General features: G+C 58.7%; 96 protein-coding genes, 1 tRNA gene and 1 pseudogene (1 of these 98 running past the window's edge). 38 read left to right on the plus strand and 60 right to left on the minus strand.

Annotated features, from left to right (window positions below; all coding sequences use genetic code 11):
• Positions 1-569 precede the first annotated feature (569 nt).
• Positions 570-1,292 (minus strand): MarC family protein, encoded by a 723-nt coding sequence (locus tag E8K88_RS07425; protein ID WP_136406031.1) that lies wholly within the window; start codon positions 1,290-1,292, stop codon positions 570-572.
• Positions 1,293-1,395: 103 nt separating this feature from the next.
• Positions 1,396-2,331: an N-acetyl-gamma-glutamyl-phosphate reductase gene (argC, locus tag E8K88_RS07430; RefSeq protein ID WP_136406032.1), complete on the minus strand. Its 936-nt coding sequence runs from the start codon at positions 2,329-2,331 to the stop codon at positions 1,396-1,398.
• Between the two features lie 340 nt (positions 2,332-2,671).
• Here argC and sucC point away from each other — a divergent pair, with 340 nt between their 5' ends.
• The 5 genes from sucC (at position 2,672) to E8K88_RS07455 (ending at position 11,248) form a co-directional block, all read left to right on the plus strand.
• Positions 2,672-3,835: an ADP-forming succinate--CoA ligase subunit beta gene (gene sucC, locus E8K88_RS07435; protein WP_136406033.1), complete on the plus strand. Its 1,164-nt coding sequence runs from the start codon at positions 2,672-2,674 to the stop codon at positions 3,833-3,835.
• 9 nt (positions 3,836-3,844) lie between these two features.
• Positions 3,845-4,738, plus strand: a complete 894-nt coding sequence (gene sucD, locus E8K88_RS07440; RefSeq protein WP_136406034.1) for a succinate--CoA ligase subunit alpha — start codon at positions 3,845-3,847, stop codon at positions 4,736-4,738.
• 503 nt (positions 4,739-5,241) lie between these two features.
• The gene (gene uvrA, locus E8K88_RS07445) at positions 5,242-8,334 is read left to right on the plus strand and encodes an excinuclease ABC subunit UvrA (RefSeq protein ID WP_136406035.1); all 3,093 of its coding nucleotides are present in this window, start codon (positions 5,242-5,244) and stop codon (positions 8,332-8,334) included.
• A gap of 192 nt (positions 8,335-8,526) precedes the next feature.
• Positions 8,527-9,906 carry an adenylosuccinate lyase gene (purB, locus tag E8K88_RS07450; RefSeq protein WP_136406036.1) on the plus strand — a complete coding sequence of 460 codons (1,380 nt, stop codon included), beginning with the start codon at positions 8,527-8,529 and terminating at the stop codon, positions 9,904-9,906.
• Between the two features lie 355 nt (positions 9,907-10,261).
• A complete protein-coding gene (locus E8K88_RS07455) occupies positions 10,262-11,248 on the plus strand; it encodes a TerC family protein (RefSeq protein WP_136406037.1) in 987 nt (328 codons plus the stop codon).
• A 125-nt stretch (positions 11,249-11,373) separates the two neighbouring features.
• Here E8K88_RS07455 and E8K88_RS07460 read toward each other — a convergent pair whose 3' ends face one another.
• On the minus strand, positions 11,374-12,300 hold the full coding sequence (locus E8K88_RS07460) for an MBL fold metallo-hydrolase (RefSeq protein ID WP_420813564.1): 927 nt from the start codon (positions 12,298-12,300) through the stop codon (positions 11,374-11,376).
• A 106-nt stretch (positions 12,301-12,406) separates the two neighbouring features.
• On the opposite strand from E8K88_RS07460, the gene E8K88_RS07465 reads away from it, so the two are divergent.
• From E8K88_RS07465 to E8K88_RS07485, 5 genes are all read left to right on the plus strand, one after another.
• Positions 12,407-12,772 carry an ArsR/SmtB family transcription factor gene (locus E8K88_RS07465; RefSeq protein WP_136406039.1) on the plus strand — a complete coding sequence of 122 codons (366 nt, stop codon included), beginning with the start codon at positions 12,407-12,409 and terminating at the stop codon, positions 12,770-12,772.
• Positions 12,769-13,236 (plus strand): YeeE/YedE family protein, encoded by a 468-nt coding sequence (locus E8K88_RS07470; protein ID WP_136406040.1) that lies wholly within the window; start codon positions 12,769-12,771, stop codon positions 13,234-13,236. The genes E8K88_RS07465 and E8K88_RS07470 overlap by 4 nt, the downstream gene beginning before the upstream one ends.
• Positions 13,233-13,661, plus strand: a complete 429-nt coding sequence (locus E8K88_RS07475; RefSeq protein ID WP_136406041.1) for a DUF6691 family protein — start codon at positions 13,233-13,235, stop codon at positions 13,659-13,661. The genes E8K88_RS07470 and E8K88_RS07475 overlap by 4 nt, the downstream gene beginning before the upstream one ends.
• Positions 13,662-13,721: 60 nt before the next feature.
• On the plus strand, positions 13,722-14,327 hold the full coding sequence (locus tag E8K88_RS07480) for a DUF599 family protein (protein ID WP_136406042.1): 606 nt from the start codon (positions 13,722-13,724) through the stop codon (positions 14,325-14,327).
• A 424-nt stretch (positions 14,328-14,751) separates the two neighbouring features.
• A complete protein-coding gene (locus tag E8K88_RS07485; RefSeq protein ID WP_136406043.1) occupies positions 14,752-15,126 on the plus strand; it encodes a hypothetical protein in 375 nt (124 codons plus the stop codon).
• Between the two features lie 80 nt (positions 15,127-15,206).
• On the opposite strand, the gene E8K88_RS07490 is transcribed toward E8K88_RS07485, so the two are convergent.
• Together E8K88_RS07490 and mdtD are read right to left on the minus strand one after the other, a co-directional pair.
• Positions 15,207-15,962: an SDR family oxidoreductase gene (locus E8K88_RS07490; RefSeq protein WP_136406044.1), complete on the minus strand. Its 756-nt coding sequence runs from the start codon at positions 15,960-15,962 to the stop codon at positions 15,207-15,209.
• 307 nt (positions 15,963-16,269) lie between these two features.
• Positions 16,270-17,715, minus strand: a complete 1,446-nt coding sequence (gene mdtD / locus E8K88_RS07495; protein WP_136406045.1) for a multidrug transporter subunit MdtD — start codon at positions 17,713-17,715, stop codon at positions 16,270-16,272.
• Between the two features lie 126 nt (positions 17,716-17,841).
• On the opposite strand from mdtD, the gene E8K88_RS07500 reads away from it, so the two are divergent.
• The 4 genes from E8K88_RS07500 (at position 17,842) to E8K88_RS07515 (ending at position 22,811) form a co-directional block, all read left to right on the plus strand.
• Positions 17,842-18,552 (plus strand): class I SAM-dependent methyltransferase, encoded by a 711-nt coding sequence (locus E8K88_RS07500; protein ID WP_136406046.1) that lies wholly within the window; start codon positions 17,842-17,844, stop codon positions 18,550-18,552.
• A gap of 97 nt (positions 18,553-18,649) precedes the next feature.
• On the plus strand, positions 18,650-21,577 hold the full coding sequence (locus E8K88_RS07505; RefSeq protein ID WP_136406047.1) for a valine--tRNA ligase: 2,928 nt from the start codon (positions 18,650-18,652) through the stop codon (positions 21,575-21,577).
• Positions 21,578-21,592: 15 nt separating this feature from the next.
• Positions 21,593-22,282: a DUF1294 domain-containing protein gene (locus E8K88_RS07510; protein ID WP_136406048.1), complete on the plus strand. Its 690-nt coding sequence runs from the start codon at positions 21,593-21,595 to the stop codon at positions 22,280-22,282.
• Between the two features lie 34 nt (positions 22,283-22,316).
• Positions 22,317-22,811: a putative toxin-antitoxin system toxin component, PIN family gene (locus E8K88_RS07515; protein WP_240754398.1), complete on the plus strand. Its 495-nt coding sequence runs from the start codon at positions 22,317-22,319 to the stop codon at positions 22,809-22,811.
• Between the two features lie 72 nt (positions 22,812-22,883).
• Here E8K88_RS07515 and E8K88_RS07520 read toward each other — a convergent pair whose 3' ends face one another.
• A complete protein-coding gene (locus tag E8K88_RS07520) occupies positions 22,884-23,579 on the minus strand; it encodes a histidine phosphatase family protein (RefSeq protein WP_136406049.1) in 696 nt (231 codons plus the stop codon).
• A 319-nt stretch (positions 23,580-23,898) separates the two neighbouring features.
• On the opposite strand from E8K88_RS07520, the gene E8K88_RS07525 reads away from it, so the two are divergent.
• The 4 genes from E8K88_RS07525 (at position 23,899) to E8K88_RS07540 (ending at position 29,154) form a co-directional block, all read left to right on the plus strand.
• Positions 23,899-25,251, plus strand: a complete 1,353-nt coding sequence (locus tag E8K88_RS07525; protein WP_136406164.1) for an ABC transporter substrate-binding protein — start codon at positions 23,899-23,901, stop codon at positions 25,249-25,251.
• Between the two features lie 159 nt (positions 25,252-25,410).
• On the plus strand, positions 25,411-27,114 hold the full coding sequence (locus E8K88_RS07530; RefSeq protein WP_136406050.1) for an ABC transporter permease: 1,704 nt from the start codon (positions 25,411-25,413) through the stop codon (positions 27,112-27,114).
• 5 nt (positions 27,115-27,119) lie between these two features.
• On the plus strand, positions 27,120-28,205 hold the full coding sequence (locus E8K88_RS07535; protein ID WP_136406051.1) for an ABC transporter ATP-binding protein: 1,086 nt from the start codon (positions 27,120-27,122) through the stop codon (positions 28,203-28,205).
• A 61-nt stretch (positions 28,206-28,266) separates the two neighbouring features.
• A complete protein-coding gene (locus tag E8K88_RS07540) occupies positions 28,267-29,154 on the plus strand; it encodes a LysR family transcriptional regulator (protein ID WP_136406052.1) in 888 nt (295 codons plus the stop codon).
• Positions 29,155-29,168: 14 nt separating this feature from the next.
• Here E8K88_RS07540 and E8K88_RS07545 read toward each other — a convergent pair whose 3' ends face one another.
• Complete coding sequence (locus E8K88_RS07545; protein WP_136406053.1) at positions 29,169-29,972, minus strand: IclR family transcriptional regulator; 804 nt, start codon at positions 29,970-29,972, stop codon at positions 29,169-29,171.
• A 222-nt stretch (positions 29,973-30,194) separates the two neighbouring features.
• Here E8K88_RS07545 and E8K88_RS07550 point away from each other — a divergent pair, with 222 nt between their 5' ends.
• Positions 30,195-31,445 (plus strand): SDR family oxidoreductase, encoded by a 1,251-nt coding sequence (locus E8K88_RS07550; RefSeq protein WP_136406054.1) that lies wholly within the window; start codon positions 30,195-30,197, stop codon positions 31,443-31,445.
• 99 nt (positions 31,446-31,544) lie between these two features.
• On the opposite strand, the gene E8K88_RS07555 is transcribed toward E8K88_RS07550, so the two are convergent.
• The 6 genes from E8K88_RS07555 to E8K88_RS07580 all read right to left on the minus strand — a co-directional run bounded on the left by E8K88_RS07555 (position 31,545) and on the right by E8K88_RS07580 (position 38,312).
• Positions 31,545-31,991, minus strand: a complete 447-nt coding sequence (locus E8K88_RS07555) for a type IV pilin protein (RefSeq protein WP_276606662.1) — start codon at positions 31,989-31,991, stop codon at positions 31,545-31,547.
• A gap of 79 nt (positions 31,992-32,070) precedes the next feature.
• Positions 32,071-35,340 carry a pilus assembly protein gene (locus tag E8K88_RS07560; protein ID WP_168797273.1) on the minus strand — a complete coding sequence of 1,090 codons (3,270 nt, stop codon included), beginning with the start codon at positions 35,338-35,340 and terminating at the stop codon, positions 32,071-32,073.
• A gap of 69 nt (positions 35,341-35,409) precedes the next feature.
• Positions 35,410-36,246, minus strand: coding sequence for a pilus assembly PilX family protein (locus E8K88_RS07565; RefSeq protein ID WP_136406056.1), 837 nt, complete (start codon positions 36,244-36,246; stop codon positions 35,410-35,412).
• A gap of 30 nt (positions 36,247-36,276) precedes the next feature.
• Positions 36,277-37,110 (minus strand): prepilin-type N-terminal cleavage/methylation domain-containing protein, encoded by an 834-nt coding sequence (locus E8K88_RS07570; protein ID WP_168797274.1) that lies wholly within the window; start codon positions 37,108-37,110, stop codon positions 36,277-36,279.
• A gap of 9 nt (positions 37,111-37,119) precedes the next feature.
• Positions 37,120-37,782, minus strand: a complete 663-nt coding sequence (gene pilV / locus E8K88_RS07575) for a type IV pilus modification protein PilV (RefSeq protein WP_136406058.1) — start codon at positions 37,780-37,782, stop codon at positions 37,120-37,122.
• Positions 37,773-38,312: a GspH/FimT family pseudopilin gene (locus tag E8K88_RS07580; RefSeq protein WP_168797276.1), complete on the minus strand. Its 540-nt coding sequence runs from the start codon at positions 38,310-38,312 to the stop codon at positions 37,773-37,775. The genes pilV and E8K88_RS07580 overlap by 10 nt, the downstream gene beginning before the upstream one ends.
• 166 nt (positions 38,313-38,478) lie before the next feature.
• Between E8K88_RS07580 and E8K88_RS07585 the strand changes: the two genes are divergently transcribed.
• Positions 38,479-39,573 (plus strand): enoyl-CoA hydratase/isomerase family protein, encoded by a 1,095-nt coding sequence (locus tag E8K88_RS07585; protein ID WP_240754399.1) that lies wholly within the window; start codon positions 38,479-38,481, stop codon positions 39,571-39,573.
• 269 nt (positions 39,574-39,842) lie between these two features.
• Here the strand turns inward: E8K88_RS07585 and E8K88_RS07590 are convergent, their stop codons facing one another.
• Entirely contained in the window at positions 39,843-41,144 is a 1,302-nt protein-coding gene (locus E8K88_RS07590) for an MFS transporter (protein ID WP_136406061.1), read from the minus strand.
• 39 nt (positions 41,145-41,183) lie between these two features.
• Positions 41,184-42,119, minus strand: coding sequence for a bifunctional Delta(1)-pyrroline-2-carboxylate/Delta(1)-piperideine-2-carboxylate reductase (gene lhpI, locus E8K88_RS07595; RefSeq protein WP_136406062.1), 936 nt, complete (start codon positions 42,117-42,119; stop codon positions 41,184-41,186).
• Positions 42,120-42,445: 326 nt separating this feature from the next.
• Between lhpI and E8K88_RS07600 the strand changes: the two genes are divergently transcribed.
• Positions 42,446-43,174 carry a FadR/GntR family transcriptional regulator gene (locus E8K88_RS07600; RefSeq protein ID WP_136406063.1) on the plus strand — a complete coding sequence of 243 codons (729 nt, stop codon included), beginning with the start codon at positions 42,446-42,448 and terminating at the stop codon, positions 43,172-43,174.
• Between the two features lie 17 nt (positions 43,175-43,191).
• Here E8K88_RS07600 and E8K88_RS07605 read toward each other — a convergent pair whose 3' ends face one another.
• Positions 43,192-43,674, minus strand: coding sequence for an Lrp/AsnC ligand binding domain-containing protein (locus E8K88_RS07605; protein WP_136406064.1), 483 nt, complete (start codon positions 43,672-43,674; stop codon positions 43,192-43,194).
• A gap of 178 nt (positions 43,675-43,852) precedes the next feature.
• Between E8K88_RS07605 and putA the strand changes: the two genes are divergently transcribed.
• Entirely contained in the window at positions 43,853-47,674 is a 3,822-nt protein-coding gene (gene putA, locus E8K88_RS07610) for a trifunctional transcriptional regulator/proline dehydrogenase/L-glutamate gamma-semialdehyde dehydrogenase (RefSeq protein WP_136406065.1), read from the plus strand.
• Between the two features lie 61 nt (positions 47,675-47,735).
• Here putA and E8K88_RS07615 read toward each other — a convergent pair whose 3' ends face one another.
• The 3 genes from E8K88_RS07615 to E8K88_RS07625 all read right to left on the minus strand — a co-directional run bounded on the left by E8K88_RS07615 (position 47,736) and on the right by E8K88_RS07625 (position 51,814).
• On the minus strand, positions 47,736-49,307 hold the full coding sequence (locus E8K88_RS07615; RefSeq protein ID WP_136406066.1) for a hypothetical protein: 1,572 nt from the start codon (positions 49,305-49,307) through the stop codon (positions 47,736-47,738).
• A 468-nt stretch (positions 49,308-49,775) separates the two neighbouring features.
• Positions 49,776-51,149 carry an ATP-binding protein gene (locus E8K88_RS07620; protein WP_136406067.1) on the minus strand — a complete coding sequence of 458 codons (1,374 nt, stop codon included), beginning with the start codon at positions 51,147-51,149 and terminating at the stop codon, positions 49,776-49,778.
• The gene (locus E8K88_RS07625) at positions 51,146-51,814 is read right to left on the minus strand and encodes a response regulator (RefSeq protein WP_136406068.1); all 669 of its coding nucleotides are present in this window, start codon (positions 51,812-51,814) and stop codon (positions 51,146-51,148) included. Before E8K88_RS07625 ends, E8K88_RS07620 begins: the two co-directional genes overlap by 4 nt.
• 148 nt (positions 51,815-51,962) lie before the next feature.
• On the opposite strand from E8K88_RS07625, the gene dsbD reads away from it, so the two are divergent.
• From dsbD to E8K88_RS07655, 6 genes are all read left to right on the plus strand, one after another.
• Positions 51,963-53,813, plus strand: a complete 1,851-nt coding sequence (gene dsbD / locus E8K88_RS07630) for a protein-disulfide reductase DsbD (protein WP_205880046.1) — start codon at positions 51,963-51,965, stop codon at positions 53,811-53,813.
• Positions 53,810-54,646, plus strand: a complete 837-nt coding sequence (locus E8K88_RS07635) for a TlpA disulfide reductase family protein (protein WP_136406070.1) — start codon at positions 53,810-53,812, stop codon at positions 54,644-54,646. Before dsbD ends, E8K88_RS07635 begins: the two co-directional genes overlap by 4 nt.
• 35 nt (positions 54,647-54,681) lie before the next feature.
• Positions 54,682-55,422, plus strand: coding sequence for a thiol:disulfide interchange protein DsbG (dsbG, locus tag E8K88_RS07640; protein ID WP_425324923.1), 741 nt, complete (start codon positions 54,682-54,684; stop codon positions 55,420-55,422).
• Between the two features lie 305 nt (positions 55,423-55,727).
• Positions 55,728-57,104 (plus strand): aspartate aminotransferase family protein, encoded by a 1,377-nt coding sequence (locus E8K88_RS07645; protein ID WP_136406072.1) that lies wholly within the window; start codon positions 55,728-55,730, stop codon positions 57,102-57,104.
• 10 nt (positions 57,105-57,114) lie between these two features.
• The gene (locus tag E8K88_RS07650) at positions 57,115-58,188 is read left to right on the plus strand and encodes a GNAT family N-acetyltransferase (protein WP_136406073.1); all 1,074 of its coding nucleotides are present in this window, start codon (positions 57,115-57,117) and stop codon (positions 58,186-58,188) included.
• On the plus strand, positions 58,170-59,078 hold the full coding sequence (locus E8K88_RS07655; RefSeq protein WP_136406074.1) for a hypothetical protein: 909 nt from the start codon (positions 58,170-58,172) through the stop codon (positions 59,076-59,078). The genes E8K88_RS07650 and E8K88_RS07655 overlap by 19 nt, the downstream gene beginning before the upstream one ends.
• Positions 59,079-59,088: 10 nt before the next feature.
• Here the strand turns inward: E8K88_RS07655 and E8K88_RS07660 are convergent, their stop codons facing one another.
• The 9 genes from E8K88_RS07660 to E8K88_RS07700 all read right to left on the minus strand — a co-directional run bounded on the left by E8K88_RS07660 (position 59,089) and on the right by E8K88_RS07700 (position 67,220).
• On the minus strand, positions 59,089-60,318 hold the full coding sequence (locus tag E8K88_RS07660; RefSeq protein ID WP_136406075.1) for a DegT/DnrJ/EryC1/StrS family aminotransferase: 1,230 nt from the start codon (positions 60,316-60,318) through the stop codon (positions 59,089-59,091).
• 55 nt (positions 60,319-60,373) lie between these two features.
• Entirely contained in the window at positions 60,374-60,829 is a 456-nt protein-coding gene (locus E8K88_RS07665; RefSeq protein ID WP_136406076.1) for a DMT family transporter, read from the minus strand.
• A gap of 4 nt (positions 60,830-60,833) precedes the next feature.
• A complete protein-coding gene (locus E8K88_RS07670) occupies positions 60,834-61,208 on the minus strand; it encodes a DMT family transporter (RefSeq protein WP_136406077.1) in 375 nt (124 codons plus the stop codon).
• Positions 61,198-62,028 (minus strand): alpha/beta hydrolase, encoded by an 831-nt coding sequence (locus E8K88_RS07675; protein ID WP_420813565.1) that lies wholly within the window; start codon positions 62,026-62,028, stop codon positions 61,198-61,200. Before E8K88_RS07675 ends, E8K88_RS07670 begins: the two co-directional genes overlap by 11 nt.
• Positions 62,029-62,141: 113 nt before the next feature.
• Positions 62,142-62,840 (minus strand): MtnX-like HAD-IB family phosphatase, encoded by a 699-nt coding sequence (locus tag E8K88_RS07680; RefSeq protein ID WP_136406079.1) that lies wholly within the window; start codon positions 62,838-62,840, stop codon positions 62,142-62,144.
• A complete protein-coding gene (locus E8K88_RS07685; RefSeq protein ID WP_136406080.1) occupies positions 62,833-63,795 on the minus strand; it encodes an efflux RND transporter periplasmic adaptor subunit in 963 nt (320 codons plus the stop codon). The genes E8K88_RS07680 and E8K88_RS07685 overlap by 8 nt, the downstream gene beginning before the upstream one ends.
• Complete coding sequence (locus tag E8K88_RS07690) at positions 63,792-64,580, minus strand: ABC transporter ATP-binding protein (protein WP_136406081.1); 789 nt, start codon at positions 64,578-64,580, stop codon at positions 63,792-63,794. The genes E8K88_RS07685 and E8K88_RS07690 overlap by 4 nt, the downstream gene beginning before the upstream one ends.
• A 13-nt stretch (positions 64,581-64,593) precedes the next feature.
• A complete protein-coding gene (locus E8K88_RS07695; RefSeq protein WP_136406082.1) occupies positions 64,594-65,739 on the minus strand; it encodes an ABC transporter permease in 1,146 nt (381 codons plus the stop codon).
• Positions 65,736-67,220 carry a TolC family protein gene (locus E8K88_RS07700; RefSeq protein WP_136406083.1) on the minus strand — a complete coding sequence of 495 codons (1,485 nt, stop codon included), beginning with the start codon at positions 67,218-67,220 and terminating at the stop codon, positions 65,736-65,738. Before E8K88_RS07700 ends, E8K88_RS07695 begins: the two co-directional genes overlap by 4 nt.
• 278 nt (positions 67,221-67,498) lie before the next feature.
• On the opposite strand from E8K88_RS07700, the gene E8K88_RS07705 reads away from it, so the two are divergent.
• Both E8K88_RS07705 and E8K88_RS07710 read left to right on the plus strand, forming a co-directional pair.
• Positions 67,499-68,224 carry a response regulator gene (locus E8K88_RS07705; protein ID WP_136406084.1) on the plus strand — a complete coding sequence of 242 codons (726 nt, stop codon included), beginning with the start codon at positions 67,499-67,501 and terminating at the stop codon, positions 68,222-68,224.
• A complete protein-coding gene (locus E8K88_RS07710) occupies positions 68,209-69,381 on the plus strand; it encodes a sensor histidine kinase (RefSeq protein WP_136406085.1) in 1,173 nt (390 codons plus the stop codon). Before E8K88_RS07705 ends, E8K88_RS07710 begins: the two co-directional genes overlap by 16 nt.
• Before the next feature lie 246 nt (positions 69,382-69,627).
• Here the strand turns inward: E8K88_RS07710 and mdeB are convergent, their stop codons facing one another.
• Both mdeB and E8K88_RS07720 read right to left on the minus strand, forming a co-directional pair.
• A complete protein-coding gene (gene mdeB / locus E8K88_RS07715) occupies positions 69,628-72,327 on the minus strand; it encodes an alpha-ketoglutarate dehydrogenase (RefSeq protein ID WP_136406086.1) in 2,700 nt (899 codons plus the stop codon).
• Positions 72,328-72,381: 54 nt separating this feature from the next.
• A complete protein-coding gene (locus E8K88_RS07720) occupies positions 72,382-73,398 on the minus strand; it encodes a 1-aminocyclopropane-1-carboxylate deaminase (RefSeq protein ID WP_136406087.1) in 1,017 nt (338 codons plus the stop codon).
• A 167-nt stretch (positions 73,399-73,565) separates the two neighbouring features.
• Here E8K88_RS07720 and E8K88_RS07725 point away from each other — a divergent pair, with 167 nt between their 5' ends.
• Positions 73,566-74,054, plus strand: a complete 489-nt coding sequence (locus E8K88_RS07725) for an Lrp/AsnC family transcriptional regulator (RefSeq protein WP_136406088.1) — start codon at positions 73,566-73,568, stop codon at positions 74,052-74,054.
• A 283-nt stretch (positions 74,055-74,337) separates the two neighbouring features.
• Here the strand turns inward: E8K88_RS07725 and E8K88_RS07730 are convergent.
• Positions 74,338-74,413, minus strand: a tRNA-Arg gene (locus E8K88_RS07730).
• Positions 74,414-74,722: 309 nt separating this feature from the next.
• On the opposite strand from E8K88_RS07730, the gene E8K88_RS07735 reads away from it, so the two are divergent.
• Together E8K88_RS07735 and galU are read left to right on the plus strand one after the other, a co-directional pair.
• Positions 74,723-75,736: a ZIP family metal transporter gene (locus E8K88_RS07735; RefSeq protein ID WP_136406089.1), complete on the plus strand. Its 1,014-nt coding sequence runs from the start codon at positions 74,723-74,725 to the stop codon at positions 75,734-75,736.
• Positions 75,737-76,154: 418 nt separating this feature from the next.
• Entirely contained in the window at positions 76,155-77,075 is a 921-nt protein-coding gene (galU, locus tag E8K88_RS07740) for a UTP--glucose-1-phosphate uridylyltransferase GalU (RefSeq protein ID WP_136406090.1), read from the plus strand.
• 66 nt (positions 77,076-77,141) lie between these two features.
• On the opposite strand, the gene E8K88_RS07745 is transcribed toward galU, so the two are convergent.
• From E8K88_RS07745 to E8K88_RS07765, 5 genes are all read right to left on the minus strand, one after another.
• The gene (locus E8K88_RS07745; protein WP_240754402.1) at positions 77,142-77,867 is read right to left on the minus strand and encodes a histidine phosphatase family protein; all 726 of its coding nucleotides are present in this window, start codon (positions 77,865-77,867) and stop codon (positions 77,142-77,144) included.
• 19 nt (positions 77,868-77,886) lie between these two features.
• Positions 77,887-78,507, minus strand: coding sequence for a DUF4136 domain-containing protein (locus E8K88_RS07750; protein ID WP_136406091.1), 621 nt, complete (start codon positions 78,505-78,507; stop codon positions 77,887-77,889).
• Between the two features lie 270 nt (positions 78,508-78,777).
• The gene (ttcA, locus tag E8K88_RS07755; RefSeq protein WP_136406092.1) at positions 78,778-79,737 is read right to left on the minus strand and encodes a tRNA 2-thiocytidine(32) synthetase TtcA; all 960 of its coding nucleotides are present in this window, start codon (positions 79,735-79,737) and stop codon (positions 78,778-78,780) included.
• A gap of 214 nt (positions 79,738-79,951) precedes the next feature.
• Entirely contained in the window at positions 79,952-80,953 is a 1,002-nt protein-coding gene (gene hemB, locus E8K88_RS07760) for a porphobilinogen synthase (protein WP_136406093.1), read from the minus strand.
• 101 nt (positions 80,954-81,054) lie between these two features.
• Positions 81,055-82,938, minus strand: coding sequence for a glutamine--tRNA ligase/YqeY domain fusion protein (locus E8K88_RS07765; protein ID WP_136406094.1), 1,884 nt, complete (start codon positions 82,936-82,938; stop codon positions 81,055-81,057).
• Positions 82,939-83,246: 308 nt separating this feature from the next.
• Between E8K88_RS07765 and E8K88_RS07770 the strand changes: the two genes are divergently transcribed.
• Positions 83,247-84,371: a hypothetical protein gene (locus tag E8K88_RS07770; protein WP_136406095.1), complete on the plus strand. Its 1,125-nt coding sequence runs from the start codon at positions 83,247-83,249 to the stop codon at positions 84,369-84,371.
• A gap of 193 nt (positions 84,372-84,564) precedes the next feature.
• Here E8K88_RS07770 and rnhB read toward each other — a convergent pair whose 3' ends face one another.
• The 17 genes and pseudogenes from rnhB to radC all read right to left on the minus strand — a co-directional run bounded on the left by rnhB (position 84,565) and on the right by radC (position 100,882).
• The gene (gene rnhB, locus E8K88_RS07775) at positions 84,565-85,203 is read right to left on the minus strand and encodes a ribonuclease HII (RefSeq protein WP_136406096.1); all 639 of its coding nucleotides are present in this window, start codon (positions 85,201-85,203) and stop codon (positions 84,565-84,567) included.
• Positions 85,175-86,359, minus strand: coding sequence for a lipid-A-disaccharide synthase (gene lpxB / locus E8K88_RS07780; RefSeq protein WP_205880047.1), 1,185 nt, complete (start codon positions 86,357-86,359; stop codon positions 85,175-85,177). Before lpxB ends, rnhB begins: the two co-directional genes overlap by 29 nt.
• A gap of 45 nt (positions 86,360-86,404) precedes the next feature.
• Entirely contained in the window at positions 86,405-87,208 is an 804-nt protein-coding gene (lpxA, locus tag E8K88_RS07785) for an acyl-ACP--UDP-N-acetylglucosamine O-acyltransferase (RefSeq protein ID WP_136406097.1), read from the minus strand.
• A gap of 33 nt (positions 87,209-87,241) precedes the next feature.
• Entirely contained in the window at positions 87,242-87,685 is a 444-nt protein-coding gene (fabZ, locus tag E8K88_RS07790) for a 3-hydroxyacyl-ACP dehydratase FabZ (protein ID WP_136406098.1), read from the minus strand.
• 2 nt (positions 87,686-87,687) lie between these two features.
• Positions 87,688-88,699, minus strand: a pseudogene (gene lpxD / locus E8K88_RS07795) (UDP-3-O-(3-hydroxymyristoyl)glucosamine N-acyltransferase).
• Between the two features lie 160 nt (positions 88,700-88,859).
• Positions 88,860-89,372, minus strand: coding sequence for an OmpH/Skp family outer membrane protein (locus tag E8K88_RS07800; RefSeq protein ID WP_136406100.1), 513 nt, complete (start codon positions 89,370-89,372; stop codon positions 88,860-88,862).
• A 20-nt stretch (positions 89,373-89,392) separates the two neighbouring features.
• Positions 89,393-91,687, minus strand: a complete 2,295-nt coding sequence (gene bamA, locus E8K88_RS07805; RefSeq protein ID WP_136406101.1) for an outer membrane protein assembly factor BamA — start codon at positions 91,685-91,687, stop codon at positions 89,393-89,395.
• Positions 91,688-91,757: 70 nt separating this feature from the next.
• Positions 91,758-93,119 carry an RIP metalloprotease RseP gene (rseP, locus tag E8K88_RS07810; RefSeq protein WP_136406102.1) on the minus strand — a complete coding sequence of 454 codons (1,362 nt, stop codon included), beginning with the start codon at positions 93,117-93,119 and terminating at the stop codon, positions 91,758-91,760.
• Complete coding sequence (gene ispC / locus E8K88_RS07815; RefSeq protein WP_240754404.1) at positions 93,113-94,339, minus strand: 1-deoxy-D-xylulose-5-phosphate reductoisomerase; 1,227 nt, start codon at positions 94,337-94,339, stop codon at positions 93,113-93,115. Before ispC ends, rseP begins: the two co-directional genes overlap by 7 nt.
• On the minus strand, positions 94,336-95,202 hold the full coding sequence (locus E8K88_RS07820) for a phosphatidate cytidylyltransferase (RefSeq protein WP_136406103.1): 867 nt from the start codon (positions 95,200-95,202) through the stop codon (positions 94,336-94,338). The genes ispC and E8K88_RS07820 overlap by 4 nt, the downstream gene beginning before the upstream one ends.
• Before the next feature lie 23 nt (positions 95,203-95,225).
• Positions 95,226-95,969, minus strand: coding sequence for a polyprenyl diphosphate synthase (uppS, locus tag E8K88_RS07825; protein ID WP_136406104.1), 744 nt, complete (start codon positions 95,967-95,969; stop codon positions 95,226-95,228).
• A gap of 61 nt (positions 95,970-96,030) precedes the next feature.
• Positions 96,031-96,591, minus strand: coding sequence for a ribosome recycling factor (gene frr / locus E8K88_RS07830; protein WP_136406105.1), 561 nt, complete (start codon positions 96,589-96,591; stop codon positions 96,031-96,033).
• An 18-nt stretch (positions 96,592-96,609) separates the two neighbouring features.
• A complete protein-coding gene (pyrH, locus tag E8K88_RS07835; protein ID WP_136406106.1) occupies positions 96,610-97,338 on the minus strand; it encodes a UMP kinase in 729 nt (242 codons plus the stop codon).
• A gap of 138 nt (positions 97,339-97,476) precedes the next feature.
• Positions 97,477-98,361, minus strand: coding sequence for a translation elongation factor Ts (tsf, locus tag E8K88_RS07840; RefSeq protein WP_136406107.1), 885 nt, complete (start codon positions 98,359-98,361; stop codon positions 97,477-97,479).
• 143 nt (positions 98,362-98,504) lie between these two features.
• Positions 98,505-99,257 (minus strand): 30S ribosomal protein S2, encoded by a 753-nt coding sequence (rpsB, locus tag E8K88_RS07845; protein WP_136406108.1) that lies wholly within the window; start codon positions 99,255-99,257, stop codon positions 98,505-98,507.
• Between the two features lie 216 nt (positions 99,258-99,473).
• Entirely contained in the window at positions 99,474-100,118 is a 645-nt protein-coding gene (locus tag E8K88_RS07850) for a Smr/MutS family protein (RefSeq protein WP_136406169.1), read from the minus strand.
• A 17-nt stretch (positions 100,119-100,135) separates the two neighbouring features.
• The gene (radC, locus tag E8K88_RS07855) at positions 100,136-100,882 is read right to left on the minus strand and encodes a RadC family protein (RefSeq protein ID WP_136406109.1); all 747 of its coding nucleotides are present in this window, start codon (positions 100,880-100,882) and stop codon (positions 100,136-100,138) included.
• A 226-nt stretch (positions 100,883-101,108) separates the two neighbouring features.
• On the opposite strand from radC, the gene E8K88_RS07860 reads away from it, so the two are divergent.
• From E8K88_RS07860 to E8K88_RS07875, 4 genes are all read left to right on the plus strand, one after another.
• A complete protein-coding gene (locus E8K88_RS07860; protein ID WP_136406170.1) occupies positions 101,109-101,585 on the plus strand; it encodes an FKBP-type peptidyl-prolyl cis-trans isomerase in 477 nt (158 codons plus the stop codon).
• Between the two features lies 1 nt (position 101,586).
• Positions 101,587-102,555: a 4-hydroxy-3-methylbut-2-enyl diphosphate reductase gene (gene ispH / locus E8K88_RS07865; protein ID WP_136406110.1), complete on the plus strand. Its 969-nt coding sequence runs from the start codon at positions 101,587-101,589 to the stop codon at positions 102,553-102,555.
• A gap of 124 nt (positions 102,556-102,679) precedes the next feature.
• Positions 102,680-103,894: a formate-dependent phosphoribosylglycinamide formyltransferase gene (gene purT, locus E8K88_RS07870; protein WP_136406111.1), complete on the plus strand. Its 1,215-nt coding sequence runs from the start codon at positions 102,680-102,682 to the stop codon at positions 103,892-103,894.
• 763 nt (positions 103,895-104,657) lie between these two features.
• On the plus strand, positions 104,658-108,050 hold the full coding sequence (locus E8K88_RS07875; protein WP_168797277.1) for a vWA domain-containing protein: 3,393 nt from the start codon (positions 104,658-104,660) through the stop codon (positions 108,048-108,050).
• Between the two features lie 168 nt (positions 108,051-108,218).
• On the opposite strand, the gene E8K88_RS07880 is transcribed toward E8K88_RS07875, so the two are convergent.
• From E8K88_RS07880 to E8K88_RS07910, 7 genes are all read right to left on the minus strand, one after another.
• Positions 108,219-109,073 (minus strand): alpha/beta hydrolase, encoded by an 855-nt coding sequence (locus E8K88_RS07880; RefSeq protein WP_136406113.1) that lies wholly within the window; start codon positions 109,071-109,073, stop codon positions 108,219-108,221.
• Positions 109,074-109,374: 301 nt separating this feature from the next.
• On the minus strand, positions 109,375-110,085 hold the full coding sequence (locus tag E8K88_RS07885; protein WP_136406114.1) for an ABC transporter ATP-binding protein: 711 nt from the start codon (positions 110,083-110,085) through the stop codon (positions 109,375-109,377).
• Positions 110,082-110,885, minus strand: a complete 804-nt coding sequence (locus tag E8K88_RS07890) for an ABC transporter ATP-binding protein (protein WP_136406115.1) — start codon at positions 110,883-110,885, stop codon at positions 110,082-110,084. The genes E8K88_RS07885 and E8K88_RS07890 overlap by 4 nt, the downstream gene beginning before the upstream one ends.
• On the minus strand, positions 110,882-111,889 hold the full coding sequence (locus E8K88_RS07895) for a branched-chain amino acid ABC transporter permease (protein WP_136406116.1): 1,008 nt from the start codon (positions 111,887-111,889) through the stop codon (positions 110,882-110,884). Before E8K88_RS07895 ends, E8K88_RS07890 begins: the two co-directional genes overlap by 4 nt.
• A gap of 3 nt (positions 111,890-111,892) precedes the next feature.
• Entirely contained in the window at positions 111,893-112,813 is a 921-nt protein-coding gene (locus E8K88_RS07900) for a branched-chain amino acid ABC transporter permease (protein ID WP_136406117.1), read from the minus strand.
• A 92-nt stretch (positions 112,814-112,905) separates the two neighbouring features.
• Entirely contained in the window at positions 112,906-114,090 is a 1,185-nt protein-coding gene (locus E8K88_RS07905; protein WP_136406118.1) for an ABC transporter substrate-binding protein, read from the minus strand.
• Positions 114,091-114,375: 285 nt separating this feature from the next.
• Positions 114,376-115,343: the 3' portion of an MBL fold metallo-hydrolase gene (locus E8K88_RS07910; RefSeq protein WP_136406119.1), read on the minus strand. 745 nt of this gene lie beyond the right edge of the window; 968 of the gene's 1,713 nt are visible here — the last part of the coding sequence; its start codon lies beyond the right edge, outside the window — the gene reads right to left on this strand; it ends in the stop codon at positions 114,376-114,378.

Raw genomic sequence — 115,343 nt, forward strand, 5'->3', positions numbered from 1 at the left:
TAAAATAGGGGGAAAAATGGCCTCAGTTGTACTGCAGTCGCATCAGTTAAACAATTGTTCCTTAGTTCTACACACAAACCCTTATACGGCGTACAGCAAGGCGCAAGCATATGGCCTGGCCTCCATCCACGCTGCGAACGCCACTGCCATATTCGACCATCTTAAGCCACTGACACGTTATGAAGGGGCAAGGCGCCGCCCCGCAAGTGTGGTCCAGCCCACAGGGCTGCCCGCATGGCGGCTATCGATCGAATGGTCTATGTTGTTCCTGATCAGCGGCTCTTTCGCGGCTCTTGCAAGCAACAGGCATCCGCCTGCGAGAAGGGTTGCCAAGAGCCACATGCGCGCTCCGTCACTGAGATGCCAAGGGCATGGCGACTTCCCAAGCGGCACTGGGAAGAGGTGTGGCAGCGTATTGAATGATTGAATACCTGCAAGGCCTGCAGACAGTGGGCTTAGAGCCTGTTCAAAATCTCGGCGCAGTCGCGCAAGGCACAAAAAAGAGGCAGCGCAGTCATGCGCTTTTTTTGGGCTCCAACGCGGTCTGTAAAAAGATCGTAAGCACGTTCTTATAACGGCTGCGCAGGCACAGGCACTTTGGCAATGCCGTTGTGGATGGCGTCGGACAGCAAATTGCCCGCACCATCCCAGAAAATCTGGATGCCCAAGCACAGCAAAATAAAGGCCGAGAGACGCAAGAACACGACCGTGCCGTTATCGCCGAGCAAACGCAGCAAATATTCGGCATAGCGATAGCTCAGAAACACGATCATCGCAATGATGGCCAAGCCCACTACCGCTCCCGCAGTGCGCACCACAGACATGGTGATCGTGGGGGAGGCCAAACTCACCCCCACGGTGATGGCCGCAGAAATCGTACCTGGCCCGCAAGAGATCGGAAACGACAGCGGAAAAAAAGCTTGTGAGCGCACCATTTCGGGCGTGTAGCTCTCGGCGATTTTTGCCGCTCTGGGTGACTCGCCGCCATTGCTGGTCAGCATGCGCCAGCCAATATTGACCACAATCAAACCGCCTGCTGCGCGCACGATATCAAGGGAGATGCCAAATACATCCAGCACAATCGAGCCCAACAGGGTCGCGCCCACCATCAACAAAAACACATTGCGGGCGATGCGCTTGGCCAATTCCTGGCGGGTTTTCTCAGACGCACCTTCTGTCAGCGACAGGAAAATTGGCGCCGTGCTGGTCGGATTGGCGATTGGCAAAAGCGCTGCCAATGCCAGCAATGCGCTGGTGCCAAATGCCGCAAAATAGGTGGAGAGATCATCCATGATCGGCTCAATGCTGTTTTTAATATGTGGCTACAGCTTAACCCACAAGCGAGCTGTATTTCAAATGGCCAATGCAGCCATAAAGGCTGACGGCCATGCAAGCTTAGGCAATCTGCAGCATCAGCTTGAGGTTTTGCACTGCAGCACCACTGGCGCCTTTGCCCAGATTGTCCAAACGGGCAATCACCACCGCTTGGCGCTGGGCGTCATTGCTGTAGACACGGATTTCAAGATTGTTCGTGTCGTTGAGCGCCTGAGGCTCTAGCTTGCCACTGTCATCGGGCGTCACCACGCGCACATACTGCTCTGGCGTATTGGTTTTTGCATAGTGTGCCGCCAGCGCCTGGTGCAGGTCTTGCGCCGTGACCTTGCCAGGCAAGGCATCAAGATGCAGTGGCAACTGCACCAGCATGCCTTGGCGGAAATTGCCCACCGAAGGCACAAACAATGGCCGCGCCTTCAAACCGGTACAAGCCAGAATTTCTGGAATATGTTTGTGCGCCAGGCCCAAGGCATACAGCTCAAAGGCTGGGGCTTGGCCTGATTCGTAGGCTTCAATCATGCTGCGGCCACCACCAGAGTAGCCGCTGACAGCTGGCAAACTCACCGCAAAGTCAGCAGGCACAAGGCCAGCATCGACCAACGGGCGCAGCATGGCAATCGCGCCGGTCGCGTAGCAACCAGGGTTGGCCACGCGCGAGGCTGTTTGGATGCGCTCAATCTGGCCCTCGGCCAGCTCTGGAAAACCATACACCCAACCCGGCGCAATGCGGTGGGCTGTTGAAGCATCGACGACACGAATGACCTTGCCGGTTGCTTGCTCAATCGTCTCCACCATCGCCACGGTTTCACGCGCGGCATCGTCATGCAAGCACAAAACCACCAGATCTACGCCAGCAATCAAGGCTTTCTTCGCTGCAGGATCTTTGCGCAACTCAGGCGCAATGCTCACCACCTCAACTGCACTGAGATTGGCCAGTCGCTCGCGAATTTGCAAACCGGTTGTACCTGCTTCACCATCAATAAAGACTTTTGCCATGGGATTATCTGTAGTGGTTTTCCCTAGATTTCTAGGGACATTCGATCAATTCTAACGGGGACGCCTTGGGAAAACCCGCAACCAGCGCCGCTCTCACCAGCAATGCTGCGTTCTGCAACGAATTGTGCATTGCACACCAAGCAAAGGGAACGTTACAATGCGCCCGCTTAGCTTCGTCATCTAGGGGTGCATCGCATGGCGATGCGCAAGCTAGGCATGATACATGAGCTGCTTCCGATCAGGGCTAATGCGCCTGCACTCGGATTGCGCCCATAATCACCGCTGCAAGTTTGCTCTGCAGCTCTTTTTTTCAATCCATCCCCTCCCAAAGAGATCCCTCATGAAGATTCACGAGTACCAAGGCAAGGAAATCTTGCGTAAGTTTGGGGTGCCTGTGCCCCGTGGAATCCCTGCATTCACCGTGCAAGAAGCCGTTGAAGCAGCACAGAAGCTGGGCGGCCCTGTATGGGTGGTCAAGGCACAAATTCACGCTGGTGGTCGCGGTAAAGGCGGCGGCGTTAAAGTGGCCAAAACAATCGACGACGTCAAAGCACTGTCCGAGCAAATCCTGGGCATGCAGTTGGTCACACACCAAACTGGCCCTGAAGGCCAAAAAGTGCGCCGCCTCTACATCGAAGAAGGCGCGGACATTCAAAAAGAATACTACCTGTCTGTCGTCACCGACCGTGCAACGCAAAAAGTCGCGTTCATCGCTTCCAGCGAAGGCGGTATGGACATCGAGGAAGTGGCCCACAGCACTCCTGAGAAAATCATCACTGTGTTTGTTGACCCGCTGGTCGGCTTGACAGACGCACAAGGCAAAGAACTGGCCCAAGGCATCCAATTGCCAGCCGAGTCTGAAGCCCAATTCATCGACATCGCCAAAAAGCTGTACCAGTGCTACATGGACACCGACGCTGCGTTGGTGGAAATCAACCCACTGAACCGCGACAGCAAAGGCAATCTGATTGCTCTGGACGCCAAGTTCAACTTCGACGCCAACGCGCTGTTCCGCCTGCCAGAAATCGTGGCTTTGCGTGACCTGGACGAAGAAGATGCAGCCGAAGTAGAAGCTTCCAAGTTCGACCTGGCTTACATCAGCCTGGACGGCAACATTGGTTGCTTGGTGAACGGCGCCGGTTTGGCCATGGCCACCATGGACACCATCAAGCTGTTTGGCGGCGAGCCAGCCAACTTCCTGGACGTGGGCGGCGGTGCGACTCCTGAGAAAGTCACCGAAGCTTTCAAAATCATGTTGCAAAACCCCAAAGTGGAGGCCATCCTGGTCAACATCTTCGGTGGCATCATGAAGTGCGACACCATCGCCACTGGCGTGATCACTGCCAGCCGCGCAGTGGATCTGAAAGTGCCACTGGTTGTGCGCATGAAAGGCACCAACGAAGAGCTGGGCAAACAAATGCTCAAAGACTCTGGCCTGCCAATCATCAGTGCCGACACCATGGCCGAAGCCGCTGAAAAAGTGGTGGCTGCCGTCAAGAAGTAAGGAATTGCCATGTCCATCTATATCAATAAAGACACCCGAGTCATCACCCAAGGGATTACTGGCAAAACTGGCCAGTTCCACACTGAAAAGTGCATTGAGTACGCGAACGGCAAAAACTGCTTCGTCGCTGGCGTGAACCCGAAAAAAGCCGGCGAAAAGATTTTCGACGTGCCAATTTTCGCGACAGTGAAAGACGCTGCTGCCGAAACTGGCGCCACTGTGTCCGTGATCTACGTGCCACCAGCAGGTGCAGCAGCCGCCATTTGGGAAGCTGTGGAAGCCGACCTGGATCTGGCCATCTGTATCACTGAAGGCATCCCAGTGCGCGACATGCTGGAAGTGCGCAATCGCATGCGTGCCAAGGAAGCTGCTGGCGGCAAGAAAACCTTGCTGTTGGGCCCTAACTGCCCAGGTTTGATCACGCCTGACGAGATCAAAATCGGCATCATGCCTGGCCACATCCACAAAAAAGGCCGCGTTGGCGTGGTGTCCCGCTCCGGTACACTGACATACGAAGCCGTGGCGCAATTGACTGAACTGGGCATTGGCCAGTCGTCTGCCGTCGGTATCGGTGGTGACCCGATCAACGGTTTGAAGCACATCGACGTGATGAAGGCTTTCAACGACGATCCAGAAACCGACGCCGTGATCATGATCGGTGAAATCGGCGGTCCAGACGAGGCAGAAGCTGCGCGCTGGTGCAAAGAGCACATGAAAAAACCAGTCGTTGGCTTTATCGCTGGCGTGACTGCTCCTCCAGGCAAACGCATGGGCCACGCAGGTGCCTTGATCTCCGGTGGCGAAGACACCGCAGATGCCAAATTGGCCGTGATGGAAGAGTCTGGCTTTATCGTGACACGCAACCCGTCCGAAATGGGCCGTTTGCTCAAAGGTCTGCTGTAAGCACAGGCTGTTTGGCAATCTACTGCCTAGCAGCTTGATGCGCCAAACCCCAAAAACCGCTCTTTTGAGCGGTTTTTTTACGACTGCACCAGTCAACCACGGCGGCAATGGATTGCTGTGCGGCAACGGCTTGCGCATGAAAGGCACACATCCGAGCCGCTAAAGAAAGGGGCTGAGCAAGGCGCCTGCTGCAGCCCATGCGTCTTGATGGACAAAACAGACAACGCCGCCATGCACTTTTTTATGCCTTGCGCGGCAGCTTGCGTGTGCACCAGCACAACCGCCAAGCAACACCATGGTGCTCTCCCAGGACACCCGCCGCACACGCAATGCCATAGCCGCAGCAAAGCCTTACCCCCACAAAGCGTTCCAAAAGGGTATGATTTCCGGTTGCTTTTTCTTGGCCTGTGCGCAATGCGCCGTATTTTCTTGGGCTGGATTGGGCACTACACCATGACTTCACTGAGGACTGCGCGGCACCGCGCAGGCCTTGGCCACTCCCAATGACTGACGATTCCAAAGCCACTGCAGCAACCTCCCCGATCTCCTCCAGCACCCCCGCTGATGGCGACAGCGCGGGCGCTTACCTGCCACCACGCCAAGGCAGTGGCGTCATCAGCATTCGCGGCGCACGCACGCACAACCTCAAAAACATCGACCTGGACTTGCCACGCCACCAACTGGTGGTCATTACCGGCATGTCCGGCTCAGGCAAATCCTCACTGGCGTTTGACACCTTGTATGCCGAAGGCCAGCGGCGCTATGTGGAGAGCCTGTCGGCTTATGCGCGCCAATTTTTGGGACGCCTGGACAAACCCGATGTGGATTTGATCGAAGGCCTGTCACCCGCCATCAGCATCGAGCAAAAAGCCACCAGCCACAACCCACGCTCCACCGTGGGCACGGTGACCGAAATCAATGACTACCTGCGCCTGCTGTACGCGCGCGCTGGCACGCCCCACTGCCCCGAACACAAAGTGCCACTGTCCTCGCAAACCGTCAGCCAAATGGTGGATGCGGTGCTGGCCTTGCCAGAGGACACCAAGCTGATGATCCTCGCGCCCGTGGCGCGCGGCAAGAAAGGCGAATTCCACGACTTGTTTGAAGCCATGCAAGCGCGTGGCTATATGCGTTTTCGCATTGATGGGCGCATCGTCACCGAGGACGAATTGCCCGAGCTGAAAAAAAATGAACGCCACGACATCGATGTCGTCGTCGACCGCCTCAAAGTGCGCCAAGACATGCGCCAGCGCCTGGCCGAAAGTTTTGAGGCAGCCCTCGCCATCGGCGGGGCCAACGCCAGCGGCCGTGTGATTGCGCTGGAGATGGACACCGACATCGAGCACGGCTACAGCGCCAAGTTTGCCTGCCCGCACTGCGACTACACGCTGCCCGAATTGGAGCCGCGCCTGTTCTCATTCAACGCGCCCATGGGCGCCTGCCCGGCCTGCGATGGCCTGGGCCAGCAAGAGGTGTTTGACCCAGCCCGCATCGTCGCCTTTCCTACGCTCAGCTTAGGCTCTGGCGCGATCAAAGGCTGGGACAGGCGCAATAGCTACTACTTCAGCCAATTCCAAAGCCTGGCGGCCTACTACGACTTCAATGCCGAAGACACGCCGTTTGAAGAGCTGCCAGAGCGCATTCGACAGATCGTCTTGTACGGCTCGGGCGACGAAGAAATTGCCTTCACCTATGTGACCGAAAGCGGCCCCAACAAAGGCAAACCGGTTGTGCGCACGCACCCGTTTGAGGGCGTGGTGCCCAATATCGAGCGGCGCTACCGCGAAACCGACTCCAACGTCGTGCGCGACGAGTTGGCCAAATACCGCGCGACGCAAATCTGCCCCGTCTGCGAAGGTGCACGCCTGCGCCGCGAAGCGCTGAACGTGATGATTGGCGAGGGCGCGCAAGCGCGTCCGATTCACCACGTCAGCCATGACACCCTGGGCGATGCCCAGCACTGGTTTGAAACCCTGCAACTGCAAGGCGCCAAAGCCGATATTGCCGCCAAGGTCGTGCGCGAGATTGCCACGCGCCTGCGCTTTCTCAACGACGTCGGCCTGAACTACCTGAGCCTGGACCGCAGCGCCGACACGCTCTCGGGCGGCGAGGCCCAGCGCATTCGCCTGGCCAGCCAGATTGGCTCGGGCCTGACGGGCGTGATGTATGTGCTGGACGAGCCCAGCATTGGCCTGCACCAGCGCGACAACGACCGCCTGATTGCCACCTTGCAGCACCTGCGCAATATTGGCAACAGCGTGATTGTGGTCGAACACGACGAAGACATGATGCGCGCGGCCGATCAAATCATCGACATGGGCCCCGGCGCGGGGGTGCACGGTGGCCAGGTGGTCGCGCAAGGCGACTACGCAGCCATTTGCAACCACGCTGACTCGCTGACCGGCAAATACCTCAGTGGCCGTTTGGCGATTGCGGTGCCCAAGCGCCGCACGCCGTGGCTGCCCCTGCACAACAGTGCCAGCAAGGCAGAGGCCCATGCGGCCAGCAGCACAGGCTTTCCTAGCGCCTCAGAGCGCAAAAGTGCGACCGCCCAAGCCAGCCCCCCATTGGCTGGGTCTGCTGCCAAAGACAATCTGCAAAAACTCAGCATCATTGGCGCGCGGGGCAATAATTTGCGCCATGTCAACATCGACATCCCGGTCGGTCTGCTGACCTGCGTGACCGGCGTGTCCGGCTCGGGCAAAAGCACCCTGGTCAACGACACCTTGTACGCCGCCGTCGCGCAGCGCCTGTACCGCTCGCACACCGAGCCCGAAGCGCATGACGAGATCGAAGGCATCGACCAGTTCGACAAAGTCATCAACGTCGACCAGGCACCGATTGGCCGCACGCCGCGCAGCAACCCGGCCACCTATACCGGACTGATGACACCGATTCGTGAGCTGCTGGCCGAAGTCAACACCGCCAAAGAGCGCGGCTACGGCCCTGGGCGCTTTTCCTTCAACGTTGCCGGTGGCCGCTGCGAAGCCTGCCAGGGCGATGGCGTGATGAAGGTGGAGATGCACTTCTTGCCCGACGTTTATGTGCCCTGCGATGTCTGCCACGGCCGCCGCTACAACCGCGAAACGCTGGAGGTGCTGTGGAAAGGCAAGAATATCTCCGACATTCTGGGCATGACGGTGGAAGATGCCCTGGCCTTTTTCAAAGACGTGCCAGGCATTGCGCGCAAGCTGCAAACCTTGATGGATGTGGGCCTGTCTTACATCCGCCTGGGTCAGAGCGCGACCACGCTGTCTGGCGGTGAGGCGCAGCGCGTCAAACTCGCGCTGGAGCTGTCCAAACGCGACACCGGCCGCACGCTGTACATCCTCGATGAGCCCACCACCGGCCTGCACTTTGCCGATATTGCCCTGCTGATCCAGGTGCTGCAACAGCTGCGCGATGCGGGCAACACCATCGTCATCATTGAGCACAACCTCGACGTCATCAAAACCGCTGACTGGGTGATTGACATGGGGCCAGAAGGCGGCAAAGGTGGCGGACAAGTGGTCGCAATGGGCACGCCTGAAGACGTGGCTGCCAACCCGGCCAGCCACACCGGCCATTACCTGAAAAGCTATTTGACAGCGCGCTAAGCACCTGTTTGCGATCTTTTTGCGGGTCGCGCAAGGCACAAAAAACAACGCAGAAATGCGCTTTTTTGTGCCTTTCCTTTGGGCTTGCACGCGGTCTGCGTCGAGACTTTGAGCAGGCTCTTAATGCCTGCGGCCCAGCAATCGGCAAGCAAGCAATTGGTTAGCTGGCGTGTTCGATCTACAATCACGCCCATGAACCTCTCTGCCCTTACCGCCCTCTCGCCCCTTGATGGGCGCTACGAAAAAAAACTTACCGCTCTGCGCCCTATCGCCAGTGAATACGGCTACATGCACCGCCGTGTGCAAGTGGAAATCACCTGGTTTATCGCACTGTCGCAAGCCGGCTTTACCGAGTTTCCAGCGCTGTCGAGCGACGACCAAGGCTACTTGCTGGATCTGGTGAACCAGTTCTCCGAAGCGGACGCCCAGTCGATCAAAGACATTGAGAAAGTCACCAACCACGACGTCAAAGCTGTCGAATACTGGATCAAGGACAAACTCAAAGGCCGCGCAGCCTTGGAAGCCGCCTCTGAATTTGTGCACTTTGCCTGCACCAGCGAAGACATCAACAACACCAGCCATGCGCTGCAATTGCAAGCCGCACGTGAGCAAGTGGTGCTGCCTGGCCTGAAACAAGTGATTGCGCGCCTGCGCGAGCTGGCCCATGCGCACGCTGAAGTCTCGATGCTCAGCCGCACCCACGGCCAAACTGCCAGCCCAACCACCGTCGGCAAAGAACTGGCCAACGTGGTGGCCCGCCTGCAGCACGCCGTGCGCAATATTGAAGCCGTGCCAATGCGCGCCAAAATGAACGGTGCCGTGGGCAACTACAACGCCCACCTGTCGGCCTGGCCTGAGTTTGACTGGGAGGCGTTTAGCCGCCAAGTGATTGAGACACCAGCCCCCAAAGGTCTGGGCCTGACGTTCCAGCCTTACAGCATCCAGATCGAGCCGCACGACTACATGGCCGAATTGTTCGATGCCGTGGCCCGTGCCAACACCATTCTGATCGACATTAGCCGTGACATCTGGGGCTACATCAGCCTGGGCTTTTTCAAACAAAAACTCAAAGACGGTGAAATCGGCTCCTCCACCATGCCGCACAAGGTCAACCCGATTGACTTTGAAAACGCCGAAGGCAACCTGGGTATCGCCAACGCCTTGCTGCGCCACCTGTCAGAAAAGCTGCCAATCAGCCGCTGGCAACGTGACTTGACCGACAGCACCGTACTGCGCAACCTGGGCGTGGCCTTGGGTTACTCGGCGCTGGCCTACAACTCGCTGATGGTGGGTTTGAACAAGCTCGAACTCAATGCCGAGACCATTGCAGACGACCTCGACAATGCCTGGGAAGTGCTGGCCGAGCCCATCCAAACCGTGATGCGTCGCTATGGTGTGTCGGGCGCTTACGAAGCGCTCAAAGCCGTCACACGTGGCAAAACTGTCACTGCTGCAGATTTGCACGGCCTGATTGAGAGCCTGGACATCCCCGCCGAAGCCAAAACTCAGCTGTTGGCCCTGACGCCTGCAAGCTACATTGGCAAAGCCGTCGAATTGGCCAAGCGCATTTAAGCCCAGTCCATTGCCAAGCCGCATGGGCCTAGGCTGCATGCGGCTTTTTGCCGCCTGATCGGGCACCCAAAGTGCCCCAATCGCGCAGCATGCACTGAACTTTTATCTTGTCCTGACTAGCGGGACAAGCGCAGTTGTGGTCTAATTGCGGCTTCGAAAAAATTCGAAGGGGAGTATCCCGAAACCATGCATTGGCGCGCAGCCAGTGTTTTTGGTGATATCCAGTCCGTCAATACGGGGGCATGACAAGGCCCTCCGGGCTGGGTGCCGATGGCTTGGAGCTGGTTTGCACCAGTGGCCGCATTGGGGGAGAGACTTTCGAGCTGTTGTAACCGCGCACCCTTAAAGGTATTGCATGGAACTCGCTCTCCCCTGGAAGTTTGAGGTCGCCTCATTCGTAGTGCTGACCCTCATCTTGATCGCAGATTTGCTGCTGGTCGTCAAACGCCCCCATATCCCGTCAATGCGTGAATCGTCCCTCTGGGTCGGGTTCTACGTCAGTTTGGCCTTGATTTTTGCCGCCTTGATGTGGCAGTTTGCTGGCAAAGAATATGCCGGTCAGTTTGTTGCTGGTTGGCTCACCGAATACTCGCTGTCCATCGACAACCTGTTTGTCTTTGTGCTGTTGATGGCGCAATTCAGAGTCCCGCGTCAGTACCAGCAGCAAGTGCTGATGGTCGGGATTATCTTGGCGCTGGTGCTGCGCGGTATTTTCATTGTGCTGGGCGCCGCGCTGATTCAGAACTTCAGCTGGGTCTTCTACATCTTCGGTGCGTTCCTGGTCTACACCGCCTACCACCAGGCCTTCCCTGGCAATGACGACGAAGAAGAAGACCTGGAGCCGGGCGTGGTGCGCTGGGCCCGCAAGCACATCAATATTGCGCCAGACTACGATGGTGCCAAAGTGCGCACGATGATCGATGGCCGCAAGGTCTGGACCCCCATGCTGATGGTGTTCATCGCCATTGGCTTTACCGACCTGATCTTCGCGATTGACTCGATTCCTGCCATCTTTGGTATCACCCAAAGCCCATTCATCGTATTCACAGCCAACATCTTTGCGTTGATGGGTCTGCGCCAGCTGTACTTCCTGCTCGGTGGCTTGCTTGACCGCCTCAAGTACCTGCAATACGGTATTGCGTTTATCCTGGCCTTTATCGGCGTGAAACTGGTCTTGCATGCAATGAGCACCAATGAGCTGCCGTTCATCAATGGCGGCGAGCCACTGGCCTGGGTGCCGCACATCTCGACCTGGGTTTCCTTAGGGGTGATTGTGGCCTCGATGGTCATTGCCACTGTCGCCAGTTTGGCGATCAAGGATAAGCCTGAAAGCGCGGCATAAGACCGCGGTCATAACGCATGTAAGGCCACGCTCTGGCCACCACATGCTGGCTGGCTGGCTGGCGCTAGATGGTGAGCCAGCCAGCGCCAGCTATCAAACAGCGTTCAACCAGCAGTATGCGCGCTTCAACACAGCGCTTGCTTGGTCTGCCAGACCCCATCAGGGGCTTGGCCGCTGTCCTCAAGAAACGCATTGACTGGCACCTCCAGATACGTACGGCCATCTGACTGTGCAGGCGGCAAGCGCCCTGCTCTCACATTCACCTGCACCGCTGGCAAGATCAAGGTCGGCATCGCCAAGCTGGCATCGCGCTGATTGCGCATCTCAACAAACTGCGCTTGTGTGATGCCATCGCGCACATGGATATTCTGCGCCCGCTGCTCGGCCACCGTGCACATGGACGCAGGCGCTCGATGCGCAGGCGGATAGTCATGGCAGACGTGGATGCGCGTCTGTAAAGGCAAGCGCAAGATGCGTCCAATCGAGCTAAAAAGTGCCACGGCATCCCCACCTGGAAAATCAGCACGGGCGGTACCCACATCTGGCATGAACAAGGTATCGCCAACAAAAATATCATCGCCTACCATAAAGGCCATGTCCGCTGGCGTGTGGCCAGGCACAGACAGCGCCGTCACAGACAAACGGCCTAACTGCAGCACCTGCCCATCTTCGAGCAAACAATCGAACTGGCTGCCATCGGGCAAAAAATCACGCTCGAAGCGAAACACCGTGCGAAAAATCTTCTGCACCTGGCAGATTGCAGCACTGATGGCGATACGACCGCCCGCATGGTGGCGTATGTGTTGCGCGCCAGACAAATGGTCAGCGTGTGCATGGGTCTCCAAAATCCACTGCACTTGCCAATGGTGCTTGCGGATATGGTCCAGCACACGGTCACTGCTGGCACTGGTCAGGCTGCCTGACTTGGGATCAAAGTCCAACACCGGATCAATGACCGCGGCCTGGCCTGTCTCTGTATCAGCGAGCACATAGCTGAATGTGCCGGTGGCCTCATCAAAAAAAGACTGGATATGGGGTGAAGTCATGGCCATGGGAACTCCTATAAGGGCAAAGCACTGTCGCACGACAAGTAGTATACTTTTTTATATAATATAAAAATATATTTCATCATACAACCCTCATACGGAGAATGGCGACATGCCCAATCCAACCCTTTCAGAGCCTCTTGCTCCAGTCAGCGACGCGCCAGACTTCAGCAGCATGCGCGAGCACGCCGGTGCGGCCGCTGCCATGCTCAGGCTGCTTGGCAATGAAGACCGTTTGATGCTGTTATGCCAAATGGCCGAGCAAGCGCGCACCGTTGCCCAATTAGAGCAATTGACTGGCATCCGCCAGCCATCCCTGTCGCAGCAGTTGGGCGTACTGCGCCGTGAAGGACTGGTATCGACCCAGCGTGAAGGCAAATTCATTTGGTACCAATTGGCAGATGCACGTGCCTGGGAATTGATGCAAGTGGTGCATCAACTGTTTTGCGGCGCGGCTGCAGGGAGTAAACAGCCATGAACATTCAATGGGCCGCATTCACACCCGGAGCCGCCTTGGCAGGCGGTCTTTTAATTGGCCTGGCCGCCTCAGCGATGGTGCTTTTTCTCGGGCGCATAGCCGGCATCAGCGGCATCGTCGGTGCTTTATTGCAACGTGCCAGCTGGCGCAACCGCAGCCAATGGGGCTGGCGACTGGCGTTTACAGTGGGCCTATTGTCGGCACCCCTGCTGTGGCAACTTTTTGCCGCATTACCGGCCATACAGCTGCAAGCGGCACCAGCTACCATCGTGCTGGCGGGCTTGTTGGTTGGATTTGGGTCCCGTTTGGGCTCTGGATGCACCAGCGGCCATGGCGTATGTGGGATCGCACGCCTGTCCATGCGCTCTGTCGTCGCCACGCTGGTCTTCATGGCCACAGCTGCATTGACTGTGTTTCTGGTGCGCCACGCCCTGCCCTTGATCGCCCCTGGAGTGTCCTCATGATCACCTTGATTGCCTATATTGCCGGCTTGCTATTTGGCCTGGGTCTGCTTATATCTGGTTTGGGAAACCCTGAAAAAGTCCTGAATTTTCTGGATTTCTTCGGCCAATGGGATCCGTCGTTGCTGCTTGTGATGGTCGCAGCGATTGGCAGCAGCTCGCTGGCCTTTGCATGGGCCAAGCGCCGCAGCAGCTCCTTGCTCAAAGAGCCGATGCACTGGCCCGCCTCAAACGCCATAGACCGCAAGCTGCTCAGCGGCGCCGCACTATTTGGCGTAGGCTGGGGTTTGACGGGATTGTGCCCTGGGCCTGCCCTGATGAACTTGGCCACTTTGCAAATCGAGGTGTACTGGTTTGTCGCTGCCATGGTGCTGGGCATGCTGCTTGCGCATCGCTATACCCAGCAGCGAACCCAGGCAAACAGATAAACAACCGCTGGCCGTTATGCCAATAACCAATAACCAGTAACCAGAAAAGCCTGTGACTGTATGGACCATCAACTATGGCCTGTAGGCCTGACTTTAAGCTTGGCGCTGGTCTACTTTGCCAAGCAGTGGTTTTGGCCTGCGCCAGCCACACGCCAGCATGAACAACTGCGCCTGGACTGGCTACTGTCCTTGTCTGCCACACCTGGAACCGAAGTGCTGGGCGTGCAGACCATTCGCAACTCGCTGATGTCCTGCACCATGACGGCAACGGCCACCACGCTGGCCTTCATGGGGAGCGTGAGCCTGCTCTACAACAGCTGGCAACCCCCAGCGGCGGCATTGCACACGCCCACGCTGCTCTCACTCTTGGCCATTTTGGTGTTGCTGGGCTTGTCGTTTATTTTTTCGATCCTGTCTGCGCGCCAATGGCACCACGCAGGCTTTGTGGCTGGCATGCCCGTTGGCAGCGCCCAACGCCAGCATTGGCTACCTGTAGGACACACCTGCCTGCGCAAAGCAGGCCACTACTACGCGCTGTCCGTACGCTTGCTGATGTGGTGCGTGCCACTGGTCGTGGTGGGGCTGTTTGCTTGGATCGGCCTGATCGCTGCCCTGGTGCTACTGGTCCTATTGTGCTTGGGCCTGGACCGCTTTCACCAGCTGTAACTGCGTCACCGCACGCCAGCGACAACCTGCGCCCCACCGCCACTAAGCCGCCTCCTGTGCATACGCGCTGGGCAGATGGCCCCTCCTGCTGGCCCTACGCGCAACTGCCCACTCTTGTATCCAACGGCCCGGTTTGCCCAAGTAGAGGCAGCATCCTCCAGATGCCACACGTACGCCATGTGCGCCGTCCGCTCACGAACAAATACGCGGTTTTTTTGCAATTTGCTACCAAGCCTGTACGTCAACCCAAAGCCCCAGACCGCGTTTGGATAATAGTGAACCAATTGTAAAAAATAAACAGGACACGCTTTACATCGCGACATACACGCTTACGCAGCAGACACCTTGGCTTTGCTTAAGCGCATCACTATCGAGTTGATTCATCAGTGAAACAAATCGATTGCAGCAACTACCGGAGATTCTCATGCCCATACGACACACTGCGCTTTCATCCCTTCCGTCAGGCAAAGCCCTGTTGCTTTGCGCGATGGGCCTGGTCGCATGGTGCCTGTCTGGCACCGCCCAGGCAGGCGATATTCAATGGTCGGTGGGAGTCAATTCCGGCGGCTATTACGCACCGCAGCCGGGCGTGCAAGTGCAAATCGGCAATGGCCGCCACTACCAGCCTGCCCCACAGGTGATTGTCGTGCCGCCAGCAGCCCCAGTCTATGTGGCACCAGCGCCTGTTTATGTGACCCCGGCACCAGTCTATAAGCCTGGCCGCGGCAATTACCACCGTCCGCACCCACGCCATGGCCACCGTGGTCATGACAGAGACAGACACCACCACCGCCACTAAGTCATTACCAGCGGCTGGCCGCCACACACAGCGCAAAAAAGCGGCCTATCAAGGCCACTTTGTACAAGCCACTATGGCTATCAGCCACGTCCCACAAACGGCATCTTGGTCGCCATCACCGTGTGGAACAAAACATTGGCCTCCAGTGGCAAGCTGGCCATGTACAGCACCGACTGGGCCACCGTATTGACATCCATCATGGCTTCAACTGCAATCTCGCCATTGGCTTGCGGCACGCCTGTGGACATGCGCGCAGCCAGCTCTGTGTAAGCATTGCCAACATCAATCTGACCCACGGCAATATCGTAGGCGCGGCCATCGAGGCTGGCGCTTTTGGTCAAACCGGACACCGCGTGCTTGGTGGCGGTGTAAGCCATCGAATTGGGGCGTGGCGCATACGCTGAGATCGAGCCGTTATTGATGATGCGACCACCGCGTGGACTTTGGCTGCGCATGGCCTTGAAAGCGTGCTGAATGCAATAGAACATGCCATTGAGGTTCACACCCACAACGTCCTGCCACTGCTCAGCGGTCCAATCCACAAAATCACCCGGCGGGTTGCTGCGCCCGGCGTTGTTAAACAACAAGTCCACGCGGCCCCATTGCGCCACGACGGTATCAAACAATTGCGCCACTTCGGCTGGGTTGGTCACATCCGTGGCGACCGGCAACACCCCGTGCGCCGCGCCTTGGGCTTCTTGCGCCACTTGCTGCAGTGCATCGGCACGCCGACCGGCAATGGCCACGCGATAACCGGCCTGGGCCAAAGTCAGCGCCACCGCCTTGCCAATACCGGAGCCTCCACCGGTCACAATCGCCACAGGAGCTTGCGTCATACGATTCCTTTTCTATTCTTTGCGGGATGGTCAAAAAAGCATTATCTGTGCATTCCTGCGCCTGTGCTGGCTGGCAATGGGAATAGACAGCAAGCAGGGGACACACCTGCGCTTGCACAATCACTGCATGTCAAACCTGCATGGCGATAAGCCCTGTTGTTGAATACATTCAGCCTTTTGGCATACCAGTACCCCAAGATCGAAACGGGCGAGGCGAGCTGGCGTGCGCGGCGTAATTTGGATGCCTGCAGCCACCCAATACCGTCTTCAAAGTGCCTTGTAGCCAAGTGCCAGCTGCACCAGCTAATCAATGGTCATGCTCACCAGGCCCGATGGCCTTTTTCGCCAGCGCATCGCCGGGTTCGCCCGGAGCATGGTCGTCTTCCAACTGCCAAAACACCCAGGCCGACAGCACGGTCACTATGCCGATGCAGACAAACGCGCCGCGAAACGCATTGGCACTGCCGGTGATCTCGGTGACCCCCAGCCATTGCTGGAAGCTGGCAATCAAGGCGGCAGCAACGGCCACGCCCATGCCCATCGAGAGCATTTGCACCATGGACAGCATGCTGTTGCCGCTGCTGGCTTGGTGCGACTCCAGGTCCTTGAGCGTTACGGTGTTCATGCAGGTGAACTGCAGCGAATTCACGGCGCCAAACAAGGCCATTTGCACAATCCGCAGCCACAAAGGCTGCTCGGGCGTCATCAATGCAAAGCCCATGATCAGCATGCCCAACACCACCGTGTTGACACTCAGCACATAGCGGTAGCCATAGCGGTGAATCAAGCGCGTGGCCAGCGGCTTGATGGTGATACTGGCCAAGGCCATTGGCAGCATCAGCATACCTGCCTGCGCGGGGCTGTAACCCATACTCAGCTGCATCAGCAGCGGAATCATATAAGGCATGGCACCAGAGCCAATGCGGGCGAACAAATTGCCCAAAATTCCGACCCTGAAACTGGGCACGCTGAACAAATGGGGCGAGAACAAGGGCTGGCTGACCTTGTTGGCGTGCAGCCAGTACGCCGTTAATCCAGCCAGTCCGGCCAGCAGCAGCACCAGCACGGTGACGTGCTGAAAGCCCAAGCCCCCCAGGCCGTCAAGTGACAGCGACATGCAGACCATCGCCACCGTCAGCATCAAATAGCCCGAGCCATCAAGCGGGCCGACCTTTGCATCGCGCAAATCGGGCATTAAGCGCTTGGCCGCAAAAGCACCAACCAAACCAATGGGTACATTGATCAGGAAAATCCAATGCCAGCTGACTGCTTCGACTAGGATCCCGCCCAGGGTCGGGCCAATCAACTGCCCCATCAAGCCTGGCACAGCGACAAAGCTCATCGCTTCCAAAAATTTGTCTTTGGGAAAGCTGCGCAGCACTGCCAGACGCCCGACCGGCAGCAGCAAAGCCCCACCCAAGCCCTGCAACACCCTTGCGGCAATCAGCATGTTCAAGGTGGGCGCCAGCGCACAAGCCAGTGAACCCAAGGCGAACAAGACCGCTGCCGTCATGAAAATACGCCGCGTGCCAAAACGGTCAGCCAGCCAACCCGAGGCCGGAATCACCACCGCCATCGTCAACGCATACGCCACCACCGCCGTCTGCATGCGCAGTGGACTTTCATTCAGACTGTGTGCAATCGCCGGCAAAGCCGTGTTGACGATGGTGCCGTCCAGCGACTGCATGAAAAAACCGATGGCCACCAGCCACAGCAAAGTACGCTCGGGAGCAGTGAAATGTGTTTTGGCCATGGCTCGGACGTGGTGAAATCAGGGTGCTAGCTATTGTGCCAGCTCGATCACGCCTTGTGCTTTGCCCTTTATTCCTGCCAGCGCCGTCCTCTTCCGTCTTGGGCACCAGGCCCGCCAGACCATGCCATGAACCACCTTACCCACCCCCACTCGCCACCCAACCCGGCATTGCAGCCGCTGCAACACGCGCTGTCACAGCAGCTGCATGACGCCCGCCTGGTGCTGACGCACTTACCCAACTCGCCGATCCAGTTGTGGTTGCTGGATGCCGCACCCTTGCGGCGTGCATTCACCGACGCAGAAGTGCAGCGCATCCAGAATGAGCCGCTGTACTGGTGTTTTTGCTGGGCCAGCGGCCAGGTGATGGCGCAGTGGCTGCTGGAGCATCCCGACCGCGTGCGCGGCAAAACCCTGCTGGACTTTGGCGCGGGCTCAGGCGTCGTGGCAATTGCCGCGGCGTTGGCTGGGGCGGCCCGAGTGATCGCCTGCGACATCGACCCGCTAGCGCGTCAGGCCTGCGTGGCCAATGCGGCGGCCAACGGCGTGACGCTGGAGATTTGCGACAACTTTGACACGGCCCCCAAGGCTGACTGGATTGTCGCCGCCGATGTGCTGTACGACCGCGCCAACCTGTGCTGGCTGGACCGCTTTGCGCAGGCCGCAGACGAGGTCATGGTGGCCGACTCGCGCGTGCGCGACTTCCAGCACCCGCATTACCAGCGCCTTGGGCAAGCACCGGCCACGACCTGGCCCGATCTGGAAGAGTCAGCTGAATTTCGGCATGTCTCGCTCTACTACGGCCACGCCATTAGAATAGCGGCCACCGATTCACACTGATTCGCCCCTGATTCTAGGCATTTCGCCGCGCCCAAGCCCTGCATGACTGGCTTGGCTGCCATGGCTATATGCCACTGTCCCTTAGCAGATTGCACCTATGAGCACACAAGCCCCCGCCCAGCCAGGCCTAGAGAGTCTGGCCAAATCTTTTGAACCTGCTGCCATTGAAGCGCAATGGGGCCCTGAATGGGAGGCGCGTGGCTATGGCCGTGCTGGTTATCGTGGCACCGGAGTCCCTAACGCCGAAGCCGCGGCAGCGGGCAAGAACTTCTCGATCCAGCTGCCACCACCGAACGTAACCGGCACCTTGCACATGGGCCATGCGTTCAACCAGACGGTGATGGATGCGCTGACCCGCTACCACCGCATGCGTGGCTACAACACGGCCTGGATTCCAGGCACGGACCACGCCGGTATTGCCACGCAAATCGTGGTCGAGCGCCAGCTGCAGGCGCAGGGCATTAGCCGCCACGACATGGGCCCTACGCCTGAGGAAGCACGCAAGAATTTCGTGGCCAAAGTGTGGGAATGGAAAGAGCATTCGGGCAACACAATTACCAACCAAATGCGCCGCATTGGCGCCACCGTTGACTGGAGCCGCGAGTACTTCACGATGGACGAGCCGCGCTCCAAAGCCGTGGTCGAAGTGTTTGTACAACTCTACCAACAGGGCCTGATTTACCGTGGCAAACGCCTGGTGAACTGGGACCCGGTGCTGCAATCGGCCGTGTCTGATCTGGAAGTAGAGAACGAAGAAAAAGACGGCAGCCTCTGGCATATCGCCTACCAGCTCGAAGACGGCAGCGGCCACTTGGTTGTTGCCACGACCCGTCCAGAAACCATGCTGGGCGACTCGGCCTTGATGGTGCATCCAGAAGACGAGCGCTACCAGCACCTGATTGGCAAACAAGCCATCTTGCCTTTGGTGGGCCGCGCCATTCCAGTGATTGCCGATGAATACGTGGACCGTGAATTCGGCACCGGCGTGGTCAAAGTCACGCCTGCGCACGACTACAACGATTACGCCGTTGGCCAACGCCACCAGTTGCCCTTGATTGGTGTGCTGACGCTGGATGCCAAAATCAAAACGGCAGCCGCCTATCCCGACGATGCCAATATCGCCGCGATTCCTGCCGCCTACCAGGGCCTGGACCGTTTTGCCGCACGCAAAGCCATTGTGGCCGACCTGGAAGCCCAAGGTGCTTTGGTAGAAACCAAAAAGCACAAGCTGACGGTGCCGATCTGCGATCGCACCGGCCAAGTGATTGAGCCGATGCTGACCGACCAATGGTTTGTCGCCATGAGCAAAGCCGATGCCAACGGCAGCAGCATCACGGACAAGGCCATTGCCGCCGTGCAATCGGGTCGCACCCAATTCGTGCCAGAAAACTGGATCAACACCTACAACCAGTGGATGAACAACATCCAAGACTGGACTATCTCGCGCCAGCTGTGGTGGGGCCACCAAATCCCGGCTTGGTACGATGAAGCAGGCAATGTGTACGTTGCCAAGAGCGAAGCCGAAGCACAAGCCCAAGCGCCAGGCCAAATACTGCGCCGCGATCCAGACGTGCTCGACACCTGGTTCTCCTCCGCGTTGGTACCACTGTCTACGACAGGCTGGCCAGGCAACGAAGCCAAAGACGACCCACTGTCCGACTTCAATCTGTACCTGCCCTCGTCCGTGCTGGTCACAGGCTACGACATCATCTTCTTCTGGGTCGCCCGGATGATCATGATGACCGAGCAATTCGCCGGTGTGGAGCCGTTCAAGGACGTGTACATGCACGGCCTGGTGCGCGACTCACAGGGCAAGAAAATGTCCAAGTCAGAAGGCAATGTGCTGGATCCAGTGGATTTGATCGACGGCATCGCGCTGGAGCCCTTGCTGGAGAAACGCACGACCGGCCTGCGCAAGCCTGAGACTGCACCGCAAGTCATCAAAAACACCAAAAAAGAATTCCCCGAAGGCATTCCAGCCTACGGCGCCGACGCGCTGCGCTTTACCTTTGCCGCGCTGGCTTCTTTGGGTCGCAATATCAACTTCGACTCCAAGCGCTGCGAAGGCTATCGCAACTTCTGCAACAAGCTCTGGAACGCCAGCCGCTTTGTGCTGATGAACTGCGAAGGCTACGACTGCGGCGTAGGCACGGAAGCGGCCGAAATTGCCAAGGCACGCAGTAGCGCCGACCAATGGATCATCTCGATCTTGCAAAAAGTCGAAGCCGACGTGGCCCAAGGCTTTGCCGAATACCGCCTCGACAACGTGGCCAACGCCATGTATGAGTTCGTCTGGAACGAATTCTGCGACTGGTATTTGGAAATCGCCAAAACCCAGCTGCAAACCGGCAACGAAGCCCAGCAGCGCGCCACCCGCGCCACGCTGATCCGCGTGCTCGAAGCGATTTTGCGCTTGGCCCACCCGCTGATTCCGTTCGTCACGGAAGCGCTGTGGCAGGTGGTGGCCCCAGTCGCAGGTAAAACCGGCGACTCAGTAGCCATTGCCGTTTACCCAGAGAGCCAGGCCGAGAACATCAACGAAGCGGCCGAGGCCGAAGTCGCACACATCAAAGCCCTGGTCGATGCCTGCCGCAATTTGCGCGGCGAAATGGCCATCAGCCCAGCGCAACGCGTGCCCCTGTACGCCACCGCCAGCGATGCCGCCACACTGGCACGCCTGGAAGCCGCAGCCCCAGCCCTCAAAGCCTTGGCCAAACTCAGCGAAGTGCAAGTCTTCGCCGACGAAGCCGCCTGGGCCCAAGCCGCTGCCGCTGCACCGGTGGCCGTGTTTGGCGATGCGCGTTTGTGCTTGTTTGTCGAAGTCGATGTGGCTGCTGAAAAAGCCCGTTTGGCCAAAGAAATCGCCAAATTGGAGGGCGAAGTCAAAAAAGCCCAGGCCAAGCTGGGCAACGAAGCCTTTGTGGCCAAAGCCCCGCCAGCCGTGATTGAGCAGGAAAAAGAGCGCGTGGCCAACTTTGGCACCACGCTGGCCCGCTTGCGCGATCAACTGGCGCGTTTGGGCTGATCCACGCGCTGCGCCATGAACACTGCCCACCCAGCGCAGCGCCAACAAGGCCGCCTAGACCAATGGAATGACGACAAAGGCTTTGGCTTTGTGATTCCGGAGGGCGGCGGCCCCAAGGCCTTTGTGCATATCAAAGCGTTTGCCAACCGCCCGCGCCGCCCTGTGGCGGGCGACCGCCTGTCTTACCTGCTAGAGCGCGACGCACAAGGGCGCTGGCAAGCCACGCAAGCGCTGCTGATGGGAGAGCCCACCACGGCGCAAGGCCGCCAAGCCAAGCAACCAGCCGCACGCCATCAAAAGCATGGCGCTTTGCCGGTGTGGGGCTGGCCACTGGGCTTGGCAGTAGCGGCCTTGCTGCTAGGCCTGGGCCTGGCCGCATTTGGCGTACTGCCCCATCTACTGGGTCTGTGGCTGCTGGTGGTCAACGTAATCACTTTTGGCGTCTACGCGGTCGACAAATCAGCCGCGCAACAAGGTGCTTGGCGCACCAAAGAAACCACGCTGCATATTTTGTCTTTGCTGGGCGGCTGGCCGGCGGCCTTGCTCGCGCAGCGCCACTTGCGCCACAAGTCCAGCAAGCAAAGCTTTCAAGCGGTGTTCTGGCTCACCGTCGTGGGCAATGTGCTGCTGATGGGTTTGCTCAGTGGCGCAGAGGGGCAAGCACTGTTCCAGTCGATGTTCCTGCCCTTGCTACGCAATCTCTAAGAACGTGTTTACGATCTAACTGCGAATCCTGCTGATGACCCCCACCACTGAGGCCAGCGCCGCGCCCGGCATGGCCCCCGAAACCCAGCCCAGAGGGCTGATTCTGGACACCAATATCGTGCTCGACTATTTGCTGTTTGGCGACCCTTCTGCCCAGCAATTGCAAGCACAGGTCAACACGGCCTTGGCCGATAGCGCGCAATGGCGCTGGATTGCCACGCAACGCATGCGCGATGAACTCGCCCGTGTGCTGCTCTACCCGCATTTGCAAGCGAGTCTGGCGTTTTACCAGCGCACGGCCGAGGCCATTCTGGCGCAGTTTGACCTGCGCACGCACTTGGTCGATACCGCCGCCGCTTGTACGATTTTGTGCCGGGACAAAGACGACCAGCCTTTTATTGATCTGGCTGTCGCCCAGCAAGCGGTGCTGCTGTCCAAGGACAAACAAGTGCTCAAACTCAAAAAACGCATGGCGCGTGTGGGCGCCTGGGCAGACACCCGCGTGCCAGAGACTGCGGCCAGCGTCTAAGAACGTGTTTACGATCTCGGCGCAGCCGCGTGGAGATCATGAACAGGTTTTAAGCCACACAGGATTCTTGACTCAGGTCATCGTCACCAAATCACGCTCGGCCAAGGCCGCCAGATGCGGGATGCCGTTAAAACTGTGCAAGTTGATACGCTTGGGAGTAATGCCCAACTCCGTCACCGCCGTATTGCGGATTCGCATATTCAGGCCGATCATCTGCTCGGCAGGTGCACCCATCACCGCGGCCACCGCAGTGGCAATCGGCCCACCACTAGAGACCAGCAAAACATTCTGGCCCTGGTGCTGGGCCTGAATGTCCTGCAAAACCTGCATCACGCCGCCTTGAAACTCAGGCCAAGCCGGCATGCCAACCGGGCTGATGCTGCCGTCCATCCATTGCGCCATCGCCGTGCACAAAGTGCGAAAGTGCAGGCGAATCGTCTCTGGCGTATCGGCCTTGGGCAAAGTCACCTGCAAAGCGCCCAGCAACGCATCGGGGTCGTACTCGTTGAGCAAACGGCTTTGCGTATGCGGCAGGGCCGCGCCGGTAGCGGCGACTACCCCCAAGCTGCCAAGGCCCTTGAGCAAGCCTGACAAGGTCTGTTGGTGGCGTTTGAGCGTGCCGCTGTAGACCGCGTCAAACACCAGCCCCTGCTCGCGCCAATAAGACCCAAGCTGCTCGGCCTGTACAAAGCCTTTGTCGCTGAGTTGGTCGTAATCGGCAGCACCAAACGATGCCTGACCATGCCGCACTAAATAAATGGTTCCCATACAGCGATTGTGCAGAGCCGCCGCCGCGCACGATGTCTCCCGCACGACTGTGTCGCGCCCAGATGACAGGCCACCGCAAGCCCAAGCGCACCTCAAAGCCTGCTCTCAGGTTTACCCTAGGCCTGGGCTTGCAGACATGATCTGCCCAATGCAACCAAAAACACATAAAACATTAAAAAACAAGATGTTGCAAACTTGGCCAGACACAAACACGCTCAGGCTGATGCGCCACATCAAAAAATATGATTGGGCCAAAGCAAGGGCGCTGGGTATTGTGACAAAACTATTACAGTACTAGGAGACTCTCATGTTGAGCACAATGGCATCGCCACGCCGTCCTTCGATTCGCACAGCACTGACTCGCAGTGCACAAGCGGCCCTGCTGGTCGCCAGCGCCTGGAGCCTGGCCGCACAAGCGGGCACGGTTACCGTGATCACCTCCTTCCCCAAAGAATTGACCGGGGCCTACAAAACCGCATTTGAAAAGGCCAACCCTGGCATCAAGCTGGAGATTCTGAACAAGAACACGGTCGCTGGCATCGCCTATGTGCGCGAATCCTCCGAAGGCAAGCGCCCTGAAGTGTTCTGGGCCAGCGCCCCGGATGCATTTGAGGTCTTGGCGCAAAACGAATTGCTGGAGCCGATCAACGACATTGCCAACCCGGCTGTGCCTGCCACGATTGGCGCATTCCCGGTCAACAATCCCGAGGGCCTGTTCCTGGGCCAGGCCTTGGCTGGTTACGGCATCATGTACAACACCCGTGTGCTCAAGGCCAAAAGGCTCGAAGCGCCTACCACCTGGGCCGATTTGCTCAAGCCTGAATGGTTTGGCAATGTGGGCCTGACCTCGCCATCGCGCTCAGGCACGACCCATTTGACCGTCGAGACCATTTTGCAGGGCGAAGGCTGGGACAAGGGCTGGAACACGATGCTGCGCATGAGTGGCAATGCCGCAGCCATGACCGACCGCTCGTTTGGTGTGCCCGATGGCGTCAACAACGGCCAGTTTGGCGCCGGCCCGGTGATCGACTTCTTTGGCTTGTCGAGCAAATACTCGAAATTCCCGGTGGAATTTGTCTACCCGGAAGAGACCTCGATTGTGCCGGCCAATATCGCGCTGATCAAAGGCGCCAGCAATACCGAAGAAGGCAAGAAGTTCATCGAGTACTCGCTGTCCAAAGAAGGCCAGGAGCTCTTGTTCAAGAACGACATCTCGCGCCTGCCCGTGCTGCCCTATGACCAGCTCAGCGGCGTGCCAGAAGGCTACCCAAACCCCCAGGAAATTGCTGCACGCAGCAAAGTGGCGTTTGATGTCGATGTCTCGAAAAACCGCTATTTCATCGTGCAGTCGCTGTTCGACCAAACCATCACCTTCCGCCTAGACGATTTGCGCGCAGCGACCAAGGCCATTTTTGAAGCCGAGGCCAAGTTGGCCAAAAACCCGAACGCCAAAGGCCAGGCACTGCTGGACGAAGCCAAGCAACTGGCCTGGTCGCCTGTGCTGACGGCTGAGCAAGCGGCGTCGGCCGAATTGCAAGCGCTGTTTGCCGCTGACAAAACCGACTCGGCCGTGAACCAGCAGCTCTCCAAACTGCAGGGCGAATGGAATAGCCAGGCCAAAGCCAACTACGAAAAAGCCGTGGCACTGGCCAAACAGGCTGGCTCGCAGTAATCACGCAGCCACACCACCCGGCCAGCCAACCGAAGCGGTTCGCAGGCCGGGTCTTTGGGCCTTGGCTCGCGCAGCGCGCACAGGCCCGTTTCTTCACCGCCTTCACCCGCCCCACGATTGCACGATGGTTAAGGCGGCGGGCGAACTTGGTCATTTGACATGCTTTCCTCAATCTCACGCTCATTCCCCAAAGGGCTGGCGCTGGTGGCCTTGCTGGTACTGGCCTTCCTGACCCTGTTTCTGGTGATTCCGGTCGGCACGGTGTTCTACACCGCCTTCGTCAATACCGACGGCTCGCCGACGCTGGGTCACTTTGGTGCTTTCTTGCAGCAGCCCTTGCTCAAAGAAGCCTTTTTCAACAGCTTGTACGTGGCGCTGATGGCGACTGTGATGTCGTCGCTGATTGCCGTGCCACTGGCCTATTTCACCGTGCGTTTTCGCTTCAAGGGCGCGCTGATGATCCAGACCCTGGGCATCTTGCCGCTGATCATGCCGCCCTTTGTGGGCGCCGTGGCCTTGCAGCTGATTTTTGGCCGCGCTGGCAGCGTCAACCTGCTGCTCGACGAATACCTGGGCTTCACCATTCCAGTGATGGAGGGGCTCAACGGCATTATCTTTGTCGAATCCCTGCACTACTTCCCGTTCATTTTGATGAACCTGACCATGGCGCTGCGCAACATCGACGGTGCCATGGAAGAGGCCGCACTGAACCTGGGCGCCAAAGGCTGGCGCTTGTTCTGGCGGGTGATTTTTCCGCTGAGTCTGCCCGGCTATATCGCTGGCGCCTCGCTGGTGTTCGTCAAGGTGTTTGATGACCTGGGCACACCGCTGGTGATGGGCGTGACGAATATGCTGGCGCCGCAAGCCTATTTGCGTATTACCCAAGTGGGTCTGGACGACCCACTGGGCTATGTGATCAGCGTGATCATGATTGCGTTCTCGATTCTGGCGCTGTGGCTGTCGGCCCGCGTAATGAAAGGACGCGACTACTCGACGCTGCAAAAAGGCGGCGGCTCGATCCAGCAGCGCGCGCTGAGCAAATGGCAAAGCATTGGTGCTTACATCTGGATTGGTTTGGTGCTGCTCTTGGTGCTGTCACCGCATATTGGTGTGCTGCTGCTGTCCTTTGCCACCGTGTGGAGCTACGCGCCACTGCCTGATGCCTACACACTGGCGCATTACGCAGCGGTGTTTGAAGAGTCCAAAGGCATGATTGGCAATACCTTGCTGTACTGCGGTTTGGCAGCGGGTCTGGATGTGATCTTGGGCACGGCGATTGCCTACATCATGCTGCGCTCGTCGCTGCGTGCGCGCCAATGGCTGGACTGGATTGCCTCTGCCGCGCTGGCCGTGCCGGGCATCGTGCTGGCCATTGGCTATATGCGCACCTTCCGCGACGTGAACATTCCCTTCACCGACATCGGCATCACCAGCACCTGGCTGCTGATCATGATTGCCTACGCGGTGCGGCGGCTGCCCTATGCGCTGCGCTCATGCGTGGCAGCGCTGCAGCAGGTGCATATCTCGCTGGAAGAGGCCGCAGCCTCGGTCGGTGCAAACCGCATCCGCACCATCCAGCGCGTCGTGATCCCGCTGATGGCAGGCGGCATTCTGGCAGGCTTTGTCACCAGCTTCATCACCGCCGCTGTCGAGCTGTCAGCCACCATCATGCTGGTCACACGCGACAGCGACGCGCCCATGAGTTACGGCATTTATCTGTATATGCAAAGCGCCTCCGGGCGTGGCCCAGGCGCAGCCCTGGGGGTCCTGGCCGTGATCGCTGTGGCGATCGGCACCTATGTATCGCATGTGATTGTGGAGCGCACATCGTCACGTTTTCGTCCTGTGCGCAGTGAGGAATAAAAACCATGAAAAAAGTCAGTGTTGAATGCCGCAATATCCGCATGTCCTACGGCAAAACCGAAGTACTCAAGGACATCAATATCACCATCGAGCCGGGCGAATTCTTCGCCTTGCTCGGCCCCTCCGGCTCAGGCAAGTCCACGCTGCTGCGCCTGATTGCGGGCTTTAACCAGCACCAAAGTGGCCAATTGCTGGTCGATGGCCAGGACATCAGCCATGTGCCTCCGCACAAACGCAATATTGGCATGGTGTTCCAAAGCTATGCGCTGTGGCCGCACATGACCGTGTGGGACAACGTCGCCTTTGGTCTGGTCGAGCGCCGCGCCAGCCGCGAAGACATCCGCCAGAAAGTCACGCAAGCGCTGGAAACCGTGGGTTTGCTGCACTTGGCCAAACGCCGCCCCAACGAGCTCTCGGGCGGCCAGCAGCAGCGCGTGGCGCTGGCGCGCACCATCGTGATTGAGCCGCAGGTGCTGCTGCTGGACGAGCCGCTGTCCAACCTCGACAAAAACCTGCGCGTGCAAATGCGCCAGGAGCTGCTGTCGCTGCAACGCCGCCTGGGCATCACGACCATTTTCGTCACGCACGACCAGGAAGAAGCCATGACCACAGCCGACCGCATGGCCGTGATGGACCAGGGCGTGGTGCAACAAGTGGGCAGCCCGTCGACTCTGTACGACTTCCCGGTCAACCGCTTTGTCGCTGATTTTGTGGGCACGATGAATATGCTGCCCGGCCAGGTCACACGCCGCGAAGCAGGCCAGTTGACGTTGGCGGTCGACGGCCTGGGCGAAGTCGATTTGCCAACTGCTGTCGACACGCCCGAACACAATGCCTTGGTGCTGAGCTTCAGGCCACATTCAGTCGTGATTCAGCCCGAAGGCGACCAAATTGACAGGCGCTACCTGTGGCTGCCAGGCATTGTGGAGCGCAGCGAATTTCTGGGCGAATTCACCCGCTACGAGGTGCGCGTCGGTGAACAGAAAGTCACGGCCGACCAGTCGCACTTTGCCGGTCTGAGCATTTTCCCGCCAGGTGTTGGTGTCAGCGTCGGGCTGGAGCCATCGCAAGTGCGTTTGCTGCCGCAATAAGATGGTGCTGCACCCGTTCAGCCGCGCGCTTGTGAGCGCTGCATGGCGATAATCGGCGCTTATGGAGATCTACCAGATTCGTGCCTTTGTCACGGTGGCCCGCTTGGGCCACCTCACGCGTGCGGCCGAAGCCCTGCATTTGACCCAACCGGCGGTGACCGCACAAATCAAGGCGCTGGAGCAAAGCCTGGGCGTGAGCCTGTTCCAGCGCAGCGGCGGAAAACTGAGTTTGGACAAAGCCGGTGAATCGCTGCTGCCGACAGCCGAGGCGCTGCTGAAGCTGGGCTCTGAACTCAAAGCCCAGGCCACCCAATTGCATGGCCAGTTGCAAGGGCAGTTTGAGCTGGGCATTCCCAGCGAACGCATGGATTTTTTGCGCTTGGGACCCTTTACCCAGGCCATCACCAATAGCCTGCCACTGGTGCATTTGCACACCCGCGTGCTGCCAGCCGAGCAGCTGAGCGAATACGTCAGCACCGGGCGCTTGACTGCCGCATTTGCCATTGCCGCCCACCCACCACGCGATGTGCAATGGCTGCCACTGCGCAGCGTGGTCTACCGCATTGCCGTGCCCAATGGCCTGCATGAGCAATTGCAAGCAGCCAACTGGCGCGAGCTGGCAGCCCTGCCCTGGCTCGATGGGCCATCTGGCAGCCACAGCCATTGGCTGCTGCGCGACATGTTTGAAAAACGCGGCCAGTCGCCGCGCATCGTGATGCAAATCGACGACCTGGCCAATATCGACAGCCTGGTGATGGCCAAAACCGGCTGCGCCTTGCTACGCGAAGAGGTGGCGCTCGAAGGCTTTAAGCGCCAGGCCTTTAGCCTGTGGGGCAATGTGCGCGTCAATGCGACGCTGGGGTTTGCCTACCCGTCGGAGACCGAGGCGCAGCCGCTGTTGATTGCGGTGATTTCACTGCTCAAACAGCTGTGGAAAATCGATGACTGAGCAGCAGGCTGGATTTAGTATTGGATCGACCACTCAACCATTTGGCGCTCACGCAAACGCCGGCCCAGATCCTTGCAGGCCACATCGAGGATCTTGGCTGTCGCCTCAATGCGCTGCGACGTCATGCGCTGTGACAAGGCAGCCACACTCAAAGCGCCCATCGGCTGGCCAACGCTGCTGTAGAACACCTGGCCAACCGCCGTCACACCGAGATTGATGGTGCTTTTAATCAACGAATAGCCGCGCTTGCGGGTTTGCATGCAGGCCTCTTGCAGCACCACCGCATCCAGTCCCTCAAAGGTTGCCAGCATAGGGGCCACGCGCTCAATGATCGCGCTGCGCTCGGCATCTTCCATCGCTGCCAGCAGCGCCAAACCACCAGCGCCCACACCCAGCGGGCGGCGGCTGCCAACATCCAAAATCAGCGTGCGGATCGGGAACGAGCCTTCGCGCCGGTGCATGCACACGGCCTCAAAACCGCTGCGCACCACCAGGTAGGTTGTGTCTTCAGAGGCACCTGCCAAATTCACCATCGCGGCATCGCATAAATCGCGAATATCGTAGAACGTTGCGCTGGCCAAACCCAGCTCAAAGGCCAACGGCCCTAAGCGGTAACGTCGCAACTCAGGGTGGCGGTCGACCAAACGCTCGGCCACCAATTGCTGCAAGACGCGGTGCACGGTCGGATGCGGAATGCCTGCCTTCACCGCAATATCGGTCAATGCCATGCCACGCACACCAGCCGTCGCCAGCAGTTTGAGCAAGGCCACGCCGCGGCTGAGTGAGCCGGGTGCACCTGCATTCACAAGTTTGTCCATATATTGAAATTGAATAGTGGATGCGTATTTTTCTTCGCAGTCTTTCAAATAGAAACTAGGGTTTATTCCTAAAAATTGCTGTCCGTTTAATGAACAAAGCAAAGACGGCATGGCAGTGGCAACGATAACCTGCAGCTCTTTCTTGGACGTGCTGATGCGCTGCTCACCAGTGCTTGGTGCCTGGCCTGCACGGTCCAACTTTTTGCCAAACAGACCCTAGTCATGAACGCACTCAACAACCAAGTCGCCGTCATTACCGGAGCCAGCAGTGGCATCGGTGCAGCCTGCGCCAAAGCCCTGGCAGCGCAAGGCGCCAGCATTGTGCTGGGCTACCACAGCGGCCATGCACGCGCCCAGGCACTGCTCGAACAATTGCCTGGCCACGGCCACCGCATTGCTGCGATTAACCTGCAAAACGCAAGCACCCACGAGGCCTTGGCCCATCTGCTGACCAATGAGATCGGCCACATCGACCTGCTGGTCAATTCCGCCGGTTTTACGCAGCGCATCGCCCACACCGATACGGCCACGCTTGAGCCCGCGTTGTTCGATCAGATTCTCAGTGCCAATGTGACCGGCCCTTACGCGATCACCCGCGCCTTGCTGCCTTTGCTGCAGCGCAGCGCCAACGGCTTGGTGGTGAATATTTCCTCTGTCTCGGCGTTTACCGGTTCGGGCAGCAATATCGCCTACTGCGCGGCCAAAGCGGCGCTCGATACGATGACCCAGTCACTGGCGCGGGCGTTCGGGCCAGTGCGATTCTTGAGCGTCTCACCGGCCTCAGTAGACACTGAATTCGTTGCAGGCCGCAGCCGTGAAGAACTGCAAAGCAAAGCCGCCAAAACCCCGCTGGGCCGCATTGTCAGCCCGGAAGATGTGGCTGATGCGGTACTGGCCTGCGCAACGCATTTGCGCACTGCCACCGGCACGCTGTTTGTCTCCATCACCTTGATGCTGTTCGCCCAGGCTGGGCTGATGACCGGAGGCACTGCCGGCATTGCCTTGCTCGTGCACTACTGGAGCGGCCTGCCGCTTGGCACCGTGTTCTTTGCAATTAATCTGCCCTTTTACTGGTTTTCCTGGAAGCACATGGGGCCAGAGTTCACGGTCAAAACCTTCATCGCAGTTGGCTTGTTGTCGCTGCTGACCGATTGGGGGCCGCAGGTCATCCACGTCGACTACCTCAACCCCTTGTTTGCCGCTGTGCTCGGTGGCCTGCTCTTGGGCACTGGCTGCTTGTTTTTGGCACGCCACCGCGCCAGCCTGGGCGGTGCCGCGATTTTGGCTTTGTACCTGCAAGAGCGCTATGGCATTGCCGCTGGCAAGGTGCAGTTGCTGGTGGACTGCAGCGTGGTCGCACTGGCCTTGTTCATGGTGCCGGTGCAAAACGTGCTTTATTCCATTTTGGCCGCAGTGGTGATGGGCGTGTTCTTGTGGATCAGCCACCGGCCTGGGCGCTATGTCAGCCAATAACTCTGCAGGCTCTGTCTGGCTTGCATGACAGGCCCACGATCGCCGTCTTGTACCCTGTTGATCATCTCCACGCAGTCGCGTCGAGATGATGAACCGGCTCTAACGATTCCAGCACAGCTCCACTGTTTGCGTGGAGTCTTTGAGTCCTTTCTGGCCGTTCTCCGTCAAGGTGAAATCTCCGCATCTGTCATGGCGCTGTGGTCCTTGTCGGCTGGCCGTCAAGGTGTAAGTGGAGCCGGTGTCATTGGGCGCATACCCGATGCCATAAGTGCCAGAAGGCACAGACTGCATACTGCTGGGAAACCCCTCAGCCTGCGGATAACGGCCCATGGCTGTTGCTGCCCGCTCCAACCACTGCGCCGCTTGCAGCAAGCCAGTGCGCGCCTCAGCGCGGCGGCCGCGCTGGATGTACTCCTGGTAATTGGGATAGGCGATGGCGGCCAAGATACCGACAATCACCACCACCACCATGACTTCAATCAGCGTAAAGCCCTTGGGCTTGCGCGCCATGGCGCGGCGCGGCAGGGTTGGGCCAAATTGCAGCATGCGATTACTCCACTGAAAAAACAACGAAACAGTCCAACAAGGGCTGGGCCTGAGCAAGGAGCTGGCTGTCATGCACGGTTTAGCGAATAGGCCGCCATGAAGGCGTCAAAGGCATGATGGAGAACAAGGGCTCGGGCTCGGCAACACCTGGACTCCACAGCTGGCCATCGCCCATCAAGTATTGGGAGCGGTACTCTCTTTGGTCAGGTTTGATTAAAGGATCTTGCAGCCAGTCCTTGCAATTGCCGCCATTGGCATCGCACTGCGCGGGAGGCAGTACCGGAGCTGCGGTGCGAATAGCCAAATTGGCCTGGTAGTATTGACCGGCAGCAAACTCAACGTCGCAGGTTTCCTTGACCTCTAGGCTGCCGCCTTGTACTGGCAGCTCAATTGGCACGCGGAATTGCTCCCCAATGGTCCACACGCTGTTCTCAAGCACCCGCGAGCCGATAACCGGCAACTGGAAGAACCAGCCCTTTTTGCTGCTGTAATCCACCGGCGTATTCGACAGATTCCAGCTGTCACCGTTGAGCGTGGTCTGTATCTCGACCAAGTCCTGCCAGTCGACTTGGTCGCTGCTGTTGTCTACCAGTTCGACAGTGCCCAGAGTGTTCGCAACGCCACCGGCCAAAACCGGTGTGCTGGAATAGTTGGCGGCATCGCGAATGGCCAGCACGTATTCCTTGTCGATGCTGCTGCGGTCGGCATTGCTCAGCAGGCGGCCAGTGCCAAACATCAGCATGATCCCGCCATCGGGGTGAAACGCAAACGCGGGTGCCGTGGTAATAGCGGGCCTGCTTTGCGCTGCGCCAGCGCCCACACGCTGGGCCTGGAACAAGGGCGTGCCAGAGAACGAGGCTTTCCAGTCGGCTGGGCTGGCTGAGCTCAGGTCAAACTTCCAGACGTTGCCCAGCAAATCTCCGGCATAGGCAACATCCACTGCACCATCGCCATTGAGGTCAATCAAGCGCGGCGCGGCCAAGCCATTGCTATTGCCAAGCGGCTCGGTAGCACTGGCAGGGATCACCTTCAACTCCTTGGCCCCTTCGAGAAACTGGACCAGGAGCGCGGCCTGCTCATTCTGGCTGTTGTAGCCATTGCCCATCACCAGAGCCCAGCGGCCATCGTTCATGCGCACCAGTTGATTGGACAAGCGCGTATCGACTTGATCAACTACAGGCTGGGCCATGATGTGACCCAGCCAGGCTCGGGCATCGGTGGATTCAAATTGCTCTGAGGGATCCAGCGTTTGGTCCAGTACCAGCACCTCGCCAGGCTGGGCAGTGGCAAAATCCTGCGGCGCGGTCACATCCAAGACAAAATAACCTCGGCCACCGGCACCTAAAAAGCCGGCCAGATAGCTTTTGGGAAGTGCTGTATTGGTTGAGCCATCGCTGTTTTTCTGGTGTGTGAAAACATCGCCGGTGAATGCCGAGCCATCGACAAAATACCGGTGCCGAATCGCATAGCCGGGCTCAGTCAGCAAAGGCAGCTGGCTGATCAAGCCCTTGGGCACATAGGCCAGCATTTCCCTGCCCGTCGAGGCATTGAACGCATGGAGCATGCCGTCGTTGGCGCCCACATACAACATATCGGGCCGGTCAGGTTTTTTCGTTGCGGTTCTGTAGTGGTTGCCGGGCATAAACCAGATTTGCGAATTGACCACATCGCCATGAATCGATTCGCGCTGGCGAAACACCCCGCCGCTCTTGCCAAGCTCTTTGGACTGGTCACCACGCAGGTAGAGAAGCCGGTTTTGGCCGAGTTGGTCCGTGCTGTTGAGCAGCGCTTGCTGGCTCGCATCGAGCTCTGACCACTTCCACTCAATCGCCTGCCCATTGCTGTTGGCACTGACTATCTTGCGCTGGTTAAACCAATTGGCACCCTGGGCCGACATGATTTGCGCCGTGTTTTTACCGCCCCATGCCTGGTTATTGGCATCAATGGCCGCATTGCCTGCCTTGACAGTTTGCGCCTGCACATAACCAGACCAAGTGGCCGGATTGTAGGAGGCGGTGAACATCAGCGAATCAGCACGGGTGGTGGCAGCGCTCAAGGCGACCGAAGTCATCGGCAATTGCGAGTCAACAATGATTTCATTCAAAATATCGCGAAAGGCTGGCGTCAGGTCTTCGGCCCTGGTGACCGGGATGTATTTGCCCCGGCTATTGATCGCCATATGCCATAGCTCAGGCATTCTGAGCACTGCATTGGTGGTGCTGTAAGGGTCAATCCAACGCTTGCTGCCAGAGAGCAGGTCATCGTAGTCACCGCCATTCCAGGTATCACTGCCAAACACCGGCCGCGCGCCCAAAGGAGCCCAGTTGGCGCCAACCCCAAAGCCGACGGAGTACACCGTCATGTGCTGCCAAGTCGCAACATTATTGGCCGGGTTCCAATAGGGCTCAAGGCTCCAGCTCGCTCCCTTGATTGGGCGTGCAACGCGCTCAACCATCTTGGGCTCGACCTGCCTGCCTTGGCCGCTCAGATCATTCGCCCAAAAATAAAAGGCCAAATCTGACAAGGTCGGCCAATTCCAGGCACTAGACCCGGTACCGGGTACAAAACCATTGGGGAATCGGCTGCGGTCGCGGTAGATATTGAGCTGCGGATTGCTAATATCGTAACTGGTGCCGTCTGGCAATTGCAGGGGCTGGCGCCGGTTGCTGTAATTGCCAATCATGCCCGCAGCTGGCAAAACCGCCTGGTTATTCCAGCCCCCATCAGACATGAAAATATTGTAGGTTCTGCGGCAAGCCAATGCACCTGAGTTACTCACACTGGGATCGTTGAGCCAGGGCTGCCGGTTGCTCTTTAAATAATTGCCTGCATTAAATAGCATTCTGAGAGCGGGTGTGTTCCCCCCTGCTGTCAAGCTGCCCCCGGTCGTCTTGCCACTGACCCAGTCAAGGAATCGCTTGCGATGCGCGGCATCCAGGATTCTCATGCCATTGGTGTTACTGCAACCGCCCGCGGCACTGGGGATATTGGGGCAGCCGTTCATGGACATCCAGGCCAGGCGAATCGCGCCATTGGGAATATTCTCTTCTGAGAATGCCTGTAACAGCGAGGCCCTTAAAATGGCCATGCGTGTGTCTGCCGTCTCGCGCTGCTTGCTGTCTGCATACTTCTCCGCATCGACCCGATACAGCATGCTGCCAGAGTCATCTATCGAGACAATCACATTGGGCGCAGGCGGTCTGCCCATATTCACCGCCGGTATTTGCATCAGTGGTATCGGCTCAGCCCCTGACTCAGCAACCAGGCTGACCAGCACCGCAGCGCAGGCCAGCAGTTTGAGGCCCATTGGTACTGGGCCGATTCGACGGTTTTGGCTGATGCGTGACATCCTCAACTCCTCACTCCTACAAGTATTCCAATTGCTCATGGCGTAAAGCCGATCTGGTGTTGGCCCCATTCATCCCCCCGATGGCCTGGCCGCAATCACGGCCTGGGCTTGTGGCACCAGAATCGACTGCACAATCGCCTGCGTGCCAGGCTTGCGCCCACGAGCAACCGCTGTGATGCGGTAGACGATGCCATTGATGGAGTTCATGCCCACACTCTGGCCAATGGGCGCGTAGCGCTGTCCAATCGCACTGTTAGCGTTGAATTCCAGCGGCTCAATCCAGTACCAGGCATTGGCGAGTGTGCGGTTTTGGCGCATGTCTGCGGTCACCAGCAAGCGGGAATTGCCCATGCTGGCGTCCTGCACCGCTCCGGTAAACTCGCCATAGAGCGCTGCGCTTGCCTGCATGGCTTCAAGGGTGTCCGCATCGAGCCAGAAGCGCGCGGGCAAGCGTCCGTCGTCAAAGCACAGCCCCTGGCGGCAAGGCACAGCCAAACCTTGCACCGCCCGCTCAAGCACCAAAAAATCACCACCATCGCTGTCAAGCAGGCTAAAACTCTGCGGCACTTGCAGCATGCCAGGATTGTTTTTTCGACATCCCTGCAGGCAAGCACTGCCATCGGCCGTGATACCCAGCGCGTCCAGCTCAGCATCAGCCAACATGGCCTGCGCGGCCTCAAAGGCCAGCAAGTAGTCGGCCTCGTTGCCGGTGACGCGTTCGCTGAACAGCGCAGCGCGGCTGGACCAGGCCACCAGCAAGGCCCCCAGCAGCATCACCACCATCACAATCACAATGGCTGCGCCCTGCTGGCGTCGCAGGGCAGGATGCCGCAAGCCGGCGGTAGTTTGGGCAGACGCGTGGCGTACTCGGTGGCCTGCGCGGCTGCTGTGTTCAGACATAGACATGCAAAGCGGCTCCTTGATCGTATGCGGTGGCTACGCCGTACGCAGGTAAAACACATTGCGGTAAACACGCCGCAAACGCTGCTGTAATTCGACCGACTCGCCTGCGCAATTGGTCCAGCTGCCTGCAACGCCCTGGAGGCGCTCGTTGCCCTCCATCTCCAGGCACAACTCCACGGCCACGACCCGTGGCGCCCCCACAAGAGTGGAACTCGGCGGTGGCTCGCTGGCCATCGACAGGCTGTCACGGCCTGCCGCATCGCGCTGGGCAATGCGGTAGCGCACTTGCAGCTTGCTGACATTGGCCACCAGCGGCTGCGCAGCAGCGAGCGCCTTGCCATCCACCACGGTTTGGCAGGTCAGCTGCTGGCTGTCGTTGACTGCAAATACAGCGCTGAATTCGCGCGCTGACACGGTATTGCCAAAGCAATCCACATTCACGCCCACGCGACTGCCCGACTGCGTTGCAACGGTCAAACTGTCCGACTCGTTGCCGCCTCCCTGACGGCCGGTCACTATCGGCACTGCACGGTCTTCAAATGCCATCATGGGCAAACCCGCAAATGGGCTTTCTTGCACAGGCTCAAGCGCGCCAGCTTGCCGAATCAGCCGCCCCATCACGGTCAATGCGTAAGCGGCGTCTTGCTGCAAACTGGCCACCTCGCCCGTGGTCGAAGTCACGGCCCTGGACATCAGCAAGGTGCCCAAAGCCGCCGCAATCACCATTACCCCAAGGGTGATGGCCACCAGCAACTCCAGCAGGCTCAGACCGTGTTGCTGCAGGCGATGCGGGAGGCTGGCAGCCGGCCAGCTTGGTGCTGGTCGGTTGGGGCCACGCGTCAATAAAGGGGGCAGTCGATGAAACATGGGCATCCTTTATGGCTGTATGTAGGCCAAGTGGCAGATCATGTTGGCAGGGCATGCCAACGCAGCCGTGCCAGAGCCTTCTACAATCTCAAACGGCATGGAGAACGCTGCATTGCCTGCATGCTCGGCACGCTCGTTGTAAGGCCAGGCCAGCAACACGCCCAGTTGGCGCCGATTGGCCTCATTGCTCGACTCGCTTTGCGACAGGAACGTCATGGCCTGGGCCCCCGGCAAACCCAGCGGCACGTTGCTGCGCCACACCTGAATGTCCCAGACAGCTTGCTGCTCAGCACTGCACACCATGGCGCTACAGTTGTACGTGGGTGCGTTATCAGGCGCGCTCCAATCGGGCAAAGCATAGGCACTGAGCACCGAGAATCGGCCGGGATTGCTTTTGAGCCGCTCTGACAAGTCTTCAATCATGCGAATGGCTTGGGCGCGCTGTACGCTATTGCGGGTGTCTGAGAGAATGCCCAGTTGCATGCCCAGCATGCCAAGCACACCAAATGCCACAATCAGCAAGGCCACCAGCGCTTCAATGAGGGACATGCCGCGCTGCCTGGCCGCTATCGGATGCAGACCGGGCTGCGGACAACCCAAGCGCAAGGGTTGCTGTACGCGTTGCTGGCGGGCGATGGAATGTTTGCATTGCATACTTTGAATCACGTGCATTGTGTGGTGCCTCGCACGGTGCGCACCCGCCCTGCCGAAGACACGCAGACCGTGATCGCTTTGCTGCTATCACCCTGGTTGGCCTGGTGTACCACCACAAAGCTATACGCCCCCAGACCATTGACCTGGCCAAACTGGTTAAAGCTGGTGGTGTTGGTCTCGGGTCTGCGCATAATCACCATGCTTTTGATGGCTTCAACCGTTTGCAGTGTCACCCCATCCTGACCCAGGGTTTGCACGCGCCAGCCACATTGCCACAGGCCTGCAGTCTGGCACTCCGGCCCGTCAATACGCGCCATCTGAACGCCACCAAAACGAGCGGCTTCGCTGCGCGCCAGATAAATACCAGAGACCAGGTTTTCAGCCGCCGTTTTGGTACGCCATCGCTTGACCATGCTGTCAAAGCTGGGCAAGGCCAGCGCCGCCAAAATCGCCGCAATGGCCAATACCACCATCAGCTCAAGCAGGGTGAAGCCGCACTGGCTTGTGCTGCGGGAAACGGATGGGCAGTGCTGGTTCATGGCGAGCATGGTAAAAACGGCTACCATTGACCATGACCTGCGCTGGATAACCGGCAGGTTTCACACGAGCAACGGGCTAAATTGCGTTTCTTTTGTTAAAAAACAATACGGAAACCGTCTTCAAACTGTAGATAGACGATGCACGCCTCACTACAACACCAATCAGGAGTCAAAATTGAGTCAACAAACAGATGTTGTGTCCGAAATTCGCGGACAAGTCGGCTTTATCACCTTGAACCGCCCCAAGGCGCTGAACGCGCTGTCGCTGGGCATGGTGCGCGAGCTCAACCGCATCTTGCTGGACTGGCGCGATAACGCCCAGGTCCTGGCCATTGCCATCCGCGGTCAAGGCCGCGAAGGCGCTTTTGGGGCGTTTTGTGCTGGTGGCGACATCCGTTTTCTGCACCAGGCAGGCAGCGATGGCAATCCCCAGCTGGAAGACTTTTTCACCGAAGAGTACGCACTCAACCACCTGACCCACCACTTGGGCAAGCCCTATATCGCCTTCATGGATGGCGTGGTGATGGGCGGCGGCATGGGCATCTCGCAAGGCGCGAGCCTGCGCGTGGTGACGGAAAACACCAAAATGGCCATGCCAGAAACTGCCATCGGCCTGTTTCCCGATGTGGGAGGCGGCTACTTTCTCAGCCGCACACCGGGCCACATGGGCGAGTACCTGGGCCTGACTGGCCAAGTCTTTCACGCGGCAGACGCCGTCGCCGTACAACTGGCCGATGGCGTAGTGCCTGCTGCGCAATTGCCTGCGCTGTGGGATGGTTTGGCCGGTCAGTTTGACAGCGGCGCAGCCGTCGAAGCTTTTGTGCGCAAACACTTTGTCGAACACACCTCCGCACTGGCCGCTCAGCGCGGCGAGATTGACCAGGTGTTTGGCCTGGAATCGGTCGCAGCCATCATCAACGCACTCGAGAGCCGCAGCGACAGCTGGGCACAAGAGACCGCCAGCCTGTTGCGCAAGCGCTCGCCCCTGATGCTGCATGTGGTGCTTGAGCAAATTCGCCGGGGCCGTGGCATGAGCCTGGCAGACGACCTGCGCATGGAGCGCGACCTGGTGCGCCACTGCTTTTATCTGCGTGCTGAACGGCAAAAAAACAGCGAAACCATCGAAGGCATTCGTGCCTTGGCGGTTGATAAAGACCACCAGCCGCAATGGAAGCCTGCGCGCATTGAAGAGGTCAATGCCGATGAAGTCGCGGCATTTTTTGTCAGCCCCTGGCCGGCTGCCTCGCATCCACTGGCTGCCTTGAATTAAGAACCCACCGCCAGCGCCGCGCCCATAGCCTTGGGTGCGGCCCCTTTTTGCGACTTCAAAAGCCGACTGACACCGTTGGCGGTTTCACGATGGCTTTGCCGCTGCACAGCTGCGCTTGAACTGGTGCGGCAAAAAAATACCCCCCGATGCACACAATCGGGGGTATCAGCCATCTGGAACAGTGGCCAAAGCCACTGTTCACAAGTCAATCGCCTTGCTTGGTACGTGTTCGCCACAGGCATGGCCGCACGCTCCCTACAACGCAGTGCTTAGTTGTCACTGTCTGACGCACTCTTGGCGTAAGCGATAGCGACCAAAGAAATCACCGCTGTGGCAATGATGTAGCAGGCCACCGGCACCCAAGAACCATCGTAGGTTGTGAGCAGCCAGGTCGCCACCAGTGGTGCAGTACCACCAGCCAGCGCAGCGCCAATCTGGTAGCCCAAGGTGATGCCGGTATAGCGCACGCGGGTCGAGAAAATTTCCGAGAACAAGGTGCCCAGGACCGCAGTGATCGGAGCCCAGATCAGACCCAGGCCAATCACCGTCGCAATCACCAAGGTGGTGGTGGTGCGTTGCTCCAGCAGCATGAAGTACGGGAAGGTAAACAGCCCCATCAGCACCGTGCCAATCACAAACATGCGTCGACGGCCAATGCTGTCGGACAGGCGGCCCATGATAGGAATCATCGCCGTGGTGACCAGGGTGGCCACCATCACCGCATTGAGCACCGTGATGCGCTCAAATTTCAACGCGCTGGTGGCGTAGCTGACGATGAAGGTTGAAAAAATATAAAACGGCGCGGTTTCTACAAACTTGATGCCAACTGCCACCAGCACCGAGCGCCAGTGGTAGCGCAAGGTCTCCACAATCGGCATTTTGGCCACATTGCCAGTCGCCTTGGCTTTTTTGAATTCAGGCGTTTCATCAATGCCTTTGCGAATCCACAAACCCAAAAATACCAGCACCGCGCTCAGCAAAAACGGCACGCGCCAGCCCCAGGACAGGAACTGGTCGTCTGGCAACAGGCTCATGAGCATCATCGCCAGTGTGGCCATCACCATGCCAATCGTCACGCCCATTTGCGGCACGCTACCAAACAGGCCTTTGCGGTTCTTGGGCGCGTATTCATAGGCCAGCAGCAAAGCACCGCCCCACTCACCGCCAATGCCCAGGCCTTGAATCAGGCGCAGGACAATCAGCAAAATCGGCGCCCAAATGCCAATCGTGTCGTAGCCAGGCAGCAAGCCAATCGCCACCGTCGCACCGCCCATCAGCGACAGCGTCATCACCAGGGTTTTCTTGCGGCCAATCCGATCGCCAATGTGGGCGAAGATAAAGCCGCCCAGCGGCCGAATGAAAAAGGTCAGCGAGAACGTCAGATACGACAGCATCAAACCCACGACCGGGTCGGTCATCGGGAAAAAGACTTTGTTAAACACCAGCGCCGCGGTCGTGGCGTATAAAAAGTAGTCAAACCATTCGATGGAGCTGCCCATCAGGCTGGCAGCCAGTACCCGTTTATTGGTCGCACCTGAAGAAGGTGCTGCAGTGGTCGTGCTTGCAGTCATGCTAGAGAGAGGTCAAGGGTTAAAGGAAAGAATACGCAATCAAGTGACGGGGCTGTTTTGCAGCAGTTGGCGTGCCAGGCGGCAAGCAGCCAAGTCCCAAGCGGCGGTGCCGACGCTTTTGAATACGATGGGGCGTGTGTGATCAGCGGCCTGGTCCAAGGCGCTGGCCAGACTGCGCACCTGGGCCCAATCAACGCCGGCCTGTATCAGGTCGCCCGCTTCATGTGGCGCGCCGACGATGTCGTCGGCATACAGCACACTGCCAGCCAGGGTGTTCGGGCCAATTTCGGCCATTTCTGGGCGGAATGCGCCCACGCCAATCACCAAACGGCCAGCCAGGGCTGGCAAGTCGTAAATAGCCTGCAAGCTGGTGGTCACGGTGATGACTGCATCCATGGTGTCAGGCAGCGTTTGGTCCACTGCCAGCAATTGCAGGGGCAGCTGGGCGTGCTCGGCGCAGAACGCCTGGGCCTCGGCCAGCTCACGCGCTTTGATGTGCACGGTGCAGCCTGGGTAGCAGTCGGCCAGCGCCTGCAGGTGGTAGCGCGCCTGTGTGCCCGTGCCGTACAACAACACATCGCGCACCTGGCTGGGACCGAGCGTGCGCAGGCCCAGCATCGACACGGCCGCTGTGCGGCGACCCGTGACTTCAGGGCCATCGAGCACAAACAGCGGAATGCCGGTGACCGAATCAAATGCAGTGACCAAGCCGTGAATCGCTGGCAAGGCCCGTGCCGAATTGGCCGGTTGCACGGTGATCAATTTGTGAGCAACGAGGTCTGCAGCAACGGCAGGCATGCTCAGCAAGACCGCGCTGTCGAACGGCACAACCATGCGCTCAGGGCTGTGGATGGCACCGGCTTCATAGTCGCGCATGGTCTGCGCCAATGCATCGATCAAGGCTGGAAAAGGCAGCAGGGCGGCGGTTTGTGCTGCGCTATAGACCTGCAATGGGGCGGTTAATGAGGCGGCCATCGTCATACTCCGTTCTAAAAGTGTGTTTTCGGTTCTTTTTCGAACCAAAATCTCTCATCAATGGGAGAAAAGGCAAATTACATGCCAACAAAATGCAAAAAGTTTCGCTTTATAACCAATTTTGGTTTTAAAAATTTACCAAAATGGTGCTTTTGAAGAAAAACCAAGGGTAAACACCGACCCCATTTGGTGCATTTCGCAAAACGGCCGCCACAAAAGTGACTTTGGTTTGCTGGAAAGACCAATTGCTTTCTTTATTGTTATTGCTTGGGCCACAATTGGGTGGTCACACGCCCTTTCCACACGCAAAAACTATGACCACGGAGATGTCAACCGACGCCAATGGCGTCTTTCGCCCTAAACAGGTCTACGAGCAAGTGGCCGATGAAATTCGGCGCGCGATTGACGAAGGCACGCTGGCCTTGGGCAGTCGGCTGCCGGCCGAGCGCGAGTTGGCCAAGCGCTTCAATGTCAGCCGCCCAGCGGTGCGCGAAGCCATTGGTGCCCTGCAAAACGAAGGCCTGATTGCGACCCGGCAAGGCTCAGGCTCGTATGTCACCGCGCCCCAGTGGCAGATTGCGCCAGAAGGCCAGGCCGAGTTTGGCGCCCACCCTGCCGATATGAGCCCCGTGGCCATTTTGGAGGTGCGCATGATGATTGAGCCAGCCATCATCCAACTGGCTTGCCGCCACCCAGCCAGAGACCTGCAGGCCGAGCGCTACCTGGAGCAAATGGCCGGTATCCGTGACATCAACGACCCACAGCAGCAGCTGCTGTGGAGCGATACCGACCGGCTGTTTCACCGCCAAATCGCCTACATGAGCCGGGACTTGCTGGTGATGAAGCTGGCCGATGAAATCGCCCAAAGCATGGACCAGCCGCTGTGGAAACGCTTGCGCGATGACGGCATATACGAGCCCAAGCGCATCCAGCTGTATGTGGCCGAGCACACGCTGATTTACGACTCGGTGGTGCAAGGCGATGCAGAAGCGGCGAGCTTTTATGTGCGCAAACACCTGGAGCGTGTGCGCGCTGATATTGCGCCAAGCGATTAAGCGCCTGTTGCAGGTGCTCACACCTGCACAAACAGTTTGCTGGAGCTTTTGACCTCATCCATCACCGCGTAAGTGCGGGTCTCTCGCACGCCGGGCAGGCTCCACAACACGCGCGAAGCAAAGTCGCGGTAGGCATCCATATCGGCCACGCGCGTTTTGACCAGGTAATCAAAGCCGCCCGCGACCATATGGCATTCGAGCACCTGCGGATGCGCTTGAATCGCCGCATTGAAGGACTCAAACACATGCGGCGTCGTGCGGTCCAGCAACACCTCGACAAACACCAGCATGCCAATGCCCAGAAGGCGCGGGTTCAGGCGCGCTTCATAACCCAAAATATATTGCTCACGCGTTAAACGCTGCACGCGCGCCAGCGCGGCCGTGGGTGAGAGCGCGACCTCTTCGGCCAATTTCAGATTGGAAATGCGACCATCGTCTTGCAAAGTGCGCAAAATGCGGCGGTCGGTACGGTCTAACGGGTGGACAGAGTCAGAGTGCATGGCAGGACGAGGTGCTGATGGGCAGGTTTGGTCGAGCACAGAGCGTTTTTGAGCAATTCCTCAAAAATACCATTTTTTTAGTTTTAAACACTAAAAATTTGCGCATAAACGAAACAAAAAATTATTTAAAACGGAGATTATTGCGCACATTCACCAACCACTTTTTTTATTTGCTTGTATGTGCCCTACCCCTGTGTCTGCATCCAACCCTTTTGCCGACTTCATCCAGCCTGCAGGCCTGGGGAATGCGCGCTTGCGCACTGCCATTACGCAGGCCTGGCGCCAGCCTGAGCCTGAGGCCGTCGCCCTGGTCACCCAAGGCGCACGCCTGCCAGCCGATGTCGCGCAAGCCAGCAGCCGCTTGGCCAGCCGCCTGGCACAGACCCTGCGCGAGCGCAAAAGCCAAGGCGGGCGGGCGGGCCTGGTGCAAAGCCTGCTGCAGGAATACGCTCTGTCGTCCCAAGAAGGCGTGGCGCTGATGTGCCTGGCCGAAGCGCTGCTGCGCATCCCCGATGTGGCCACACGCGACGCCCTGATCCGTGACAAAGTCGCCAATGGCCAGTGGGCCGCCCACCTGGGCCATAGCCGCTCAATGTTTGTCAACGCCGCCACCTGGGGCCTGCTGATCACTGGCAAGCTGGTGGGCACACACAGCGAAACCGGCTTGTCGTCGGCCTTGGGCCGCTTGATCAATGTGGGCGGTGAGCCCTTGATTCGCAAAAGCGTCGACATGGCCATGCGCATGATGGGCGAGCAGTTCGTCACTGGCGAGACCATTGCGCAAGCGCTCGCCAACGGCCAAACCCATGAAGCCCAAGGCTTTCGTTATTCGTATGACATGCTGGGCGAAGCGGCTGTGAACGCCCGCGATGCTGAGCGTTATCTGCGTGACTATGAGCAGGCCATCCATGCGATTGGCAAAGCCTCCAATGGGCGCGGCGTGTACGAGGGGCCGGGCATCTCCATCAAGCTCTCGGCCTTGCACCCACGCTACAGCCGTGCCCAGTACGACCGCGTCATGGCCGAGCTGTATGTAGTGCTGGTGCGCCTGTGTGCGCTGGCCAAGCGCTACGACATTGGCCTGAACATCGATGCCGAAGAGGCCGACCGTCTGGAGATCTCGCTGGACCTGCTGGAGCAGCTCGCATTTGAGCCGCAACTGCAAGGCTGGCAAGGCCTGGGCTTTGTGATCCAGGCCTACCAAAAACGCTGCCCTTACGTGATCGACTATCTGGTGGACTTGGCCCAGCGCAGCCAGCGCCGCCTGATGGTGCGGCTGGTCAAAGGCGCCTACTGGGACTCGGAGATCAAACGCGCCCAAGTCGATGGCCAGGCCGACTACCCGGTCTACACCCGCAAAGCCTATACCGACGCCTCCTACCTGCATTGCGCACGCAAGCTGCTGGCCGAGCCCCAGGCAATTTACCCGCAGTTTGCCACCCACAACGCGCACTCGGTCGCCGCTATTTACACCTTGGCAGATCCAGCCAGCTACTACCCAGGCCAGTATGAATTCCAGTGCCTGCACGGCATGGGCGAGCCCTTGTACGAGCAAGTCGTAGGTGCTGCCACCGCTGGCAAACTGGGCAGACCTTGCCGCATTTACGCCCCGGTCGGCACACACGAAACCTTGCTGGCCTATCTGGTGCGGCGCTTGCTGGAAAACGGCGCGAACACCTCGTTTGTCAACCGCATAGCCGATACCCGCATTCCGATTGCCGAGCTGGTGCAAGACCCGATCACCACCATCGATGCCTACACCCAACAAGAAGGCACACAAGGCCTGCCCCACCCAGCCATTGCCCTGCCACGCCAGCTGTATGGCCAGGCACGCCTGAATTCAAAGGGCCTGGATTTGAGCGACGAGCTGGCCCTGGAGCGCTTGCACCACAGCCTGAGCAGCCGCGCCACGGAGATGCTGCTGGCCGAGCCCATGCTGGCAGAAGGCATGCACACAGACACGCAGCAAGCGCCACACCCCATCGTGAACCCAGCGAACCACCAGGACATCGTCGGCCATAGCCGCGATGCGACGCAGGCTGAAGTGGGCTATGCGTTGGCAGCCGCCCAAGCCGAGGCTGCCGCTTGGGCGAGCACACCGGCAGCAGAGCGCGCAGCCATGCTGCAGCGCGCTGCCGACGCGCTGGAAGCAGACATGCCAGGCCTGATGGCCATCTTGATGCGCGAAGCAGGTAAAACCGCCTCCAACGCGATTGCCGAAGTGCGCGAAGCGGTGGACTTTTTGCGCTATTACGCGCTGCAAGTGCACAACCAGTGGGATGCAAGCACCCATGTACCGCTGGGGCCTGTGGTCTGTATCAGCCCCTGGAACTTCCCATTGGCGATTTTTCTGGGCCAAATTTCAGCGGCACTGGCAGCCGGCAACGTAGTCCTGGCCAAGCCTGCCGAGCAAACGCCGTTGATTGCAGCGCAAGGCGTGCGCGCCTTGTGGGCCGCAGGCGTGCCCCGTGCGGCGCTGCAACTGCTGCCCGGTGATGGCGCCAGCGTAGGCGCGCAACTGGTCGCTGATGCGCGCGTGCAAGGCGTGTTGTTCACCGGCTCGACCGAAGTTGCGCGCCTGCTGCAACGCAATCTGGCCGAACGCACTGGCGCACATGGCCGCGCCATCCCGCTGATTGCCGAGACCGGTGGGCAAAACGCGATGCTGGTTGACTCATCGGCCCTGCTGGAGCAGGTCGCAGGCGATGTACTCAACTCGGCGTTTGACAGCGCCGGCCAACGTTGCTCGGCCTTGCGCGTGTTGTGCGTACAAGACGATGTGGCCGACCGCCTGCTGGAGATGCTGCTGGGCGCAATGGACGAGTTGCGCGTGGGCAACCCTGCCGCGCTGGCCTGCGACGTCGGCCCGGTGATCGACCAGGACGCACAAGCGGTGATCGAGCAACATATCGCCAACATGCGCAGCCAGGGCCGCAAAGTCCACCGTGCCCACCGCGTGGCCAAAGGCGAGGCCGCACCACTGGCCCAAGGCACTTATGTGTTGCCAACGGTGATCGAGATCGCCAACATCCACGAATTACAGCGCGAAGTGTTTGGCCCGGTCGTGCATTTCTTGCGCTACCGCCGCGAAGACTTGCCTGGCCTCATGGCACAAATCAACGGCACAGGCTACGGCCTGACGATGGGCTTGCACACCCGCATTGACGAAACCATCGCCCAAGTCACCGCCGCCGCGCACGCAGGCAACCTCTACGTCAACCGCAATATGGTCGGCGCCGTGGTGGGCGTGCAACCGTTTGGTGGTGAGGGCCTGTCTGGCACCGGCCCCAAAGCCGGTGGCCCGCTGTACCTGTACCGCCTGCTTGCCCAGGCACCGGCGCAGGTGCTGCGCGCAGCGGCCGCGCACACGGCAGCAGCTCCGGCCACACCACCAGTGCCAGCCGTTGCAGCGACCAAGCAGCCAGCATCAGAAGCCTTCAAGGCCTTGTTGGCTTGGGCACTGCAGCGCGGTGCAGGACAGCCCCAGCAGACTGCAGCCACTGACTGGCAGGCATGGCACAACACCTTGCCCACCACCTGGCAACACGCATTGACAGGCCCGACAGGAGAAAACAACCTCTACCGCTGGCTGCCGCGTGAGCGCGTGCTGTGCTTGGCAGAGCAAGAGGCGGATCTGTTGGCCCAACTCGCAGCCGTGCTGCTGGTGGGCAGCAAAGCAGTCTGGCCAGCGCAATGGCAAGCGCTGTGGCACAACTTGCCTGCCGCAGTGCAGGCTCAGGTGGTGCTGGCACAAGCCTGGCAAGGGCCTGAGGTGCAGATTGATTTGGCGCTGTTGCATGGCAAACAGCAAGATCTGCTGGCCGTGCAGCGCCAGCTGGCGCAGCGCCCAGGCGCCATTGTGGCGGTCGAGTTCTGGGATATTGACGCAGCCGCCAACAAGCCATGGACACCCCCATTCGAGCGATTGGTGGTGGAGCGTGCGCTGAGCGTGAATACGGCAGCGGCTGGGGGCAATGCGTCGTTGATGGCGATGGCGTAATCATCTTGCCCACTGTGTGCATTGCGCACCCAGTGGGCAAGCGCATGAATCAGCCGCAACCTCAGTCCAGCGGCACATTCCCTAAGCCAGTCAAATTACCATGGCGATCACGCACGCGTACAAAGTTGTGCGACATCACAAACTCATCAGAAAAATCAATATCGTAAACGCCATCGCTCGACCGATTGAATAAACACCGAGCGCGCTGTGTCTCTGCATTCAACTGGCAGCGCACTGAGCCCTCCTCATTCCTTGCCACATCCCCATCCATGCGGTTGAGAGTGACAGTCAAAGGCCCACCAAGCCTTGCAAACGATGGAACATACCACTCGCCAAAGAACCTGTCCTCCAAGCTCTGTGGAGACTCCAATGGAATGCGTTGCATCAACTTGGCTTCTTCACCTGGAAACTGCACCATGGCTTGTGCCAAGGTAGCGCTCCGGGCACCCGAGACGCTCACCAAGACGTCTCCTGCATCTTGCACTAAATATGCACTGGCGGGATCCCCACCTACACTGCGGCCACCACCATACTGCTGCAGGCTAAAACGGGTGCTGCTAGTATCACTGTATTCGGATTCCGCTGCATAGCTGCCGACCCCCATATGGAAGGTCGGCTGTCCATTCGCTTGGTAGCCAAAAACCTGCATGACCATCTTGCCGCCCTGCACATCTAAGCTAATGCCCCGGCCTGGTTTACTTGTCAATTCATCTTTTATCACCCAGGTGCCATTGCTGGGCAAATAACTTGGTTGCTGGCCATAAGGAACAGATCCTTGACCATACGTTTCTACGCCACGACTGCAACAGCCTCCAAGAATCACTGCGCCGGGGGGAAAGAAAGCTTCGGTATTGACGCCCTGCAGCTGTAATGGCGCAGCGCCTTCGGCTTGCAGCGTGAGGATGCCTGTCACTTGGGCTCCAACCAATCGAAACTCAGCCTCCTTGACTACAGGTGAGCTCGTCTGACTCACTGCAATACAGTGGATGCTTTGCGTTTGTGCTGGACGCGTGCATTCCAAATTGCTCCTGCTAGATTCATTGCTCAGGCTCAGCTGCATAGGATCAGTAGCGCCCCACTGAAGCATCGCCCGCCAAGCATTGACCACCTGCCCTTGTTCATTCAAACCAAGCCAACGGGCATCGCGAGTCACCCCTTGCCACTGTTCGGTCTTGTAATGGGGAGCATCACGCTGTGCAAAAAGAAAACGCTCAATCTCGCGTTCTGGCTCACCGGGCAATTGAATCGTGCCCTGTAGTCCATTGCTAAAACGCAGTATCACATCGCCCAAGCTGTGGTCTTCTACTGCATCGCGCGGCCCACTGCCAAAGCTGCGCCCTCCCGTGTAGCGCACCAACGGAGCGGTGACCGTATCGCCCTGCATTTGGCCTACTGCGGTATAGAACGTGGCGTCACCGTTTTGTTCGTAGCCGTAGACCTGCATGATGAAGGTATTGCCTTGCACATCAATGGCTAAGCCACGGCCAGGATTGCCATCGACCTCTTCACTGATGACCCAAGTGCCCGCTTGGGGCGTGAAATCACGCGCGGCCCAACTGGCCACGCTGGCGAGTGCAAGCACAGATGCCAGTACGGTACTGCGTAAGATTTGAATGCGGGTGGTATGCGTCACTGTGACTCCTGATTGTGAATCCATGGCAAAGGGTGTTGATGTCTCACTCCAACGGTTGCTTCGCCTGCAATCCATAACTGCAGACAAAGAATCAAGCTCCCACGGCGATTACAGCATGATCAAGTGCGACGCTGCAACCAACACTCAATATCTCTGCCGGTTGAGACGCACCATGCGACTGAAACGCGCGCGCAATGTGGTGTTCTTTTCTCAACAAGACACGCTAAGCCAGAAGTACTGGCATGGTGAGCGATGTGGGGATTGGCTTACAAATTCGCTTGGCGCGTAGCAATGAAGCCATTCGACACAAACAGATCAGCGGTATTGAAAACAGCGCCCCAGAGCTAGCCACCATCTACGATGGCGGTCGACGGCATAATCAAAAAGTGAAGTTTGTCAGTACCATATAAAAAACGCGCTCAAAGATTGTGCTGTACGCGCCAGCAAGCGGTGCGTCTGCACTGCGGCTCACGCCTGCCCACTACTGTCTGCCCAGTCCTGGGAACTGTGCTGTGCATGCGTTATTGGCAGGACAATCTCAGCCCGCAGGCCGCCGCCCGGGCGTGGCTTGAATGCCAATGAGCCACCAAACCGCGCAACAATCGCATGCACAATCGAAATGCCCAGGCCTGCGCCATCCTGGCTGCTGCGCCCCTGATCGCCGCGCCAGAAACGCTGGCCAATCTGGCCGACTTGCGCACTGGTCAGGCCTGGGCCTCGATCCAGCACCGCAATCGTGCAATGCTGCAACGCCTGATCGACCGATACCTGCAGCTCGACTGCAGCGTCTGTGCTGGAGTATCGCAGTGCGTTATCCACTAAGTTGCGCACTGCCGTCTCCAGCATCGACCTAGGCACAGCAACGCTGGTGTCTTGATCGAGTTGCACAGACAGCCGTTGGTAGTCCTCACCGCGGCACTGCTGCAGCGCAGCGTGCACCGCAGCAGAGACGGCGCTGAAGCCCTGCTCCGAATCGGCGCCGGCCTCTGCGCGGGCCAATACCATCATTTGGTCAAGCGTGCGTCGCAACCGCTTGACGCCTTGCTCTGCGCTGGCCAGGGCCAGTGCCACATCCTCACCCTCGCTGAGCTGGGCAACCTGAAGATGCGTATCGATCACCGTCAAAGGTGTGCGCAACTCATGTGCTGCGCCATCGGTGAATGCACGCTGGCTCGCCAGTGCGCCGGCCAGGCGGTGCAGCAATCCATTCATCGCGGCCAGCACCGGCTGCAGCTCAGCAGGAGAATGCCTGAGAACGATCGGCGAAGTGTCATCCGCATGCTTGTCGCGCAACTGTTGTGACAAGGCCTTGAGCGGCACCAGGCCACGCCCGATGCCGATCCACAAAGCGGCGAGTCCGCCAAGAAAGGCAATCAGAAAAGGCACACCTGCAACACGCAATAGCTCATGGATCAGCACATCGCGCTCATCCAAGCGGTCTGCGGTAGTGACTTGGTAACCATTGGCACGGTGCACATACATGCGCCACAGATGGCCTTGCACATTGCGCGTACTAAAGCCTGTGGGCAAACTCTCGAATTCCGAATGCGGGCCTGCAGTGGTGCGCGCCAAGACTTCGCCCCGCAAGGAGCGGATCTCGCAGGCAATGCCTTCTTCACCACTGACACGCACGGCCTCGGCAAAATCGCCCGTCACCGTGCTCGGCGCCAAGGCCGCACGCTCAAGCAAGCCTGACACCATGCGCGCTGACATCGCCAGGCGGCCATCGAGTGTGCGGTCCAGATTGGCATGCACGCCGCGCACCATCCAGCCAGCCGCCCCCGCCCAGAGCGCCAACAGCGCAATCCCCGTGATTATCACGGCACGCAGACGCAAGCTCATGGTGTCAGCCTCCAGCCGAGGCGGTAGCCCAGTCCCCTGGCGGTCTCAATGGCATCGCCGCCCAGTTTGCGGCGGATATTATGGATATGCACGTTCAGCGCATTGCGGCCAATTTCTGCCTCCAGACCAAACAGGCGCTCGTTGAGCGTCTCCACAGAGACCCAGCGCCCAGAGGCATTGGCCAGCTGCGCCAGCACATCGACCTCACGGCGTGACAAGCTGACTGGCACACCATCCAACCAAGCCAGACCGCTGTCTGGCTCCAGCTGCAGTGGGCCCGCCTCGATCCGTTGTGCGGCACGTCCTTGCGTGCGCCTGACCAAGGCGTGCAAGCGCGCTGCCAGCTCACGCAAATCAAAGGGCTTGACCATATAATCATCTGCACCACCATGCAGGCCCTTGAGTCGGTGCTCTATGGCGTCGCGGGCTGTCAGAATCAATACAGGCAAATCAGGCTCAACTGCACGCATGCTGGCCAATAAATCCAAGCCATCCCGATCCGGCAAGCCCAGGTCCAGCACCAGCACATGAAAGCTCTGCTGGGCCTGTGCGGCTTCCGCCTCTTGTGCAGAACCCACGTGCCGAACCTCCATGCCATGTTGGCGCAAGCCCACGACAACCCCCTTGCCAATCAGCTCGTCATCCTCTACCAGCAGCACCCGCATCTTCACCCCATTTGGACTTGATCAGACGCTGATGGTATGCAAAAAAAACACTTTGTACAGCGGTAGCAAATACTGGCTCAGTGCTTTAGTCTCGCTTAAGTTAGGCCATGCATGATCCGGCACTCTTGATTTAAAGGATGCAGATCTGATGCTCTATCGGCGATTACTGACCATCGTTGTGCTGTGTTCATGCGCGCTCAGCAGCGCGTGGGCGCAAGGCATATTCTCGTCGTGGAATGGCGGTGAGAATCAATTTCTGGACGCAGCCGAGGTTCTCACACTCAAGCCTGCACAGCAGCAAGGTGATGTATTCACCATTGACAGCCAGATTGCTGAGAACTACTACGTGTATCGCCATGCGATCAAGCTGGTAGATCACGCTGGCAATGAGATTGCCCTGGACCTGCCGGCAGGGCGCAATCAATATGACGAGTTTTTTGGCAATACAGAAATCTATACCGACCAAGCACTCGCACTGTCTTTTCCCGATACCGTCACAGGTCCGCTGACCTTGCACTGGCAAGGCTGTGCGGAAGCGGGCATTTGCTATCCACCGCAAACCACCGAGCTGCGCTTGCCAGCCAGCGAAGCAGTCAGCGCAGCAGCCAGCAGCATGCCCATGTCCGTGTCCATGTCTACGGCCGAGGCCGCGCCACAAGCTGCAGCGCCAGCGCCCAGCCCCCCAGAGGCCCTGGCCGAAGACCAGGCCGCCGCACAACAACTGGCCACGCTGGGCCCCTTCTGGGGAATCTTGCTGTTTTTCGGCTTTGGCTTGCTGCTGGCCTTTACGCCGTGCTCGCTGCCAATGATCCCAATCATCTCCAGCATGGTCGTAGGCAGTCAGGCCAAGCCACGCCGCGCCTTTGCCCTCAGCCTGTCGTATGTCGTCGCCATGGCAGGCACTTACGCCATCGTAGGTGTAGCAGCAGCCATGGCCGGTGCCAACCTGCAAGCCACGCTGCAATCGCCCTGGCTTTTGAGCGCCTTTGCGGTGTTGTTCCTGGTACTGGCCAGCTCCTTGTTTGGTCTGTTCGAGTTGCGACTGCCCGCATTTTTGATGAACCGGCTTCAATCTGCAGGCCAAGGCCAGTCAGGTGGTAGTTGGACGGGCGCGGCCATGCTGGGCGTTTTATCGGCTCTGCTGGTCGGTCCCTGCATGACCGCACCACTGGCTGGAGCCTTGCTGTACATTGGACAAACCGGCAGCGCCGCTTATGGCGCGATGGTCTTATTTGCGCTGGGCCTGGGCATGGGCTTGCCTTTGCTGGCGATTGCCGTATTTGGTGCCCAGGTTCTGCCTCGCCCCGGCGCGTGGATGGACCGCGTACGGGTGGCCTTTGGCTATGTCATGGTCGGCATGGCGCTGATGATGCTGGCGCGTTTCTTACCCGCTACGCTCAGCCTGGCGCTTTGGGGTGCATGGCTCTTGTCGATCGCAATCGGGCTGCTGGCCTGGGGCCAGGCCCTGGTCAACCAATACCGGCTGGTCTGGACGCTGCGACTGGGCGCGGTCTTGACCAGCCTATGGGGCACACTGATGGTGGTTGGCGCAGCAGCCGGGGGCGACTCCTTGCTGCAACCCTTGGCCCAGCTGCGCAATCCATCCAACACCAACGCCCCCTCCTCCCCAGCGTTCACTTATCTCCAGGCCAAAACCATTGAAGATGTGCAGGCCCATATCACGCAAGCAGGCGCCAAAGGGCAATGGACACTGCTGGACTTTTATGCCGACTGGTGTGTCAGCTGCCATGTGATTGAGCGCCAGGTCTTTGGTGACCCCACGGTGGCAGCTCGCCTGGCCCGCATGCAGGTCGTCAGACCCGATGTGACCCGCAATGACGCAGACGACCAGGCCCTGCTCAAACACTGGGGCGTATTGGGCCCGCCCACACTCATTCTGATCGGGCCAGATGGCAAGGAAAGACGTGAGTTGCGCAGTATTGGCGAGCTTGACGCCCGCGCCTTTTTAGCGCGCTTGGACCAGGCAGGCACCCCATGATCAGTGCAGGACCATTTCCCATTCAATTGCTCGTTGTTGTCGCTTGTGCATTGCTGGCCTGGCTGACTGCTTATCTGACCGCCAGGCGCCTGCCCAATGGCGGCGGCAAGGCAACTGGCGCGCTGATGTTCGATGTTCTGCTGTGGGGGCTTGTCGCCGCACGCATCGGCTACATCATTGCATGGTGGCCAGAGTATGCTGCAGCCCCTTGGTCGATGATCGCCATTGGTGACCAGGGCTTTTTGTGGTGGGTAGGCGCTCTGGCTGCATTGCTGTACGTGCTTTGGCGCACGCGTTTGCAACGCCGGCTGCGCCTGCCGCTGCTGGTGGGCCTGTGCGCAGGACTGGTGTGCTGGTGGGCCGCCAGTGCCTCACTGGAGCACATGCGCCGCGCCATGCCACCATTGCCCGCGTTGCAGCTGGCCAAGCTCGACGGACAACCAGTAGCGCTCGACAGCTATCTTGGCCAGCCTGTGGTTCTGAACCTGTGGGCAACGTGGTGCCCTCCGTGTCGCCGCGAAATGCCGGTCTTTGAACAGGCCCAAGCCGAATATCCAGGCATCGCCTTTGTGTTGGTCAACCAAGGCGAAAGCGCCCAGCAAGCACATGCATTTTTGACGGCACAAGGCCTGCAACTGAGCGATGTCTTGCTAGATCCGCGCTCTCAAACCATGCAGGCGATAGGCTCACAAGGGCTGCCCACGACCTTGTTCTTTGATGCCACTGGGCGTCTGGTGGACAGCCATATGGGCGAGCTCTCAATGGCCAGCCTCAAAAGCACCCTCACACGCCGCTTTGCACCACACCAACTTGCCAACCCTCACAAGGAATGAATATGCGTCTACGACAATCACACATCTGTTGCGCCATGATCGCCAGCCTCTTGCTGATGGGCAGCTTCTGCCGAGCCCAGGCGGGCGAGCAGCCACAGGTTCTTACCGCTTTGCAAGCACAAGGCCTGACCATCATGGATGAGTTTGAAGTCGGGGGTGGCCTGCGCGGCTTTGCCGCAGCCTCGGCAGATCGCCCCATGGCGGTCTATATCACCAGCGACGGCCATGCCATTGTCGGCACACGCTTGAACAGCCAAGGTGAAACAGTCGATCAAGCCATCTTGCACCAGCTGGCCAGCAAACCCCTCAGCGACATGCAATGGGCGCAACTGGAGGCGGCCAATTCAGTCCTGGATGGACAAGCAGACGCGCCGCGCATTCTCTATACATTCACAGACCCCAATTGCCCTTATTGCCACAGCTTCTGGGAGGCAGCACGCCCCTGGGTTGATGCAGGCAAGGTGCAAATTCACCACATCATGGTGGGAATCATCAAACAGGACAGTGCTGGCAAAGCCGCAGCCATCCTCAGCGCCGCCGACCCATCGGCTGCGCTGCTCGAGCATGAACAAAACCACGCCAAAGGGGGTATTGCTGCGAGCCAGGATATTCCAGCAGATATTCTCCAGACCCTCAGCGACAACAAGCAGCTGATGCTCAGCATGGGCTTTCGAGGCACGCCTGGCATTGTCGTGCGCGGCCCTGATGGCATTCTGACCAAATTCAGTGGCATGCCACAAGGCAATCAACTCGAGGAAGCGCTGGGGCCGCGCTAAGAACGTGTTCACCATCGCAACGCAGCCGCGTTGAAGCCCAAAAGGAGGCCATGCGCGGCTCAAAAAATCGCATTGCGGCGTTGCCTCCGTTGCGCCCATACAGACGTATGCACTGCCCCAAGCCATAGGTGCGAGCACCAGGGGTGGTGCCTATCGACAACACAGTCCAACAGCGGCTGATTGAGCGGCAGGGCCATTGTTTGAACACATACGATGCCGATCTCCACATTCCCTACAAGAAAACTCGATAGTGTCACAAGATTCTTCTACCAAACTGGCGCTCTTCCTTCAGGAGCTTTTACGCTGTGACTCTCAATACTGCCCAATTACTGGCTGACGAAGCCAAGTACTGCTCGTTTGGCGACACCGTCCATTACGTCAATCCCCCCAAAATCTTCACCGGCTGCGAAGGCAGCTACATGTATGACGAAGAGGGCACGCCTTACCTCGATCTGCAGATGTGGTATTCGGCCGTGAACTTTGGCTACAAGAACAAGCGTCTTGAAGACAGGATGATCGAGCAACTCAAAGAGTTGCCACAGGTAGCCAGCCAGTACCTGCACCCCACCAAGATCGAGCTGGCCAAATTCATCGCCGAAGATGCGAAGAAAAAATGGGGCCACGACGGCCGGGTGCATTTCAACGTCGGCGGTGCACAGGCGATTGAAGACTCGCTCAAAGTCGTGCGCAATGCCTCTGGCGGCAAAAGCCTGATGTTCGCTTTTGAAGGGGGCTACCACGGCCGCACCTTGGGCGCATCCAGCATCACCTCCAGCTACCGCTACCGCCGCCGCTTTGGCCACTTCAGCGACCGCGCGCAATTCATTCCCTTCCCCTATCCGTTCCGTCGCCCCAAGGGCATGACCTCGGAAGAGTATGCGGACTCCATCGTCAAGGAATTTGCGCGCAAATTCGAGAACGAATACCACGCAGTCTGGGACCCGAAAACCAACCAGTGCGAATACGCGGCCTTCTACATCGAGCCCATTCAAGGCACGGGCGGTTATGTCGTGCCACCAGCGAACTTCTTCACTGGCCTGAAAAAAGTACTGGATGACCACGGCGTGCTGCTGGTCGTCGACGAAATCCAAATGGGTTTCTGGCGCACCGGCACACTGTGGTCGGTCGAGAACTTTGGCATCAAGCCCGATGTGCTGGTGTTTGCCAAGGCCCTGACAAACGGCTTGAACGCCTTGTCCGGTCTGTGGGCGCGTGAAGAGCTGATCAACCCGACCATTTTCCCACCAGGGTCGACACACTCGACCTTCGCCTCCAACCCGCTGGGCACAGCCTTGGGTCTGGAAGTGATGAAAATGACGCACGAGATCGACTTCGGCAAACAGGTGCGCGAAGCGGGCGCTTACTTCCTCGACGGTTTGAAGCAACTGCAAAAACGCCACAAGGAAATCGGCGATGTCGACGGCATGGGCCTGGCACTGCGTGCCGAGATCTGCACCGAAGATGGCTTCACGCCCAATAAGGCGCTGCTGGACAAGATGGTCGATCTGGGCCTGGAGGCCAAGCTCGAATACCAGGGCCAAAAACGCGGCCTGGTACTGGATGTCGGCGGCTACTACAAAAACGTGATCACGTTTGCGCCTTCGTTGATGATCTCGCGCAGCGAAATCGACGAAGCTCTGGTACTGTTGGACCAGTTGATCACACTGGCCAAACAGGCTTGATCCAAACCCAATGACACCGGTTGAAACGGCTGGGCCGTCGCGCAACCAACTCGAGCCTTCGGCGCTGATCCGGCTGTTTGCCGTGCATCCGCCCGAGGGCTTTGTCGTGCATGCCGACTGGCCGGCAGTGGCCTTCACCGCGCCATTTGACCTGCTGACCACGGCCGATGACGCGCTCAAGCAAACCCTGCACAAACTACCCGGTGGTGCTTGGCTCAGCAAGCGGCTCACACTGACCACCGATTTTGTCGGCACCACGGTGACCGAATACGCGGTGCTACCAGCAACGCCCAGCGCGCAGCAATTGGCTGCGCAACTGCGCCAGCGTGCTGGCCAGCGCATGCTGACCATCGTCAAGGATTTGCCGCAGGACTCGCCGCTGCTGCCACCGGCCGACAATGAGGCCGCCAAAACACTGGCCCAAGCCTTGTCTGCGGCAGGTTTTTTGCTGGTCGAAGGCCAGGCGCTGGCCTATGTGCCGATTGACTTTTCCAGCATCGACGAGTATCTGGGGCGGCTGTCCAAAAGCCGCCGCCAAAACCTGCGCCGCAAGCTCAAAAGCCGCGCGCAAATGGTGATTGAGCGCATCCCCACCGGCGAGGCCTTCGCCAGCGATGCGCAAGTCGACGCCTACTACGCCCTGTTCGAGGCGGTCTACGCACAAAGCGAGATCCACTTCGACAAACTCACGCGCAGTTTTTTTGCCGCCCTGCTACGCGATGCCAGCAACCACGGCATCGTGTTCGAGTACCGCGCAGAGGACACCGGCGCCTTGCTGGGCTGGAACCTGTGCTTTGAACATGAAGGCCGACTGATCGACAAATACATTGGCCTGGCCTACCCGCAGGCACGCGAAGTGAACCTGTACTTTGTCAGCTGGCTGGTCAATCTGGAGTACGCCATCGAGCGCGGCCTAAGCCACTACGTGGCCGGCTGGACCGACCCCGAGGTCAAGGCCCAGCTGGGCGCCAGCTTCACCTTCACGCTGCATGCGGTATTCATCCGCAACCCGCTGCTGCGCGCATTGGGCAAACGCTTTGCCAGCCATTTCGAGAGCGACAAGCAATGGAGCGAGCAAACATGATGCGCCCGTTGGTGCTGGATGTGGACCAGTCCGTTGGCCCACTGCCCAATGAACTGCGCCTGTCGCTCACCGAATGGCAAGAAGGCATTCGCTTTGGCTCGTCACTGGCGCGCTACCGGCGCTTTAGCGACCATGTGGCAGCGCAGCTGCCTGCGCAGTACGGCACGGCCTGGATGGGCAGCGGCGATTTCCACCACCTGTCGTGGCTGTTGATTGAGCGCTGCATTGCACAAGGGGGCTACTCGGCAGCCAAGCCGCTGCGTATCGTGGTGCTGGACAACCACCCGGACAATATGCGCTTTCCCTGGGGCGTGCATTGCGGCTCCTGGGTGCGGCGCGTGGCCCTACACCCGGCGGTCTCGCATGTGCATGTTGCAGGCATCACCTCCAGCGACATTGGCGCAGGTCACGCCTGGGAAAACTATTTGGCCCCCCTGCGCCAAGGCAAGCTCAGTTACTGGAGCTGCGGCGTAGACACCGGCTGGAGCCGTTGGGTGCAGGCGCAGTCGGCATTTCGCAATTTTGACAGCGTCAGCGCACTGGCCAAGGCGCTAGGCCGCCTGCTGGCAACCGAACACCAGCCGACCTACCTCAGCATCGACAAGGATGTGTTCGCAGCCGATGTGGTCACAACCAACTGGGACCAAGGCCAGATGCGCGAGCAAGAAGGCATGGCCATCATCGCTGCGCTGCAAGGCCAATTGGTGGGCAGTGACATCACCGGCGATATCTCGTCATGGCGCTATGCCGCTTGGTGGAAACGGCTGATGAGCGCAGGCGACGGGCAAGACACCAGCGTGGATACCCAGACACTGGCACACGCCCAAGTCGGCCAGCATGCGCTGAACCAGCGGCTATTGCAGGCCTTAGCATCCAGTCAGATCGCTTAAGCGGGCGCGCTCAAGCCCTCTGCGTGAACTGCTGCAAGGCCTGCAGCAAGTCGGCAAACTGCGCATCGCTGAGCCAGGCGCTATTGCTCACCGCAACCAGTCGCTGCGCCCAATCGCGCGCCTGCCAGGCCGCATCGTGCCGGGCCGCGCCCAGCAATGGCGCATACTGCGCATAGTCGGGCAGCACATGCACAAACGGCAAGGACAAGCCCCAGCCCGAAGCCCAGTGCGACTGCATCAACGCATCGCGCATGGCCTGGTTGGGCATGCGCAGCGCGATCACTGGCCAAATGCCTTGTGCCTGTGCCGCGGCATCACCAACGACCTCAATACCCGGCAAAGCCGCCAGCTGCGCGCTGCGGCGCAGCGCCTGCTGCTCGGCTGCCTGCCAATGCGCGGCAAGCCGTGCCAGGGCCCGAACGCCCACACGGCGGCGCCAGGCCCCCAATGTGTGCTGTGGAATCTGGGCGTCAAAATCATCGCCTGCGGCCTCGATCCAGTCGGCACGCGCCAGGCTCTTGCGCAGCGGCGCGCCATAAACCGCATCCATGGTCGCAGGGCGGAACAAGGCCGCATAGCCCAGCAACTCGGCACTGCGGCGGCATTCCCACCAGCGGCTCACCCGCACCGTAGCCTGGTGCGTGGCACGCAGCGCCGCCAGCATCGCAGCATCACGCGCGACCAGTACGCCGCCTTCATAGGTCGTCAAGCCTTTGCCAACGGCCATGCTGAACAGGCCCACATCGCCTTGTAAACCAACGCTGTGGCCGTTGACCCGCGCGCCCAAGGCTTGCGCCGCATCTTCAATCACGTATGCGCCCACAGCCTGCGCGCAATGCCGCGCCAGCGCCACATCGGCGACGCGTCCGGCCAAATGCGTGGGCAGCACCGCCAGCGTCTGCGCACTCAGCAGGCCACGCAGCGCGTCTGCATCCATATCCAGGCTGTCTTGGGCCAAATCACACAAGCGAATTTGCAGCCCACATTGCGCCACGGCCATGGCCACCAGCGGACAGGTATAAGCGGGCACAATGACTTCGCCGCGCGTGGGCTGCAGTTGCTGCAGCGTGCGCAAGGCCACCATCAGCGCCGACGTGCCAGAGCATTCCAGCAGCACGCCCGGCACGCCCAACCAGGCGGCCAGCGCGCGATCCAACTGGGCATCGCCCCAAGGCCATAGGTCGCGCCATTGCAAAGGCAGGCCTGCTGTAGGTGGGGTTGTGATACGGGCAGAAGTCATGCAGGGATTGTCGCACTGTGGTGCAGGCGGGCCAGGCCGCCGGCATGAAACCCTGTTAGCGGGCAGACTCAGCGAGCTGGGCTGCGCTGGCGCTGGTAGAGCCAGCGCCAGCATGGCCAATGGCCTCGCCCTGCTCGTCGCTGTCATCGGTCTCGCTCAGCGCCAGGCAGGCAATACCGGCCATGATGAACAAGCAGCCGACCACTTGCGGCCAACCAATGTCTTCGCTAAACAAATAGTGCGAGACCACCAGCACCGAGATAATTTCCAAGTGCGAGGCGGCAAAGGCCGGGCCAATCGGCGCGCGCTTGAGCAGACTCATCCAGGTGAAGAACGCGCCGATGTAGCCAACAAAAGCGCCATAAATCCACGGCTGGCTGAACACCCGCCACAGCCACGCCGCCGAAAATTCCAGCGGCAGTGCGGCGTCGCCCGCCATCTTGAAGCTGATCTGGGCCAGTGTGTCAAAAGCCATCAGCACCAAAAAGCCGATGATGTAGAAACGTCTCATCGCATCAGCCTTTCAGTCCCACTACGGCCACGCCAATCGACACCAAAATGATGCCGGCCACGCGCAGCGGCGCGAGTTTTTCCTTGAAGAAAATGCGCCCGGCGATCATGATCGCGACGATATTGATCGAGCCCAGCAGCACGCCGTCGGACAGCGGCACCAGCGATAAAAACGCCAGCCAGGCCACAAACTCAACGATGTAGCACACCCCACCAATCCAGATCCAGGGTCTGGCCAGCATGAAGCGCCAGCGCGCCATGCCATCCAAGGCCAGCGGCGGCTCGCTGGCAGCGGCCTTGAACGCCAGCTGGCCGCCACTGTCGACCAGCACATTGAGCACCCACAGCGTGATGACCAGTGGAGACAAATCACTTCCCATGCGGCGCTACCTCACTCTGAATGCCCGCAATGCGCGCCACAAACGCGTTGACACGCGCAATCACCGTGCGGCGTTCGCGGTCAATCGTGATCATGTGGTAGCTGTTGTCCAGCAGCACCAGCTCGACCGGTGCGTGCACAGCGCCGCGCTGGATGGCGTAGGCGTTGGCGACCGAAGAGATATCGTCTTCTTTCGCATGGATCACCAAACACGGCGCGCGCAGATCGCGCAAATGCGCCTTCACTTGCGCAGACAGGCGGTGCAGCTCAATCACCGACCACCATGGGTTGCCAGGTAGGCCAGCGGCTGCACTGTCGCCACTGTGCATTTGCTCAACAATGCGCGCGCGCAGTGCCTCGTCCTTGATGCCGTAAGGCGGCGCCTCCATGAAAACACTTGTGCGACCAATGCCCAGCCAGCGGAACAAGGGCAGCAAAAACGACAATTTGGTGTAGCGCGGCATGCTCCAGCCGTCGTAGCGGAATGTGGTGGACAGCGCTGCCACACCGGCCACCTGGCCCGGTTGCGATTGGGCCACGGCCAGCGACAGCAAAGCGCCCATCGACAGTCCGCCAACCACCACGCGGTCGACCTGCTGGGCAAAACGCGCCAGGCCCGACTCGACGCTGGCGAGCCAATCGCGCCAGCTCACTTGCACCAAATCATCCATCGTGCCGCAATGACCGGCCAGTTGCACCGCATACACGCTAAAGCCCTGGCGGTTCAGCCCCTTGGCCAGCACGCGCATTTCGGCCGGCGTGCCAGTCAGACCATGCACCAGCAGCACACCGGTGCGCGCCGCAGGTCCAAAGCCCGGCATGACAAATTCGTGCTCGGTCACGCACAGCGCCTCCAGCGCTTGTGCATCAATGCCACTGCCCTGTGCATCCCCAGCTGCACTGCTGCGCTGGAGCTCGAATCCACTCTCAACCTTCATGCCAGCGCCTCGTGGCCCAGCACGACTTTGTCCAGCAACGCAGTGGCTGCTTCAAAATTCGTGAACGGCGCATGCGCAATGCCCTGCTGCTCGCAATACGCGATCAGCTTGTACTTGGCCAGCACAAAATCGGCCTTGTGAGAGACACAGAAATCCGAGGTGCTGTCGCCCACATACAGCACGCGGCCATGCACAGCCTGCTGCTCGGCCAGGCGCTCGCACTTGCAGTTGCCACTGGCACGTGTGCAACGTGCACTGGCCCACGGCGACTCCAGGCGCCAGCGGCGCTCACTGACTTGCACCAAGTGGTTGGCAATCACCTCCAGATGGCCCAGGCCATGGCGTTCCAACACATGGCGAATCGCGTAATCGATGCCGTCGCTGACCACCTGCACCTGCATGCCATGCGCGGCAGCGGCGGCCACAAAGCCGGCAAAACCGGGATCGATCTCCAGCGTGTCCAGCAGCGCCTGCAATTGCGCCTCGTTCATGTCCAGCAGCGCGACCTGGCCCTTCATGCACTCGCGCGAGCCAATCTCGCCGCGCTCCCATTGCTCTTCAAGCTCAACCCAGCCGGGCAAGCCAAAGCGCGTAAGCAGGGTGTCGGTCACGTCGAGCACGCTGATCGTGCCGTCAAAATCCGATTGCACCATCCAGCCTGGAGCCACAGGCAACAGTGGGGTTGGCTCATTCATAAAAAGTCACTCTCACGTTCTGCCCCACGCGCGCATTCGCCGGGGGCTGGTCAAACGCCAGCACGCTTTCAACAATGCGCACCGGGCCGCGTTGGGTATCGTCTTGCAAATTGGCCGGGCCATAGACTGGGCTGATGCGCAGCACCCTGGCCTCGGGCAGAGCAGCCGCCGCCGAGCTGGCGGCATCGCCATCGATCACGACAGTGGCACGCATGCCCTCGCGCACGGCACTGACATAGCTTTCATTGAGCTCGGCCCGCACAATCAAGGGTTTATGCGGCAGCAGTGTGACCACTGGCTGCGCTGGGCTGACCTGGCTGCCCGCATGCGTGGCCACGTGCACCACCGTGCCCGCCTCAGGCGCGCGCAGCTCCAGGCGTTTTTGCAAGGCGCGCAGCTGCTCCATTCTGGCTTGCGCGACTTTGGCTTCGGCCTTGGCCAGACTGGCTTCGGCTTCGGCATCGCGCAGTTGCTGCGCGGCTTCGTCCACACTGCGCGCATCGGCCGCACCTTCTTGCGCGGCCGTTTGCCAGCGCGTGAGCATGGCTTTGAGTGGCTCAACACGCGCAGCTTTGGCCTTTTCACGTGCCTGGGCCAATTGCCATTCAGACTCGGCCACGCTCAGGTCTGCGCGCGAGATGTCATCGGCCAGGCGCAGCAGCACCTGCTCGCGCTGCACGCTTTGGCCATCCTTGACAGCCAGCTCCTGCACCAGGCCATCGACACTGGGGGCCAGCTCAATCAGGCCGCCTTCGACTTCAATTTTGCCGCGTGCGATGGCCACCGGGGCCTGGCTTTGCTGTGTGCTGGAGGCAGTTTGCGCCGCAGCAGCCGCTGGTGCCGCGGTAGCCGCCTCGGCCTTGTCAGAGGGCGAGCAGCCAGCCAATAGCGCGGCGGCCGCCACCAGCGCGATCGCACTGCCGATGGGTGTTGACAGCTTGTGGGACTGGTTCATTGCATATTTCCTTGGTCATTGCCCTGCGCAGCGCTTTGGCGCCAGTCGTTGCGAATCGCGCCATCTTCCATGCTCAGCACGCGATCGGCATGGCGCACCAGCCGCGGGTCATGGCTCACGCACAGCACGGTTGTGCCATGGCCGCGTGCGGCGCGGTGCAAGATATCGATGACACGCTGGCCGCTTTCGGCATCGAGCGCGCTGGTGGGTTCGTCGGCAAATAAGAGCTGGGGCCTTTTGGCCATCGCCCGGGCAATCGCCACGCGCTGCTTTTCACCGCCCGACAGCTGTGAGGGACGCATATGGATGCGGTGCGACAGGCCAACCTCCTCCAGCACCTGCTCGGCGCGGCGGCGGCTCTCGGCCGCTTTGAGGCCCATATAGCCCAGCGGCAATTCGACTTGTTCAATCGCCGTCAGCGCCGGAAACAGGTTAAAGCCCTGAAACACAAACCCGGTGTGGGCGAGGCGAAAGCGTTCAAGCTCGCGCGCACTCATCAGCGACACGTCCTGGCCTAGCGCATAGGCCTTGCCAGCATCGGGCGTCAGCAAGCCTGACAGCAATGACAGCAGCGTGCTTTTGCCGCAGCCAGATGGACCTGAGATCAGCGACAACTCGCCCGCAAACAGATCAACACTCAGCGCTTGCAGCACATGCACACGCACGACACCGGACAGGTAGGATTTCGTCAGCTCTACAGCACGCAGGCTGGGCTGGGCCTTGCTTGGCTCAACCACGGCCTGCTGGCTGTGCACGGGCGCTGCATGGGAGGTGGGGGAGGTCATGGGCTTCACCGTACTACCTCAACAAAGCGGCAGGCTCAGCGCGCAACAAACCACGCATCGCGCCAATGCCAGAGAACAAGGCCAGCACCGCAATCAGGCCAGCACACGCCAAAACGGCGGACAGATTGAGCCTCACCGGCACCTGGTAGTGGTGGGCCAGCGTCAGCAACGCCGCACTGGCCACCAGAGCCAGCACCATGCCGGCCGCGCCAATCCAAAAGGCCTGCTCGACCACGACCCGGCCCAGCGCGCCACGGCTCACGCCCAAGGCGTTGAGCACTGCATATTCGCGGGCCGAGCCTGCCACCACGGTTCTGAGCGATTGGCTGGTCACTACCGCGCCGACCAAACACACGACAATCGCCATGAACAACACGCCAGCGCCAGCGCCGGTGTTGAACATCCAGTACATCTCCGAGCGCAGCGCAAACTCTTTGGCCAGCCAGGTCTCGGCGGGGCCAAAACTGCCGCCAGCGGCATTGAGGCGTTGCTGCACCTGTTTGGCATCGGCACCAGCGCGGGTGCGGGCCAGCAAATAGGTCGTGCCCTGCGCACGCGGTACGTCGGCGATCTCACGCACGCTGGCCAGCGAGCCAATCACATTGACGCCGCCCAGCCCGCGCAGGCCATTGACCACCGCGACAATGCGCACCTTGTGGTTGTTGATCCAGGCAACATCGCCTTCTTTGGAGGCGAGCGTGTCCAGGTCGGCCCGATCCACAATCACCGCGCCCGGCTCACGCAGCAACTGCCGCTGCCAAGGCGCCAGCACGCGGTCAAACAGCATGCCTTGCTCGGTGGGGGAAATGCCCGACAAATACACCGAGACGCCCCCCATTGCGTCTTCGCCCGGGTCATTGGCGCGCCAGTCACCATCGAGCCACAGATAAGGCTCGACCTCGGCGATATCCGGGTCCATGCGCAGGCGCATTTCCACATCCTGGTCAATCGCGCGGCCGTAGTTCACGCTTTGCGTGCCTGGGTAACCGACCCACAGATCGGCCGAGCTGGCATTCACATAAATCGCTGCAGTGCTGAAAATGCCCAGCACCAAGGCCACTTGCATGACCAACAGCACACCAGCAAAGCCGACGGCAAAAATCGACGGAACAAAGCGCCGCCATTCATAGACCAGGGTTTTACGTGCCAGTGCAATCATGGCGCAGGCCTTTGAACTGCGTCCGGCGCTGCGCCGACCGCAGGCTGAGCCAAGGCAGCACTGTCAGCCGCTGGCAAGGGCGCGCCACCCAGGGCCTTGAACACGGCCACATAGGCCAGTGCCTGCGCACCAATGGCCACATCTTGCGCGCTGGCATTGCTCAGGCTGGCGCGGCGCTCACCCAGCACGTTGTAATCACTGGCCAGGCCCAGTTGCTGGCGCCGTTGCAGCAGTTCGCTGCGTTGCTCGAGCTGCTTCTGCATCGCGCGCAAGGACTGCAAACGCACAGTTTGCGCAGCCCAACCGGCCAGCGCCGACTCGACCTCGGCCACGCCATCGAGCACACTTTGGCGATAGGCTTTCACAGCAGCTTCCATCGCCAGTTCGTTGGCATCGACCTGGGCCTTTCTGCGGCCCCAGTCAAACAGCGGAATATCAATCACCGGTCCCAGCTGCGGCATGCGGTCAGAACCAGCATGCTGGTTCTGCGTCATGTTGTAGGAATACAGCAGCGAGCCGTTCAGCGCAAAGCGTGGGTACAACGCCGCGCGCGACCGCCCCAGCTTGGCAGCGGCTTGCTCGACCTGCGCCTGGGCCAGCTGCACAGACGCGCGCGTGCGCAGCATATCGGCGGGCAAGATCTGCAGTTGCAAGGCAGCAGGGCTGGGCAGACGGGCATTGGCGTCGGCCTGCAGCCACGCGGCTTCAGGCGTTATGCGGCCCAGCAGCGCGGCCAACGCATGGGCTGCGCGGGCCTGGTTTTCTTGGAGCGCCGCGCGTTCGGTCTGCAATTGGGCCAGCTCCAGTTGCTGCTGGTGCAGAGCCTCTGAGCTGTCTATGCGTTGCTGCAAACGCACACCGGCCAAGGCCACCAGGCGCTGGCTCAGCGCTATGCGCTCTTGCAGCAGCGCGTGTTGGCGTTGCGCCATGCGGATATCCAGGTAGCGCAACACCACATTGGCCACCAGTTCAACACGCAACTGGTGCAATTGCGCCTGCGCGCCCAGCAAGTCCGCATACACGGCCAGCTGGCCGGACTCGCGCGCACCAAACAGGCCCGGATCCCAGAGCATGTCAACGCTGGCATGGAAGAAGGAGTCGGTGGCCGAGACGTCTTGCAAAGTGTTGATTGCAGCGGAGAACTCCGGCAGATAAGGGGTGTTTGCGACACCCAGCACAATGCGCTGGGCCTGCAGCAAGTCCTGTGCTTGGCCCAGACTCAGATTGCGCGCCAGAGCCTGATCGACCAAGGCATTCAAACTGGGATCGCCCAGCCGCTGCCACCAACCATGCAACTGCTCAACTCCGAGTGTCTGCGCGTCAGCTGACTCGGGCACAGGCTGCGTCCACTGAGCTGGCATGCGCTGGTCCAGCACTGGCTGCGGTGGCGCAGCACAACCTGCGATCAGGCCTGCTGCGCCCGTAGCTAAAAATGCACTGGAGAATTGAAATTTCACGATGAAGAAGCGGAGCAAGACCATGCGCCAGATTGACTCCATCGCATTGGGCAGTCACAATCTTTCGCAAGTTTGTAGGATTTATGGAGAAAGCATGTAGGCGGGGTCGACCTATAATCGCCCGCTGTTGCTAGGCAGGCACCTAAGCCACACACACCTAAGCCCACACTTATGCGTCCCCATCAGCGCACAGTTATCTAAGATCGGCCATTGTGCCAAAAGTTCATACGCCTGTCCCATCACTTTGGCCTGCGCGCCATGCCCTGTGACAAGAGGCGCAGACGCCATACAGACGATCTGTTATGAAATTGTTAAATGCTTCCATACCAGTGCCCCTGGTGCTTGTGATTGAAGACGAGCAGGGCATCTCCAGCATTCTTGCTGCCTATTTAGAGCGTGACGGCATGCGCGTGCAATTGGCGCAAGACGGCCACGAAGCAGTGCAGCTTTTCAACCAGTACCTGCCCGATCTGGTCTTGCTGGACATCCACCTGCCCCAGGTCGACGGCCTTGATGTGCTGCGTGCGATCCGCTCGCATGGCGAAACCCCAGTGATCATGGTCACGGCCCTGGCAGACGATGTCAATAAGCTGGTCGCATTGCGCATGGGCGCTGACGACTATGTGGTCAAGCCCTTCAACCCCGCTGAAGTGGTCGCCCGGGTGCGCGCCGTGCTGCGGCGCAGCCAACCGCATAGCGAATCGCGTGAGCCTGCGCCAATTCGCGTCGGCGCCCTGGAGATCAACGAGCAAGACCATATGGCAGTGGTGTATGACAGCAAGGCCAGGCCCAAGCCGCTGGCACTGACCTTGACCGAGTTTCGCCTGCTATCGCTGCTGGCCTCGCAACCCAAGCGCTGCTTCTCGCGCTCGTACCTGGTGGACAACTGCCTGCCTGAGAGCGATGCCCTGGAACGTGTGATCGACTCGCACCTCTCCAAACTGCGCCGCAAATTGCAATTGGCCGGACAAGACAATCTGATCGAGACCGTGCGGGGGGTTGGCTATCGGTTATGTCCCGAAGTCTGAACCGCATCTGGGTCCATTTCGGCCTGTGGATTGCCGCCACGGTACTGAGCACGGTGGCCTTGCTCTCGGCCGCAAGCTGGGTCTACGCCAGCATCCAGTACAACAAGTTCTACCAAGCGCTACCAGATGCCGTGCGCGTCGAGCTCGATGACCTGATTGCGCGCGACCTGGACGACAGCGCGCGGGCCATACAAATCTACAACCAGTACTGGCATGGCGATGTGCGCTTTAGCGAGCAGCTCTCGCTGCTGATTGGCCTGATTGTCTGCCTGCCCTTTGGCCTGACCGTGGGCTTTTGGGTCTCGCGCTACGTCACGCGGCCGCTGGCCTCGATTGTCGAGGTCTCGCAGCGGGTTGAGCAAGGCGACTTCTCAGCCCGCGCAGTCGCCAACGGTGCGCGCGGTGAGATGGCCGAAGTCGTGCACAGCGTCAACACCATGATCGATTCACTGCACGACCTGGAGAGTGAGCGGCTGGCAACAGCGGCCTCGATCTCGCACGAATTGCGCACCCCGATCACCGTGCTCAAGGCCCGCCTGCATGCGCTGTGCGATGGCGTGATCCCCGTCAACGATACGGAACTGCAGACCTTGCTGGCACAAACCGAGCACCTGGGGCGCCTGGTCAACGACCTGCACACGCTGTCAATGGCCGAGGCCAACCAGCTACCGCTGGAGCAAGAACGTTTGAATCTGGCGTTGCTGGTGAGCGAGACACTGGAGCACATGCAGCCGCAACTGCAAGACGCGAACATGGCGCTGGACCTGACACTGGACCCACAGGCCGAAGAAGCCGCAGGCGACATCCGCGCCGATCCCCTGCGCATGCGGCAAATCATCACCAACCTGGTGAGCAACGCCGTGCACCACGGCGCCAGCGGCCATTGGCTGGGTGTGGCCGTGGCCCCTGTGTACGACGAGCAGGGCTTGGCATGGGTCGAGCTGAGCATCAGCGATGCCGGCCCCGGCCTGCCCAAAGAGCTGCGGGCCCACCCCTTTCAGCGCTTTGCGCAAGCACCTGGCAAACGCGCCCGCGACAGCTCAGGCCTGGGCTTGTCGATTGTGCGTGTGCTGACCGAGCTGCAAGCGGGCCAGGTGCAAGCCGGCGTCTCAGAGCATGGCGGTGCCCGCTTCACGCTGCGATTTGCACGGGCTTAGAGCCTGTGCATAATCTCCACGCAATCGGGCAATGCCGCAATGCGGTTTTTGCCGTGCATTGCATCCTTGTGGGCTTCAGCGCGGCTGCCTGGAGATTATGAACAGGCTCTTAACGACCGCACCTGCTGTATGGCTGCCAGCTCCTTGAGTAACAGTAATTTCGCCTAAGCCGTGTCAATGCACGCATCGCCTGGATGCATAGTGGCTTGTGATGGCCGATGTGTGCAACTAAGCCCATCACAGCCCTCAATCCACCGCCAGCACCGACCACTTCTCCATCGGATCTTGCAAAGAACCGGGCTGGCCTGTGGCTTTCGGTACGCAGCGCAGTGCCGCTTGCACAATCGAAGCGGCATCAACCTCAAAGTGGCGGCGCAGCGCCGCGCGTGAGTCGCTGCGGCCAAAGCCGTCGGTGCCCAAAGTCAGGTACTGGCGCCCGCTGGGTACAAAGGCGCGCACCATCTCGGGCAGGGCCCGCACGTAGTCGGTGGCAGCGATGATTGGGCCGCTGGTGGTGGCCAGGCGCTCTTCAAACCAGCTGCCAACAACCTCACGCTCGCCATGGCGCCAGGCGCGCTCGCAGCGCAGGCCTTCGCGGGCCAATTCGGTGTAGCTGGTCACGCTCCACACAGTCGCGCCAATGCCGTGTTCGGCCTCCAAAATGGCTGCGGCTTTGAGCACCTCGCCCATGATGGCGCCGCTGCCCAGCAATTGGACCTGGCGCTGGCCGTCCACTTGCGCGGCACGGAAGCGGTACATGCCGCGCAACACCTCTTCATGCACATCGGCTGGCAGGCTGGGGTTGGGCACGCTTTCGTTGGTCACGGTGATGTAGTAGAAAACGTCTTCCTGCTGCTGCATCATGCGGCGCGCGCCGTGGTCGATGATCACGGCCAGCTCGCCCGCAAACGCCGGGTCGTAAGCACAGCAGTTCTCAATGGTGGACGCGGCCAAATGGCTGGTGCCGTCCTGGTGTTGCAATCCTTCGCCGCCCAGGGTTGTGCGCCCGGAGGTCGCGCCAATCAAGAAGCCACGCGCGCGCTGGTCGGCTGCGGCCCAGATCAGATCGCCAATGCGCTGAAAGCCGAACATGCTGTAGTAGATGTAGAACGGCAGCATCGCCAGGCCGTGGGTCGAGTAGCTGGTGGCAGCGGCCGTCCATGAGGAAATGGCGCCGGCCTCGGAGATGCCCTCTTCCAGAATCTGGCCGTCCTTGATCTCGCGGTAGGACAGGATTGAGCCTGCATCTTCGGGCAGGTAGAGCTGGCCAAACGGCGCGTAAATGCCGACCTGGCGAAACAGGTTGGCCATGCCAAAAGTGCGCGCCTCATCGGCCACAATCGGCACGATGCGGGGACCCAGCGCCTGGTCTTTCAGCAGGTTGCCCAATTGGCGCACAAAGGCCATGGTGCTGCTCATCACCTTGCCATCGGCCTCGGTCGCAAACCCACCGCTTTGCAGCAGCGGCGGCACGGCCACTGGCGGCGCGCTGACGCGACGCTGTGGCAGGCAGCCGCCCAGCTGGCGGCGGCGGGCGTGCAGGTATTGCATTTCGGGGCTGTCGTCGGCCGGTTTGTAGAACTCGGCGCGCTCGACTTGCGCATCGCTGATCGGCAGCTTGAAGCGGTCGCGAAACGCCAGCAAATCATCGCGCCCGAGCTTTTTTTGCTGGTGCGTGGTCATGCGGCCCTGGCCAATGCTGCCCATGCCGTAGCCCTTCATGGTTTTGGCGAGCACGACGCTGGGGCGACCTTGGGTTTGCGTGGCACGCAAGAAGGCGGCATGGACTTTGACCGGGTCGTGGCCACCACGGCGCAACTGGTCGATTTCCGCGTCCGACAAATGCGCGACCAGCGCCTGCAGCTCAGGCGTTTTGCTGAAGAAATTACTGCGATTGAAGGCACCGTCGTTGGCCGAGAGGGTTTGAAACTCGCCATCCACGGTTTGGGCAAATGCGCGCGCAATCGCGTGGGTCTCATCGCGAGCGAGCAAGGCATCCCACTCCGAGCCCCACAGGCATTTGACGACGTTCCAGCCGGCACCGGCAAACAGCGATTCCAGCTCATCGACAATGCGGCCATTGCCGCGCACCGGGCCGTCGAGCCGTTGCAAATTGCAGTTGATCACAAAGGTGCAGTTGTCCAGGCCCTCGCGCGCAGCCAGGGTCAGTGCGGCAATGGATTCGGGCTCGTCCATTTCACCGTCGCCAAAAAAGCCCCAGACGCGCCGCCCTGCGGTGTGTTGCAGGCCACGGTGCTCCAAGTAGCGCATAAAGCGCGCCTGGTAAATCGCATTGATGGGGCCAATGCCCATCGAGCCGGTGGGGAACTGCCAGAAGTCCGGCATCAGCCACGGGTGGGGGTACGAACTCAGGCCTTGAATGCCTTGCTGCTGGGCCGACAATTCTTGGCGGTAATGGGCAATCGATTCTTCTGACAAGCGCCCTTCCAGATAAGCGCGTGCGTACGCGCCAGGCGCTGAGTGCGGCTGAAAGTAGACCAGGTCCGCGCCGGGCTGCGCGTCCGGGCCTTTGAAGAAGTGCTGAAAGCCGGTCTCAAACAAGTCGGCCGCTGACGCATAGCTGGCAATATGGCCACCCAATTCGCCGTACTGGGCGTTGGCGCGCACCACCATCGCCAGCGCGTTCCAGCGCAAGATCGCCGAGAGGCGCTTTTCAATCTCCACATCGCCGGGGTATTCTTTTTGCCGCGCCAAGGGCACGGTGTTCAGATAGGGCGTGACCGCATCGGCATGCCAGTCAATGCCCTTGAGCCGCGCGTGCGCGAGCAGGCTGTCGAGCACCGCACGCGCCTGCTCTGGCCCCTCTACTCCCCAGGCTTGCAGTAGTCCGTCTAGCGACTCCAACCACTCCTGCAACTCAGCCGGGTCAGGCGTGCGTTGCTGGCGTTCGTCAAGGTAGGCTCCAAAGCGCTGGGAGTGGTCCATGGCGGGTCTTTCTTCTGGAATGTGTGAGGAACAACAGGTTCTCAGCGCCGGCTATCAACCATTGCGGAAGATGAAGCTGTAAGCATTCAGTGCAGGCACGCCACCCAGGTGGGCATACAGCACTTTGGAGCCTTCAGGGAATTCGCCGTTACGCACCATGTCAATCATGCCGTGCATGGATTTACCTTCATAGACCGGATCCGTCAGCATCGCTTCCTGGCGTGCGCACAAACGAATCGCCTCCAGTGTGCCTTCGTTAGGAAGGCCGTATTCTGGGCCGCCATAACGCGTATCCAGCACAATATCTTCTTCAGTGATTTCGCGGCCCAGTTCCACCAGTTTGGCGGTGTTTTGCGCAATGCGCAGCACTTGTGCGCGCGTTTGCTCTGGCTTGGCCGATGCATCAATCCCAATCACTTTATTGGCGCGACCGTCAGCGGCAAAGCCCACCACCATTCCGGCTTGGGTACTGCCAGTGACTGAGCAAACCACGATGTAGTCAAACTTGAAGCCCAGTTCAGCCTCTTGCTGGCGCACTTCTTCGGCAAAGCCAACAAAGCCCAAACCGCCTTTGGGGTGCTCAGAGCAGCCAGCTGGAATCGGGAAAGGCTTGCCACCGGATTGGCGCACGCCTTCCATCGCCTGCTCCCAGCTGGGGCGGATGCCGATGTCAAAACCTGCAGCATCCAGGCGCACATCAGCGCCCATGATGCGGCTCATCTCGATGTTGCCAACGCGGTCGTACACGGCGTCGGAATAGTTCACCCAGTTCTCTTGCACCAACACGCATTGCATGCCCAAATGCGCGGCCACGGCGGCGACCTGGCGAGTCTGGTTGGACTGGATGCCACCAATCGATACCAGGGTGTCGTAGCCGCCTTCAATGGCCTCAGGAATGAGGTATTCGAGCTTGCGGGTTTTATTGCCACCAAAGGCCAGGCCCGAGTTGCAATCTTCACGTTTGGCATACAGCTCAACCTTGCCACCCAGATGCGCAGACAGACGCTTGAGAGGCTGAATGGGAGTCGGGCCGAAAGTCAGGCAATAGCGGGGAAATTTTTGCAGATTCATGATCAAAACTCCAGACAGGTTGTCAACAGGTATGGCATGAATGATAGATTTTTTCTCGAAAAATGTAATTTTGAATTTTGATAATTTCAAGAAATTAAAAATTCAAAATTACTATTAATTATTTTTTAAATTTCCTAAAAAATTTTATTTGATTAATAATATTTCACATGAAAAGCGAAAACTCTTTAGATGGTTTAGAGGCCCTGGATCGCACCGATCGCCACATCCTGCGCTTGCTGCAAGCCGATGCCTCGATCTCCAACCAGGCGCTGGCTGACAAGGTGCATTTGAGCCCGCCAGCGTGCCTGCGCCGGGTCGAGCGTTTGAAGAAATCGGGGCTGATCCGGCAGATCGTTGCACTGCTCGAACCCAAGGCCCTGGAGATGGGTATGCTGGTGATGATTGGCGTGGTGCTTGACCGCTCAACACCCGAGGCGTTCAAGGATTTTGAAAGCGCCGCGCAAAAGGTTTCGGGCTGTATGGAGTGCCATGTGGTCACCGGCGAGTTTGACTACATGATGCTGCTGCGCACCAAGGACAACGACAGTTTTAACCGCCTGCATGCCGAGCAGTTGCTGTACCTGCCTGGCGTGCGGCAAATCCGCACCTTTATTGGTTTGCGGCAGGTACTGTCATCAACCAGTCTGCCCATCTGAGAGCCAGCGCAAAATCTGCGCGCAGCCGCGCTGAAGCCCCAAAGCAGGCAATGCGCGGCAAAAAACCGTAGTCGGGCTCTCTGTTCGGCGAGGATTTTTAACACAACAGTGCGCCTTTTGGCGCTTCAACGCGACTGCGCAGGGATGACGAACAGGCTTGAAAAACGTCACCTAACAGGATCAAAAGGCCAGATCATGCAAAGCCCAAGAATCTTGACGCAGTGGGCACAACACCCTCTGAGAAAAATCATTTTCTCGATATAAGCAAAGCCATTGACTTAAATGGCGCGACTGGTAGGAATCGAACCTACGGCCCTTGGCTTCGGAGGCCAATACTCTATCCACTGAGCTACAGTCGCGTTGCTGGCAAGACCGCGGCGCTAGCGGCTTGTGCATGGCTTGGCTGCATTCTGTGCAAATGCACAGCAGAGCCAAGCGGCAGATTATCGCATGACTTGCCTGCGATTGGGCAATCTGTTGGGCTGAGACAGCAAACTGCAACAGATGCTGCTGCCAAACTGAAGCCGCAGGCTGCTCCAACGCCACTGTCAAAGACGGTGAATGCCTGGCTCCAGCCCTTGCACGGCAAGCAAAACATCACAGACCACCATATAATGATTATCCATTCTTAATAAAATCGCGCCAAATTCCACTGGGCGCTTCGCTCTATGACTCTCGGATTGATCTTGCTAGCAACCTTGTTGGCCGGTGTTGGCAGTGTGTGGGTTGCAGCCAGCCTGATTCGACTCGGGGTCGGCAAAACCTCTTCACGCATTCAAGAGCACCACCTATTGAGCTTTGCCGCCGGCGCCTTGCTGGCCACGGCATTTGTGCATTTGCTACCTGAAGCCATGGAGATGCAAACTGTCAGCGCGCACAGTTTGTTTGCGGTATTGCTCGGTGGCTTGGTGGTATTTTTCCTGCTGGACAAGGCCGAGATCTGGCACCACGGCCATGAACACGGTGACAGCCACGACCACCATCACGGGCATGGCCATGGGCACAGCCCGGCCGCGTCGCATGCGCACCACCACCACAGCCACCCCCCACAAACAGGTACCTGGTCGATTTTGGCCGGTGACAGTGTGCATTGCTTTGGCGATGGAATTTTGATTGCTTCGGCTTTTTTGGTGGATTGGCGCCTCGGCCTGATTGCCGCCTTGTCGGTGCTGGCCCATGAGGTACCCCACCACATGGGGGATTTGGCGGTGTTAATGGGCCGCGCCAACCACAAGGAACTTGCTGCTGGCACCACAGGCGCGCGGCCACCACAAACGGCGGCGATTGTCAAACTCTCGATTGCTGGTGCCGTGACGATGCTGGGGGGCTTGCTTGGGTATTTGCTGTTGAGTCTTTTAAGCGACTCACTGCTGCCTTATTTTTTAGTGGTGGCCGCCAGCAGTTTTGTGTATGTCGCCTTGGCTGACCTGATTCCGCAGCTGCAAATGAAACTCAGCGGCAAACAGACCGCAATCCAAGTGGCTTGGTTATTGGCTGGTATGGCGCTAGTGGCCTTGGTCAGTTCCACTTTGCACCACGAGCACGATGGCCACGCGGGCCACGACCACGCGCATGGCAGCGCCGCAAAAGCCACGGATCTTGGCAGCTTTCGCCAACACCCGCTGAACATTGACAATATGCGCAGTCCAGCCCAGTCCATGCCACGCCAAAACGGGCTGTAAGCCCACTAGCGGAGGCCAAACTCGCGCCTTAGAGCCTGTTCAAAGTCTCGACGCAGTCGCGCAAGGCACAAAAAAGAGGCAGTACAAGACGCCCGTTTAGCTCATACGTCTGTATGAGCTAAACGGGCAACGCAGTAATGCGCTTTTTTATGTCTTGCCCTTCGGGTTGGAGCGCAAAAGGCACGCTGCTTTGTTAAAAATCCTCGCCGGGCAGATAGCCCGACTGCGGTTTTTGCCGCGCATCGCATCCTTTTGGGCTCCAACGCGGTCTGCGTGGAGACTTTGAACAGGCTCTTAGAAACTACAACCAGCATTGCCAGCTGTACCAGCTGTCACAAACAGCTGACAGAGATTGCCGGCAAGCCCCTCTGGGCGATTTACACTGGATGCTGTCGAATCAATGCCGCAAAGGCCCATAATGCATTCCTCTTTCGCCCCATCTTCTGCTTTGTTTGCTCCTATTCGCAAGGCTGTATTCCCTGTTGCTGGTTTGGGAACGCGTTTTTTGCCCGCTACCAAGGCAGCGCCCAAAGAAATGCTCAACGTGGTGGACAAGCCCATCATTCAGTACGCCGTTGAAGAGGCCTACGCCGCAGGCATTCGCCATATGGTGTTTGTGACTGGGCGCAGCAAACGCGCAATTGAAGACCATTTTGATACGGCCTACGAGCTCGAAAGCGAGCTGGAAAGCGCCGGTAAAAACGCGCTGCTGGAGGTGGTGCGCAGCGTCAAGCCCGAGGACATGGTGGTGACCTATGTGCGCCAGCCACGTGCACTGGGTTTGGGCCACGCGGTCTTGTGCGCCGAGCCCTTGGTAGGCGCGCAGCCATTTGCCGTGTTGCTGGCAGACGATTTGATGACCGGTATGGCCGGCGGCCCGAATGTGCTGACACAAATGGTCAAGGCGTACGAGCAAACTGGTGCGTCGATTCTGGCCGTGCAAGAAGTGCCTGAGGCCCATGTCTCGCGCTACGGCATTGTGGCCGGCAATGCACTGGACGGCCAAACCACCAAAGTTGAACGCATTGTCGAGAAACCCAAACCAGCCGAAGCCCCGTCACGCCTGGCAGTGGCGGGTCGCTATATTTTGTCTGGGAATATTTTTGATGAGATTCGCAACCTGCCCAAAGGCGTGGGTGGCGAGATCCAGCTCACCGATGCGATTGCCAGCTTGCTGAAAAAAGAGCCGGTGCATGCTTTTGCTTATGAAGGCAAGCGCTATGACTGCGGCAGCAAGGAAGGCTTTTTGCAAGCCACCGTCGAGATGGCTTTGCAGCACCCTCAAGTGGGCGATTTCTTCCGCAGTTACCTCAAAGAGCTGCCAATCAGCGATTTGTAAACCTTGAGCGCCGCGCTGGCCATTCATCAGGAACGCCAGCGCCCGCAGCGCTGGCGCACAAGACCATCACAAGTAGTTCTTTTGCATCACATCAGCCGCACCTGAATTGGCCTGCATCGCCGCCAGTTCGGCCAGGTGCGATACATCGCCCCAGGCCAACAAGCGCAAGCCCTCGCTGGTCCACAGCAAACGGTGCACCGAAGTGTTGTCAATCGTCCAGCTACGCTGGGCTTGCAAGTCCAGCCCAACCGCATCGCGGTAAACCATGTCCAACACTCCGCCATGCGCAACGATGGCGATGTGCTCGCCTTGGTGCTGCTGTGCCAAACGGTAAACGGTCTCAAGCACCCTCTGGCGAAACTCCAGCATCGACTCCCCTTCCGGGGGCTGGTAATGCGGATCGCGGGTTTGGAAAGCGGTCGCCAGCACCGGGTCTTGCGCAAACATTTCTTCCAAGGTCTGGCCCTGTAGGCGGCCAAATGAGCGCTCGCGCAAGCCTTGCTCGGCAATCAACGGAATCTGCGTATGGGCTTGCAAGGCTTTGGCCGTGTCCCAGGCGCGCGCCAAGTCGCTGCTGTAAATCACATCGATGCCGTTGTCAGCCAGCGCCGCGCCCATGCGCTGGGCTTGTTGCTGCCCCAATGCGTTGAGCGGGATGTCCAGATGGCCTTGAATGCGACCTCCGTGGTTCCAATCAGTCTGGCCGTGGCGGATGAAGGTCAGGCGCGTTGCTAGCAGCGGGTCAGCAGCGCCAGCGGGCACGTCCAGTGTCAAAGAATCAGCAGCATTCATGGCAAAAGAAGTCGTCTATTCAAGGAATTATTTCATGGCGGATACGACGCTCGCCTTGGGGTGGCGTTGGAAAGCCTTCCAGGGCCGACTGCAACAGTGAGCGGAAGATTTGCTCGTCGTTGCTCCAAATATCATCGTAACGTGCCGTGCTTTCAAACACAGGTGTGCCTTCGGCATTTCTAAACACAATGCGTACATCACGCACATACATCGTCGGCGGCATATCACGCCAGCTACCACCATAGCCAAAGCCAGGCGCCCAGCCCCAAGGGCCATAGCCAAAGCCCATATTCCAGCTGCTGTAATGCGGCCAGTTGGGCATGTAGGCATTGGCGTAGGCATTGAGCTCCAAGCGCAATGTGCCGTTACGGTCATCGCGCTGCATGCCCACATCGGCCAAGGCAGAGGTGGCCAAGCGCTCGATCATATCTCTGAATGGGGAGTCCACTTGCTGCGAAGGCAGGCGCTCCAAACGGTAAGTCGGCGGCGCAGGCATGGCCTTGAGGCTGGAGTAGCTGCGCACGTCGTTGTCGATCACACGCGTTGAGCTGCAACCCGCCAGCACAAGCGCCATTGCACACAGGCCCAAGCCGATGCAGCGCGCCAGCCAGCGCCCAACAGAAAATTGACCAATCGCCATGCCACGCCTCCGTTCAATCATGAATACCAGAAAACTCGCCCAGTATAGAGAGCCATGAATTCAAATACCAGCGCAGCTTGCAGCTTTACCAAAGCTGCTCGCTTTGGCGCAAACGCTTGGATTTTTAAGAACCAGTTGACGACCTTTCGCAGTCGCGCAAGGCCCAAAAAAGAGGCAGTGCAAGGCGCCTGTTGCAGCTCAGACATGCGTATGAGCAAAACGGGCAACGCCACAATGCGTTTTGTTGTACCTTGCCCTTCGGGTTGGAGTCTAAGAACAAGCCTCTTGCGTGGCTGATTTTTGCACGCTGATGGCAATGCCCAGCGTGTCGCCCTCTGCCTGCGGTGCAAAGTTTTCTGTAAAGGTGTCCGGATCAAATGCCGTATCGCCATCCGGGTTGGCCTGGCCAGTGGCCTTGGCGCCTTTGAAGTCGTGCAGCTTGGGGTCCATCATGTGCGTGGTGACGACGTTTTGCATCGAGCGGAACATGCTCTCCAGACGGCCTGGGTATTTTTTGTCCCAATCACGCAGCATATCGCCCACCACCTGGCGTTGCAGGTTGTCCTGGCTGCCGCACAGGTTGCACGGGATGATCGGGAACTGCTGGTACTCAGCCCACTGACGGGTGTCTTTCTCTGGGATATAGGCCAGCGGGCGAATCACCACGTGCTTGCCATCGTCGCTCACCAGCTTGGGCGGCATGCCTTTCATGCGGCCGCCAAAGAACATATTGAGCATCATGGTCTGCAAGATGTCATCGCGGTGGTGGCCCAGCGCAATTTTGGTCGCGCCCAGTTGCTCGGCCACGGTGTACAAAATCGCGCGGCGCAGGCGGCTGCACAAGCCGCAGGTGGTTTTGCCCTCTGGAATCACGCGCTTGACGATGCTGTAGGTGTCTTGCGTCTCAATGTGGTAGTCCACGCCCAGCGACTTGAAGTACTCGGGCAGGATGTGGTCAGGAAAGCCCGGCTGCTTCTGGTCGAGGTTGACGGCGACGATGCTGAACGAGATTGGTGCGCGTTTTTGCAGCTTGCGCAAGATATCCAGCAAGGTGTAGCTGTCCTTGCCGCCGGACATGCAGACCATGATCTTGTCGCCCTCTTCAATCATGTTGAAGTCGATGATGGCGCGCCCCACCTCGCGGCACAGGCGTTTTTCCAGCTTGATGGCCTCGCGCCGGGCTTTGTCAGCAGACTGGAGGCTTTGTTGGGGCTCAGTAATCGTATTCATGGCAGGCAATCAAACGGGGGCAACAGGAAGAGTCAAAAAAATAGCGCCGTACAAGGCAAGGGCTGGTGCAAGGCGCTTGTGCACCAGCGGTGGCAGTCTGTTGGCCTATGGTGCAATGTTGGCAGGCTAAGGCGCGCATTTTAACAAGTCTGGCTTTTCCCATGCCAGGGCTTTGTTTACCCGAGCCAATCCGCTGCCCTACCATGCAGCGCATTCAGGCGCGCAGCAAGCGCGCCGCGTCCAGCGCGAAATAGGTCAATACGCCATCGGCTCCGGCGCGTTTGAAGGCCAGCAGGCTCTCCAGCATCACCGCGTCGTGGTCGATCCAGCCGTTGTGCGCCGCGGCCTTGACCATCGCGTACTCGCCACTGACCTGGTAGGCGTAGGTCGGCACACCAAACTGGTCTTTGACACGGCGCACCACGTCCAGATACGGCAAGCCGGGCTTGACCATGACCATATCGGCACCTTCGGCAATGTCCAGCGCCACCTCGCGCAAGGCCTCGTTGCTGTTGGCCGGGTCCATCTGGTAGGTTTTTTTGTTGCCCTTGCCCAGATTGGCAGCGCTGCCCACCGCACTGCGAAATGGGCCATAAAACGCGCTGGCGTACTTGGCCGCATACGACATGATGCGGGTGTGGATAAAGCCGTTGTTCTCCAGCGCCTGGCGGATCGCGCCAATGCGACCGTCCATCATGTCGCTGGGCGACAGAATATCGACGCCGGCCTCGGCATGCGAGAGCGATTGTTTGATCAGCGCCTCAATGGTTTCCTCGTTGAGGATGTAGCCGGTCTCGTCAATCAAACCGTCCTGGCCATGCGTGGTGTACGGGTCCAGCGCCTGGTCGCTCATCACGCCCAGCTCGGGAAAGCGGCTTTTCAAGGCACGCGCTGCGCGCTGGATGATGCCATCGTCGCGCCAGGCAACGCTGCCGTCGGTGGTTTTGTCATCCTGTTTGGGCACGCCAAACAGGTCCAGCACCGGCACGCCCAGCTCCAGCGCTTCTTCAGCGACTTTGAGCAGCTCATCAATCGACAAGCGCTCAACCCCAGGCATCGATGGCACCGGCGCGCGGCCTGATTCTTCGTGCACGAACACCGGCAGGATCAGATCGTCGGCCGTCAAGGTGTTCTCGCGCATCAAACGGCGCGAGAAATCATCGCGGCGCATGCGGCGTGGGCGGGACAAGGGATAGGGTGTGGCAATGGTTTGCATGGAAAAATGCTTTCACACAAGGCCCCCCAGATGCGCTGGGCATCGCAGGGGCAAACAAACATGGAAGGCCGGGGTCGCTGCCTAGTTCGCAGCAAAGCGGCTTAAGGTTTCCAGCCGTCTTTGAGGCTGCAGGCACGGTTAAACACCAGCTTGTCCGCAGCCCAAGGCGCTTGGCGATCGCGCACAAAATAGCCCAGTCGTTCAAACTGCAAAGGCTTGGGCTCGGCACCCTCTGCCTGCAGGGCTTGCGCCAGACCAGCCTCGACATAGCCTTGCATGGTGCTGAGGCTGCTCGGGTTCAACTCATCGGCCAAATCAGCCTCGCCGGGGTGCTCGACCTTGAACAAACGCTCGTACAGGCGGAACTCGGCCGGTGTGGCATTGTGCGCGCCAACCCAGCCAATCACGCCCTTGACCTTGACGCTGTCTGCGCCAGGTGTGCCGCTCTTGGTGTCGGGAATGACTTCGGCCAGCACTTTACTGATCGAGCCATCGGCGTTTTTCTCCACGCCAGTGCACTGGATCACATAGCCGTATTTGAGGCGCACTTTATTGCCCTCTTTGGGCTGGCCATCGCCACCGGTGTGCGGTGGGAACAGGCGGCGGTAGCCTTTGGCTGGCACCTCCATGAAGTCCTCGGCCTCGATCCAGATTTCGCGCCCCAGCGTGAACTCGCGCTGGCCCGCAGCTTCGTCGTGCGGATTCACCGGCGCATGGCAAGGCTCTTCGTGGCCCGCGCCAAACAGGCTGTCCCAGTTGGTCAGCTCCAGCTTGACGGGCTCCAGCACGGCCAAGGCACGGGCCGCAACTGGGTCAAGCACATCGCGCAACGTGCCTTCGAGCGTGGCGTAATCAATCCAGCCACCCGATTTGGACACGCCAGAGCGCTCGCAGAACAGCTTGATCGCATCCGGCGTAAAGCCACGACGGCGCAGGCCGGCAATCGTTGGCATGCGTGGGTCGTCCCAGCCATCCACATGGCCTTCTTCGACCAGTTGGCGCAGGCGGCGTTTGCTGGTGATGACGTGGGTGACGTTCAGGCGTGCGAATTCGTATTGGCGCGGCGGCGGTGTTTGCAGCATACCGCCTTCGCACAGCTTGGCCAGCAACCAGTCATAAAACGGGCGTTGGTCTTCAAACTCCAGCGTACAAAAGCTGTGGGTGATTTGCTCCAGCGCGTCTTCAATCGGGTGGGCAAAGGTGTACATCGGGTAGATGCACCATTTGTCGCCGGTGTTGTGGTGGGTGGCGCGGCGGATGCGGTAGAGCGCCGGGTCACGCATGTTGATGTTGGGGCTGGCCATGTCGATCTTGGCGCGCAGCACAGCAGCGCCATCAGCCAATTGGCCATCGCGCATCTCACGCAGGCGTGCGAGGTTTTCAGCCGGGGTGCGGCTGCGAAATGGGCTGTCCTTGCCGGGTGTGCCAAAGTCACCGCGATTGGCGCGCATGTCTTCGGGCGATTGCTCATCGACATAGGCGTTGCCGGACTCGACCAGGTACTCAGCTGCGCGGTACATGAAGTCGAAGTAGTTGCTGGCAAAGTACACATGGGCCTGGCTTGTGCCGGGCTGGCCTGGCACATCGGCGTATTCGGTGGAATAGCCCAGCCAATTGACCATATCGCGGATGGAGTCGACGTATTCCTGCTCTTCTTTTTCAGGGTTGGTGTCGTCAAAGCGCAAATGGCAGGCACCGCCATAGTTGTGCGCCATGCTGAAGTTGACCCAAATGCTTTTGGCATGGCCCAGGTGTAGGTAGCCATTGGGCTCGGGCGGAAAGCGCATGCGCACAGCAGCGGGATCGGCGATACCTGCTGAGTGGTGCGCTGCATCGCCAGGGCTTCCACCCCAGCGGCGTTGGCTGTAAGTGCCGCGCGCCAAATCCTGCTCAATCGCATTGCGCAGGAAATTACTGGGTTTGACGGCGCCGTCCACGGAGTTGGTGGCAGCGGAGGTGGCAGAAGAAATGTCTGGTGTGCTCATAGTGCCGCAATTGTAGGCTGGAGCCACCGCAATTGCAGCACAATGGCTGCGATTTGCGTGCCCTATGCAGGGCTGGCGAAACCGTTTGGGACACAGCGTGATCAGCCTGCACCCATGTCTGGTTGCATCTGCACACGCTTGGTTTTGTCAAAAATGGTTGTTTTGGTGTTCCAATAGCAGGCGTTAGGTAGGAGGCATAGGCCACCAGCCCCATAGCGCCTGAGAACCTGCATGCGGTCTTGGGCGCGCAAGCGGCCATGCATACGCAGATATCAACATTCCATTTTATTTACTTTATGGCTAAAACTTTGCTCAGCCTTCTCGTTGGCGCTGCCGTCGGTGCAGGCGCCTTGGTGGCACTCAACCACTATGGCTTACTCGTGCCACTGGCTACGACAATCAATGGAGAGGCCCGCCCTGCAGCCCATTCGGTGGTGACAGCCAATCAGCCACTCGCGGGAGAAATCAACAAGAGCAGCTATATCAACGTCGCTGATGGCAGTCGCAGCCAGGTGTTTCGCTTTGATGCCCAAGAAGGCCAGCTGCTCGACATCCGCAGCAAAGGCCCATTGGATGCGCGTCTGAGTGTGTTGCGCGATGGCTATCTGATGGCCAACAGCGAGCAAATGGGCGGTTTCAATTTGTGTGAATCGTCTGGCAACAGTTCTTTGCTCAAGCAAACCCGCCTGTTCTACCAGGCCGATCGCACCGGCAGCTTGGAGATCGCGGTCAGTGGCACAGGCCCCTATGCCTTCGGCCCCTTTGAGTTGGAAGTGCAGTCGGTGGCAACCACAAGCCCCAGCACCACCACGCTGACTCCGGGCACGCCGATTGAGGCGATTGCAACAGGCAAAACGCACAGCTATGACCTGACAATTGCAGAGCCTGGCTTGTACGCTGTAGCACTCTCAAGCTGTGACTTTGATGGCTACCTCAGGCTGACAGGTGCAGGCGTGAACCTCACCGATGATGACAGTGGTGGCAACTACTATGACCCACGCATTCTGGCCTGGTTAGAGCCGGGCCAGTACACGGTCACAGCCAGCAGCAGCAGCGGTCAGCCGATGCGCGGTCAATACTCCCTCAAAGCCGAGCAGCAGCCTTTGCCAAGCAATGCCAAATTCCAGCGCGGCGGCGCCATCCAAGCCGGCCAGACCCTGCTGAGCTTGGTGGACCACAATTCGGATTCAAACTTTAGCTTCACCCTCAACCAGCCCACCGAAGTCATCCTGACTGCGCGCAGCGAGAGTGTGGATGTTTACCTGACACTCGACAACGACGAGGAGTCTTGGAGCGATGACGACAGCGGCGGTGGCAGTCGCGGCACGGACGCCCAGATCCACGAGATACTGCCAGCGGGCCAATACAGCGTGCGCCTTGGTGGTTACGGCCAAGGCCTGGTGTATTTGAGCCTGGAGACCCGGTCGCGCTAAGAGCCACGCTGAGCCCATGGCGCACAAAGGCGCCGTGGGCTTGTCGTACGCACCTTGAGCCTGCACTTAGCCCCCCAGCGAACCACAGGCAGTGCAACAGGTACGATCCAGTTTTACAACGGCGTATCAAGGGCGGTGTGAGCGGCGCTTAGGAGGCGCAGCAAGCCAGCGCACGAAGCGCCCCAATAGACCGCTAATTCCCTTTGTAGGCACCCGCTTGCGCCACGGGCGCAAAGCTTTGGCGGTGCAGATTGCAGGCGCCGTGCGCTTGCAGGGCCGCCATGTGCTGGGCCGTGCCATAGCCTTTGTGCTTGGCAAAGCCATATTCTGGAAAGCTCAGATCGACTTGCTCACACCATTGGTCGCGGTGGACTTTGGCCAGGATCGAGGCCGCTGAAATCGCCTGCACCTTGGCATCTCCGCCGACAATTGCCACGGAGGGCACGGACAGCACCGGGCAGCGGTTGCCATCGACACATACCAGGCGCGGCACAATGCGCAAACCTGCAACGGCGCGCTGCATCGCCAGCATCGTGGCCTGGAAAATGTTGAGGCGGTCAATTTCCTCTACGCTGGCCTCAGCAATGCAAAATGCCAATGAATGGGCCTTGATCGCGCTGGCCAGCTCTTGGCGCTTTTTGGCGCTGAGTTTTTTGGAGTCGTTCAGGCCCGCAATCGGGTACAAGTCATCCAGGATCACGGCAGCGGCCACGACTGGGCCTGCCAGGGGGCCACGCCCAGCTTCGTCAACGCCAGCATGCAGAGGGGGAAATGTGTCGTCCCAAGGCATCTCTGACTGGGCCTTAGCGTGCAACAAGGGTTTGGATCGCATGCGCGGAAATCTCTGCGGTATTGGCCTGCAGGGATTGGTGCAAGCCTTGTAGTTTTTGTTGTAATTGCTGCCACAGCACGCTGCGGCTCTGGCTGGCATCCAGCCATTGCTGTACGGCTTCTGCCAAGGCCGCTGGTGTGGCCGCGTCCTGTAGGAGCTCGGGCACGGCCATCTCGCGCAGCAAGATATTGGGCAACCCCACCCAGGGCTGCAACTGCTTGCGGCGCATCAGCAGCGCGCTGATCGGATGCATTGCATAGCTGATGACCATGGGTTTTTTAAACAGCGCGGCCTCCAGCGTCGCGGTGCCGCTGGCTATCAGCGTGACATCGCAGGCCTGCAAAGCCAGATGGGACTGCCCAGGCAAGAGGCGTACATGCGCTTGCATACCGTGCGCTTGCAGCAGCCGCGTGACTCTGGGCACTTGTGCGGCCACACTGGGCAGCACCAGTTGCAGACCTGGATTCTGGGCCCGCAAAGCCGCCGCCGCCTGCAAAAAGCGCGGCAATAAGTAGTCAATTTCTTTGCTTCGGCTGCCGGGCAACAAGGCCAGCACCGGCGCATCGGGCAGCAGCCCTATCGCGCTGCGCGCCGCTTGCATATCGGTATGCAGTGGAATCGCGTTGGCCAATGGGTGGCCGACAAAGCTCGCTGCAATGCCGTGGCTTTGCAACAATGCAGGCTCAAACGGAAACAGACACAGCACATGGTCAACAGCGGCGCGGATCGTGTGTACGCGCTCGGGCCGCCAAGCCCAGATCGAAGGGCAGACAAAATGCACGGTCGGCAAACCAGCGTCACGCAGCCGTTTTTCCAAGCCCAGATTGAAATCAGGCGCATCCACACCGACAAACACATCGGGTTTGCTGTGCAGCAGCTGGCTGCCCAGTTCTTTGCGGATGCTGAGCAAACCGGCAACGCGCTTGAGCACTTCCCAACTGTAGCCATGCACGGCCAAACGCTCACTAGGCCACTGCGCCTCAAAACCTTCTTGCTGCATGCGCTCGCCGCCAATGCCAAAGGCCTTCACAGCGACGTTCTGTTGGGCCAGGCCTTGCAAGAGCAAGGAGGCCAGTAAATCGCCCGAGGCCTCACCCGCCACCATGCCCATGTGCAGGCTGCGGGTGCTTGGAGAGAGGGAATTCAACTCAGGCATATCGTGGGCAATGCAGTCGCTGGCAAGGCCGCGCTACAGCATCTCTTAACGGGCAATGCCCCGCTCAGCGTGCTGCACAAACGACAACACGGTCATGATGTCTTCCCAACCATCGCCTTGCACCACGCGCGACTGCAAGTCTTGCAGCTGCTCACAGGCTTGCTGCAAGGTATAGCCTTCACGGAACACGAGGCGGTAAGCCGTTTTCAGCGTACTGATCTGGTTGCCATTGAAGCCGCGCCTGCGTAATCCTTCGATATTGAGGCCGCGCACTGCAAACGGATTGCCGCCAGCCAGCACAAATGGCAGCACGTCTTGCGAGACATGGCTGGAAAAGCCAATCATCGCGTGCGCGCCAATGCGGGTGAATTGGTGCACACCCGTCAGGCCACCAATAATGGCCCAGTCGTCAACATGCACGTGACCTGCCAGCGCCACACTATTGGCGATCACGGTATTGCTGCCCACCATGCAGTCATGTGCTATGTGTGCATAGGCCATGATCCAGTTGTCATCGCCCACACAGGTCTTGCCGCCGCCTTGGGTGGTGCCGGTGTTGATGGTGGTGAACTCACGAATCGTATTGCCAGAGCCAATCACCAGCTCGGTCAACTCCCCCGCATACTTTTTATCCTGCGGTGGCCCGCCAATACTGGCGTGCGGATGGATGGTGTTGTTCTGGCCCAGGCTGGTGACGCCATCGATCACGCAGTGCGCACCAATGCGGCTGCCCGCACCAATGCGGACATGCTGTCCAATCACGGCGTAAGGGCCGACCTCAACGCTGGCATGCAACTGGGCATCGGCATGGATGATGGCGCTAGGGTGAATACGGGCGTGCTCTGTCATAGGCGTGCTGCAGCAAACGGGTGTCTTGGGCTATCAACCACGGTCCACCGGACGCATCGTACACATCAAGTCGGCCTCGGCCACGACTTGGCCGTCCACTTTGGCCACGCCCTTGAATTTGTAAATACCACCGCGCACGCGGTCGATGCTGGCTTCCAAAATCAGCTGGTCACCAGGCACCACGGGGCGTTTGAAGCGGGCATTGTCAATGCCGACAAAGTAAAACACCTTGTCTTCACCCGGCGCTTCACCAAAACTCTCGAAGGACAGCAAGCCAGCAGCTTGCGCCAAGGCTTCCAGCACCAACACGCCAGGCATGATGGGGTTTCTGGGAAAGTGGCCATTGAAAAATGGCTCATTGACCGTCACGTTCTTATAGGCCACGATGCGTTCACCCAGATGAATCTCAGTGACCCGATCAACCAGCAAAAAAGGATAGCGATGCGGCAGTAGATCGAAAATTTTATGAATATTCATAGTCATATTTTTTGCTGTGTCGCAACGGATGCTTGCACCGCTGTCAGTTCTTTTTCCAAACTCTTGATTCGGTCGCGCATTTTTTTGAGCTGACGCAACGAGGCAGCATTTTGCTCCCACTTGGCATGGTGCTCAAACGGGTAGACCCCTGTATAGCGACCGGGCTCTGTCAGTGAACGAGAAATCACTGTAGCGCCCGAAACATGTGTATTGTCGGCCAATTCGATGTGGCCAACCACGCCCACACCCCCTGCAAGCGTGCAATTGGCACCAATTTTTGTGCTGCCGGAGATGCCCACGCACGCTGCCATGGCGGTGTTCTCACCCACTTGCACGTTGTGCGCAATCTGAATGAGGTTATCGAGCTTGACGCCATTGGCCAAAATGGTGTCACCCAATGCGCCGCGGTCGATGCAGGTATTGGCCCCAACCTCCACATCATCCCCAATCACCACCGCGCCCAACTGTTCGATTTTGACCCAACTCTGCCCCTCTTTGGCAAAACCAAAACCGTCGCCACCGATCACAGCGCCCGATTGGATCACGCAGCGCGCACCAATCACGCAATCACGCTCAATCGTCACGCGCGAGCCAATGCGGGTGTGCGCACCAATCTTGACACCGGCCTCAATGACACTCAAGGGACCAATGCTTGCGCTCGCATCCACTTGCGCATCGGGGTGCACGACTGCACTAGGATGAATGCCTGGCTCAGGGTACTGGCCATGGCGCTTGCGCCACCATTGGGTCAGGCGAGCAAAATAAAGATAAGGATCGGCAGTGACGATACAAGCGCCTCTGGCTTGTGCCTGCTCGGCCTGGGCGGGATGCACGATGACACAGGCCGCCTGCGTGGTTTGCAAGGCTGCCGCCAGACGCGCATCGCTTAAAAAAGCAATCGCGCTCGCATCCGCACTATCCAAAGGAGCAATGGTCTGTATTGGCATCTCTGCATTGCCATGCAACTCCCCCCCCCAACGCCTGTACGATCTCAGCAAGAGTTATAGCCGTCACTGCTGCCTTTCTCAAATAATGAAGCCCAGTCGTGTTAATAAATCATTAACACAGCTGGGCAAATGGCGTGGTTATCGGCGTTTTACGCACTATACAACCGTCTCGCCTCTGCGTTGTTTGTCACTATTGGCTGTGAATGCAATCAACGCCTATTACACAATTACTTCGTTGCGTTGAGCGCCCGGATGACTTTGTCGGTGATGTCGTGCTGCGGATTGATCCACACGGCTTCTTGCAAAATCACATCGTACTTTTCGCTCTCAGCCACTTGCTGCACGACTGCGTTGGCGCGCTCCAGGACTTGCGACAGCTCTTCCGTTTTACGCGCGGCCAGGTCTTCCTGGAATTCGCGGCGTTTGCGTTGGAACTCGCGGTCTTGGTCTACCAGCGAGCGCTGACGCTGGGTGCGCTGCGAGTCCGACAGTGTCGGTGCTTCGCGCTCAAAACGGTCAGAGGCCGTTTGCAGGCTATTGCCCATGTCCATGATTTCTTTTTCACGGCGAGAGAATTCAGTCTCCAAACGCTGCTGGGCAGTTTTCGCCATATTCGCATCGCGCAGAATGCGATCCGTATTGACAAAACCAGCTTTGAAGCTTTGAGCCTGAGCGGGCACCCATGCCAGCATCGCAGCCAAGGCCAGGGCAGAGGTTAATTTGATGCTTGTCTTTTTCATAATCAACTCGACTTCACGTCTTAGAACGAAGTTCCGATTTGGAACTGTATTTCTTCAATTCTATCCCCAGGTTTTTTCTTGATTGGTTTCGCATACGCGATACGCAAAGGACCGACTGGCGAAATCCAGCTCAAGCCCAAACCTGTCGATGCTCTGAGATCCGAGGCACGTACTTTTTCATGCTCACCAAACACATTGCCCGCATCCACGAATGCAAAGACCCTCAGTGTACGATCATTACCAGCGCCTGGGAACGGCGTGACGAACTCGACATTCAAGTTCACTTTCTTACTGCCGCCCAGGGAGGCGCCTGTCAAATCGCGCGGGCCGAGTGTGCCTTGCTCAAAGCCACGCACGGTTCCCAAACCACCCGAGTAGAAATTCTTGAACACGGGGAATGGTTGTCCATTGAGTCCTTTGCCCCAGCCTAACTCACCATTGAACGCCAGTGTGTAGCGATTGGTTAACGGCACAAACTGTTGGTATTGGTAATTGGCTTTCGCATAACGGGTATCACCAAAGCTTGCCAGCTCACTGTTAAAGCGCTGGTAAGTACCATCGTTTGGAGCCAGGGCGCTGTCACGGGTGTCACGTGACCAACCAATTGTGAATGGGAACGAGGTGCTGGTGTAGCCAAAACGATCGGCGTAATACAGGTACGCCGCTGGAATGGCCGTGCCTGGTTTGATCCGGTTGCGCTCAGCACCCAGTCCGAAGAACACCGTATCGCGTTCAGTGAACGGCACACCAAAACGGATCGAGGTGCCGTAAGTCACCAACGAGTAATTGCCGCCCATGCGGTCATAAGGGCGGTCGGTGCGGTAGTAGGCATCCAGCGTGCGCGAGACGCCTGACTGCGTGAAGTACGGATCGGTGGTGCTGAACACCAAGGTGCGGTTGTACTTGCTGGTGTTCAGGTCTACGCCCAGATAATGGCCAGAGCCCATGAAGTTTTCTTGCTTCAAACCAAACGAGAACGACAGCTTGTCGGCACTGGAGAAGCCCGCGCCCAGCTGCAGTGAGCCGGTCGGCTTCTCAGCCACAGTCATTTGCAAGTCGACCTGGTCAGGCGCGCCAGGCACCTCTTGGGTTTCAATGCCGACTTCCGTGAAGTAGCCCAAGCGGTCAACCCGGTCACGCGAGAGGCGAATTTTTTCGCCGTCGTACCAGGAAGCTTCAAACTGGCGCAGCTCACGGCGAATCACTTCGTCACGGGTCTTGGTATTGCCTGCGACGTTGATGCGGCGCACATACACACGCGCTTGTGGTGAGGCGCGCAGCACCACTTCAACCGTATTGGCTTCGCGGTTCACATCTGGCACGGCTTCAACGCGGGCAAAAGCAAAACCGTAGTTACCGAAGTACTCTGAAAACGCCTGCTGCGTATTGGTCACTTCTTCTTCGTTGTAGGGCTGACCTGGGCGAATTTGCACCAGGGATTTGAATTCATCTTCACGGTCGAGGTAGTTGCCCTCCAGGCGCACGCCTGACACGCCAAAACGCTCGCCTTCATGCACGTTGATCGTGATGCCGATGTTTTGCTTGTCTGGAGAGATCGCCACTTGCGTGGAATCGATACGGAAGTCCAGATAACCACGCTGCAGGTAATACGAACGCACGGCTTCCAAGTCGGCGTTGAGCTTGGCGCGCGAATAGCGGTCAGACTTGGTGTACCAGCTCAACCAACCGCCAGTGTCCTGGTCCATCAAACCACGCAAGGTCGACTCGCTGAATGCCTGGTTGCCGGTAAAGCGGATGTCGCCAATTTTGGCCACATCGCCTTCGGTCACGGTGAACACCAGATTCACGCGATTCAAGTCAACAGGTGTGACCGTGGTGACCACCTGCGCGCCATAGTAGCTGCGCGACAGGTATTGGCGCACCAGCTCTTGCTCGGCGCGGTCAGCCAGCGAGCGGTCAAACGGGCGGCCTTCGGTCAAACCCACATCGCGCATGGCCTTGGTCAAGGCGTCTTTGTCAAATTCGCGCGCACCGGAGAATTCCACATTGCCAATCACCGGACGCTCTTGCACGACCACCACCAGCACATTGCCATCGGCTTCAATGCGCACGTCGTTGAAAAGACCCAGCGCAAACAGCGCACGGATCGAGTCAGAGGCCTTGGTGTCGTTGTACTGGTCACCCACACGAATCGGCAAGGACGCAAAGATGGTCCCTGGTTCGACCCGTTGCAAGCCCTCAACGCGGATATCACGCACGGTGAAAGGCTCAACCGCCCACAAGGTCAGACTGGTCGCACAAGCAGCCACCGTTACAACGGCACGTGTACAAAAACGTTTTAACAAATCATTCATGAAAATCAATCACTTACACCGTTATCGGGTTGCAAAGCACCAGTGCCTGAGGGAGCCCATCTCACACCACTTATGCAAACAAACGCGTCAAATCATTCGTCAATGCCAGCGCCATCAACATCAGCAGCGCAGCAATCCCAAGGGCTTGCAAGCGCTGCATCCATAGTGGCGATACGGGGCGGCCTGTGACAGCCTCCCAAAGATAATACATCAGGTGCCCTCCGTCGAGCACCGGTAATGGCAGTAAATTCAACACACCCAAGCTCAAACTGACCACCGCAAGGAAGTGCAAAAACTCCACCACGCCTATGCTAGCGGATTGGCCTGCATATTGCGCAATAGACAGCGGGCCACTGAGATTTTTTAACGAAGCATCGCCCACCAGCATTCGCCCTAGCATTTTGAGGGTTAGGCCCGCCATCTCCCAGGTGCGTTTGGCCCCTTGTACCAAACCATCCCATGCGCCATAGCGCACCCAGGTAGAAGCATAACGATCGCTGCCACCTAAACGCGCGCCAATGGCACCGCGCAGCACGCCATCGACTTCATGTACGCGCGGCGCCAACTCCAGCTGCACACGCTGATCGGCACGCACAACCTGCCAAATTTGCGCCGCATCGGTGGCTTTGGCACCTTGAATCATGGCCATCAGCTGCGGCACATCACGCACAGCCACGCCATTGACCGATTCGACCAGATCGCCAGCTTGCAAACCCGCAGCAGCCGCAGCGCCATCGGCAAGGACCTCACCGACTTGCGGCTGGGCCAGCGGCGCAACAATGCCGACTTGGCGGCGTGTCTGGTCATTCCAGTCTTTGATGTTCAGTGCCGCCAATCGCAACGTGATACTGGCATCGGGCTGGGCCTCACGCTGCACCTGCAGCACCACGTCTTGGTGGTTCAAGGCGGCACGGCTGATCAGCCAGTTCAGCGCGTCAAATGAAGGCACAGCCTCCCATTGCGCCGCATCACCCACCCGCGCTTGCAGCACCTTGTCGCCTTGGGCCAGGCCGGCTTGCGCGGCCACGGAGCCGGCCTCAGGCGTGGCCACGACCGGCAAAGGCGCTTGCATGCCCCACCAATTGACCGCAGAGAACAGCAGCACGGCCAACACCAGATTGGCCAGCGGTCCGGCCAGCACAATGGCCACACGCTTGGCCAGGGACTGGCGGCTGAGCGCACGCTCGGCTTGTTCGGGCGGCACATCCCCCTCTTGCTCGCCCAGCATTTGCACATAGCCACCCAAAGGCAGTGCAGCAATCACAAACTCGGTCTCATTGCCAGGGCGGTGCCAGCGAAAAATGGGCTTGCCCATGCCAACAGAAAAACGCAACACTTTGACCCCACAGGCCTTGGCCATGCGGTAATGCCCCCATTCGTGCACCGTGACCAGCACACCAATGGTGACAATAAAAGCCAAAAAAGTCAGCATCTTGCCGCCTGTTGCACATAAACCTGCGCCAGGCGACGGGCCTGATGGTCCAGCTCCACCAAGGCGGCTAGCGAGTCCACCGGACCCGGTGTGCAGTGCTCCAGCACATGGGCATTCAATGCGTAGATCTGGTCGAAGCCCAAGCGCTTTTGCAGGAACGACTCAACCGCGACCTCATTGGCCGCATTCAAAATTGCGGTGCTGCCTTGCGGGCCGCGCAGGGCCTGCCAAGCCAGTTGCATGCAAGGAAAACGCTGCTGGTGTTGCGGTTCATCAAAGGATTCAAACGTCAGCGCTGACAAGGCCATGAAATCCAGGCGATTGGCGCCTGACTCGATGCGCTCAGGCCATGACAGGCCATAGGCAATCGGCACGCGCATATCGGGTGTGCCTAGCTGGGCGACGATCGAGCCATCGCGGTACTGCACCATGGAATGGATCACGCTTTGCGGGTGAATCACCACAGCCAGCTGATCAGGGTCAGTATCGAACAGATAACGTGCCTCGATCACTTCCAAGGCCTTGTTCATCATCGTGGCCGAATCCACCGAGATTTTGCGCCCCATGCTCCAGTTAGGGTGCGCGCAGGCTTCTGCTGGCGTGACCTGCGCCAAAGTGGCCGGATCGCGTTGGCGGAATGGCCCGCCTGAAGCTGTCAAAATGATTTTTTCCACCCGCGCAGGCCAGGTGCTGGCATCTTCTGGCAAGGACTGGAAGACTGCCGAGTGCTCGCTGTCGATGGGCAGCAGCACCGCGCCATGGGTTTTGACTTGCTGCATGAACCACGCCCCGCCAACCACCAAAGCTTCTTTATTGGCCAGCATCAGGCGTTTGCCTGCTTGCGCTGCCGCCAAGGCAGGCGCGAGGCCGGCCACGCCGACAATGGCGGCCATCACTGCATCGACTTCGGGATGGGCGGCCAACTGGGCAATCGCCTCAGCACCGGCCAAAACTTCGATCGCCAGGCCCTGTGCTTGCAGACGCTCGCGCAGCAATTGTGCAGCGGTGTCATCAGCCATCGCCGCAAAGGCCGGTTTGAATTGCACGCACTGCTGGGCCATCAAATCGACGTTGTGGCCGGCAGTGAGCGCAAACACCTGCCATTGCTCAGCATGTCTTGCCAGTACATCCAGCGTATTGGTGCCAATCGAGCCGGTGCTGCCAAGCACGGCCACACGCTGGCGTGTGGCGGGGGTATCGCGCAGAGAATGCATGTTCATGCTGCCCTCGCCACCAAAGCCAATACCAACATGCCCATCGGCATCACCGGCAGCAGTCCGTCAATGCGATCGAGCACACCACCGTGGCCAGGCAAGACGCCGCTGCTGTCTTTGACGCCTGCGGCGCGCTTGACCAGCGACTCGACCAAATCACCCAACACGCTCATGGCCACCAGTGCAACGCACACGAGAATCAGCATAAAAACGCCTTGTTGGCGCACCACGCCGTAAAAACTGTGGCCATATTCGTAAGCCAACGAGCGGTCCAGCCACAGCCACAGCGAGGCCAGCAACACAACGCCAATCACACCGCCCACCACGCCTTCCCAGCTTTTGCCTGGGCTGACAGTGGGCGCGAGTTTGCGCGGAAACAGCTTCATACCAAAGGTTTTGCCAGCAAAATAAGCGCCGATGTCCGCCATCCAAACCAGGGCCATCAAGGACAGCAAGTAATTGATGCCAAGCTCAAATGCGCGCAACATCGCCACCCAGGCGACGGCAAAAACGGCCAAACCAGCAATCAAGCGCAACGCGCGTGGCAATGCATTCCAGCCCTCAACGCCGCCGCGCAGCACCAAGGCCGCACCAACCAGCCAGGCCATGCAAAACACCAGCCAGAACAGGCTGGGCTTGGTGACCTCTGGCACATCGTTGAGCGCTGCAATCGCGCAAGCAATGCCAAACACCACGCCAATGGAGACGGCTGGCGCGCCACTGAAGCCGTTCAGGCGCGACCACTCCCAAGCGGCCAAACTCAATGCGAGCGTGGCCAATACAGCAAGCGGCCAATCCCAGGGCGCAAACAAACAGGCCAGTACAACTGCCAATAAAACAATGGCCGTAATGACGCGTTGTTTGAGCATGGATTCTCCTCGTGCAACCAGGCTTAGTGCTTGGCTGTGCTGTTGGGTTTAGGTGTGGCCTGCACAATCTGCTCGCCGGTTTTACCAAAGCGGCGCTGGCGCTGCTGGTAGTCCAAGATCGCCGCATCGAGCTCTTTGGCATCAAAATCAGGCCACAAGGCATTGCTGAAGTACAGCTCGGAATAAGCGGCTTGCCACAGCAAAAAATTGCTGATGCGCTTCTCCCCACCGGTACGAATCAGCAAGTCCGGATCGGCCACATGTGCCAGCGACATGGCCTGCGCCAGGGACTCTTCCGTAATGGGCTGTTGCTGCAGGCGCAACTGCTCTGCCGCTTGGGCAATATCCCAGCGTCCGCCGTAATTAAAGCAAACATTGAGCACCAAACGGTCATTGCCTGCGGTTTGGGCCTCGGCTTCTTGTAAACCTGCCTGCACCTTCTCGCTGAGCTGGCTGCGGTTGCCAACGCATTGCAGTCGCACGCCATTGGCCTTGAGGCTGGCAACTTCTTTGGCCAAGGCGCTGGCCATCAAGCCCATCAAGCCGCTGACCTCGTCTTCAGGCCGACTCCAGTTTTCTGAAGAAAACGCAAACACGGTGAGCACGCGCACGCCCCGCTCACCGCACAAGGCAACGCAGCGGCGCAGCGCGTCCACGCCTTTTTTATGTCCTGCCAGACGCGGCATAAAGCGCTTTTGCGCCCAACGCCCGTTGCCATCCATCACGATGGCAATGTGATGAGGCGTGCAAATAGGTGATGCAGTCATGTCCAGCGCCCTAAAAGGGCTAGGCAGCATTAGGTTGTAATGACCAAAGGGCTCAGCAGCCTCAAACGGCCATCACTTCTTTTTCTTTAGACTCGACCAAAGCATCCACCTCAGAGATGAACTTGTCGGTGAGTTTTTGGATGTCTGCATCAGAGCGCTTTTGCTCGTCTTCAGATACTTCCTTTTCTTTCACCAGCTTCTTCACCGCATCGTTGGCGTCACGGCGCAAATTGCGAATGGCAATCTTGGCGTTTTCACCATCGCTGCGCACCAGCTTGGTCATTTCACGGCGGCGCTCTTCGCTCATGGGCGGCATGGGCACGCGAATCAGGTCGCCCATATTGGCCGGATTCAAACCCAGATCGCTCTCGCGAATGGCCTTCTCGATTTTGGCCCCCATGTCGCGCTCCCAGGGCTGAACGCTGAGTGTGCGCGAGTCAATCAAGGTCACATTGGCCACTTGGCTCAAGGCCACATGCTGGCCGTAGTATTCAACCTGGATCGTATCGAGCAACTGGGGGCTGGCACGACCGGTACGGATTTTCGACAGGTTGTGTTTAAACGCGACAATGGATTGCTCCATTTTTGCTTGGGCATTCTTGCGAATTTCGGCAATAGACATGTTGCTCTCTCCTGTCTTTTAAGCGTAAACGAGGGTGCCTTCATCTTCGCCGAGCACAACACGCTGCAATGCGCCTGGCTTGATGATGGAGAACACCTTGATCGGCAGTTTCTGATCACGGCACAACGCAAAAGCGGTGGCATCCATGATGCCCAGATTTTTTACCATTGCCTCATCAAAACTGATGCGACTATAGCGCGTGGCCGTCGGGTCTTTCATTGGGTCGGCGGAGTAGACGCCATCCACTTTGGTCGCCTTGAGCACGACTTGGGCACCGATTTCCGCACCGCGCAAAGCCGCAGCGGTATCGGTCGTGAAGAACGGGTTGCCAGTGCCAGCGGCAAACACCACCACTTTGCCTTCTTCCAAGTACTGCAAGGCTTTGGGGCGCACATAGGGCTCGGCCACTTGGTCAATCGAGATGGCCGACATCACGCGTGCGGGCACATTTTTGCGGCTAATGGCTTCTGCCAAAGCCAGTGAATTCATCACAGTGGCCAGCATGCCCATGTAGTCCGCGGTCGCCCGGTCCATGCCAGCAGCGCCACCAGCAACACCACGGAAGATATTGCCGCCACCAATCACAATTGCCAACTCCACCCCCAACGCAGACACGGCAATGATCTCATCGACCATGCGGTCAATCGTGTCTCGATTGATCCCAAACGCATCATCGCCCATCAGCACCTCACCGGAGAGCTTGAGCAAAATACGCGAATAGGCAGGTTTGGCAACAGTTTCAGTCATGCTTGGCATTCATCAAATCAATCAATAAATCAGTGGCCATCGGGGCGCCATGGCAGCGCCCTTGGTCACTTGTAATGCAAGAAACCCGTATTGTGCCGCATCTCGCTGTGGCAGCAATACGGGTTCCAGAGCCAGCAATTAGGCTTTGGCAGCAGCGATTTGAGCGGCTACTTCAGCAGCAAAGTCGTCGACTTTCTTCTCAATGCCTTCACCCACTACGTACATGGTGAAGCCTTTGATGCTGGAATTTTTCTCTTTGAGCATCTGAGCGACGGTTTGCTTGTCGTTTTTAACGAAAGACTGGTCCAGCAAAGACACTTCTTTGAGGTATTTGGCCACTGCACCGTCAACCATTTTGGCAGCGATATCAGCAGGCTTGCCCGACTCGACGGCTTTGCCATGGGCAACAGAGCGCTCTTTCTCGATCAGCTCAGCAGGCACATCAGCTGAAGACAGGGCCACTGGCTTCATTGCAGCAACGTGCATGGCCACATCTTTGGCAGCAGCTTCGTCGCCTTCGAATTCAACAACCACGCCAATGCGTGTGCCGTGCAGGTAATGGGCCAGCTTGCTGTCAGCAAAACGTGTGAAGCGACGCAGCGACATGTTTTCACCGATTTTACCAATCAGGCCTTTGCGCACGTCTTCCACAGTGGGGCCAAAGCCGTCTTGGCTGTATTCCAGCGCGCTCAAAGCAGCAATGTCAGCAGGGTTCTTTTCTGCCACCAGCTTGGCAACTGCGTTGGCAAGCTGCAAGAAGCTTTCGTTTTGGCTCACAAAATCGGTTTCACAGTTGAGTTCAACCAGAGCGCCTGCATCGCCAACCAAAGCCACGGCGATCACGCCTTCGGCGGTCACGCGGGAAGCGGCTTTGCCCGCTTTGGTGCCCAGTTTGATACGCAGCAGCTCTTCTGCTTTGGCCATATCGCCTTCGGCTTCAACCAAGGCTTTTTTTGCTTCCATCATTGGGGCGTCGGTCTTCGCGCGAAGTTCTGCCACCATGCTTGCTGTTACTGCAGCCATACTAATCTCCCAATCTAAAATTCAAATAAGCCTGACGCATCAGCGCGCCAGAGACAAAAAAAGGGGCGTCAACAACGATGCCCCTTTTTTGTACCGCGCTGGCAATTGCACCACAGCGCGATGAAAAGCCTGTTACAGGGACTTTATTCTGCAGCTTCCTGCACTTCTACAAACTCATCACCCTCTTCGCCAGCAGCCAGCTTGGCCACTTCTTGTACCGCATTGTTGCGGCCATCGATGATGGCGTCAGCAATGCCACGGGCGTACAAAGCCACGGCCTTGGCCGAGTCATCGTTACCTGGGATCACGTAGTCAATGCCTTCTGGGTTGTGGTTGGTATCGACCACACCGACCAGAGGAATGCCCAATTTGTGCGCTTCAGAAATCGCGATTTTGTGGTAGCCCACGTCGATCACGAAAATGGCGTCTGGCAGGCCAGCCATATCCTGAATACCACCAATGTCGCGCTCGAGCTTGCTGATTTCACGTGTGAACATCAGCTGCTCTTTTTTGCTCATTGATTCCAGACCAGCTTCTTGCTGGGCTTTCATGTCTTTGAGGCGTTTGATCGAGGTCTTGACGGTCTTGAAGTTGGTCAACATGCCGCCCAACCAACGTTGGTCAACAAAAGGCATGCCTGCGCGCTGGGCTTCCTGAGCCACGAATTCGCGCGATTGGCGTTTTGTACCCACGAACAACACGGTGCCACGATTGGCTGCCAATTGGCGCACGAATTTTTGCGCTTCTTGGAACTTGGGCAGTGTTGCTTCCAAGTTGATGATGTGGATTTTATTGCGGTGACCAAAGATGTACGGAGCCATCTTTGGATTCCAGAAACGTGTTTGGTGACCGAAGTGGACGCCGGCTTCCAGCATCTCGCGCATTGTGATAGACATATTCAAAACTCCAAAGGTTTGTTTCCAAGAGCAGGCCCTGTCACCGCAGGCATTCCAATCCTATGAAACGCCCAGCAGCACCTAAGTCGAGCCCGTCTGCTATTTGTTCTGCCCCATTAAAACCAGCCAGCTTACAGGCCAGTCCCCAAGCTGGAGTACTGCATATACGCTGGCCGCTATTTGGCAAAACCCAACTATTGTAGCACGGCGACTATCTCAGCGTCTATGGGCACGATCGAGAAGTACCACCACCGCGCCAGCACCACCGTCGCTGGCCTTGGCTTGCACAAAAGCCAGCACCTCTTGTTTTTGCACCAACCAACGCTGCACCCGCACCTTCAAAATCGGCACCCGTCCAGGCGAGCCGTGGCCTTTGCCATGGATGATACGTACGCAGCGAATGCCCTTTTTGTGGCAGTTGCGCACAAATTGCCCCAGCGCTTCACGCGCCTCATCCAAGCGCAAGCCATGCATATCCAAGCTGGCCTGGATACTCCAATGGCCCAGGCGCAGCTTGCGCGCCACCTCAGGCGCCACGCCCGGCTGGCGGTAGCTCAGCGCCTCGTCGGTGTCCATCAAGGTGGTGACATCGAAATCATCGCTAATCGACTCGTACAGCGCGCGCTGCTCGTCAATCTCCAGCTGCAGCGGCAGCGGCAGCACAGGCGCGCGCGCAACCACTGCGCGCGGCGTGACATTCAATGGCGTCACCGCGCCCACCTCATGGCGAAACAAATGGCGTTCGCGCTCAATCGCCTCGCGCCTGGCCTGCTCTTGCGCCTGGCGAAGTTGCAGGGCTTCGCGCTGCATTTTCAGCACCTGCGCGACCTGTTTGAGATCGGAGAGCGCGTGCACACGCATCCCCTGCAATGGCTTACTCACATCAAGCCTCTTTCTGACAAAGACACACTGCCGCCTTGCGCCACAATCACATGGTCAAGCACCTGCACATCCAATAACGCCAGCACCTGCTGAACATGGCGCGTCAGCGCCAAATCCGCATTCGAAGGCTCAAGCATGCCGCTGGGGTGGTTGTGCGCCAAAATCACGCTATGTGCGTGCAATTGCAGCACACGCAACGCTATCTCACGAGGATACACGCTGGTTTGCGACAAGGTCCCGCGAAACAGCTCCTCAAAGGCAATCATGCGCAATTGGCTGTCGAGCAACAATACCGCAAAAACCTCATGGCGTTTATGTCCCAGCTGGGCCTGAATGTATTGCCGCACCAGCGCTGGTGACTGCATGGCCTGCGGCTGCATCAGCTGCTGTGCCAATGCGCGCTTGGCCAATTCCATGATCGCCAGCAGCTCGGCCCGTTTGGCAGGCCCCAGGCCCTTAATCTGGGACAAATCGGCACTGCTCGCTCGCAGCAAGCCTGCCAATCCACCAAAGCCTTGCACCGTGCCTTCACCCACAGGCACGGACTCAGAGGGCTTGCGCTCAGCAGCGCGGCCATTCTTTGGCAGCGCCAATAAATCAGCGGCCAAATGCATCACACTGCGCCCAGCAGTGCCTGTGCGCAGCACAATCGCCAGCAATTCCGTATCAGACAATGCCGCAGCCCCGCGATTGAGCAGCTTCTCGCGCGGGCGCGCATCGGCAGGCAAATCTTTGAAAGACATAAAGGCTAGCGGGGCACCGCAGTTAAGATCAGGGCAAAGACCAACAGCAAAAGTACAATGCACGCTATCTGGAGATGCTCGGCACAACACCCTGCGCTCGATCCGAGCGCGGTCTCAAACGATCCGCCGCGCCCATCTCTGCGGCGAGGTTTTTGTAGAGCCTCCCCAAGCCTGCTCTGCCCTCAGTGTATTCAAAGCGAGAGAACCCCATTCCATGTCGGCCCAAATGCCCTCCAACGCCCCCGCATCTTCCAACGCAACTGCCGTTGTGCAACCTGGCGCATTCCTGACCTTGCACTACCGCCTAGCTGGCCCTGCAGGGGACATCATCAACACCTTTGATGGCCAGCCCTCGACCTTGACCCTAGGCAATGGCGAGCTCTCCACCGCCTTGGAGAACCGCCTGATTGGCATGCAAGAGGGCGAACGCACGACCTACGAGGTGCCAGCGGGTGAAGCGTTTGGCGAAAAAAACCCCGACATGCAGCAATGGGTAGCACGCAAGCTGCTCAATGAACTGGGCGACCCTGACGAAGCATACACGTTGGGCGATGTCGTGCAGTTCCCTACACCCACTGGCGACGGTGGCTACGCTGGCACCGTGCTACAGGTGCGCGATGACGGCGCCGTGCTGTTTGACTTCAACCACCCATTGGCTGGCCACCCGGTCACCTTTGAGGTACAACTCATTGGAGTCTTGTGAGATGGGGGCCCGCGAGATTTTGCTTGCCGAGCCACGCGGCTTTTGCGCCGGCGTGGACCGCGCCATTGACATTGTCGAACGTGCGCTGGAGAAATTTGGCGCGCCAATCTATGTGCGCCACGAAATCGTGCACAACACCCATGTGGTCAACGAGCTCAAAGAAAAGGGCGCAATCTTCATTGAAGAGCTGGCCGATGTCCCTGCTGGCGCCACTTTGGTGTTCAGTGCCCACGGCGTAAGCAAAGCCATCCAAAACGAAGCCAAGGCGCGCGGCTTTCAGATCTTTGATGCGACTTGCCCGCTGGTGACCAAGGTCCACGTCGAAGTGGCCAAGCTGGCCAAAGAAGGCTATGAGTTCATCATGATCGGCCACAAAGGCCATCCTGAGGTCGAAGGCACGATGGGCCAGCTCACTGACGGCATCCATCTAGTCGAAGACGTGAACGATGTTGCCACAGTAGCGCCCAGCCAAACTGAGCGCCTTGCCGTCGTCACACAAACGACCCTGTCTGTCGACGATGCAGCAGCCATCACTGCAGCCATCAAGGCGCGCTTTCCTCAAATTCGACAGCCCAAGCAACAAGACATTTGTTATGCAACGCAAAATCGCCAAGACGCAGTCAAACAATTGAGCTCGCAAGTCGATGTCGTGATTGTCGTGGGCAGCCCGACCAGCTCCAACAGCAACCGCTTGCGTGACCTGGCTGAACAGCTGGGCACGCCCGGCTACATGGTCGATGACGCCAGCGAACTGCAACCAGAATGGTTTGAGAACGCGCAAACCGTGGGCCTGACCGCCGGCGCCTCAGCCCCTGAGGTGCTGGTTGAAGGCGTGATCAGCCGTTTGCGCGAACTAGGTGCCTTATCAGTACGAAAAATGGATGGTGTGCAAGAAACCATTCGCTTCCCACTGCCTAAAGGCCTTAAGCAGCCTGAAGTCGGTCCACCAACAAGCACGCCCACAGCTTAAGAGCCTGCTTACGTTCTAGCACCGCAACAGCCCGACTCCTGGCCTATGCCGGGCTGGGCTGGGCTTAGCACTGCGCGCGCCTCACAAGCGCCACTGATTCCATCCTCTACCTCTTTCACTGACCATGAGCACCATCGGCACCCCACTCGGCCCCAACGCCACCCGCGTCATGCTGTTAGGCAGCGGCGAACTTGGCAAAGAAGTCGTGATTGAACTGCAACGCCTGGGCGTTGAGACGATTGCGGTCGACCGCTACGACAATGCCCCTGCGCAGCAAGTAGCCCACCACGCACGCACCATCACGATGAGCGATTCAGCCGCTTTGCGTGCACTGATCGAAGCCGAGAAACCGATGCTGGTCGTGCCTGAGATCGAAGCGATTGCCACGCAAGAGCTGGAGAAGCTCGAAGCCGAAGGCCTGGTGCGTGTGATCCCGACAGCCCGCGCAGCGCGCCTGACAATGGACCGCGAAGGCATTCGCCGCCTGGCTGCTGAAACCCTGGGCCTGCCAACCAGCCCGTACCGTTTTTGCAATTCACAAGCAGAACTGCAGGCGGCGATTGACGGCACGGATGGGCAAGCCGCAATTGGCTACCCCTGCATCGTCAAGCCCGTGATGAGCAGCTCCGGCAAAGGCCAAAGCAAGATCGACTCGGCCGCCGATGTCACCCACGCCTGGGACTATGCGATGGCCGGCGGGCGAGTCAGCCACGGCCGCGTGATCGTTGAAGGCTTTATCGATTTCGATTATGAGATCACCTTGCTGACCGTGCGCAGCAAAGACGCTGCGGGCAGCATCGACACCCAGTTCTGTGCCCCAATTGGCCATATCCAAAAAAACGGCGACTACGTTGAAAGCTGGCAACCGCACCCGATGACCGCTACGGCCTTGGCAGAAGCCCAACGCATTGCCAAAGCGGTGACCGACAACCTTGGCGGCCAAGGCCTGTTTGGCGTGGAATTGTTCGTCAAAGGCGATGCGGTCTGGTTCAGCGAAGTCAGCCCGCGCCCACACGACACCGGCATGGTCACCCTGACCACCCAATGGCAAAGCGAATTCGAGCTGCATGCCCGTGCCATTCTGGGCCTGCCAATCAACACCGCCTTGAAGTCGCCTGGCGCCAGTGCGGTGATTTACGGCGGCGTCGATGCCAAAGACATCGTGTTTGAAGGCCTGGCGCAAGCGCTATCGGTGCCACAAACCAGTGTGCGCCTGTTCGGCAAGCCCGAAAGCTTCGCCAAACGCCGCATGGGCGTGGCACTGGCCTGGGATGCTGATTTGGAGCTGGCCCGCACACGCGCCAAAGAAGCGGCCAGCCTGGTCAAACCACGCACTTAAAGCAACATGCCTTAGCCACAACAGGCAACTTAGAGCCTGCAGCCTGCATATGAGTGTTAAACCCGCCAAGATGGCGGCTGCAGGCCAGCTCTTGCCAAGCGCATACAACATGCCTGCACCCCTCACAGGTGCAAACCTTGCGCAGCACCGCTAAGAGCCTGTTCATAATCTCCACGCAGTCGCCAAGGCACAAAAAGAAGCAACGCAGTAATGCATTTTTTGGTGCCTTGGGCTTCAACGCGGCTGCGCGGAGATTATGAACAGGCTCTGATTGCAACGGCCAGACCTTGCTAGTGCTCGAACAGCTAGGCGAGCGCACACCCCAGCGACGGCCATCAAGCCTTATCTTCTGGTAAGCACGGCCGTTTCAGCGCCATACGGTGTGGCCTGCATTGACCCAACAGCCTGCTCACCATCTGCATGGTCAACCGCAAAAAAATTAATAAGTTCCATTTTTGCAAATGTTTTTTTGCAACTTATTGTTTTCAATCATGAGTATTATTTGGGCTACGTAACACAAACATGCAATAAGAACATTTATAGAGTTAACTACTGTTAACCTGTAGATAACTACTAATTACAATCATTTGCTTGCTGCGGCCTCTACCCCCCTTGCGTTGTCATCTGCACACTAAAGACAAGCAATGAATACGCCGCAACATAGGGCTCATCGCCATGTCTGATGCTTGAGACCCAAAGAGAAGGATCCGTGCCTGTGTCAAACACTGGATCCGCTGACAATAATCACATGGAGAGAGAAGCAATGCGCGCGTTAACACTGCTTGGTAGGCTATTCATGGCCTGCTTGCTGCTGAGTATGGGTTTGGCCCAGGCCTCCAGCATAGACATTCCCAAAGAACCCTTGGTTTGGGTTGATACACCCAATGAGCAAGCAGGCCTGCCTGCCAAAGACTTCGCTTTTGAGCTGCAACTCTTCAACCTCAAAGACAGCACAACAGGCCAGATCCGTTTTGAGGTCACAGAGGCCAACCACCAAGACACCAGTGGCTTGAGCATTCCTGCGGTCACGATTCAAACCTCTGATGCGCAGGCCACAGTCACGGCCACACCTCGCCTGCTCAAAGAAGGCTGGTACACGGTCGCTGTGCTCACCGAAGCCGCGCAGTTTGAACGCCGCAATACGATGCATATTCTGTTCGTTAATGGCCAGGTGTTCTACGACTGGGAAGGCGCAGATCTGATCAACTCCATCGTGCGCCACAACCTGCAAAGCAATGCCGAGTACAAGCAACTGCAAGCGCAGGCCCGAGAAGCCAAAGCCATTCGCAGCAAAACCGTGCCGGTGAACGCCGAAGCCGAGCCCGCTGAGCGCTTTTTAAGCGCGAATGAGCAAAACGCACTCAACGCACTCAAGCAAAGCGAAAAGCAACGCCTGCTGCAAGACATTCGCCAACTCACCGGCCTTGAAAACATCTCCAAAGCAGGTGCCAGCACCCCCGCTGCTGGCGAGCGAGTGACTGTCACTGTGCAATGGCCGACCGATGCCACACAAGCGACATTTTTGCCTTTGCATGGCGCACCAATTGAGATCATCAACATCGATGAAATTGGCCTCTTTGATGATGGCGTATTTGCTAAAGGCGTATTAGATGCCAATGGCCAATTCACCTTCACCTCACCGGTCAACAACCTCAAGTACCGCGTCAAAATCGGCGCCACGCACAGCAGCTTCAAAGTCCTGGTCTCTGACCAGAACGATGGCGATGCCCCACTGGTGGTGCAATACGACCAAGCCGCTACGATTGACATCAGAACAGACATCACCAATGGCATCAGCGCCCCATTTGCCAACTCCTGGGCCGCCTTCCAAGCAATGTACGACATGGCCAGCAATGCCCAAGGTTTTACAGGCATGGCGGCGCCTCAATTGGATTTTGTACTGACCAATGCGCTCAGCAGAGATGGCGGTGCGCCAACGATTGACTTTGCTTATTACACCAGCCCGAATATGGAGTGGTTAGGCATTCCAATTCCTTGGACTTCAGTGCCTCAAATCGTCTTGGGCGGCGGCAATTTCTTTGATTGGGATGTGTTCAGCCATGAATACGGTCACGCTGTGGCCGACCAAAACAACTCGATCATTTCAGTCGGCGGCCCTCACAACGGTGAAAACCAATACGATTACGCAAGCAACACAGCCACATTCCACAACAAGCAAAAAGCCAACCGTCTGGCGATGAATGAAGCCTATGGCACATGGTTTGGCGTGGCATTTTGGCAGTACAGCAGCTACAAAGGAAAAATACCGTTAGTTGGCGATACCAAATATCGTGATGTGACCTCCACCAATGCGGTCTTTGAATACGACTTGGAAGACAATGCCGGCGCTGTGTTCTCCTACACCAATATGTTTGGCGAGGACAGCGAGATTGGCGTAGGCCGCCTGCTGTGGGATTTGACCGATGCGGTCAATGAAGACAATGTGCGCGCAACCTGCTCCAAATACTGCAAAGACGCAATCACCGTACCCATGGCCGGTCTGATGTCACAAACGATTGCGGGCAAGCAGCTCGATGGTATCTCGGACTTTCACCGCGAGTTCTATCGCTACTACGTGGGCAAACCCATTGGCGATTTGGACAGCGTGGGCCAAATAGATTCAGCTGCATTGAAAAAAGCCATTCAAGTCGGCTCCGTTTTTGCCGAGTTTGGCATTGCGGCCAATATCAACCAAACCAATAATAGCGACCCGTTCAAAGACATCGGCAACCCAGCCTTGCGCAACCTGGACACTCAACCAGTTGAGCTGGTTTGGGAGCAGCATAAAACCGGCACGATGCCGGGTCTGGACCAATTTGAGATCCTGTTCTACAACCAAGCAATGGATACACTGGTCTACAAAACCGACACTATCACGCTGAGCCCGACAGGCAAGCGCTACACCTACCAAATGCCCAAAGCCCAGGCCGAGGCGCTGGTTCAGGCCGCAACCCAGCTGCCCTACCAGGCAGAACACACACTGGTGGTCATGATCAAAGGCACGGCCACTGGCGTGGGTGCAGCCGGTATATCCACTGGCCCTTACTACAGCAATGCCGAAGAGTTCAAACTGGCAACCGACCAACGCTATAGCGTGATTGCGGTCGACAGCTCAGGCAGCAATTTGAACACCGATCCAAACAGACTGCGCGTTAGCGCTGGTAATGCGATGCTGGGCAATATGGCCGCGCGCAATGACCGGATTCGCACCGGCAATGAGACAGGCAAGCTGATGTCGGTCGCCGCGATTGACTTCGACTCCAACGTGCGCGTGATCTCTCACTTTGCCGATCCCAACGGGCTGAACTTCAACAGCATCGACTCATACGGCGGCACCGAAATTGGCTTGGCGATTAACCACAGTGTGGCGATGATTCAGGGCGTGCGCCCCACTCCTAATCCGCTGCCTGCAATCGATGCCAACACGCCGCGCATTTATGCACTGACTGACATGGAAGATGCTGGCTCGGATGTGGTTCCGGCGATTCAAAATGCCGGCCAAAACAACATCGTCTTCAACTTGGGGCATCTAGTGCCTCTGTCGATCAAAAAAGCCCCAGTGGGCCGCGCAGGCGAAGGCATTGCCTTAAAAGTGGCTGAGCCGATGGACAATATCATCGCCGCGACTCTCGCAACCGGTGGCTCTTATGCCACGCTGGAAAATGCTGAATCGCAAGAGGCTTGGGTCGCGTTGATGGATGAAATCAACAACACGGCACCTGCCGAGCGCACGACCATCAATTTGCCACTGAACATCAAACTCTATGGTCTGGCGCAAGACACTGGCCTGCCTGAGCCTACGTATGTATTCACTGCCGTGGACCACGGCACGGTTGCTGTGACGGTTGATGGCAAAGGCAACTTCATTCCTGCCCTGACTGTGGATGGTGCAGCGGGCCAGGAAGACATTGGCCAAGACCAGTACCAGCGTGAATTCAGTGTCGCTAAAGGCCAAAGCTACAGCATCAAAATCAACGAAGCAGACACCGCTGCCGGCCTCTACAGCATCGTGCTGCGCCAAACATCGATCACGCAAACGCCTCCTGTAGTGGTCCCAGCAGCAGCCGTGCCTGTGCCATCGCTGAATGTCTGGGCCTTGGCTTTGCTGGCAGCATTGCTGGGTATGGTGGCAATGCAGACGCGCCGCCGCTTCTAAGAGTCTTTCATTATCTAAGGCACAAAAAAGTGGCAATCTAAGGCGCCTGCTGCAGCCCATACGTCTGTATGAGCAAAGCGGGCAACGCCACAATGCGCTTTTTTGTGCCTTGTCTTTTGGGCTTCAACGCGGCTGCATCGAGAATATGAACAAGCACTTAGCCAGTGTTCAAGCCTGCTGGCTGAGCCACTCACACAGCGCACTGTCGCTGCGCTCAAAGCCGTGCAGGGCCGTGAAATGGTCTGCCTCGGCTTGGCGCAGCAAGGCACCGGAGTTACCCGCCTCTTGCCATTGCTGCAAAAAATCGGTGGACTGGCGCTCAAACTCCGCGCTTTCACGCCCGCCCCAGGTCAGCAGCACCTGCGCCGGCGAATGCTGGCAGCCAAACATCGGTGAGTTGCGGCGGATCACACCGTCACTCAACTGCAGCATCGGCTGCAAATAGCTGTAGCGCAAGGGCGCAATATCAAACAAACCGCTGACCAATAAACCGGCTCGCAAGGGCTGGGCTGGCAAACCGTATTCGCCCACCCAGTCGGTTTGCAAGCACATCGCCGCCAAATGCCCACCGGCCGAATGCCCAGCAATGCTGACGCGCTTGGGATCGCCGTTGTACTTCTCAATATGGCGCAGCACCCAGGCCACTGCCGCACGCGCTTGACGCGTGATCTCATCAATGCCGACTTTGGGGCACAGCGAGTAATCAATCGACACCACCGTCATCCCCAAAGCGCGTGGGCCCAATGCAATACCGCTGAAATCGGCGGCACTGAGCGAGCGCCAATAGCCACCGTGGATAAACACCAGCACCGGCGCGCCAGCTTGCTCGGCCGGAAAAATATCCAATGTCTCATCCAGCGTAGGCCCATAAGAGATCTTGGGCAAATAGTCGAGTGTGTTGCGGGCCCGCTCAGCCTGCTGATGAAAATGGGCCATGATGGCTTGTGAATCCAAGCCCAATGACGGGTTGTAGGCCGCGTCGATCTCCGCCTGGGTTGTGAACTGTTGGTATAACGTGCGCATAGAAGTAGGTAGATTGTGGCGTGGTAAGAGCCTGTTCAAAGTCTCCACGCAGACCGCGTTGGAGCCCAAAAGGATACGATGCGCGGCAAAAACCGCAGTCGGGCTAGCTGCCCGGCGAGGATTTTTAACAAAGCAGCGTGCCTTTTGGACTCCAACCCGAAGGGCAAGGCACAAAAAAGCGCATTGCGGCGTTGCCCGTTTTGTTCATACAGACGTATGAACTGCAACAGGCGCCTTGCCCTGCCTCTTTTTTGTGCCTTGCGCGACTGCGTCGAGACTTTGAACAGGCTCTAAGGATTTATCACACACCAATATAACGCTGCCATAGCTCAGGCTGGCTCGCCAATGCCTCACTCGGGCCTTGCCAAACGACTTGGCCGCGCTCAATCAGAGTGTGCTGATCGGCCAAGGCGATCAGGCGCTGCACGTATTTGTCGATCACCAAAATGGTTTGGCCCTGCGCCCGCAAGGCCGCCAGGCAGTGCCAAATTTCTTCGCGAATCAGCGGTGCCAAGCCTTCAGTGGCTTCATCTAAGATCAGCAAATACGGGTTGGTCATCAAAGCCCTGCCAATCGCCAGCATTTGCTGCTCGCCACCTGAGAGTTGGTTGCCCATATGGCGGTGGCGCTCTTGCAGGCGCGGAAACAAGGCGTAGACCCGCTCCAGCGTCCAGGGCTGGGCATGCTGGTTGCGTTTGGCAGCAAAGGCCTGCAAGTTTTCGCGCACACTCAGATTCGGGAAGATCTGCCGCCCTTCGGGCACAACGGCCATGCCCATGCGGGCAATGCGGTCCGGGCTGAGCTGCTCAATGCGCTCACCGCGAAAGCGAATCTGGCCGCTGCGCGCTGGCGTCAAGCCCAGCACTGAACGCACCGTGGTGGTCTTGCCCATGCCATTGCGTCCTAGCAAGGTGGCCACTTCGCCAGAGGCGATCTGCAACTGCATGCCAAACAGCACTTGGCTGTGACCGTAAGCGGTTTCGAGTTGGGAGACTTCGAGCAAGGTGCTCATCGTGCCACTCCTGTTGAAGCGGCTGCTGCCATGGCCGCACTGCCCTCATCGCCCAGATAAGCCTGGCGCACTTGCGCATCGGCGCGGATGGATTCGGGCGTACCCGTCGCAATCACACTGCCAGCAACCAGCACCGAAACCCGGTCGGCCAGCCGGAACACCGCATCCATGTCGTGTTCGACCAGCAGCACGGTGCTCGTAGTTTTGAGCGCTAACAGCAATTGCACCATGCGTTCGGACTCTTCAGCACCCATGCCGGCCAATGGCTCATCGAGCAGCATCAGCTGCGGCTGCAAAGCCAGCACCATGCCGACCTCCAACTGTCGTTGCTCACCGTGCGACAGCGCACCAGCGGTGTGCTGCAGGCGTGCGGCCAGTCCGACTTGCGCAGCCAGCGCATCGGCCTGCTCATAGCGCCTGCGCTCGGCTCTGGCTGGGCGAAAAAACCGCATGCTACTCCCCAGGCGGCTTTGCAGCGCCAGCGCCAAATTGTCTTGTACCGTCAGGCGCTGAAAAATACTGGTGATCTGGTAGGAACGTGCCAGCCCCGCATGCACGCGCTGATGCATGGGCATGGCCGTGATGTCCTGGCCCTGAAACAGAATCCGCCCCGCAGTCGGTGCCAAAGCACCCGAGAGCTGGTGGATCAAGGTCGTTTTGCCTGCACCATTGGGGCCTATCAACGCATGCAGCTCACCTTGCGCAACCCGCAAATTGGCATGGTTGGTGGCCGCCAAACCACCAAACTGCTTGACCAGGTCGACAACGTCGAGCAGTGGCGCCTGTGCCTGTGTGTTCATGGCTTCTCCTGCGCTGGTGCAGCCCTGCGCGCGCGCGCACAGCGGCGCAGTGTGCGCGGCAGACTCAGCAAGCCATTGGGCGCAACCAGCACCACCAACAGCAGCACCGCCCCCAAATACAGCTGCCAATGGATGGTGTAGCCAATCAGCACCTCCTCCATCAGCAAAAAGGCCACGGCCCCCAGCAAGCCACCATACAAATAGCCGACACCGCCCAAAATCACCATGATCAGCAGCATGCCAGACTGGCTCCACTGCATCGCCGCCGGGCTGACGTAACTGGACTGGTTAGCCAGCAGTGCCCCGGCCAAGGCGGCAATCGCACCAGACAAGGTAAACGCCACCAACTGGTAACGGTAGACCGCAAAGCCCAGCGCGCGCATGCGCGTTTCGTTTTCACGAATGCCTTGCAGCACATGGCCAAACCGGGCATTGAGCAGGCGTGCGACGGCCCAAAACACCAGCGCAAATACGGCCAACACCACGTAATAAAAATGGCTGTCGTTGGATAAATCCAGGCCCAGACCCAAGTCGGAGCGCTGCATCAACGACATGCCGTCCTCCCCGCCGTAAGGCTTGAGCGAGACCATCAGATAAAACAGCATTTGCGCAAATGCCAGGGTGATCATGATGAAGTACACACCACGCGTGCGCAGGCTGATCGCGCCAATCACTGCAGCGCACAGCGCCCCAACCAGCATCGCCAGCGGCCAGCTCAGCCAGGCCGAGGTACTGCCCGACTGCATCAAAATGCCCACCGTGTAAGCACCCATGCCGATAAAGGCGGCATGGCCAAAACTGACCATGCCACCAAAGCCCAACACCAGATTCAGGCTGGTTGCGGCCAGCGCAAAAATCAGCATGCGGCTGGCCACGCCTGTGTAGAAGTCGTAGTCAGTGGCCTCAAACAGCGATGGCAAGGCCGCCAGCGCGGCCAGCACCAGCAGCGCTGGCACGGGCTGCAATCGGTGGTCCAAAATACTCGCAGATGGAAGAGCTGGCATCGCTTAACCTCGGGCCGGAAACAAACCACTGGGCTTGAAGAACAATACTGCCGCCATCAGCACATAAATCAGAATCGAGGCCACTGCCGGCCCAGCACTGGCAGCAATGTCTGGCGCCATCAGTTGACGAAACAGCACCGGGATCAAGGTGCGCCCGGCGGTATCGACCAGCCCCACCAGCAAGGCGCCTAGCAAAGCGCCACGGATCGAGCCAATGCCGCCAATCACCACGACGACAAAAGCCAAAATCAAAATGCTCTCGCCCATGCCCACTTGCACCGACAGGAGCGGCCCCAACAAGCCCCCAGCGAGCGCACACAGCACGGCGCCAAACACAAACAAACCGCTGAATAACCAGCGTACATTCGCGCCCATGGCCAGCGCCATCTCGCGGTTCGATGCGCCAGCGCGCACTTGCATGCCAATGCGGGTGCGTGTGATCAACACATACAGCACAGCCGCCACCAGCAAGCCCATCGCAATGATGAACAAACGGTAGGCCGAGTAGAAAAAGCCGGGCCATAGCTCCACCGGCCCCGCCAAGGCATCAGGTGGTGACAGCTGCAACGGCTGCGGGCCCCAAATCATGCGCACGGCCTCATTGGCCATCAGCAAAATCGCAAATGTGCCCATCACTTGGGACAGGTGGTCGCGCTTGTAGAAACGCTGGATGGTGGTTTTTTCCAGCACCAGGCCCAGCACCGCAGTCGCGGCAGTCCCAGCTGCCAGACCAAGCCAAAACGAGCCCGAAGCCGCCGCAATCGTCGCGATCAGGTAAGCCCCCAGCATGTAGAGCGAGCCGTGGGCCAGATTGATCAAATCCATGATGCCAAACACCAGGGTCAGACCAGCGGCGAGCAAAAACAGCATCAGCCCAAACTGCAAGCCGTTGAGCAATTGCTCCAAAATCAAGATCGTATTCATCAGAGAATGGGTGCAAGGTGCCGCACCAAGCAAGCATCTAGTGGGAAGTCACGCTGGCTGGCAGCATCCGCTGCACTGGCCAGCGACAGGCATTACATCTTGCATTCGCCCACATAAGCATCGGCATGGTTCTCAAACACCGTGCCAATGAGCTTGTTCGTCACCTTGCCATCGGCGCCCTTGACCACTTCGCGCAGGTAGTAGTTTTGGATCGGATAATGGTTGGTATTGAATGTGAATGGGCCACGCACCGAGTCGAATTGCGCCGCTTGCAAGGCCTTGCCAATCGCTTCTTTGTCCTTCATATCACCGCCGACCGCCTGCACGGCAGAGCCAATCAGCTGGGCTGCGTCATAGCCTTGCGCCGCATACAGCGTTGGCAGGCGGCCGTATTCCTTTTGGAAATCCGCGACAAAGCGTTTGTTGGCGGCATTGTCCAAGTCGTGCGCCCACAACGAGGAGTTGAACATGCCCACCATCGGCTCGCCGACGGCGCTGATCACGTCTTCATCGGCTGAAAAGCCTGGGCCAAACAACGTCATGTCCTGACCAAGGCCCGCGCCGTTGAACTGCTTGATAAAGTTCACACCCAGGCCACCGGGCAGGAAGATATAGACCGCATCAGCGCCCGAGGCACGCATTTGCGATAGCTCTGCACCATAGTCCAGTTGCTGCAGTGGTGTGTAGGTCTCCAGCACCACCTCGCCTTTGTAGAAGCGCTTAAATCCGGCCAATGCATCTTTGCCTGCTGGGTAGTTCGGTGCCAACAAGGCGACTTTTTTGAAGCCACGGTCTTGCACGGTTTGTCCCACCGCTTCGTGCAGGTTGTCGTTTTGGTAAGAAGCGCTGAAAAAGTACGGATTGCACTGCGCACCGGCCAATTGCGATGGCCCGGCGTTGGAGCTGATGTAGTAGGTTTTATTGGCAAACACGGGCGGCGCAACGGCCAGCATGATGTTGGAGAACACCACACCGGTCATGAAATCGACCTTGTCGCGCTTGAGCAGGCGGTCCGTGGTTTGTTTGGCCGCATCGGGGTTTTGCTGGTCGTCCACGACAATCACCTCGGCTTTGATACCGCCGAGCATGCCGTTGTTCTGTTTAACGGCCAAATTGAAGCCATCGCGCGTGTCCACCCCCAAGGCTGCGCCTGGCCCTGACAAGGTACTGAGCAGGCCAATCTTCACCTGGTCCGCTGCATGTGCAAACTGGGCAGCACACAATGCGCTAAGGCCTGCAAGCAGTGCAGGGGCGAGAGGTCGAAGACGGCTAGGCATGGTCGGCAAACTCCTGATGGTGGGGTGGCAATAAACACGCACGAGGCGCGAGATTACCAGCAAGCACACAAATACGATGCCAATTGCCCTGGTGCAAGGGCAAAAAAACAAAGAAATGGCCTGTCTTGATGCCCAAAATCCGTATAAACCCTTTGCCTGCCCAGGCAAGCTTTGCAACACAGCTTGTCGTAGTCTGGGCTCTCAGAACGTGTTTACGTTCTCAGGCAATCCGTTGGATTGCCCTTGCCGTCCATAGCTGCAGCGATGGCCTTCCAAAGACGGGGGTTAATGCGGCGCCAATGCCACTTCAGGCATCGCAATGGCCTGCAAACCCAGCTGCGGATGCAGGGCCGCCAAACGCTGCACATGCGCCAGCAGCGACAGGCGCGCCACTGGCCACAATGCTTGCGGGGTATCGGCATAGGCCAGCGCCAACCAGTCGTCCAGCGCCCCATTGGGCACTTGCTCTATCGCCTGCAGCACTTTGACTTCGCGCTTGAGGCGGTGCGCCTTCAACTGGGCGATCACGCTACCAGCCTGGTCCAAAACATGGCCGTGTGCAGGCAAGATAAATTCGATCTGCCACTCTTTGCACAGTGCCGCCAGCCGGTCGAGCGAATCTAAAAAGTCCTGCATGCCACCGTCTGGTGGAATCACCACGGTGGTCGTGCCTCCCAAGATATGGTCGCCGCTGAACAGCAAGCCGTCCTCTTGCAGAACAAAGCACAGGTGGTTGGCTGCATGGCCTGGCGTGTGCACCGCTTGCAGTGTGTGGCCAATGGACTCCCCATTGGCGCGCACGCCGCTGAGCACCACAGTATCACCGGTCCGCAGCGTTTGCTCAGGGCGAAAATAACTGTCAGCGCGGGCAAACGGGCCCGATGCCATGCCGGCAATACGGGGGGCGGCTCTGCCTGTGTCGACCACCAGCTGCTGCAAGGGCGCAGCGCCCGGTGAATGGTCTGGGTGTGAGTGCGTGCAAACAATGTGGCGTATGTCCCCACCAGTCAGCGCGACAATGCGCTGCAAATGCGCCGCATCGGCAGGACCTGGGTCCATCACCACATAGCCGGTCGCAGGCTCGCCAATCAAGTAGGTGTTCGTGCCAGGGCCGGTCATGATGCCGGCATTCGGTGCCGTCAGGCGCTGAATATGGCGCAGCAAGGGCACGGCACGTTCATGCTGCCAGGCCAGCTCATGGCCTGGCTCGCCGCTGGGGCAAACCATATGCAGTTCACCAAAACCGGGCTCAT

Source organism: Lampropedia aestuarii (assembly GCF_004803635.1).
GTDB classification, from domain to species: domain Bacteria; phylum Pseudomonadota; class Gammaproteobacteria; order Burkholderiales; family Burkholderiaceae_C; genus Lampropedia; species Lampropedia aestuarii.

Excerpts from the sequence above, each read along its gene's own strand:
- E8K88_RS07425 (WP_136406031.1), bottom strand. The coding sequence starts at position 1,292 with ATGGATGATCTCTCCACCTATTTTGCGGCATTTGGCACCAGCGCATTG.
- argC (WP_136406032.1), bottom strand. The coding sequence starts at position 2,331 with ATGGCAAAAGTCTTTATTGATGGTGAAGCAGGTACAACCGGTTTGCAA.
- sucC (WP_136406033.1), top strand. The coding sequence starts at position 2,672 with ATGAAGATTCACGAGTACCAAGGCAAGGAAATCTTGCGTAAGTTTGGG.
- sucD (WP_136406034.1), top strand. The coding sequence starts at position 3,845 with ATGTCCATCTATATCAATAAAGACACCCGAGTCATCACCCAAGGGATT.
- uvrA (WP_136406035.1), top strand. The coding sequence starts at position 5,242 with ATGACTGACGATTCCAAAGCCACTGCAGCAACCTCCCCGATCTCCTCC.
- purB (WP_136406036.1), top strand. The coding sequence starts at position 8,527 with ATGAACCTCTCTGCCCTTACCGCCCTCTCGCCCCTTGATGGGCGCTAC.
- E8K88_RS07455 (WP_136406037.1), top strand. The coding sequence starts at position 10,262 with ATGGAACTCGCTCTCCCCTGGAAGTTTGAGGTCGCCTCATTCGTAGTG.
- E8K88_RS07460 (WP_420813564.1), bottom strand. The coding sequence starts at position 12,300 with ATGGCCATGACTTCACCCCATATCCAGTCTTTTTTTGATGAGGCCACC.
- E8K88_RS07465 (WP_136406039.1), top strand. The coding sequence starts at position 12,407 with ATGCCCAATCCAACCCTTTCAGAGCCTCTTGCTCCAGTCAGCGACGCG.
- E8K88_RS07470 (WP_136406040.1), top strand. The coding sequence starts at position 12,769 with ATGAACATTCAATGGGCCGCATTCACACCCGGAGCCGCCTTGGCAGGC.
- E8K88_RS07475 (WP_136406041.1), top strand. The coding sequence starts at position 13,233 with ATGATCACCTTGATTGCCTATATTGCCGGCTTGCTATTTGGCCTGGGT.
- E8K88_RS07480 (WP_136406042.1), top strand. The coding sequence starts at position 13,722 with ATGGACCATCAACTATGGCCTGTAGGCCTGACTTTAAGCTTGGCGCTG.
- E8K88_RS07485 (WP_136406043.1), top strand. The coding sequence starts at position 14,752 with ATGCCCATACGACACACTGCGCTTTCATCCCTTCCGTCAGGCAAAGCC.
- E8K88_RS07490 (WP_136406044.1), bottom strand. The coding sequence starts at position 15,962 with ATGACGCAAGCTCCTGTGGCGATTGTGACCGGTGGAGGCTCCGGTATT.
- mdtD (WP_136406045.1), bottom strand. The coding sequence starts at position 17,715 with ATGGCCAAAACACATTTCACTGCTCCCGAGCGTACTTTGCTGTGGCTG.
- E8K88_RS07500 (WP_136406046.1), top strand. The coding sequence starts at position 17,842 with ATGAACCACCTTACCCACCCCCACTCGCCACCCAACCCGGCATTGCAG.
- E8K88_RS07505 (WP_136406047.1), top strand. The coding sequence starts at position 18,650 with ATGAGCACACAAGCCCCCGCCCAGCCAGGCCTAGAGAGTCTGGCCAAA.
- E8K88_RS07510 (WP_136406048.1), top strand. The coding sequence starts at position 21,593 with ATGAACACTGCCCACCCAGCGCAGCGCCAACAAGGCCGCCTAGACCAA.
- E8K88_RS07515 (WP_240754398.1), top strand. The coding sequence starts at position 22,317 with ATGACCCCCACCACTGAGGCCAGCGCCGCGCCCGGCATGGCCCCCGAA.
- E8K88_RS07520 (WP_136406049.1), bottom strand. The coding sequence starts at position 23,579 with ATGGGAACCATTTATTTAGTGCGGCATGGTCAGGCATCGTTTGGTGCT.
- E8K88_RS07525 (WP_136406164.1), top strand. The coding sequence starts at position 23,899 with ATGGCATCGCCACGCCGTCCTTCGATTCGCACAGCACTGACTCGCAGT.
- E8K88_RS07530 (WP_136406050.1), top strand. The coding sequence starts at position 25,411 with ATGCTTTCCTCAATCTCACGCTCATTCCCCAAAGGGCTGGCGCTGGTG.
- E8K88_RS07535 (WP_136406051.1), top strand. The coding sequence starts at position 27,120 with ATGAAAAAAGTCAGTGTTGAATGCCGCAATATCCGCATGTCCTACGGC.
- E8K88_RS07540 (WP_136406052.1), top strand. The coding sequence starts at position 28,267 with ATGGAGATCTACCAGATTCGTGCCTTTGTCACGGTGGCCCGCTTGGGC.
- E8K88_RS07545 (WP_136406053.1), bottom strand. The coding sequence starts at position 29,972 with ATGGACAAACTTGTGAATGCAGGTGCACCCGGCTCACTCAGCCGCGGC.
- E8K88_RS07550 (WP_136406054.1), top strand. The coding sequence starts at position 30,195 with ATGAACGCACTCAACAACCAAGTCGCCGTCATTACCGGAGCCAGCAGT.
- E8K88_RS07555 (WP_276606662.1), bottom strand. The coding sequence starts at position 31,991 with ATGCTGCAATTTGGCCCAACCCTGCCGCGCCGCGCCATGGCGCGCAAG.
- E8K88_RS07560 (WP_168797273.1), bottom strand. The coding sequence starts at position 35,340 with ATGTCACGCATCAGCCAAAACCGTCGAATCGGCCCAGTACCAATGGGC.
- E8K88_RS07565 (WP_136406056.1), bottom strand. The coding sequence starts at position 36,246 with ATGTCTATGTCTGAACACAGCAGCCGCGCAGGCCACCGAGTACGCCAC.
- E8K88_RS07570 (WP_168797274.1), bottom strand. The coding sequence starts at position 37,110 with ATGTTTCATCGACTGCCCCCTTTATTGACGCGTGGCCCCAACCGACCA.
- pilV (WP_136406058.1), bottom strand. The coding sequence starts at position 37,782 with ATGCACGTGATTCAAAGTATGCAATGCAAACATTCCATCGCCCGCCAG.
- E8K88_RS07580 (WP_168797276.1), bottom strand. The coding sequence starts at position 38,312 with ATGCTCGCCATGAACCAGCACTGCCCATCCGTTTCCCGCAGCACAAGC.
- E8K88_RS07590 (WP_136406061.1), bottom strand. The coding sequence starts at position 41,144 with ATGACTGCAAGCACGACCACTGCAGCACCTTCTTCAGGTGCGACCAAT.
- lhpI (WP_136406062.1), bottom strand. The coding sequence starts at position 42,119 with ATGGCCGCCTCATTAACCGCCCCATTGCAGGTCTATAGCGCAGCACAA.
- E8K88_RS07600 (WP_136406063.1), top strand. The coding sequence starts at position 42,446 with ATGTCAACCGACGCCAATGGCGTCTTTCGCCCTAAACAGGTCTACGAG.
- E8K88_RS07605 (WP_136406064.1), bottom strand. The coding sequence starts at position 43,674 with ATGCACTCTGACTCTGTCCACCCGTTAGACCGTACCGACCGCCGCATT.
- putA (WP_136406065.1), top strand. The coding sequence starts at position 43,853 with ATGTGCCCTACCCCTGTGTCTGCATCCAACCCTTTTGCCGACTTCATC.
- E8K88_RS07620 (WP_136406067.1), bottom strand. The coding sequence starts at position 51,149 with ATGAGCTTGCGTCTGCGTGCCGTGATAATCACGGGGATTGCGCTGTTG.
- E8K88_RS07625 (WP_136406068.1), bottom strand. The coding sequence starts at position 51,814 with ATGCGGGTGCTGCTGGTAGAGGATGACGAGCTGATTGGCAAGGGGGTT.
- dsbD (WP_205880046.1), top strand. The coding sequence starts at position 51,963 with ATGCTCTATCGGCGATTACTGACCATCGTTGTGCTGTGTTCATGCGCG.
- E8K88_RS07635 (WP_136406070.1), top strand. The coding sequence starts at position 53,810 with ATGATCAGTGCAGGACCATTTCCCATTCAATTGCTCGTTGTTGTCGCT.
- dsbG (WP_425324923.1), top strand. The coding sequence starts at position 54,682 with ATGATCGCCAGCCTCTTGCTGATGGGCAGCTTCTGCCGAGCCCAGGCG.
- E8K88_RS07650 (WP_136406073.1), top strand. The coding sequence starts at position 57,115 with ATGACACCGGTTGAAACGGCTGGGCCGTCGCGCAACCAACTCGAGCCT.
- E8K88_RS07655 (WP_136406074.1), top strand. The coding sequence starts at position 58,170 with ATGGAGCGAGCAAACATGATGCGCCCGTTGGTGCTGGATGTGGACCAG.
- E8K88_RS07660 (WP_136406075.1), bottom strand. The coding sequence starts at position 60,318 with ATGACTTCTGCCCGTATCACAACCCCACCTACAGCAGGCCTGCCTTTG.
- E8K88_RS07665 (WP_136406076.1), bottom strand. The coding sequence starts at position 60,829 with ATGAGACGTTTCTACATCATCGGCTTTTTGGTGCTGATGGCTTTTGAC.
- E8K88_RS07670 (WP_136406077.1), bottom strand. The coding sequence starts at position 61,208 with ATGGGAAGTGATTTGTCTCCACTGGTCATCACGCTGTGGGTGCTCAAT.
- E8K88_RS07675 (WP_420813565.1), bottom strand. The coding sequence starts at position 62,028 with ATGCCGGGCTTTGGACCTGCGGCGCGCACCGGTGTGCTGCTGGTGCAT.
- E8K88_RS07680 (WP_136406079.1), bottom strand. The coding sequence starts at position 62,840 with ATGAATGAGCCAACCCCACTGTTGCCTGTGGCTCCAGGCTGGATGGTG.
- E8K88_RS07685 (WP_136406080.1), bottom strand. The coding sequence starts at position 63,795 with ATGAACCAGTCCCACAAGCTGTCAACACCCATCGGCAGTGCGATCGCG.
- E8K88_RS07690 (WP_136406081.1), bottom strand. The coding sequence starts at position 64,580 with ATGACCTCCCCCACCTCCCATGCAGCGCCCGTGCACAGCCAGCAGGCC.
- E8K88_RS07695 (WP_136406082.1), bottom strand. The coding sequence starts at position 65,739 with ATGATTGCACTGGCACGTAAAACCCTGGTCTATGAATGGCGGCGCTTT.
- E8K88_RS07700 (WP_136406083.1), bottom strand. The coding sequence starts at position 67,220 with ATGGTCTTGCTCCGCTTCTTCATCGTGAAATTTCAATTCTCCAGTGCA.
- E8K88_RS07705 (WP_136406084.1), top strand. The coding sequence starts at position 67,499 with ATGAAATTGTTAAATGCTTCCATACCAGTGCCCCTGGTGCTTGTGATT.
- E8K88_RS07710 (WP_136406085.1), top strand. The coding sequence starts at position 68,209 with ATGTCCCGAAGTCTGAACCGCATCTGGGTCCATTTCGGCCTGTGGATT.
- mdeB (WP_136406086.1), bottom strand. The coding sequence starts at position 72,327 with ATGGACCACTCCCAGCGCTTTGGAGCCTACCTTGACGAACGCCAGCAA.
- E8K88_RS07720 (WP_136406087.1), bottom strand. The coding sequence starts at position 73,398 with ATGAATCTGCAAAAATTTCCCCGCTATTGCCTGACTTTCGGCCCGACT.
- E8K88_RS07725 (WP_136406088.1), top strand. The coding sequence starts at position 73,566 with ATGAAAAGCGAAAACTCTTTAGATGGTTTAGAGGCCCTGGATCGCACC.
- E8K88_RS07735 (WP_136406089.1), top strand. The coding sequence starts at position 74,723 with ATGACTCTCGGATTGATCTTGCTAGCAACCTTGTTGGCCGGTGTTGGC.
- galU (WP_136406090.1), top strand. The coding sequence starts at position 76,155 with ATGCATTCCTCTTTCGCCCCATCTTCTGCTTTGTTTGCTCCTATTCGC.
- E8K88_RS07745 (WP_240754402.1), bottom strand. The coding sequence starts at position 77,867 with ATGAATGCTGCTGATTCTTTGACACTGGACGTGCCCGCTGGCGCTGCT.
- E8K88_RS07750 (WP_136406091.1), bottom strand. The coding sequence starts at position 78,507 with ATGGCGATTGGTCAATTTTCTGTTGGGCGCTGGCTGGCGCGCTGCATC.
- ttcA (WP_136406092.1), bottom strand. The coding sequence starts at position 79,737 with ATGAATACGATTACTGAGCCCCAACAAAGCCTCCAGTCTGCTGACAAA.
- hemB (WP_136406093.1), bottom strand. The coding sequence starts at position 80,953 with ATGCAAACCATTGCCACACCCTATCCCTTGTCCCGCCCACGCCGCATG.
- E8K88_RS07765 (WP_136406094.1), bottom strand. The coding sequence starts at position 82,938 with ATGAGCACACCAGACATTTCTTCTGCCACCTCCGCTGCCACCAACTCC.
- rnhB (WP_136406096.1), bottom strand. The coding sequence starts at position 85,203 with ATGCGATCCAAACCCTTGTTGCACGCTAAGGCCCAGTCAGAGATGCCT.
- lpxB (WP_205880047.1), bottom strand. The coding sequence starts at position 86,359 with ATGCCTGAGTTGAATTCCCTCTCTCCAAGCACCCGCAGCCTGCACATG.
- lpxA (WP_136406097.1), bottom strand. The coding sequence starts at position 87,208 with ATGACAGAGCACGCCCGTATTCACCCTAGCGCCATCATCCATGCCGAT.
- fabZ (WP_136406098.1), bottom strand. The coding sequence starts at position 87,685 with ATGAATATTCATAAAATTTTCGATCTACTGCCGCATCGCTATCCTTTT.
- E8K88_RS07800 (WP_136406100.1), bottom strand. The coding sequence starts at position 89,372 with ATGAAAAAGACAAGCATCAAATTAACCTCTGCCCTGGCCTTGGCTGCG.
- bamA (WP_136406101.1), bottom strand. The coding sequence starts at position 91,687 with ATGAATGATTTGTTAAAACGTTTTTGTACACGTGCCGTTGTAACGGTG.
- rseP (WP_136406102.1), bottom strand. The coding sequence starts at position 93,119 with ATGCTGACTTTTTTGGCTTTTATTGTCACCATTGGTGTGCTGGTCACG.
- ispC (WP_240754404.1), bottom strand. The coding sequence starts at position 94,339 with ATGAACATGCATTCTCTGCGCGATACCCCCGCCACACGCCAGCGTGTG.
- E8K88_RS07820 (WP_136406103.1), bottom strand. The coding sequence starts at position 95,202 with ATGCTCAAACAACGCGTCATTACGGCCATTGTTTTATTGGCAGTTGTA.
- uppS (WP_136406104.1), bottom strand. The coding sequence starts at position 95,969 with ATGACTGCATCACCTATTTGCACGCCTCATCACATTGCCATCGTGATG.
- frr (WP_136406105.1), bottom strand. The coding sequence starts at position 96,591 with ATGTCTATTGCCGAAATTCGCAAGAATGCCCAAGCAAAAATGGAGCAA.
- pyrH (WP_136406106.1), bottom strand. The coding sequence starts at position 97,338 with ATGACTGAAACTGTTGCCAAACCTGCCTATTCGCGTATTTTGCTCAAG.
- tsf (WP_136406107.1), bottom strand. The coding sequence starts at position 98,361 with ATGGCTGCAGTAACAGCAAGCATGGTGGCAGAACTTCGCGCGAAGACC.
- rpsB (WP_136406108.1), bottom strand. The coding sequence starts at position 99,257 with ATGTCTATCACAATGCGCGAGATGCTGGAAGCCGGCGTCCACTTCGGT.
- E8K88_RS07850 (WP_136406169.1), bottom strand. The coding sequence starts at position 100,118 with ATGCGTGTGCACGCGCTCTCCGATCTCAAACAGGTCGCGCAGGTGCTG.
- radC (WP_136406109.1), bottom strand. The coding sequence starts at position 100,882 with ATGTCTTTCAAAGATTTGCCTGCCGATGCGCGCCCGCGCGAGAAGCTG.
- E8K88_RS07860 (WP_136406170.1), top strand. The coding sequence starts at position 101,109 with ATGCCCTCCAACGCCCCCGCATCTTCCAACGCAACTGCCGTTGTGCAA.
- ispH (WP_136406110.1), top strand. The coding sequence starts at position 101,587 with ATGGGGGCCCGCGAGATTTTGCTTGCCGAGCCACGCGGCTTTTGCGCC.
- purT (WP_136406111.1), top strand. The coding sequence starts at position 102,680 with ATGAGCACCATCGGCACCCCACTCGGCCCCAACGCCACCCGCGTCATG.
- E8K88_RS07875 (WP_168797277.1), top strand. The coding sequence starts at position 104,658 with ATGCGCGCGTTAACACTGCTTGGTAGGCTATTCATGGCCTGCTTGCTG.
- E8K88_RS07880 (WP_136406113.1), bottom strand. The coding sequence starts at position 109,073 with ATGCGCACGTTATACCAACAGTTCACAACCCAGGCGGAGATCGACGCG.
- E8K88_RS07885 (WP_136406114.1), bottom strand. The coding sequence starts at position 110,085 with ATGAGCACCTTGCTCGAAGTCTCCCAACTCGAAACCGCTTACGGTCAC.
- E8K88_RS07890 (WP_136406115.1), bottom strand. The coding sequence starts at position 110,885 with ATGAACACACAGGCACAGGCGCCACTGCTCGACGTTGTCGACCTGGTC.
- E8K88_RS07895 (WP_136406116.1), bottom strand. The coding sequence starts at position 111,889 with ATGCCAGCTCTTCCATCTGCGAGTATTTTGGACCACCGATTGCAGCCC.
- E8K88_RS07900 (WP_136406117.1), bottom strand. The coding sequence starts at position 112,813 with ATGAATACGATCTTGATTTTGGAGCAATTGCTCAACGGCTTGCAGTTT.
- E8K88_RS07905 (WP_136406118.1), bottom strand. The coding sequence starts at position 114,090 with ATGCCTAGCCGTCTTCGACCTCTCGCCCCTGCACTGCTTGCAGGCCTT.